The organism is Labedella endophytica, assembly GCF_003990045.1.
In the GTDB taxonomy this organism is placed as follows: Bacteria; Actinomycetota; Actinomycetes; order Actinomycetales; family Microbacteriaceae; genus Labedella; species Labedella endophytica.
This window is the reverse complement of the sequence record NZ_RZGZ01000001.1, coordinates 675737-758884: the sequence shown is the minus strand read 5'-3', so window position 1 is coordinate 758884 and position 83148 is coordinate 675737. Positions and strand designations below refer to the sequence as shown.

At 69.7% G+C, this 83148-nt stretch carries 69 protein-coding genes (1 of these 69 running past the window's edge); 29 read left to right on the top strand and 40 right to left on the bottom strand.

Translation table 11 applies throughout. The features are described from left to right. From ELQ94_RS03540 to rpoB, 11 genes are all read right to left on the bottom strand, one after another. On the bottom strand, positions 1-332 hold a 332-nt coding region (locus tag ELQ94_RS03540; protein WP_133447504.1), incomplete at its 3' end, for a hypothetical protein. Positions 333-490: 158 nt separating this feature from the next. Next, the gene (locus ELQ94_RS03535) at positions 491-1252 is read right to left on the bottom strand and encodes a hypothetical protein (RefSeq protein WP_424976769.1); all 762 of its coding nucleotides are present in this window, start codon (positions 1250-1252) and stop codon (positions 491-493) included. Further along, entirely contained in the window at positions 1246-2880 is a 1635-nt protein-coding gene (locus ELQ94_RS03530; RefSeq protein WP_127047176.1) for a serine/threonine-protein kinase, read from the bottom strand. Before ELQ94_RS03530 ends, ELQ94_RS03535 begins: the two co-directional genes overlap by 7 nt. Next, positions 2877-4214, bottom strand: coding sequence for an FHA domain-containing protein (locus tag ELQ94_RS17670; RefSeq protein ID WP_127047173.1), 1338 nt, complete (start codon positions 4212-4214; stop codon positions 2877-2879). Before ELQ94_RS17670 ends, ELQ94_RS03530 begins: the two co-directional genes overlap by 4 nt. Beyond that, positions 4211-5041 carry a PP2C family protein-serine/threonine phosphatase gene (locus ELQ94_RS03520; protein WP_127047171.1) on the bottom strand — a complete coding sequence of 277 codons (831 nt, stop codon included), beginning with the start codon at positions 5039-5041 and terminating at the stop codon, positions 4211-4213. The genes ELQ94_RS17670 and ELQ94_RS03520 overlap by 4 nt, the downstream gene beginning before the upstream one ends. Positions 5042-5206: 165 nt before the next feature. Next, positions 5207-6304, bottom strand: a complete 1098-nt coding sequence (locus tag ELQ94_RS17240) for a hypothetical protein (protein WP_166404641.1) — start codon at positions 6302-6304, stop codon at positions 5207-5209. Positions 6305-6514: 210 nt separating this feature from the next. After that, positions 6515-7246 (bottom strand): hypothetical protein, encoded by a 732-nt coding sequence (locus tag ELQ94_RS03510; RefSeq protein WP_127047167.1) that lies wholly within the window; start codon positions 7244-7246, stop codon positions 6515-6517. An 89-nt stretch (positions 7247-7335) separates the two neighbouring features. Next, complete coding sequence (locus ELQ94_RS03505) at positions 7336-8037, bottom strand: hypothetical protein (protein WP_127047165.1); 702 nt, start codon at positions 8035-8037, stop codon at positions 7336-7338. Next, complete coding sequence (locus ELQ94_RS03500) at positions 8034-8819, bottom strand: hypothetical protein (RefSeq protein WP_127047163.1); 786 nt, start codon at positions 8817-8819, stop codon at positions 8034-8036. Before ELQ94_RS03500 ends, ELQ94_RS03505 begins: the two co-directional genes overlap by 4 nt. A gap of 284 nt (positions 8820-9103) precedes the next feature. Continuing rightward, positions 9104-12985: a DNA-directed RNA polymerase subunit beta' gene (gene rpoC, locus ELQ94_RS03495; RefSeq protein ID WP_127047161.1), complete on the bottom strand. Its 3882-nt coding sequence runs from the start codon at positions 12983-12985 to the stop codon at positions 9104-9106. Positions 12986-13042: 57 nt separating this feature from the next. Next, positions 13043-16534: a DNA-directed RNA polymerase subunit beta gene (gene rpoB / locus ELQ94_RS03490; RefSeq protein ID WP_127047159.1), complete on the bottom strand. Its 3492-nt coding sequence runs from the start codon at positions 16532-16534 to the stop codon at positions 13043-13045. Positions 16535-16840: 306 nt separating this feature from the next. On the opposite strand from rpoB, the gene ELQ94_RS03485 reads away from it, so the two are divergent. The 5 genes from ELQ94_RS03485 (at position 16841) to ELQ94_RS03465 (ending at position 20186) form a co-directional block, all read left to right on the top strand. Continuing rightward, positions 16841-17701 (top strand): spermidine synthase, encoded by an 861-nt coding sequence (locus ELQ94_RS03485; protein ID WP_127047157.1) that lies wholly within the window; start codon positions 16841-16843, stop codon positions 17699-17701. 141 nt (positions 17702-17842) lie between these two features. Continuing rightward, positions 17843-18367 carry a tetratricopeptide repeat protein gene (locus ELQ94_RS03480; protein WP_127047155.1) on the top strand — a complete coding sequence of 175 codons (525 nt, stop codon included), beginning with the start codon at positions 17843-17845 and terminating at the stop codon, positions 18365-18367. A gap of 66 nt (positions 18368-18433) precedes the next feature. Next, positions 18434-18931: a SprT-like domain-containing protein gene (locus tag ELQ94_RS03475; protein WP_127047153.1), complete on the top strand. Its 498-nt coding sequence runs from the start codon at positions 18434-18436 to the stop codon at positions 18929-18931. Then, on the top strand, positions 18928-19461 hold the full coding sequence (locus ELQ94_RS03470) for a DUF1697 domain-containing protein (RefSeq protein WP_127047151.1): 534 nt from the start codon (positions 18928-18930) through the stop codon (positions 19459-19461). Before ELQ94_RS03475 ends, ELQ94_RS03470 begins: the two co-directional genes overlap by 4 nt. A gap of 59 nt (positions 19462-19520) precedes the next feature. Beyond that, positions 19521-20186: a CGNR zinc finger domain-containing protein gene (locus ELQ94_RS03465; RefSeq protein WP_127047149.1), complete on the top strand. Its 666-nt coding sequence runs from the start codon at positions 19521-19523 to the stop codon at positions 20184-20186. Here ELQ94_RS03465 and ELQ94_RS03460 read toward each other — a convergent pair. The 4 genes from ELQ94_RS03460 to ELQ94_RS03445 are packed head-to-tail and all read right to left on the bottom strand — an operon-like array spanning position 20147 to position 22681. Then, positions 20147-20440 carry a DUF427 domain-containing protein gene (locus tag ELQ94_RS03460; RefSeq protein WP_127047147.1) on the bottom strand — a complete coding sequence of 98 codons (294 nt, stop codon included), beginning with the start codon at positions 20438-20440 and terminating at the stop codon, positions 20147-20149. The two genes, ELQ94_RS03465 and ELQ94_RS03460, sit on opposite strands and share 40 nt — an antisense overlap. Positions 20441-20489: 49 nt before the next feature. Beyond that, positions 20490-21041, bottom strand: coding sequence for a hypothetical protein (locus ELQ94_RS03455; RefSeq protein WP_424976767.1), 552 nt, complete (start codon positions 21039-21041; stop codon positions 20490-20492). Further along, complete coding sequence (locus ELQ94_RS03450; protein WP_127047143.1) at positions 21038-21496, bottom strand: EVE domain-containing protein; 459 nt, start codon at positions 21494-21496, stop codon at positions 21038-21040. Before ELQ94_RS03450 ends, ELQ94_RS03455 begins: the two co-directional genes overlap by 4 nt. Before the next feature lie 9 nt (positions 21497-21505). Then, complete coding sequence (locus ELQ94_RS03445) at positions 21506-22681, bottom strand: DUF998 domain-containing protein (protein WP_127047141.1); 1176 nt, start codon at positions 22679-22681, stop codon at positions 21506-21508. Between the two features lie 103 nt (positions 22682-22784). On the opposite strand from ELQ94_RS03445, the gene ELQ94_RS03440 reads away from it, so the two are divergent. From ELQ94_RS03440 to ELQ94_RS03430, 3 genes are all read left to right on the top strand, one after another. Beyond that, on the top strand, positions 22785-23294 hold the full coding sequence (locus ELQ94_RS03440) for a hypothetical protein (RefSeq protein WP_127047139.1): 510 nt from the start codon (positions 22785-22787) through the stop codon (positions 23292-23294). Positions 23295-23624: 330 nt separating this feature from the next. Continuing rightward, on the top strand, positions 23625-25235 hold the full coding sequence (locus tag ELQ94_RS03435) for a DEAD/DEAH box helicase (RefSeq protein ID WP_208007511.1): 1611 nt from the start codon (positions 23625-23627) through the stop codon (positions 25233-25235). A gap of 184 nt (positions 25236-25419) precedes the next feature. Then, positions 25420-25914 (top strand): GNAT family N-acetyltransferase, encoded by a 495-nt coding sequence (locus ELQ94_RS03430; protein ID WP_127047135.1) that lies wholly within the window; start codon positions 25420-25422, stop codon positions 25912-25914. 96 nt (positions 25915-26010) lie between these two features. Here the strand turns inward: ELQ94_RS03430 and ELQ94_RS03425 are convergent, their stop codons facing one another. From ELQ94_RS03425 to ELQ94_RS03415, 3 genes are all read right to left on the bottom strand, one after another. Further along, entirely contained in the window at positions 26011-27450 is a 1440-nt protein-coding gene (locus ELQ94_RS03425; RefSeq protein ID WP_127047133.1) for a hypothetical protein, read from the bottom strand. 133 nt (positions 27451-27583) lie between these two features. Then, on the bottom strand, positions 27584-28936 hold the full coding sequence (locus ELQ94_RS03420; RefSeq protein ID WP_127047131.1) for a maltokinase N-terminal cap-like domain-containing protein: 1353 nt from the start codon (positions 28934-28936) through the stop codon (positions 27584-27586). A 114-nt stretch (positions 28937-29050) separates the two neighbouring features. Beyond that, on the bottom strand, positions 29051-29638 hold the full coding sequence (locus ELQ94_RS03415) for an NUDIX hydrolase family protein (protein WP_127047129.1): 588 nt from the start codon (positions 29636-29638) through the stop codon (positions 29051-29053). Between the two features lie 150 nt (positions 29639-29788). Between ELQ94_RS03415 and ELQ94_RS03410 the strand changes: the two genes are divergently transcribed. Genes ELQ94_RS03410 through ELQ94_RS03395 form a run of 4 tightly spaced genes read left to right on the top strand, consistent with a single transcriptional unit; the run spans position 29789 to position 36153 of the window. Beyond that, on the top strand, positions 29789-30430 hold the full coding sequence (locus ELQ94_RS03410) for an alpha/beta hydrolase (RefSeq protein WP_127047127.1): 642 nt from the start codon (positions 29789-29791) through the stop codon (positions 30428-30430). Next, entirely contained in the window at positions 30427-30600 is a 174-nt protein-coding gene (locus tag ELQ94_RS17235) for a hypothetical protein (protein ID WP_166404640.1), read from the top strand. The genes ELQ94_RS03410 and ELQ94_RS17235 overlap by 4 nt, the downstream gene beginning before the upstream one ends. Then, positions 30597-35384: an Lhr family ATP-dependent helicase gene (locus tag ELQ94_RS03400; RefSeq protein WP_127047125.1), complete on the top strand. Its 4788-nt coding sequence runs from the start codon at positions 30597-30599 to the stop codon at positions 35382-35384. The genes ELQ94_RS17235 and ELQ94_RS03400 overlap by 4 nt, the downstream gene beginning before the upstream one ends. Beyond that, entirely contained in the window at positions 35377-36153 is a 777-nt protein-coding gene (locus ELQ94_RS03395) for a DNA-formamidopyrimidine glycosylase family protein (RefSeq protein WP_127047123.1), read from the top strand. The genes ELQ94_RS03400 and ELQ94_RS03395 overlap by 8 nt, the downstream gene beginning before the upstream one ends. A gap of 26 nt (positions 36154-36179) precedes the next feature. Here ELQ94_RS03395 and ELQ94_RS03390 read toward each other — a convergent pair whose 3' ends face one another. Further along, positions 36180-37133 carry a hypothetical protein gene (locus ELQ94_RS03390; RefSeq protein ID WP_127047121.1) on the bottom strand — a complete coding sequence of 318 codons (954 nt, stop codon included), beginning with the start codon at positions 37131-37133 and terminating at the stop codon, positions 36180-36182. A gap of 110 nt (positions 37134-37243) precedes the next feature. Between ELQ94_RS03390 and ELQ94_RS03385 the strand changes: the two genes are divergently transcribed. Next, positions 37244-37624 carry a DUF4190 domain-containing protein gene (locus ELQ94_RS03385; RefSeq protein ID WP_127047119.1) on the top strand — a complete coding sequence of 127 codons (381 nt, stop codon included), beginning with the start codon at positions 37244-37246 and terminating at the stop codon, positions 37622-37624. A 122-nt stretch (positions 37625-37746) separates the two neighbouring features. On the opposite strand, the gene ELQ94_RS03380 is transcribed toward ELQ94_RS03385, so the two are convergent. Beyond that, positions 37747-38127, bottom strand: a complete 381-nt coding sequence (locus tag ELQ94_RS03380; protein WP_208007510.1) for a DUF7882 family protein — start codon at positions 38125-38127, stop codon at positions 37747-37749. 236 nt (positions 38128-38363) lie between these two features. Here ELQ94_RS03380 and ELQ94_RS03375 point away from each other — a divergent pair, with 236 nt between their 5' ends. Beyond that, a complete protein-coding gene (locus tag ELQ94_RS03375; protein WP_127047117.1) occupies positions 38364-38720 on the top strand; it encodes a hypothetical protein in 357 nt (118 codons plus the stop codon). A gap of 98 nt (positions 38721-38818) precedes the next feature. Here the strand turns inward: ELQ94_RS03375 and ELQ94_RS03370 are convergent, their stop codons facing one another. Next, a complete protein-coding gene (locus tag ELQ94_RS03370) occupies positions 38819-39190 on the bottom strand; it encodes a DUF7882 family protein (protein WP_127047115.1) in 372 nt (123 codons plus the stop codon). Positions 39191-39478: 288 nt separating this feature from the next. On the opposite strand from ELQ94_RS03370, the gene ELQ94_RS03365 reads away from it, so the two are divergent. The 3 genes from ELQ94_RS03365 to ELQ94_RS03355 all read left to right on the top strand — a co-directional run bounded on the left by ELQ94_RS03365 (position 39479) and on the right by ELQ94_RS03355 (position 40401). Further along, positions 39479-39751 carry a hypothetical protein gene (locus ELQ94_RS03365; protein WP_243696836.1) on the top strand — a complete coding sequence of 91 codons (273 nt, stop codon included), beginning with the start codon at positions 39479-39481 and terminating at the stop codon, positions 39749-39751. Beyond that, entirely contained in the window at positions 39748-39960 is a 213-nt protein-coding gene (locus ELQ94_RS03360; protein ID WP_127047113.1) for a DUF2795 domain-containing protein, read from the top strand. The genes ELQ94_RS03365 and ELQ94_RS03360 overlap by 4 nt, the downstream gene beginning before the upstream one ends. Positions 39961-40062: 102 nt before the next feature. After that, a complete protein-coding gene (locus ELQ94_RS03355) occupies positions 40063-40401 on the top strand; it encodes a DUF7882 family protein (protein ID WP_127047111.1) in 339 nt (112 codons plus the stop codon). 48 nt (positions 40402-40449) lie between these two features. Here ELQ94_RS03355 and ELQ94_RS03350 read toward each other — a convergent pair whose 3' ends face one another. The 4 genes from ELQ94_RS03350 to ELQ94_RS03330 all read right to left on the bottom strand — a co-directional run bounded on the left by ELQ94_RS03350 (position 40450) and on the right by ELQ94_RS03330 (position 48072). Then, entirely contained in the window at positions 40450-43482 is a 3033-nt protein-coding gene (locus ELQ94_RS03350) for an alpha-mannosidase (protein WP_127047109.1), read from the bottom strand. Between the two features lie 1427 nt (positions 43483-44909). Further along, on the bottom strand, positions 44910-45827 hold the full coding sequence (locus tag ELQ94_RS03340; RefSeq protein WP_127047107.1) for a carbohydrate ABC transporter permease: 918 nt from the start codon (positions 45825-45827) through the stop codon (positions 44910-44912). Next, the gene (locus ELQ94_RS03335; protein WP_127047104.1) at positions 45824-46789 is read right to left on the bottom strand and encodes a carbohydrate ABC transporter permease; all 966 of its coding nucleotides are present in this window, start codon (positions 46787-46789) and stop codon (positions 45824-45826) included. The genes ELQ94_RS03340 and ELQ94_RS03335 overlap by 4 nt, the downstream gene beginning before the upstream one ends. Before the next feature lie 8 nt (positions 46790-46797). Continuing rightward, complete coding sequence (locus ELQ94_RS03330; RefSeq protein ID WP_127047102.1) at positions 46798-48072, bottom strand: ABC transporter substrate-binding protein; 1275 nt, start codon at positions 48070-48072, stop codon at positions 46798-46800. Between the two features lie 157 nt (positions 48073-48229). Here ELQ94_RS03330 and ELQ94_RS03325 point away from each other — a divergent pair, with 157 nt between their 5' ends. Beyond that, positions 48230-49261 (top strand): LacI family DNA-binding transcriptional regulator, encoded by a 1032-nt coding sequence (locus tag ELQ94_RS03325; RefSeq protein WP_127047100.1) that lies wholly within the window; start codon positions 48230-48232, stop codon positions 49259-49261. A gap of 86 nt (positions 49262-49347) precedes the next feature. On the opposite strand, the gene ELQ94_RS03320 is transcribed toward ELQ94_RS03325, so the two are convergent. Then, the gene (locus ELQ94_RS03320) at positions 49348-52407 is read right to left on the bottom strand and encodes a GH92 family glycosyl hydrolase (RefSeq protein WP_166404639.1); all 3060 of its coding nucleotides are present in this window, start codon (positions 52405-52407) and stop codon (positions 49348-49350) included. 191 nt (positions 52408-52598) lie between these two features. Beyond that, positions 52599-53528: an endo-beta-N-acetylglucosaminidase H gene (locus ELQ94_RS03315; RefSeq protein ID WP_127047096.1), complete on the bottom strand. Its 930-nt coding sequence runs from the start codon at positions 53526-53528 to the stop codon at positions 52599-52601. A gap of 186 nt (positions 53529-53714) precedes the next feature. Between ELQ94_RS03315 and ELQ94_RS03310 the strand changes: the two genes are divergently transcribed. Then, positions 53715-55355 carry a sensor histidine kinase gene (locus ELQ94_RS03310; RefSeq protein ID WP_127047094.1) on the top strand — a complete coding sequence of 547 codons (1641 nt, stop codon included), beginning with the start codon at positions 53715-53717 and terminating at the stop codon, positions 55353-55355. Positions 55356-55429: 74 nt separating this feature from the next. Beyond that, entirely contained in the window at positions 55430-56317 is an 888-nt protein-coding gene (locus ELQ94_RS03305; protein WP_127047092.1) for an oxidoreductase, read from the top strand. 51 nt (positions 56318-56368) lie between these two features. Here ELQ94_RS03305 and ELQ94_RS03300 read toward each other — a convergent pair whose 3' ends face one another. Both ELQ94_RS03300 and ELQ94_RS03295 read right to left on the bottom strand, forming a co-directional pair. Next, positions 56369-57940 (bottom strand): AMP-binding protein, encoded by a 1572-nt coding sequence (locus ELQ94_RS03300; RefSeq protein ID WP_127047090.1) that lies wholly within the window; start codon positions 57938-57940, stop codon positions 56369-56371. Between the two features lie 96 nt (positions 57941-58036). Further along, positions 58037-58930: a DUF808 domain-containing protein gene (locus tag ELQ94_RS03295; protein WP_127047088.1), complete on the bottom strand. Its 894-nt coding sequence runs from the start codon at positions 58928-58930 to the stop codon at positions 58037-58039. Positions 58931-59055: 125 nt separating this feature from the next. On the opposite strand from ELQ94_RS03295, the gene ELQ94_RS03290 reads away from it, so the two are divergent. Next, on the top strand, positions 59056-60708 hold the full coding sequence (locus ELQ94_RS03290; RefSeq protein WP_127047087.1) for a threonine/serine exporter family protein: 1653 nt from the start codon (positions 59056-59058) through the stop codon (positions 60706-60708). A gap of 57 nt (positions 60709-60765) precedes the next feature. Here the strand turns inward: ELQ94_RS03290 and ELQ94_RS03285 are convergent, their stop codons facing one another. Together ELQ94_RS03285 and ELQ94_RS03280 are read right to left on the bottom strand one after the other, a co-directional pair. Continuing rightward, entirely contained in the window at positions 60766-62676 is a 1911-nt protein-coding gene (locus ELQ94_RS03285) for a BCCT family transporter (protein ID WP_127047085.1), read from the bottom strand. Positions 62677-62772: 96 nt separating this feature from the next. Next, the gene (locus ELQ94_RS03280) at positions 62773-64182 is read right to left on the bottom strand and encodes a TrkH family potassium uptake protein (protein WP_127047083.1); all 1410 of its coding nucleotides are present in this window, start codon (positions 64180-64182) and stop codon (positions 62773-62775) included. 268 nt (positions 64183-64450) lie between these two features. Here ELQ94_RS03280 and ELQ94_RS03275 point away from each other — a divergent pair, with 268 nt between their 5' ends. From ELQ94_RS03275 to ppk2, 3 genes are all read left to right on the top strand, one after another. Then, a complete protein-coding gene (locus ELQ94_RS03275; protein WP_127047081.1) occupies positions 64451-65851 on the top strand; it encodes a glucose-6-phosphate dehydrogenase in 1401 nt (466 codons plus the stop codon). 96 nt (positions 65852-65947) lie between these two features. Further along, positions 65948-66925 carry a diacylglycerol/lipid kinase family protein gene (locus ELQ94_RS03270; protein WP_127047079.1) on the top strand — a complete coding sequence of 326 codons (978 nt, stop codon included), beginning with the start codon at positions 65948-65950 and terminating at the stop codon, positions 66923-66925. Positions 66926-67005: 80 nt separating this feature from the next. Further along, a complete protein-coding gene (gene ppk2, locus ELQ94_RS03265; protein ID WP_127047077.1) occupies positions 67006-67833 on the top strand; it encodes a polyphosphate kinase 2 in 828 nt (275 codons plus the stop codon). Between the two features lie 64 nt (positions 67834-67897). On the opposite strand, the gene ELQ94_RS03260 is transcribed toward ppk2, so the two are convergent. Next, positions 67898-69469 (bottom strand): Na+/H+ antiporter NhaC family protein, encoded by a 1572-nt coding sequence (locus ELQ94_RS03260; RefSeq protein ID WP_127047075.1) that lies wholly within the window; start codon positions 69467-69469, stop codon positions 67898-67900. A gap of 149 nt (positions 69470-69618) precedes the next feature. After that, positions 69619-70602 (bottom strand): alpha/beta hydrolase, encoded by a 984-nt coding sequence (locus ELQ94_RS03255; protein ID WP_127047073.1) that lies wholly within the window; start codon positions 70600-70602, stop codon positions 69619-69621. Positions 70603-70691: 89 nt separating this feature from the next. On the opposite strand from ELQ94_RS03255, the gene ELQ94_RS03250 reads away from it, so the two are divergent. Continuing rightward, positions 70692-71159, top strand: a complete 468-nt coding sequence (locus ELQ94_RS03250) for an Lrp/AsnC family transcriptional regulator (RefSeq protein ID WP_127047071.1) — start codon at positions 70692-70694, stop codon at positions 71157-71159. Positions 71160-71188: 29 nt separating this feature from the next. Here ELQ94_RS03250 and ELQ94_RS03245 read toward each other — a convergent pair whose 3' ends face one another. Further along, entirely contained in the window at positions 71189-72538 is a 1350-nt protein-coding gene (locus tag ELQ94_RS03245) for an aspartate aminotransferase family protein (protein WP_127047069.1), read from the bottom strand. A 234-nt stretch (positions 72539-72772) separates the two neighbouring features. On the opposite strand from ELQ94_RS03245, the gene ELQ94_RS03240 reads away from it, so the two are divergent. Then, the gene (locus ELQ94_RS03240) at positions 72773-73555 is read left to right on the top strand and encodes a hypothetical protein (protein ID WP_127047067.1); all 783 of its coding nucleotides are present in this window, start codon (positions 72773-72775) and stop codon (positions 73553-73555) included. Between the two features lie 77 nt (positions 73556-73632). On the opposite strand, the gene ELQ94_RS03235 is transcribed toward ELQ94_RS03240, so the two are convergent. The 3 genes from ELQ94_RS03235 to ELQ94_RS03225 all read right to left on the bottom strand — a co-directional run bounded on the left by ELQ94_RS03235 (position 73633) and on the right by ELQ94_RS03225 (position 75710). Then, the gene (locus tag ELQ94_RS03235) at positions 73633-74190 is read right to left on the bottom strand and encodes a hypothetical protein (RefSeq protein WP_127047065.1); all 558 of its coding nucleotides are present in this window, start codon (positions 74188-74190) and stop codon (positions 73633-73635) included. A gap of 160 nt (positions 74191-74350) precedes the next feature. Continuing rightward, positions 74351-74521: a CsbD family protein gene (locus ELQ94_RS03230; RefSeq protein WP_127047063.1), complete on the bottom strand. Its 171-nt coding sequence runs from the start codon at positions 74519-74521 to the stop codon at positions 74351-74353. Between the two features lie 106 nt (positions 74522-74627). Further along, positions 74628-75710 (bottom strand): CobW C-terminal domain-containing protein, encoded by a 1083-nt coding sequence (locus ELQ94_RS03225; protein ID WP_127047061.1) that lies wholly within the window; start codon positions 75708-75710, stop codon positions 74628-74630. A gap of 47 nt (positions 75711-75757) precedes the next feature. Here ELQ94_RS03225 and ykgO point away from each other — a divergent pair, with 47 nt between their 5' ends. From ykgO to ELQ94_RS03210, 3 genes are all read left to right on the top strand, one after another. Then, positions 75758-75880 (top strand): type B 50S ribosomal protein L36, encoded by a 123-nt coding sequence (ykgO, locus tag ELQ94_RS03220; protein WP_127047059.1) that lies wholly within the window; start codon positions 75758-75760, stop codon positions 75878-75880. Between the two features lie 184 nt (positions 75881-76064). Continuing rightward, positions 76065-76946, top strand: a complete 882-nt coding sequence (locus ELQ94_RS03215) for a manganese catalase (RefSeq protein ID WP_127047057.1) — start codon at positions 76065-76067, stop codon at positions 76944-76946. Between the two features lie 131 nt (positions 76947-77077). Beyond that, on the top strand, positions 77078-77953 hold the full coding sequence (locus ELQ94_RS03210; RefSeq protein WP_127047055.1) for an alpha/beta fold hydrolase: 876 nt from the start codon (positions 77078-77080) through the stop codon (positions 77951-77953). A 165-nt stretch (positions 77954-78118) separates the two neighbouring features. Here the strand turns inward: ELQ94_RS03210 and ELQ94_RS03205 are convergent, their stop codons facing one another. The 3 genes in view from ELQ94_RS03205 to ELQ94_RS03195 are tightly spaced (at most 54 nt apart) and all read right to left on the bottom strand, a layout consistent with a single transcriptional unit that may run on beyond the window. Beyond that, a complete protein-coding gene (locus tag ELQ94_RS03205; protein WP_127047053.1) occupies positions 78119-80863 on the bottom strand; it encodes a choice-of-anchor M domain-containing protein in 2745 nt (914 codons plus the stop codon). Positions 80864-80917: 54 nt separating this feature from the next. Continuing rightward, on the bottom strand, positions 80918-81817 hold the full coding sequence (locus ELQ94_RS03200) for a lytic transglycosylase domain-containing protein (protein ID WP_243696835.1): 900 nt from the start codon (positions 81815-81817) through the stop codon (positions 80918-80920). After that, positions 81814-83148, bottom strand: the 3' end of a protein-coding gene (locus tag ELQ94_RS03195; protein ID WP_127047051.1) for a choice-of-anchor M domain-containing protein. It continues 1611 nt past the right edge of the window; only the last 1335 of its 2946 coding nucleotides appear in the window; its start codon lies beyond the right edge, outside the window — the gene reads right to left on this strand; it ends in the stop codon at positions 81814-81816. Before ELQ94_RS03195 ends, ELQ94_RS03200 begins: the two co-directional genes overlap by 4 nt.

Sequence of the window (83148 nt, the reverse complement as noted above, 5' to 3'; positions counted from 1 at the left end):
TGCTGCACGAGCGTCGTGAACGACGGATCGATCATCTCGATCGTCGACCCCGTGAGGTCGTGCAGAACGACCGTGTCACCGTCCTGGAGGATGTCGATCTCGTTCGACACCGTCTGCACCGCCGCGTCGAGCTCCTCGATCTGCCGGTTCAACCGGCCGGCCAGGAGTTCGGACCCGTTGGTGACCCAGACGTCCTTGGCATCGAGGGTCACGTCCGTGACGGGGAACCCGTCGTGCAGGATCGCGAACGACACGGGGATCGCGACGAGAACGGACACGGCGACGACCGACGCGGTGACCTTCCGGCCGCGCAACCACGTCGCGATACCCATCCGTCCCATCCCCTCGCCGCACTCACCGCACGTCCCGTGGAGCCGTGCGGCGCGTGGTCGCGACCTCCGAGCGGCCCCCGACGACGCTAACACCTCCGCCGTCCGGGTCTCGAACCGCACGAGACCCCGGCGACCCCCAGTTCAGGCGTGACGGGCGCTCAGGAGGGTTCGATCGAACCGGTCGTCTCCGCCTCGTCGTCGGTCTCTGCGGCGGCCGCCTCGACCTCGGCGGCGTTGCGCTCGAGGAGGATCAGGTCGTCCGCGTCCACGAGCCGCGTCGAGACGGCGTACTCCACGAGTCGCGCTCGCCGATTGGTGGCGAGTTTGCCCCGCCCGCCCCGGAGCCCCTGGACCCCGTGCCGGTCGAGCTTGTCGCACACGTTGTCGAGCTTGCGGTTGAACGCTGTCTGGGTCCACCCGAGTCGCGCGGCGACGTCGGCCGACGCGGGGATCTCGCCCCGACCAGGCGAGTTCTGCCGCAGGATGTCCTCGGCGAGCGCCACGACGAGCAGACGCTGGCTCGTCGTCAGGTGGATGGGACCGACGGTCGTCTCCCCCGTCGACGCGGACGTCAGTTGCGACGTGGCGAAGTAGTCGGAGTGGGAGTGGATGGCGAAGTCGTAGGTCGTCGACCCGGCGCTGAAGAGCACGTTGAGCGTCGGGAACACGAGAGGGAGGCGGGCGTTGGGGGCGAGCCACGCCTGCACTTGGCCCGACTCGTCCGACACCGTCGCGGAGAGCAGCGTGCCGACGTTCGCGAGCCACCACAGGCCGTTCTCCCGCGACACGGCGAGGAACCGACGGTGCAGGAATGGGTTCTCGTCGATCACGAGATCGGCGTCCCGGCCGATGTAGAACGGCTCGTCGTCGGCGACGTCGTACCACTCGCCACAGAATTCGATGCGGGGGTTCGTCACGATGTGCACATCTCCAGGGGTTCGGGTGATTGACGACCGGAGCGCACGATCCAGACCGAGACGCACACCTCGTCGCCCGGACTGATGCCGTCGATCGTCGCGGACGCCTCGCTCGACGGCGTCTTGTCGCCGGCGACACCGTCCGTGCGCTGCCAGATGTAGCGGTCGCCCTCGTCGGCGTCCGGATTGGTCCAGGTGAAGGTGACGCTCGTGCCGCCGTCGCCGATCGCGATGTCGCCCTCCTCGGGTGCGGGCACGCCCTCGACCTGCAATGGATCGTCTCCCTCGGGGCTCGGCGTCGCGACGACCTGGGTCTCGTCGCCGCCGAGAAGGATGCCCGCCGTGACCCCTCCTCCGACGAGCAGGACGACGACGACGATGATCGTGGCCGGGATCCAGCGCCGGCGGGCGCGCACGGTCGAGCGTCGGGCACCCTGTACGGTCGCCTCGTCGACGGAGGTCGCCGGCGTTGCCGGTGCAGGGATCGACGGCGTCCGAATGCCGCGCACGATCGTCGCGCCGTCGTCGCCGGCGGCCGGAGCGGACGGGGGACGATCTCCCGAGGCCGGCGGCACCGTCGGCGTCGCGGACGGCGCCGACGACGATCCCTGCGCGTCGACGGTGCGGATGTCTCGGAGGCGCGTGGCGTCCGGATCCCCGGCCTCCGGCCGGCCGGCCGCCGGCACCGCGAGGTTCGGGACGTCGATCGTGGTCGGGCTGAAGGAGAGTTCCATCTCCACGCGCTGCAGCGCACGAGCGAACTCGAGGACCGAGTCGAATCGGCTCTCCTTGTCGACCGCCATCCCGCGCGCGAGGACGAGCAGGAGCGAACGCGGCACGTCGGGACGGACGTTCTCGAGGGGCGTCATGGATCCGCGCTCGATCCGTCCGATGAGGTCGATCATGCCGTTGGGCTTCCCCCTCACCTCGAAGGGGGTGTGCCCGGCGAGCAGCGTGTAGATCGTCGCGGAGAGGGAGAACACGTCGCTGCGCACGTCGGTCTGGGGATGATCGGCGAACATCTCCGGAGGGGACCACGGGATGGACATCCCGATGGTCGGGCTCGTCCCCCCGTCGGCCTCCCCCGTGGGCGCGGGCGCGCCGGCGGCCGCGAGGCCGGCGTGTGCGTGGTCGGGTTCGAGCGCCGCCGAGATGCCGAAGTCGGTGAGCGCCGGCCACCCGTAGGCGTTCGTGAGCACGTTCGCCGGCTTGATGTCGCGGTGCAGGATCCCGGCCTCGTGCGCCGTCGCGACCGCGCTCGAGAGGCGCACGCCCGTGCGCAGGGCGTCGGCCACTGTGAAACGGTGATCCTTGTACTGCTCGGCGAGGCTCGGGCCGGCGCAGTACTCCATGACGAAGTAGGGGCGACCGTCGGCCGCGACGGCGGCTCCGTAGATCGTGACGATGTACGGGTGCGCGGAGAGCTGGGCCATGAGATTGGCCTCGCCGACGAAAGCGGATCGCGCCTGGTCGTCGACGGTCTCGGCCGCGAGCACCTTCACGGCGACCTCGCGTCGCGGGAGCTCCTGCTCGTAGAGGTAGACGTCGCTGAAGCCGCCCGATCCGAGCGGGCGGACGAACGTCAGACCGGGGATGTCGGGTTGGGAGGTCGGGGCTCGACGCACGGTCACGACTCCTGGACACGCACGGTCACGCCGCCGCCGAGATCGATGAGGGTGCCGCCGATCACGGGGGTGGGCTCGCCGCCGCGCAGTTTCTCCGGCGCCCGACCCGGGATGACGACGAGCGTGCCGTTGGAGGAGTGCAGATCGGTCACGACGACCGTGCCACCCTCGACCGCGACCCTCACGTGGTTGCGGGAGATGTCGTCCCCTGTGAGCGTCACGAGGTGGGGAAGGGCCGACGCCGGCACCCCGGCGACGCTCGGAGCCCGTCCGAGCAGCACGGGGGCGTCGAGCGGCTGACGGACTCCCGACGGGAGCACGAGCTCGTATCGCTGGACCGAGAACGAGGGTGGCGGTGCGGTCGACGCGAGGTGACCGGACTGCCGAGCCGCCCGGAGGTCCTCGGCCAGCACCGTGAGTCCGTCGTGGTCTCCCAGGGTGTCGACGGGCGCGGAGGGGTCCGGGGCCGGGGTCTCGGCAGCACGCTCCGCGGCCCGGGCCGCGAGCACCGCGCGCGAGGGGCATGCGATCGTGTGACCCTCGATCGGATCGTCGTCGAGGTCGCCGTCGTCACGGGCGGGGTCGTCATCGGCGGGGTCGACGGTGTCGAGGGTCGCCGGAGCAATCGCTGGGTCCGTCGGCGACGAGACGGGCGGCGCGGGCGGAACCGGCGGGGTCGGTGGGGCGGGCGGAGCCGGGGGCGTTGACACCGGAGCCGCGGCCTCCGGAGCCGTGACCGGCGCCGAATCCGCGGCGTGACGAGCGGGGGCCGGGGGCGCGGGGGCGCCGGAGGGCGCCGGGGTCTCAGCAGGCGCCGGGGCCTCGGACTCCGCCGCCGGTCCGACCTCGGACGCCGCGTCGAGGGACCCGTCGCTCGCCGCGACGCGCGACGCCCAGACGGCACCGCCGTCGAGCACCAGGTCGACGACGGCCGCGCCCGGATCGCCGAGGTCGAAGACGACCTCGGTTGCGGCGTCGACGTGACGCTCGGTCCAGCTCGCGAACCCGCCGGCCTCGACGACGACCTCGCCGTCCGGCGTCGAGACCATCGCCCGGCCCTCGCCCCGCGCGACCACGCCGACGCCGTCGGCGGCGAGGCGCCCGGGCAACCAGAACGCGAGGACGAAGGACGGCGTGTTGGTGAGCCCCGACGACGTGAGCGCGTCGAGGAGGCCCTGGACGCTCGACCCCGCCCGCGTGAGCGCGACGAGCGGCTCGATGCGCTCGCTCGCGACGTCGAGTCGCACCGCGAGCAAGCAGCCGGAGGAGGCGACGACGAGCCACTCGGGCGTGAGCGTGGGGCGGTAGCGGAAGTGAGGCACGGTGGTCTCCGGTGTCATGTTCTCGGGAGTGTCTCTTCGAGCACGCCCAGGGAGCGCACGTCGTGGTAGCCCGCGCGTTCGGGTCCGGTCTCGGTGCTCGTGGCATCGACGACGACGACCGTGACGTTGTCCCGAGAGCCCTGACGGATCGCGCGGTCCACGAGAGCCGCGGCCGCCGTGCTCACGTCGGCGTCGAGTTCGGCCAGGATCTCCTCGTCGGAGACATCACGCGTGAGCCCGTCCGAGCAGATCACGAAGGTCTGGCGACCCGTCACCGGGATGAGCCAGACGTCGGGATCCGCCTCGTCCTCCACGCCGACGGCACGCGTGACGACGTTGCGGTCCGGGTGGGTCGCGGCCTGCAGCCGTGTGATCGATCCGTCGTCGAGCAGCTCCTGGACGGCCGAGTGGTCGACGGTGACCTGCCGGAGTCCCCACTCGTCGCGCAGGTAGACCCGGGAGTCCCCGATGTTGAAGGCCATCCAGTGCAGGTCGATCTGCGTCGAGAGGCTGACGAGGGCGACGCCCGCGATCGTGGTGCCGGCGACACCGCCGCGCGCGCTCCACGCGCGCACGGCGGCGTTCGCGGCGGTGATGGCCGTGAAGATCGCGTCGGGCGCTGTCGGCCTGCCGGGACGCACGCTCAAGGCGAGCTGCTCGACCATGGCGCTGCTCGCGAGGTCGCCGCGGTGGTGTCCTCCGAGGCCGTCGGCCACCGCGAACACCGGCGCGGAGGTGAAGAGACTGTCCTCGTTGACGGCCCGGACTGGTCCCGTCTCACTGCGGCCGAACGCGGATATCGCGATCTCCGAGCGCTCGTCCTCGATCACGATGCGATCCGTCACGCTGCGGGTCCTTCCGTCGGTCACCAGTGCCCTCTATCCGTCGGCGCTCAGACTGCGCGGCGCGACATCGCGGAGTCCGTCGCGGACCCTCTCCGCCACGCTACTGGACGGTGCCGCGGGTCGCGATGGGGACGCCTGCCCACTCCGAGCGGCGGATGCTGGAGGTCAGGATCGCGCGGTCGGACCGGCTTCGAGGATCCGCTCGTACTCCGCGCGCGCCTCCGCATTCCGGACGCGGACGGCGCGACCGCGCTTACCCACCCAGACGCCGAACCAGATCGGTACCTCGCGGGCGACGATGAAGGCGAGCAGCGCCGGAGCGTCGAGCACGTGATCGAGGAGGAATCCGGGTACCTGCGACGGCGCGACCTCGAAGGCGTTGGCCGCGAGGATGCCGGCGAGATATCCGGCGTAGGTCAGGACACCGACCAGGAAGCCTCCGATGACGTAGCCCCACCACGACGCGCGCGTGAGGATGACGACGAGGAGCGCCCAGGCGAGGAAGAAGACGATGACCGGGACGAAGAACGCCGCGCTCGTGAGCGTCTCGAGCAGGACGGACGTGGTCGCGGATCCGGCATCGGGCACCGCGAACGGCATGACGACGAACACGAGCACGAGGAGGTAGAGAGCGGCGAAGACGGCCGTCGCGAGGAGTCCGATGACGATACCGAAACCGCGGTTCCCCTTGGCCTTCGGGGGTGTCGGGGCCTGCACGTACACCGGTCGGTGCGCGCCGTCGTCGTCGCGATCGGCCGTGGTCGACGCGGCGGTCGGGCCGGCCGCAGCCGCTGCCGTCTCGGTCGTGGTCGTCGCGGAGGTCGGCGTCGGGTCCGCGAGCGGCCGGTCCTCGAGGGCTTGTGGCGGGTACGGGTGGTGGTCGTCGGCGGGCGACGGCTTCGTGAGAGGCGGCTCGTCGTCTCGGGGGGTCTCGTCCTCGGGATCCTGGGCTGACCCGTAGTCCACGACGATCTCGTCGCCTGACCCCGTGGTCGCCGGAGCGGGCTCGGCGTCGGTCGCCCCGATCGGATAGGGCTCGCGATCCTCGGCGGGGTACCCGTCGGTCACGGGTGCGGCGGCGGCGGCCGGAACGGGCCCGTCGTGCGCGCCGCCCTCGGTCGAGGCATGGTCGTTCGTGGCGTGGTCGTTCACGGCACCGTCGTGCCCGGCACCGTCGTAGACGTCGTCCGTCGAGGCGGGCTGTACGGGCTCGGCGGGAACGCCCTGCGCCTCGTACGTCGAGGTCTCGTCGCCTCGCGACACCGTGTGGTCTCCCGAAGCCTCGTGGTCCCGCGACACCTCGTGATCTCGCGAAGCCTCGTGATCTGGCGTGTTCGACGTCATGGCGAAAAGCTCCCGTTCTGCAGCGAGCAGGTCGTCTGCTCGGGGGACACTCTAACCCGCACCGCGACCCGCGTCCGGGTGGCACGCGGGCGTCGAGCGAGGTGGCGGAACGGGAGGGCGGGTGGGCGTCTACTCCGTGGGCCAGAGGGACGCGATGACGTCCTGCGTGTAGCCGTCCGGGGCGAAGTTGACCCAGTGGGTCGCGACCCAGACGCCGCCGCGCACGAAGTGCGACTCACCCATGCGGTACGTGCCGAGCTCGTCGGTGACGATGTCGCTCTGGATGCACCGCGTCCCCTCCGACTCCTCGTAGCAGTCGAAGCCGAGGACGCCGAGCCGCTCGAGCACCGCGGTCGACGCCTCCGGAGACACCTGCGTGATGTTCGTGTTCAGTCCGTACTCGCCGGCGGACCCCCAGCTGCACTTGAACGTGGTGTTCTCGGCGATGACGGCCATGAGATCGTCGTCCGTCGTGCCCAGGCTGTCGTCGACGGAACCGTCGTTGAGGGGCAGCCCCGTCGCCTCGAGCGATGCGAGCATCTCGGGCGAGTAGATCTGCCCGCACTCCGTCGGGCGGGGCGCGGCGATCGCGGCAGCCGGCGTCTCCGCCGGGACGGGTCGCGATCCGTCCGAGACGGCTGCTCCCGTATCGGGCCGCGTGGGGTCCGGCATCCCCGCCCCGTCCATGTGGGTGAGCAGCGCGAAGACCGTCCCCGCGAGGAGCGCGAGCACGGCGACGATCGCGATCGCCGATCCGATCCAGAGGGCGCCCCGACGGGGAGCGGTGTCTCCGGCGTCACCCTCGGCAGCCGGGGAACCCGACGGTGCGCGGTGCTCTCCGTCGACGTCGATGGGCGTCATGGGTCCTCCAGGTGGGCTCGTCGTATCCGATGCTACCCGCGGACGGCGCGGAACACCGGCGGTCCGGTCGCGACGCCCTGCGCCTGTCGTCAGTATCCGTCTACGGGCGAGCCCGCGAGGACCCCCGCGAGGAACCCGCCCCGCGGGACCAGGTCGACGACGTGCACCGACGCGACGATCCACAGGTCCCCCGCGAGCACATGGACCTCGTCGTGGAGGTACGCTCCGACGAGATCCCCGTCGTCCGCGCTTCCCGAGTGCACGATGCAGACGAGCCCGAACCCCATCTGCACGCACGGGGCCTCGCTCGCGTAGATCGCATCGCGGATGTCGACCTTCTGCTCGGGGTCGACGGTGCGGATGGCGGCGGACGCGGCCCCGTACGCGGGGCCCCCCGACTCGTTCACGAAGTCGCACCGGAGGGAGCCGTCGGCGGCCATGGCGGCCTCCATCTCCTGGTCGACCATCGGGATCGTCGCAGCCTCCGAGACCTGTTCGAACCGCCCGCCCTCGAGGTAGAAGGACAACTCCTCGTCATCGAGCCACTCGGCGCAGCCGGCCGGGAGGACGGTGGCGGGATCCGGGTTCGGAGTGGGGGTGGCACTCGGCGACGGCGCGGCCGAGGTGGTCGTCGGGATCTCCGACGGCGAGGCCGTCGATCCGAGACCGCCGGCCCACGCGAAGGTCGCGAACGATGTGACGAGCGCGAGGACGACTCCCGCGGCGAGGATCGCGATCACCGCGACGCGGGTCCGACGGCCGCCGGCCGACCCTCCGGATGCGGCGGTCACGACGCCACCGCCAGGTGCTCGGCGATACCCGGCAGGAGGTCGGCGTCCCACGGCCTGTCCGCGACGTCGTTGCCCACATCGTCCGTGGCGTCCCAGACGGTGTGCACGACGGCGATCCAGAGCCCGTCGCGGAAGAGGTGCTGCTCGATGACCGTCGAGGGACCGTCGGCGGCGTACTCGAACTCGCACAGCACGCCGTCGAGCGCGTCGGAGCAGCTGCCCAGCGCGGCCTCGTTGGTCGTCATCGACTCGGAGGCCGCCGTGCTCAGCGGTGTCACGAACACCTGGATCGCGGCGTACCCGGGCTCCTCGAGAACCCACCGGCACTCGAGCCGATCCGACAGCTGCATCGCGTAGTGGAGCAGCGGATCGACGAATCCCATGAACACGGACTCGCTCGTCTCCCCCGGCGCGTGCTCCTGAGCGAGGTCGAAGTCCCCGAGCACCTCCTCCGCGACGGCCGGGGACACGACGTCGGAGCACGACTCCACCGGAGGCGCGTTCGTGGGAGTGGGGGTGTCCGTCGGCGCCGGAGCGGCTTCGACCGGAGCGGCTTCGACCGGAGCGGGCGACGAGGAGGACGGAACCGGCCCCGGGTCCGTGGCGCTCGCGGTGGCCCCGCCGAGAGCCGCTCCCCCGACCGCGCCGCCCGTGATGAGTGCGAGCATCGCGACCAGGGCGAGGACGACCGGCCAGACCGGACGCCGCGCCGGGTCGGGCGCGACCGGAGACGGATCCTCGGGAGCCGGAGGCTCGGGGGCGAGGGGATCTCGCGTCGTCATCGAGCGGCCTTCCCGGCACCGCCCTCGTCCACGGCGCCGCACATGCGGTCGTCGAGCCCCGGTCGGCTGCTGCCCGTCCCCCCGGAATGATCACACCCTATGACGCGCGGAGCTCCCTCCGAACACCGTCCGCATAACGGTCTCGTGACAGGCGTCCCCAGAGCAGGGGTGATGCGGACCAGTCGGGTGGAGTGGGATCCGACGGACGAGAACGTCGGCGGAACGCCGAAGGGCCCCGGCGGTCGCCGGGGCCCTTCGGTGGAACGCTGTCGCGCGATCGGTTCCTAGCTGTAGGTACCGGGCGTGAAGTCGTCGCTCGAGAAGCTGTCGAAGTCGACGAACGAGAGGTCCGCCTCGCTGAACGCTCCGTCATCCGCGAAGATGCGGTTCGGGTAGCGCTCGGCCTTCGCCTCCTCCGTCGCCTCGACGGCGACGTTGCGGTAGCGCTGGAGACCAGTGCCCGCGGGGATGAGCTTTCCGATGATGACGTTCTCCTTGAGGCCGACGAGCGGGTCGCGCTTGCCTTCCATGGCGGCCTGCGTGAGCACACGCGTGGTCTCCTGGAACGACGCAGCGGACAACCACGACTCGGTCGCGAGGGACGCCTTGGTGATACCCATGACCTCCTGGCGAGCCGATGCCGTCTTCTTGCCCTCGGTGAGCGTCTGCCGGTTGAGGTTGTTGTACTTCGACCGGTCGACGAGCTCACCAGGGAGCAGGTCGGTGTCACCGTGGTCCACGACCGTCACCTTGCGGAGCATCTGACGGACGATGACCTCGATGTGCTTGTCGTGGATGGGGACACCCTGCGAGCGGTAGACGCCCTGGACGCCGCCGACGAGGTGCTTCTGGACCTCGCGGACGCCCTGCACGCGCAGGACCTCCTTGGGGTCCACGGCACCGACGTGGATCTTCTGCCCGAGCTCGACGTGCTCGCCGTCCTCCACGAGGAGGGTCGCACGCTTCAGCACCGGGTAGACGACCGGCTCGTCGCCGTTGTCCGGGGCCAGGATCACCTTGCGGCTCTTGTCCGTCTCCTCGATCGTGATGCGTCCGGCCGCCTCGGCGATCGGGGTCGCACCCTTCGGGGTACGGGCTTCGAACAGCTCCTGCACGCGGGGAAGACCCTGCGTGATGTCGTCGGCCGACGCTGAACCACCCGTGTGGAAGGTACGCATCGTGAGCTGGGTTCCCGGCTCACCGATCGACTGGGCCGCGATGATGCCGACGGCCTCGCCGATGTCGACGAGCTTGCCGGTGGCGAGCGAGCGGCCGTAGCAGGCAGCGCACACACCGACGGCGGACTCGCACGTGAGGACCGAGCGCACCTTGATGGACTCGACACCCGCCGCGACGAGCTTGTCGATCAGGACGTCTCCGACGTCCGAACCGGCCTCGGCGATGACCGTGCCCTGGGCGTCGACGGCGTCGGCCGCGAGCGAACGGGCGAACACGGAGTTCTCCACGTTGGCGTCGCGGACGAGCGTGCCCTGAGCGTCGAACGCCGCGATCGGCAGCTCGAGACCCTTCGAGGTCCCGCAGTCGTCCTCACGGATGATGACGTCCTGCGACACGTCGACGAGTCGACGCGTGAGGTACCCCGAGTCGGCCGTACGGAGGGCCGTGTCGGCCAGACCCTTACGGGCACCGTGCGTCGCGATGAAGTACTCGGCCACCGACAGTCCCTCGCGGTACGAGGAGATGATCGGACGAGGGATGATGTCACCCTTCGGGTTGGACACGAGTCCACGCATACCGGCGATGTTCCGGATCTGCAGCCAGTTACCACGAGCGCCGGAGGACACCATGCGGTTGATGGTGTTGTCGACGGGGAAGTTGTCCCGCATCGCCTTCTGCACGTCGTCGGTCGCCTGCGTCCAGATCTTGATGAGCTCCGCACGACGCTCGAGGTCGGTCGTGAGACCCTTCTCGAACTGCGACTGGACCTTCGCCGCCTGCTTCTCGTAGCCGGCCACGATCTCCCGCTTGTTCGGCGGGGTCAGGATGTCCGACAGGGCGACGGTCACACCGGAGCGCGTGGCCCAGTGGAAACCGGCGTCCTTGATGCGGTCGAGCGTCGCCGCGACCTCCACCTTGGGGTAGCGCTCGGCGAGGTCGTTGACGATCGACGAGAGCTGGCCCTTGTCCGCGACGGCGTCGATGAACGGGTAGTCCACCGGGAGCGTCTCGTTGAAGAGCGCGCGACCGAGCGTGGTGGTGTGCAGGTACGGCTTGCCCTGCTCGAAGCCCTCGGGGGTCTCTCCCTCACGGAAGTAGAGGCCCTCGAGACGGATGCGCACCTCGGCGTTCAGGTGGAGCGAACCCTGGTCCTTCGCGAGGATCGCCTCGGCGATGCTCGAGAACGCACGGCCCTCGCCCACGGCACCCGGGGTGACGGTGGTGAGGTGGTGCAGACCGATGATCATGTCCTGCGAGGGCAGGGTCACCGGACGGCCGTCGGACGGCTTCAGGATGTTGTTCGACGCGAGCATCAGGATGCGCGCCTCGGCCTGGGCCTCGACGGACAACGGGAGGTGGACGGCCATCTGGTCACCGTCGAAGTCCGCGTTGAACGCGGCGCAGACGAGCGGGTGGAGCTGGATGGCCTTGCCCTCGACCAGCTGGGGCTCGAAGGCCTGGATGCCGAGACGGTGCAGCGTGGGCGCACGGTTGAGCAGCACGGGGCGCTCGCGGATGATCTCCTCGAGCACGTCCCACACCTCGCCGCGCGAGCGCTCGACCATACGCTTGGCCGCCTTGATGTTCTGAGCGTGGCTCAGGTCGATCAGGCGCTTGATGACGAACGGCTTGAACAGCTCGAGCGCCATCTGCTTGGGCAGACCGCACTGGTGGAGCTTGAGCTGCGGGCCGACGACGATGACCGAACGGCCCGAGTAGTCGACGCGCTTTCCGAGCAGGTTCTGACGGAAACGCCCCTGCTTGCCCTTGAGCATGTCGGACAGCGACTTGAGCGCGCGGTTGCCGGTTCCGGTGACGGGGCGACCGCGGCGGCCGTTGTCGAACAGCGCGTCGACGGCCTCCTGCAGCATGCGCTTCTCGTTGTTGACGATGATCTCGGGAGCCCCGAGGTCGAGCAGACGACGGAGACGGTTGTTCCGGTTGATCACACGACGGTAGAGGTCGTTGAGGTCGGACGTGGCGAAGCGGCCTCCGTCGAGCTGCACCATCGGGCGCAGCTCCGGCGGGATCACGGGGACCACGTCGAGCACCATCGCGGCCGGCGAGTTGCCGGTCTGCACGAAGGAGTTCACGACACGCAGACGCTTGATCGCACGGATCTTCTTCTGACCCTTGCCCTCGGCGATCTGCAGGTGCAGCAGCTCGGCCTCGGCCTTCAGGTCGAAGGCCTCGAGGCGCTTCTTGATGGACTCGGCGCCCATGAAGGCCTCGAAGTACAGGCCGAAACGGTCCTGCAGCTCGTGGAACACGGCGTCCTCGGGCTTGAGGTCACCGACCTTGAGGGTGCGGAAGTCCTCCCAGACGCGCTCGAGGTGGGCGATCTGCTCGTCGAGAGACTTGCGGATCTGCCCCATCTCCTTCTCGGCGGCGTCCTTCGTCTTGCGCTTCTGGTCGGCCTTGGCGCCTTCCTCCTCGAGAGCCGCGAGGTCGTCCTCGAGCTTCTTGAGACGGTCGGCGATGCGGGCGTCGCGCTGGTCGCCGAGGGTCTTGATCTCGAGCCGGAGCTCGTTCTCGAGACCCGGCATGTCCTGGTGACGTGCCTCATCGTCGACGCTGATGACCATGTAAGCGGCGAAGTAGATGACCTTCTCGAGGTCCTTCGGCGCCATGTCGAGTAGGTAGCCGAGACGGCTGGGCACACCCTTGAAGTACCAGATGTGCGTGACCGGTGCGGCGAGCTCGATGTGGCCCATGCGCTCACGACGGACGGAGGACTTCGTGACCTCCACGCCGCAGCGCTCGCAGACGATGCCCTTGAACCGGACGCGCTTGTACTTGCCGCACGCGCACTCCCAGTCACGGGACGGCCCGAAGATCTGCTCTCCGAAGAGGCCGTCCTTCTCGGGCTTCAGCGTGCGGTAGTTGATGGTCTCCGGCTTCTTGACCTCGCCGTGCGACCAACGACGGATGTCGTCGGCGGTGGCGAGTCCGATGCGGAGTTCGTCAAATGTTGTTACGTCGAGCAATTCTTATCTCCTACGGTGAATCTTCTCGAAGTCCTACAGAGCGTTCCGTGGCCGGGATCAGATCTCGTCGATCGACGAGGATTCGAACCGGGAGGAAATGTTGATGCCGAGCTCTTCCGCCGCGCGGAACGCGTCGTCGTCGGTGTCGCGGAGGCTGACAGCCGTACCGTCTGCCGAGAGGACCTCGACGTTCAGGCACAGCGACTGCATCTCCTTCATCAGGACCTTGAAGCTCTCGGGGATCCCGGGCTCCTGGATGTTCTCGCCCTTGACGATGGCCTCGTAGACCTTCACGCGGCCGAGGATGTCGTCGGACTTGATCGTCAGGAGCTCCTGGAGCGCGTATGCGGCGCCGTAGGCCTCGAGGGCCCACACCTCCATCTCACCGAACCGCTGGCCACCGAACTGCGCCTTACCACCGAGCGGCTGCTGGGTGATCATCGAGTACGGTCCCGTGGAACGGGCGTGGATCTTGTCGTCCACGAGGTGGTGGAGCTTCAGGATGTACATGTAGCCGACCGAGACGGGAGCCGGGAACGGCTCGCCGGAGCGACCGTCGAACAGCGGCGTCTTGCCCGAGGACCCGATGAGGCGGTCACCGTCGCGCGTGACGTTCGTCGAGTCGAGGAGACCAGCGATCTCCTCCTCCGACGCGCCGTCGAACACGGGGGTCGCGACCTTGGTCCCGGGAGCGGCCTCGCGAGCCACCTCCGGCAGGTTCTTCGCCCAGTCCGGGTTGCCCTCGATCTTCCAGCCCTGCTGAGCGATCCAGCCGAGGTGGAGCTCGAGGACCTGACCGAAGTTCATTCGACCGGGGATACCGAGCGGGTTGAGGATGATGTCGACCGGCGTGCCGTCCTCGAGGAACGGCATGTCCTCGACGGGCAGGATCTTCGCGATGACGCCCTTGTTGCCGTGACGGCCGGCGAGCTTGTCACCCTCGGTGATCTTGCGCTTCTGGGCGATGTAGACGACCACGCGACGGTTGACGCCCGAGCCCAGCTCGTCGTCGCCGTCCTCCGCGTTGAACTCCTTCACCGCGATGATCGTGCCGGACTCGCCGTGGGGCACCTTGAGGGACGTGTCGCGCACCTCGCGGCTCTTCTCGTTGAAGATCGCGCGGAGCAGGCGCTCCTCGGCGGACAGTTCGGTCTCACCCTTCGGCGTGACCTTGCCCACGAGGATGTCGCCCGGACGGACCTCGGCGCCGATGCGGATGATGCCGCGCTCGTCGAGATCCTTGAGCAGCTCGGGGCTGACGTTCGGGAGATCACGGGTGATCTCCTCCTTGCCGAGCTTCGTGTCGCGCGAGTCGACCTCGTACTCCTCGATGTGGATCGACGAGAGCACGTCGTCCTTCACGAGGTTCTGGCTGAGGATGATCGCGTCCTCGAAGTTGTGACCCTCCCACGTCATGAACGCGACGAGGAGGTTCTTGCCGAGCGCGAGCTCGCCGTTCTCCGTGGCCGGTCCGTCGGCGATGACCTCGCCGACCTCGACGCGGTCGCCCGCGTTGACGATGACGCGGTGGTTGTAGCTCGTGCCCTGGTTGGAGCGGTCGAACTTGCGCAGGTAGTAGGTCTGCGTTCCACCCTCGTCGAGCTGGATGGTGACGACGTCGGCCGAGACCTCGGCGACGACTCCGGCCTTCTGAGCCGTGAGCACGTCACCGGCGTCGATGGCCGCGTAGCCCTCCATACCGGTACCGACGAGCGGCGAGTCGCTGCGGAGCAGCGGGACGGCCTGACGCTGCATGTTCGCACCCATGAGGGCGCGGTTCGCATCGTCGTGCTCGAGGAACGGGATGAGCGACGTACCGACCGACACCATCTGGCGCGGCGAGACGTCCATGTAGCCGATGTCCTCGGCCGGCACGAGGTCGACCTCTCCACCGGTCTTACGGGCGAGGACGCGGTCCTCGGTGAACTGACCGTCGGCCTTGAGGGGCGCGTTGGCCTGGGCGACGATGAAGTCGGCCTCCTCCATGGCGGTGAGGTAGTCGATGTCGTCCGAGACCTTGCCGTTGACGACGCGACGGTACGGGGTCTCGATGAACCCGAACGCGTTGATGCGAGCGAACGACGCGAGCGAGCCGATCAGGCCGATGTTCGGGCCTTCCGGGGTCTCGATCGGGCACATACGGCCGTAGTGCGACGGGTGCACGTCTCGGACCTCGACGCCGGCACGCTCACGCGAGAGACCGCCCGGCCCGAGGGCCGAGAGGCGACGCTTGTGCGTGAGACCCGCGAGCGGGTTGTTCTGGTCCATGAACTGCGACAGCTGGGAGGTTCCGAAGAACTCCTTGATCGCGGCGACGACCGGACGCACGTTGATGAGCGTCTGGGGCGTGATCGCCTCGATGTCCTGCGTCGTCATGCGCTCGCGGACGACGCGCTCCATCCGGCTGAGGCCCGTGCGGACCTGGTTCTGGATGAGCTCGCCGACGGCACGGATGCGACGGTTGCCGAAGTTGTCGATGTCGTCCGTGTCGAGACGGATCTCGGCGGGCTTGCCGCTGCGGAGGCCGTTGAACGTGGACTCCTCGGCGTGCAGGCGGACGAGGTACTTGATGGTCGCGACGATGTCGTCGACCGTGAGCACCGAGTCGCTGAGGGGAGCGTCGAGACCGAGCTTCTTGTTGATCTTGTAGCGACCGACCTTCGCGAGGTCGTAGCGCTTCGAGTTGAAGTAGAAGTTGTCGAGCAGCGCGCGGGCGGCCTCGGCGGCGACCTGCTCGCCCGGACGGAGCTTGCGGTAGATGTCGCGGAGCGCGTCTTCCTTCGAGAGGATCGCGTCCTTCTCGAGGGTGAGCTCGATGGACTCGTAGCCCTTGAACTCCTCGAGGATCTGCTCGCTCGTGAGGCCGAGGGCCTTGAGGAACACCGTGACCGACTGCTTGCGCTTGCGGTCGATGCGGACGCCGACCTGGTCGCGCTTGTCGATCTCGAACTCGAGCCATGCTCCACGGCTCGGGATGACGCGAGCGGAGTAGATGTCCTTGTCGGAGGTCTTCTCCTGCTGGCGCTCAAAGTACACGCCCGGGCTGCGGACGAGCTGCGACACGACGACACGCTCGGTGCCGTTGATGATGAACGTGCCCTTTTCGGTCATGAGCGGGAAGTCGCCCATGAAGACCGTCTGGGTCTTGATCTCACCGGTCTGGTGGTTCATGAACTCGGCCTCGACGTACAGGGGGGCCGCGTAGGTCTTACCGCGCTCCTTGCACTCCTCGATCGAGTACTTCTCGGGCTCGAGGTAGGGGTTCGCGAACGACAGCTGCATCGTCTCGCCGAGGTCCTCGATGGGCGAGATCTCCTCGAAGATCTCGTCGAGTCCGCTCTTCGAGGGCAGGTCCTTCCGGCCCTCGGCCGATGCTTCGGCCACCCGGGTCTTCCAGGCCTCGCTGCCGACGAGCCAGTCGAAGCTCTCGGTCTGCAACGCGAGCAGATCGGGAACGGTCAGCGTGTCGGTGATCTTGGCGAACGACAGCCGGGAAGCCCCGCGGCCGTTCTTGAGTGTGGTGGGAGTTGCGTTGCGCGCAGCAGCCAAGGAAATAACCTCCGTGGACCCCGTCAGGTCGTGTCACTGTCAGTTGATGAGGGAAGTCTCGCCGGACGTACAGAAAGGTGCACATCGAAACCGTGGAAACGGGATCATCGTGCACACGGGCCGACCGCAATATGAAGGCAGAGTGAAACGTCTGGGAGCGCAAAGGTCAATCATATGCAGAAGTTATCCCCGTGTCTACTTCTCGGCTTGACCTTTTCGCTGCGACTCCTGTATAAACGCCTCCCGCACCGTCGCATTCCCCGCCTCCGTCACGGCATCACCGTGGATCGGCGGTAGTTTCGGGGCATGGACAATCCGCACGTACGGCTCGAGGGAAGCGGCTTCCAGGCGGTGATCGAGCCCGATCGATTCGTCCCGGGCAGCTTCCAGCTCGTCGTCGACGGCACCCCGCAGTCGCACGTGAACCTCGAGGACCCGGCGGACCTCAGCTTCGAGTACGTGCGGCGCATCGGCCACGTCGTGGATCTCGTCGCCGAGCCCGGCGCACCGATCACGGCCGTGCATCTCGGCGCCGGGGCCCTCACGCTCCCCCGCTACGTCGAGGCCACGCGTCCGGGCAGCCGCCAGCAGGTGGTCGAGATCGAGCGGGGACTCGTCGACTTCGTGCGCGAGCACCTGCCTCTGCCCAAGCGCGCGTCCATCCGGGTCCGGTACGGAGACGCCCGCGAGGTCGTCGGACGCCTGCCCTCCGCCCTCCACGGCGCGTGCGACCTCGTCATCGTCGACATCTTCCAGGGGGCCCGCACCCCGGCGCACGTGACGAGCGTCGAGTTCTACCGTGAGGTCTCGCGACTGCTCGCGCCGGACGGCCTCCTCGCGGTGAACGTGGCCGACGGCCCAGGGCTCGCCTTCGCGCGCAGCCAGGTGTCGACGCTCTCGGCCGCGCTCGACCACGTCGCCGTCATCGCCGAGGCGCAGATCCTCAAGGGCCGCCGCTTCGGCAATCTCGTCCTCGTCGGCTCTCCGTCCGAGCTCCCCTTCGACTTCCTGCCCCGTCTGCTCGCGGGCGGACCGCACCCGGCGAAGGCCGTCTCGGGACGCGAGCTGCGCGAGTTCGCGTCCGGCGCACCCGTGGCGACGGACGCGACCGCGACCGGCTCCCCTCCCCCGTCGAAGTCGATCTTCCAGGTCAAGCCCGGGCGCTGAGCCGCCTTCCTCACGCCCACGCCGCCCCATCCCGCACGAGGTGGAGAAAGTCGGGAGGGCTCCGACGGATTCGGCCGGGGAATCGCCGACAGGCGGGAGACGGTGCGGAGCACGCTCCGATCGCCGCCTATCGTTGGCTCGGTGACGAACAGCATCATCCTCGGTTACGACGCGGCGACCCTCCGCGAGAAGGTCGACCTCAAGGCCGTCGGAGAACGACTGGCCGAACTCGGCGACCTCCGCAGCCTCACGGCCCTGTGCGAGAAGGCGTGGCTGCTGAAGGTCGCCGGCCAGCTCGACGAGGCCCTCGACGTCGCCAACGAGGCCGTGCGGCTGGCCCGCTTCACGGGCGACCGCAAGGAGCTCGTCCGACCGCGCCTGCTGCGCGCCCAGGTCCTCCAGTTCCGCGGGGCGTTCGACGACGCCGTGCACGAGCTCAACGCGTGCGTCGACGAGGCCCACATCCACGAGTGGACCCTCTACGAGGCGTTCAGCCTGCAGCACCGGGGCAAGGTGTACTTCGACATGGGCCGGTTCGACGAGGCCCTCGCCGACTTCCGCTCGGCCGCCGACCTGCGCCGCGAGCTCGGGGCGCCCGACGAGCAGATCGAGTCGTCGCTCATCGCGATCGCCGTGACGGAGTCGTACCTGGCCGACCGCGTCTGATCCGCTCGTCCCCGGGTGGCGGCACGGCTGCACCCCGATGTCGGTGGCCCGTTATAACGTGAGTCCATGGCAGATCTCGCTCGAGTGAAGGTCTGGGCCGACGCGCTCATCACCCTCCACCTCGATCCCGCCGTGTGGTCGTTCGGCTTCGACAACGCGAAGAAGCGTGCCGGTCTGTGCAACTACACGGACCACCGCATCACGGTTTCCCGCTACCTCGCCGCGCGCTACGAGGACGACGAGGTGCATCAGATCCTCCTCCACGAGGTCGCTCACGCCCTCGCCGGGGCCGCCGTCGGACACGGCCGCGAGTGGAAGCGCATCGCGGAGGAACTCGGCTACGAGGGCGCACGGCTCCATTCGGGGCGCACGGCCGACGAGCTCGCACCGTGGGTCGGCACCTGCCCGAGCGGACACACCGTGTACCGCCACCGCCGCCCCAGTCGCCGCAGCTCGTGCGCGGTCTGCTCCCGCAGCTTCGACGTGCGCTTCGAGATCGCGTGGCACCGCCGTGAGATCAGCGCGGCCATGCGCCGCAGCGCCGCAGCCTCCCCACCGTTGTGAGCACGACCGACCGGCACGTCGCCCTCTTGCGCGGTGTCAACGTCGGCGGGGTCACCGTGCGATCGGCCCCGCTCGCCGCCGTGTTCGAGGGGCTCGGCTTCGGATCGGTGCGCACCGTGCTCGCGAGCGGCAACGTCGTCTTCGACGGCGGGGACACACCGGAGAGCGACCTCAAAGCCGCCGTCGAGAAGGCGCTCGCCGACGCGTTCGGCTACGACGCGTGGATCGTCCTCACGCGGCAGAGCAGGGTCCGGGCGATCGTCGGCGCGTTCCCGTTCGCCGAGGTCGACGACCGCCAGCCGTACGTGCTCTTCGGATCGGACGCCGGTGTCCTCGACGAGCTCGCCGACTTCGCCGAGCTCGACACCGCTCCGGGCGTCGAGAGGGTCTCACGCGGAGACGGCGTGCTCTACTGGGACCTCCCACGCGGCTCGAGCACCGACACGGCCTTCGCGAAACGCACCGCTCGCTCGCGCTACCGCTCCACGACGACCACGCGGAACCTCCGTACCCTCCGCAAGCTGCTCTGACGGCGACCGGGCGAGACGCCGCGCCGCTCCGTCCCACGGGGACCGACTACCGTGGTCTCGTGAGAGTCACGTCGAGAGTCGATGCCCACACCGGCCAGTGGTTCGAGTCGAGCGACGGCGTGAAGTGGTGGTTCGACAGCGGCTCGCTCGCCCTCGACTTCGCCTACACGGGCGGTCTCGGCGCGGCCGACGGTCGGATCGACGAGCCCTGGGAATTCCTGCACTCGACCGCCGACCTCGACGACTGGTTGGCTGGACGCCTGCCCGCGTCTCCATCATCGGACCGCGACATCGCCGACGCGCACGCCCTGCGCGGCGCGATCACGCGGCTCGCGCTGTCCCGGTCACGGGACCTGCCCCTCGCCGGGACGGACATCGACCTCGTGAACCTCTACGGCGCGACACCCGACGTCCCGCCGCGACTCGACGGCGGCTCGCGACAGGCCGGTCGGACCGAGCCCCGCGCGGCCCAGGCGCTCTCGACCATCGCGCGCGACGCCATCGCCCTCTTCGACACCTCGGCGAGCGGGCGGATCCGCGCGTGCGACGGCGACGGGTGCTCCCTCATCTACCTCGACACGTCGCGCGGCGGCACGAGACGCTGGTGCTCGATGCAGCGCTGCGGGAACCGTCACAAGGTGCGGGCGCACCGGGAACGGCACGCCCGCACCGCGACGGGCCCGGGTCAGGCCGAGACGGTCACGCGGGGATCGAACGCGACGTAGCCCGCGAAGTCCTTCCCGACTCGTTCGGCCGCACCCTCATAGGGCTCCGGGTAGGACCACGCGATGTCGTTCGCACCGCCCGTGAGCGAGTAGTACTGGCACACGCCCTTCCACGGGCAGGTGTACGGGGTGGGGCTCTCCTCGAGGCTCGCCCAATCGACGGACGCCGGCGGGAAGTACCAGTTGCCCTCGATGCGGACGAGGTCGTCCTCCTCCGCGGTCGCGATCACACGGTCTCCGAGCACTGCCTTCATGGGGTCTCCTCTGCGGACGGTTCAGCCGGAATCCCCGGCCACTCCGACGCTACGCCGCAGGTGCCCTGAGCACCACCGGGTCCACGTCCGCGTCGAGGACCGCCCGCTCCCGCACGGCCTCGACGGTCATCGATCCGTCAGCGACGAGCTGCTGACCGAGGACCGACGCCGTGAGGAGGTGCCCGACGGCGCCCGTGAGCCCGCTGAACGCGGCGCAAGCGACGGCCGCCTCCGGTGAGGTGAAGTCGATGCCGAGCGTCGCGAGGGAATCGACGACGGCTCCAGCCACGAGCACGTCGGCCGACCCGAACACCCCGTCGCCCGACGACGAGACGATCGAGATCGAGATCCGACGTCCCGAGGCGACCTGATGATCGAGGATCCAGCGGGCCGTGGCGGCGCGCGAGCGGAGGTCGGCAGCGAGGACGACGCCCGCCGACGGAACGGTGTCGAGGTCGATCGGGCTGGCGCCGAGGGCGTCGACCCACACGATCACGTCGGCATCGCCGATACGTGCCAGACCGCCGGAGCCGACGTCGAAGCGGACCTGGTACCGGGCCTGGCCGGATGGGGGGAAGGCGGGGTTCGTCACCCGAGTCATCGTAGAGGAGACCGCGGGTAGCGCTCTCCCGGCTGGACACGCATGGCCTGCTCGACGACCTCGAAGTCGTGCCGACTGAGCTCGAGGAAACCGGGACGCAGCTGCAGACCCCAGTCGTACGAGTGCCGCGTGAGCTCGAGCACGTGGAGGAGGGGCCGGATGGGCGCATCAGCGACGTCGAGGCGGAAGTCGACCCGTCGCCGCCACGGCCGCCATCCCGAATCCCCGCCGTCGACGCGGTAGACGTCGTCGTCGGCCACCCGGCCGACGGCCGTGAACGAGCGCACGGGATTCCCGTCGGGGACATCGCGGGCGGAGTAGAAGGCGACCCCGTCGGACTCGCGCATGCCCTCGAGTCCCTCGCGTCGACCGTAGTTCAGCTGCGCGACGCCGAGTTGCACTGCACGCCGCACATGATCACGGTGCGCCACCGCCAACCAGTACCGGATCGCCACGGGCCGACCCTACGCGGCGGCGGGCTCCTCGGAGCGGAGCACCGCCGCGAGGAACCTCACGAAGACCGCGATCCATCCGAACAGGATGATGTAGGCGACGAGTTCGAAGGCCGTGAGGTTGAAGTACTTGAGGAGGAAGTGCAGGTATCCGGCCGCGAGGAGGACGACGAAGAAGCCCGCGGTCACGACGAAGAACTGCCACGGCATCCCGCGCAGGGCGATCGGGACGGACAGGAGCAGGAGGGCGAACACGATGCTCGCTCCGGACGAGAAGACGTTGTGGACGACGACGCTCACGTTGATGGGCACCGCTCCGATCCCCGCGAGCGCGAGGCCGAGCATCACGAAGAGGGTCGAGACGACCTTCGCGGCCCACCGGTGCCGGAGCCGCCCGCGGTCGTGCAGGAGGCGGAGGTCGCGCGCCACGTAGAGGGCGAACGTCGTGACGAGGATCCCCGCGACGATGAGCGTGACGTTGAAGAGGCTGCTGCCCCGGTCGCCGAACGTCCCGAGGTGGCTGAAGTGGTAGCGCCACCAGTGGGGATCGGTGGAGATCGCCATGCTCGCGAAGGTGCCGATCGTCATGAAGACGACGAGCAGCTGAGACATCGTGACCGTCGTGAGCTTCGAGACGGAGAGGGAGACCGCGTAGGTCGCGAGCCCCGTCGCCACCCCGACGGCGATGAGGGCCGCGTAGCCGTCGACGAGCAGACCGCGGAAGCCGTTCTGCAGGATGGAGAAGGCCCCGAACGTGACCATCGCGGCGATCGCGACGTGCACGACGGCCACGGCCGCCGTGTCGACGACGAACTTCCAGACCGGCAGCCCGAGCCGCCACCGCTGGTCCGGCTGGGTCCGGGACCGCCAGTACCCCACGACGCTCGCGACGAGGCACGTCACGACGACGGTGCTCACCGCCGCGGCTCCCACCGACCACCCGCCCCAGATCGGAGTGAGGCTGCCGACGAAGGAGACGCCTCCGAAGATCGCACCGAGGACACCGGCGATGATCCCGGCGATCGCCGCTTCCGTCTCGATCCGGACCGGCGAACCGGATCGCGACGCCGCCGTCACGGGCGCCCACTCGTAGACCTCGGCGGCCGGGGCGGACGGCGGCACGACGGCGCCGGCCGTCGCCGTGGCCCCCGCCTCGGTCCGGCCTGGCGCGGTCTGCTCGGTCGTCATCACCCAAGTCTAAGAACCCCGAGCGCACGCGTCGCCCCGTGCGCGGTGCGGCGCGCTGTCAAGGGCAGACACGGCGCGCTCCGTCTTCGACATCATGGAAGACATGAGGATTCAGCTCAAGACCGTGCTCGACTGCGAACCCGATGTCGCGTGGCGTGCGCTCCGCTCCCCCGCCGCTCTGCGCGAGATCTACGCGCCGCTCATGGTGATGGAGCCGGAGACCGAGCTCCCGACGATGTGGAACGCCACCACGGCGACGGTCGGGCTGTCGCTCGCCGGCCTCGTCCCGACCGGTCGCCAGCGCATCGACATCTCCTTCGACGACCGACGCGCCGACGGCGTCCGCATCCTCGTGGACGACGGGAAGCCGCTCACGGGACCTCTCGCGCTCCTCGGGAGCTGGCGGCATCGGATGGCCGTCGCACCCGCGCCGCACGGCGCCGGGAAGACCCTTTACCGCGACCGTCTCGACATCGGGGGGGCGGCAGCTCCCGCGTTCTGGCTCCCGCTCTGGACCGTGTGGCAGTGGCGCGCGTCGCGGCTCGCCGACCTCGCTCCGACCTGGGCGTACGACCCCGAGATCCAGGCGGTCGACGACGATCCTGCGGCCTGATCCGCCGATCGTTCTCCGCGTTCCGAGGGTTCGTCCGCTAGACTTACCCCAACGGCGAACCCATCGACGGGTTCCCTGCGTCGTCTGAACGCTCTTCACATCTCTCACCCGCACGTCCTTTCCTCTCATTCAGGGGATAGACGCGGGGAGCGATCCCCCGGGATCGCGCGGGATCTCTGTTGAACCGTGCGCCGTGGTGACAAACCACCACACCGCACCGTTCCAAACGGCGAACGATCGTGCCACGAGGCACCTTCGCCACCTCCCGCACCAGCTCCCTCCTTCATGGGCGGAGCCGCGCCGTGCGGGCAACTGCCCCGAAAGGCACTTGTGTCCGACATCACATTCAGCACGCTCGGCGTGCCGGCTCCCCTTCTCTCCGTCCTCGCGGCGGATGGCAAGACCGAGCCGTTCCCCATCCAGGCCGACACCCTCCCCGACACGCTCGCGGGTCGCGACGTCCTCGGCCGCGGCAAGACGGGCTCAGGCAAGACCATCGCCTTCGCCATCCCCCTGGTCGCGCGCCTCGGCGGTTCACTCTCCGGCGGCAAGCGTTGTCCGGGCCGCCCGCTCGCCCTCATCCTCGCTCCCACGCGCGAGCTCGCGACGCAGATCGACGCCGTGGTGGCGCCGCTCGCCGCCGCCTACAACCTCACGACCACGACGATCTTCGGCGGTGTCAGCCAGGCCCGCCAGGTGTCAGCCCTCAAGAGCGGCGTCGACATCATCGTGGCGTGCCCCGGTCGCCTCGAGGACCTCATGAAGCAGGGCTTCGTCTCGCTCGACGCGATCGAGATCACCGTCATCGACGAGGCCGACCACATGGCCGACCTCGGCTTCCTCCCGGTCGTCACGCGCATCCTCGAGAAGACCCCGTCGAACGGTCAGCGCCTGCTCTTCTCCGCGACGCTCGACAACGGCGTGGACAAGCTCGTCCGCCGCTTCCTGCACGACGAGGTCCTGCACTCCGTCGACGAGGCCAACTCGCCCGTCGCCGCGATGACCCACCACGTGTTCGAGGTGGAGACCGCCGAGGCCAAGAAGGAGCTCGTCGAGAAGCTCGCGTCGGGCACCGGTCGTCGCATCCTCTTCCTCCGCACGAAGCACCACGCGAAGAAGCTCGCGAAGCAGCTCACCGCATCGGGCATCCCCGCGGTCGACCTGCACGGCAACCTGTCGCAGCCGCAGCGTGACCGCAACCTCAAGGCCTTCGGTGAAGGCACCGTGCGCGTGCTCGTCGCGACCGACGTCGCCGCGCGCGGCGTCCACGTCGACGACGTCGAGCTCGTCGTGCACGTCGACCCGCCCATGGAGCACAAGGCGTACCTGCACCGTTCGGGCCGCACGGCTCGCGCCGGCAGCGAGGGCGACGTCGTCACGGTCTCCCTCCCCGCGCAGCGCTCGGACCTCTCGTCCCTGCTGCGGAAGGCGAAGATCTCGGTCAAGCCGACCGTCGTCACCGCGGAGTCCCGCGAGGTCACCGCGCTCGTCGGCGACGTCGCGGCCTTCGTCAAGCCCGCTCCGGAGGAGCGCCGTCCTCAGGGCGGCGGGACCTCCCAGGGTGCGAACGCCCGTCGCAAGCGCGCCACGCGCGAGGGCGACGGCGGCGGTCGCGGCCAGGGCGGCCGTGACGGCCAGCGCAACCAGGACGGCCGCTCGCGTGGCCAGAACGGCGCGTCCGAGGGTGGTCGCGGCCAGGGCGGCGCACGCCGTGGCGGTCGCGACGAGTCCTCCGGGCAGCGGCCGGCACGCGACGCCGCTCCCCGCACCGCGGGCGGGCGCTCCGGCGGCCAGTCCGGCGGAGCGTCGTCTGGCGGTCGCCGCGGCGGCGCCTCGACCGGCGCCAAGGCCCCCCTGCGCGTCGGTAGCCTCGTCGGCGGTCGCTCGGGCGGCTCCGGCGGCACGAGCCGGGGCAACGGCCCCCGTCGCGCCCAGGGCTGAGACAGCCCACGGCTGACACAGCCCACGGCTGAGACAGCCCAGGGCTGAGACAGCCCGGGGCTGAAACGCCCACTCCACGCATCAGAAGACCGCGCGGGTACTCGGATTATCGAGTACCCGCGCGGTCTTTTGATCGGGAGGGGAGCGATTTGGGGAGGCCGTCGCGCGCGAGTAGGGTCGGCCCATGGAGACTCAATCCGCGATCGTGAGGCCCGTCAGGGACGTCGACGCCGAAGCCCTCGGTCGCGTCCACGCCACCTGCTGGCACGAGACGTACGACCACCTCGTCAGCGAGGCGACCCTCGCCAACCTGTCACCGCGCCGGATGGCGGAGCTCTGGACGCACTGGATCAACCAGGGTGAGGACTTCGTGCAGTACGCCGCTCTCGTGGACGGGGAGATCGTCGGCTTCGCCGGCGCCGGCCCGTCCCGCGACGAGGACGCTCCCCGTCCCCGGGAGCTCTACTTCATCTATCTGCTGCACGCCTACCACGGGACCGGTATCGGTCAGCAGCTCTTCGACGCGGCGTGCGGTAGCGAGCCGGTGTCCCTCTGGGTCGCGGAGGACAACCCCCGCGCCCACGGCTTCTACCGCCGCAACGGCTTCATCCCCGACGGGGCATCCCAGGACGAGCCCTTCCTCGGCGAGACGATCCATGAGGTCCGCCTCGTCCGCTGACCCCCTCCTCCCCCCACCTCCTCCACGGAAGTACCAAAAAACCTCGTATGTGCTCGAAAATTCGAGCACATACGAGGTTTTTTGGTACCTGCGGGGTCAGTCGCCGTCGAAGCCACCCATGAGGCCGCCGATGATGAGACCGCCGAGGACGCCGCCCATGATGTCGCCGCCGCCTCCCCCGCGGCCTCCGCCGAAACCGCCGCCGTAGCCGCCGCCGTAACCCTGGCGGTACTGCTGCTGCTGCATCTGCTCGTACTGCTGCTTCTGGTGCGCCTCGATGTCGCGCTGACCGAGGGTGACCGCGAGCGCCGCGAGACTCGCCGCGCGTCGCACCTGCGCGAGGGCCGCGACCGGATCCGCTGCGCTGTCGAGGGTGTCGAGCAGTCGCTCGGCCTCGGCCAGGCGTGTGCGCGCGTCCGGGCCGATCGGACCCCGGTACCCGGACAGGAAATCGCGGGCGACACCGATCTGACGGTCGGCGTCGTCGATCGCGGAGGGCAGGGCGGCGCGCGCATGATCGAGCTGCTCCTGGCGCCCGCGGGCATCCGCCGTGACGTCGTCGAGGGCCGTGTTCGCGTCGCGCAGCAGCTCGAGCTCGCCGAGCGGATCCCGCCGGTCGGACGGAGCGGTGACGACCGTGAGGGCGTCCTGCGCGCGCCTGATCGCCGACTCGATGGCCGGACGAGCCGACACGTCCCGCAGCGTCGGAATGAGGCGACGGGCCTCGACGATGTCCGACTCCGTGTCGGCGATGACGGCGGCGAGGGTGGACTCGGCCCGCAACGCCTCCACTTCGAAGTGCTCGACGGACCCGACGAGCTGACCCGCACGATGCACGGCCTCCTCGGCGGTCTGGAGGGGTACGGTCGCATCGGCCGCGCGCCGCGAGCCGAGCCGGTCCTCCGCGACGCCGAGGCTGCGGTCCGCGTAGACGAGGAGCTCTCGCGCTTGCGACGGATTGCGGCCGATGGCGCGCAGCGCCTCGTCCGAGTACCGCTCCCTCAGCCGTTCGAGGAGCCGCTCGGAGGATTCGATGCCCGGCTCGACCTCGGCCATGCGCGATCGGATCGATCGCACCGCTGACGGGCCCTGCTTCTCGAGCGACCGGAGCGAGGTGAAGGCGGCCGCCTGCTCGGCGAGCGCCTGCTCGGCCGCCGCGGCGAGCTCGATGATGCGCCGGTTCCACTCCCGCCGCTCCTCGACGGTGTCCGGGAACGCGTCTTCGAGGCGCTGCTTCAGCTCGAACGCCTCACGGAGACGAGCGCGCGAGTTCGCGAGGGCCCTGGTGAAGTCCCGCGTCGCGGTCTCGCCGAACTCGGCGACGGCGAAGCCCACCTCGTCCTCGCTCGACTGCACGCGGTCGTCTGCGTGGACCAGGGCGGAACCGGCGCGCGTCTCGAGTTCGCGCAGCTCGTTCTCCGTCGCCTCGATCCGCTTCCGACCGGCACGCCGGACGAGGGCGACGGTGACGCCGATCGCCGCCCCGACACCGACGACGACAACAACGAGGGGGATGAGGATTTCCAGGAGACCCATGGGCTGATTCTACGGACGTCGGACGGGAGGACGCTCCACGCGCCGGGTATCCGGCGGACGCGGGACGGGCCGCGCGGCCCGTCTACCGCGGCTGATGTCGGGGACGACCCGTCCGCCGCCGGTCGAGCGGTCGCTACGCGTTCGTCGGGCCGGCGAGGCGGGCGACGGCGGCGAGCGGGATCCCGAGCCAGGTCGGGCGGTTCCGCACCTCGTAGAGGGTCTCGTAGACCGCCTTGTCGAGTTCGAACGCGTCGAGGACGTCGCGATGAGCGGCGAGGTCCGCGCCGGACCGACGCTGGTACCCGTCGATGAAGGCGTCGCGGCCCTCGACCGCCCAGGCCGAGGCTCCGGCGGCGCCCGCCCCGTCCTCCTGCCCCAGTGAACCGGCGACGTAGTCGAAGGAGCGCAGCATGCCGGCGACGTCCCGGAGGGCGATGTCGGGCCGCGAGCGCTCGGACATCGGCCGCAACGGCTCTCCCTCGAAGTCGATGACTACCCAGCCGCGAGCCTGCGTCCACAGGACCTGTCCGAGGTGGAGGTCGCCGTGGACCCGCTGCTGCGCCGGCCACTCGGCGTGGGCCGCGCGCTCGTAGACCGCGTCGATCGCCTCGAGGTGGTCGGCGAGACCGGGCACCTCGGCCACGGCCATCGCGAGTCGCGAACGCATGAGGGCGACCGCATCGGCGATGTCGGCGGGAGCCGTCGGCACCGTGGGGAACACGGCGGCCAACGTCTCGTGGACCTCCGCGACCGCCTCACCCAGGTCGGCGGCCTTCGCTGTGAAGTCCTCCCCGGCGGCGGCGGCGCGCAGCGCCACCCGCCAGGCGTCCTCGCTGCCCGGGAGGAACTCCTGCACGGCCGCCAGGTGGCCCACGGCGACGCCGTCGGCGCGACCCGTGTCGGGCCACGATCCGGTGAGAACGCCGAACGAGCGGGGCACCCGATCGGAACCGGCCGCGCTGATACCCGTCTGCAGGGTCACGTCGGGGTTCTCTCCGTGGTGCACGAGGCGGAAGAGCTTGACGATCGTCTGGGGCACGACGCTCCCGTCGACCTCGACGACGATCGACGTGTTGGACTGCTCCCCCGCGAAGACGTGGGAGGAGACGCGCGTTCCCGGATCGGCCGAGGGGTGGCCGGTCGCGTGGGCGTCGGCACCGTCGAGGCGGCCGGCCGAGGAGATCGCACTCAGCAGCAGGTCGACATAGGCCGGGTCGTGCGGCGCGTCGTAGAGGAAGAGCCCGTCGGCCTCGCCGATGAGCGCGCCGTCGGCTCCGGGGAGCGCCTCCGAGCGGAAGGAGACGGGTACCTGGTACAGGAGCGGCTCGGTTCCCGCCTCGTCGATCAGCAGGAAGGTCGTGACGCGGACACCGGTCGTCTCACCCTCGAGGGTGCCGACGATCCGGACCGCCGGTTCGGCGCCCTTCGCCTGATACCAGCGCTGACGCGCCATCCAGCGGGCGAGGACGGGGGGTACGGCGCTCATATGCGCGACTGTATCCCGACTCGGGCCCTCCCCGTGAGGGGTCGCTTTCGACGACGGGACATGACAGGGTCCGCGACCGGGGCGACGGACCCCGTCATCCGCGGATCGAGGTCGTCAGTGCAGGCAGCCGACGGAGGCGAGGGCTGAGCGCACGAGAGCGCCGCGGCCTCCCTCCATCTCGGCGGCGACGGCGTCCGACGCCGCCTCGACCGCGGTCATCCAGGTGACCTCGAGGGCGTCCTGCCGCGGTTCGCACGTACCCGTGACCGGGACGACGTAGGCGAGGGAGACCGCGTGCTGCCGGTCGTCCGAGAAGAGCGAGACACCCGGCATCGGGAAGTACTCGGCGACCTGGAACGGAACGGCGGACGTGGGCAGCTGCGGGAACGCCATCGGCCCGAGGTCCTTCTCCAGGTGGCGGAAGAGCGCCTCCCGGATGGTCTCGCCGTACATCACGCGGCCGGACACGAGCGAGCGGGTCATCTGCCCCGTGGGTGTCGAGCGGAGCAGGACACCCACCTCGGTGACGACGCCGAGCCCGTCTACCCTCACGGGCACCGCCTCGACGTAGAGCAGCGGGAGTCGTTGGCGGATCTCGGCGAGCTCCACATCGCTCAACCAACCCGGATTCACCGACGGTCGGGACGACGCGTTCGGCTCCTCGGGGACGTCGGGATCGGGATCGGGGGTTCTCACGGCCATGCCGCCATTCTGCCGTGCGCCGGCACGAGTGGGTGCACCGACGTCGAGAGTCGTGGACGCCGTGCGCCCCGAGCGGCCGGACCGTCGGTGGCCGCGCCTACTCTGGAGAGGTGCGCCCCTCGGCGTGCGGAACGTCTGGAGGCCCTGCACATGAGCGACATCGCCATCGACGACGACGCGATCCTCTGGTCGGCCGGTCCCGCGGACCGAGTGGGTCGTCCCCTCCTCGTCCTCCTGCACGGGTACGGCTCCACCGAGAGCGATCTCTTCCAGGTGGGCACCTCCCTCCCCCTCGAGCCGGTCATCGCCTCGCTGCGCGCGCCCCTGTCGGCCGGATGGCCCCTCGTCGGGTGGGCGTGGTACCCGCTTCAGGGGGACTTCCTCCCCGTGGCCTCCGAGGTCGACGCCGCGGCCCACGCGGTCCTCGACTGGATCGACCGCCTCGAGGTCCCCCCGACATCGATCGGTCTGCTCGGCTTCTCGCAAGGCGGCTCGGTCGTGCTCCAGCTCCTGCGCGCGGCACCCGATCGATTCGCCTACGGGGTGACCCTCGCGGGTTTCGTCGCGACGCGCGAGCACGCGGGCGACGCGGCCCTCGCCGAGGCGGCCCCTCCCGTGTTCTGGGGCCGCGGCACCCACGACACCGTGATCCCGGCGGCGGCCGTGCAGCTCACGGGCGAGTGGCTGCCCGCCCACTCGACGCTCACGGGTCGCATCTACGAGGGACTCGGGCACGCGGTGTCTGCGCAGGCGCTCGCCGACGTGTCCGCGTTCATCACGCGTTCGGCGTGATCGGCCTGATCGGCCTGATCGTCCTGATCGGCCTGATCGGCCTGATCGTCCTGATCGTCCTGATCGGCCTGATCGGCCTGATCGGCCTGATCGTCACGACGGTGCACGATCGGGCGGCCGGCGTCGACCCCACACCGATGTCGGTGGTGTGTGTTTCGATGACACCGTGACCGACATCCTCGATCGATTCTCACCCGCCACCCGGGAGTGGTTCGCGGGTGCGTTCGAGGCGCCCACGCGCGCGCAGGCCGGGGCGTGGGACGCGATCTCCCGAGGGTCGAACGCACTGGTCGTCGCTCCCACCGGATCGGGCAAGACGCTGTCGGCGTTCCTCTGGTCGATCGATCGCCTCATCTCCGCCGCACCGTCACCGAATCCACGGCCCGCCGGGAGCCCAGCCCCTGGCACGCGCGTGCTCTACATCTCTCCCCTCAAAGCGCTCGGCGTCGACGTCGAGCGCAACCTCCGGTCGCCCCTCGTGGGCGTCACGCAGACGGCCAAGCGGCTCGGTCTCGAGGTCCCCGACATCCGCGTCGGCGTCCGCTCGGGCGACACGCCGCAATCCGAGCGACGGGCGCTGCTGAAGAGCCCTCCGGACATCCTCATCACCACGCCGGAGTCGCTCTTCCTCCTGCTCACCTCGGCCGCGCGCGAGACCCTCCGCGACGTGTCGACGATCATCGTCGACGAGGTGCACGCCCTCGCCGGGTCGAAGCGCGGGGCACACCTCGCCGTGTCGCTCGAGCGGCTCGACGACCTGCTCGAGAAGCCCGCTCAGCGCATCGGCCTGTCCGCCACGGTCCGTCCGCACGAGGAGGTCGCGCGCTTCCTGTGCGGACGCGCGCCGGTGGAGATCGTCGCGCCGACGGCCGACAAGAAGTTCGATCTCACCGTGGTGGTCCCGGTGGACGACATGACCGACCCGGGGTCGGGCGACCCCGCGCCCACCGGCCCGCGCGAGGGGGCGACGGCCGGCTCCCTCGTGCAGGACGGCGAACGCTCCACGTCGATCTGGCCCCACGTGGAGGAGGCGATCGTCGACCGCATCCTCGACCACCGCTCCACGATCGTCTTCGCGAACTCACGGCGACTCGCCGAGCGACTCACCGCCCGCTTCAATGAGATCTGGGAGGAGCGCAACGCTCCTGCTGAGGAGTCGGAGGAGGGCGGCGCGGGCCCCGTCCGTCGCGCCCCGGCCGCACTCATGGGCGGCAGTGGACAGACGAAGGGCTCCACGGCCGGAACCGCCGTGCTCGAGCCGGGAGCGGCCACGGAGAACTCGGGGGCGCCGCTCGCCCGAGCCCACCACGGTTCCGTGTCGAAGGAGCAGCGCGCCGAGATCGAGGACGCGCTCAAGACGGGCCGGCTGCGCTGTGTCGTCGCCACCTCGAGTCTCGAACTCGGCATCGACATGGGCGACGTGGATCTCGTGGTGCAGGTGGAGACGCCTCCGTCGGTCGCGAGCGGACTCCAGCGCGTGGGGCGTGCGGGTCACCAGGTGGGCGAGATCTCGCGCGGTGTCCTCTTCCCGAAGCACCGCTCCGACCTGGTGAGCACGGCCGTGGCGACGGAGCGCATGGTGTCCGGGCAGATCGAACGCCTCTCCGTTCCGGCCAACCCGCTCGACGTGCTCGCGCAGCAGACCGTGGCCGTGTGCGCCCTCGACACCGTGGAGGTGGAGGCGTGGTTCGAGACGGTGCGGCGAAGCGCGCCGTTCCGCTCGCTCCCCCGCTCGGCCTTCGAGGCGACGCTCGACCTACTCGCCGGACGCTATCCGAGCGACGACTTCGCCGAGCTGCGCCCGCGCCTCGTCTGGGATCGCGACGCTGGCACACTCACCGGCCGCCCGGGTGCCCAGCGGCTCGCCGTCACGAGCGGCGGCACGATCCCCGACCGCGGCATGTTCGCCGTGCACATGGTGGGTGGCGACGCGAAGGGCGGAACCCGGGTCGGCGAGCTCGACGAGGAGATGGTCTACGAGTCGCGCGTCGGCGACGTCTTCGCCCTCGGCGCCACGAGCTGGACGATCCAGGAGATCACGCACGACCGTGTGCTCGTGACCCCGGCGTTCGGCCAGCCCGGCCGCCTCCCGTTCTGGAAGGGCGACGGCCTCGGCCGGCCGGCCGAGCTCGGCGAGGCGATCGGCGCCTTCATGCGCGAGACCGATGCGGCGCCGAAGGCCACGGCCGAGGCACGGCTCGCCGAGGCCGGCCTCGACTCCCGCGCCATCGGCAACCTCCTCACGTACCTCGCGGAGCAGAAGCGCTCGACGGGCCAGTTGCCGAGCGACAAGACCCTGGTGGTGGAGCGCAGCCGGGACGAGCTCGGCGACTGGCGGGTCATCCTTCATTCCCCGTACGGCATGCACGTGCACGCGCCGTGGGCGCTCGCGGTCGCGGCCCGCGTCCGCGAGCGCCTCGGCGTCGACGGCGGCGCCACGGCGAGCGACGACGGCATCATCGTGCGGATCCCGGACACGGACTCCGAGCCGCCCGGGGCGGATCTCTTCGTCATCGAGCCCGACGAGCTGGAGGCCATCGTGCGGGACGAGGTGGGCGGTTCGGCCCTGTTCGCCTCCCGGTTCCGCGAGTGCGCGGCGCGGGCCCTGCTCCTGCCCAATCGTCGCCCGGGATCCCGGGCCCCGCTCTGGCAGCAGCGCCAGCGCTCGGCGCAACTGCTCGACGTCGCGAAGCGGTACCCCGATTTCCCGATCCTGCTCGAGACGGTGCGCGAGTGCCTGCAGGACGTGTACGACCTCCCGGCGCTCCTCGATCTCGCCAAGCGCATCGAGAACAGGTCCGTGCGCGTGGTCGAGACCACCACGGACACCCCGTCGCCGTTCGCGACCTCCCTGCTCTTCGGGTACGTCGGCGCTTTCATGTACGAGGGCGACAGCCCGCTCGCCGAGCGTCGGGCCGCTGCCCTCGCGCTCGACCAGGGCATGCTCTCCGAGTTGCTCGGCCACGTCGAGTTGCGTGAACTCCTCGACCCCGGGGTCATCACGCGAACGGAGCTCGAGCTCCAGCGGCTCGCCCCCGAACGTCGCATGCGCGGCATCGAGGGCGTGGCCGACCTCGTCCGCATGCTCGGCCCGCTCACGGTCGAGGAGGTCGCCGAGCGCCTCGAGTCCGAGGGCGACGAGGCGCGCTCGGACACGGTGACGAGCGACGCGCGCGACGACACCGACAGCGACGACGTCGCCCCGCCACACGCCTCCGTCGAGACCGCTCGAGCCCACCTCGAGGCGCTCTCGACGTCCCGGCGCGTCATCCGCGCCTCGTTCGCCGGCGCCGAATGGTGGTCGGCGATCGAGGACGCGTCCCGGCTGCGGGACGCGCTCGGCGTGCCGCTCCCCATCGGCGTCCCCGTCGCGTTCATCGAGCCGGTCGCCGACCCCCTCGGCGACCTCGTCGCTCGCTACGCGCGCACCCACGGCCCCTTCACGACCGGCGCGGTCGCCCGTCGCTTCGGGCTCGGCGCGGCCGTCGCCCGCCACACCCTCGGCCGCCTCGCGGACGAGCGTCGCGTGCTCAGCGGCGAATTCCTCGCCGCCGCGCGGGATCGCGGCGCCGACGACGACGAGTGGTGCGACGCCGAGGTGCTCCGTCGCCTGCGGCTGCGGTCTCTCGCGGCGCTGCGCCATGAGGTCGAACCCGTCGACCAGCAGACCTTCGCCCGCTTCCTTCCCGACTGGCAACACGTGTCCGGATCGCTCCGGGGCGTGGACGGAGTCCTGACGGTGATCGAACAGCTCGCGGGCGTTCCGATCCCCGCGTCGGCGTGGGAGTCGCTCGTCCTGCCGCAGCGCGTCAGGGACTATTCGCCGAGCATGCTCGACGAGCTGACCGCCACGGGCGAGGTGTCGTGGTCGGGCGCGGGCTCGCTGCCGGGCGCCGACGGCTGGGTCGCGCTGCACCCCGCGGACGCCGCCGCCGTCACCCTCCCGATCAACCGCGACGACCACGAACCCGACGCGCTCCAGCGCGAGATCCTCCTCTCCCTGGGCAGCGGGGGCGCCTACTTCTTCTCTCAGCTCGCGGAGAGCACCGGATCGGACGACGACAAGGCGCTCGTCTCCGCCATCTGGGAGCTCGTCTGGGCGGGCCTCATCACGAACGACACCTTCAGTCCGCTCCGCATGCTCACGGGCGGGGGCGGTGCCCACCGCAGCGCTCGCGCCACTCCCCGAGCCCGCACCTACCGCGGTCGTGCCTATGCGCGGCCCACCATGACGACCCGTGTCGCGAACGGCGGCTCGAGCGCGGGACAGCGACTCGGCGGCCGCTGGTCGATCCTGCCCCTCGCCGAGAGCGATCCCACGATCCGCGCCGCCGCGACGGCCGAGATCCTGCTCGACCGCTACGGCATCGTCACCCGCGGTTCCGTAGCGACCGAAGGGGTGCCCGGCGGCTTCGCCCTCGCGTACAAGGTCCTGAGCGGCTTCGAGGAGAAGGGTCGCGCGCGGCGCGGCTACATCATCGACGGTCTCGGCGCCGCGCAGTTCTCCACCTCCGGCACCGTCGATCGTGTGCGCACGTTCGTGCGCACCGAGGCGCGGGGTGAACGGCCAGGCGAGAAGCTCACGGCCGTCACCCTCGCGGCCACGGATCCCGCGAATCCCTACGGAGCGGCTCTCCCCTGGCCGAGCTCCGACACCACGGGCACGAAGCACCGTCCGGGCCGCAAGGCCGGCGGTCTCGTCACGATCGTGGACGGAGAACTCGTGTTCTACCTCGAGCGCGGCGGGTCCTCGCTCCTCGTCTTCACCGAGGACGAGCGACTCGTGGGCGATGCCGCGATGTCTCTCGCGGGCGTCGTCCGGGACGGGCGCATCGAGAAGCTCGCGGTCGAGAACGCCAACGGCGACTTCGTGCTCGGCGGCCGCCTCGCGCTCCCCCTCCGGGAGGCCGGTTTCTCCGAGACCCCTCGCGGACTCCGGATCCGACGTGCCTGAGGGGGACACGGTCTACCGGACGGCCGCACAGCTGCACCGTGCGCTCGCCGACGACATCGTGACGTGCTGGGATCTGCGCGTCCCGTCGTTCGCCACCTCCGACCTGCGGGGCGCCGAGATCCACGAGGTCGTCAGCCGAGGCAAGCACATCCTGCACCGGGTGGGTGACTTCACCCTCCACACCCACCTCAAGATGGAGGGGTCCTGGCACCTGTACCGCCCCGACTCCCGTTGGCGACGACCCGACCACACCGTCCGCGCGATCGTCGGCACCGAATCGTGGGTGGGTGTCGGGTTCGAACTCGGTGTCACCGAGCTGATCCCGCGGGACCGCGAGGACGACGTCGTCGGACACCTCGGACCCGACCTCCTCGGACCCGACTGGAACGCGATGGAGGCGATCGACCGCCTGAGCGCCGATCCGGCCCGGCCGCTCGCCGTCGCCCTGCTCGACCAGCGCAATCTCGCCGGGATCGGAAACGTGTTCGCGAACGAGATCTGCTTCTTGCGAGGTGCGCTGCCGACGCGGCCGGTCGGCGACGTCGATGTGGCACGAACGGTCGACCTCGCGCACCGACTCATCCTGGCCAACCGCGATCGGGCCGAACGCACTACCACGGGCGACACGCGCCCCGGCAAGCAGGTGTGGGTCTACGGACGCGGGGGGCGGCCGTGCCGCCGCTGCGGGACGCGCATCCGCAGCGGCGAACTCGGTGCGGACGAGCTCTCCCTGCGCGTCACCACGTGGTGCCCGCGCTGCCAGACCTGACCTCGGTCAGTCGGTCCTGACCTCGCTCAGTCGGCGTCGGGGAACTCTCCCGCGCGCCACCCGTCGGAATCCGTGAGGGAGCGCCAGCGGGCGAGGAACACCGCGGCCGCATCGTCGTGCACGAGGCCGCCGCCGGCCGTCAGGACGGGGTACGGCGTCTCGGGCACCCCGTCGGCCGGACGCACGTCGATGTGGGCGACGGAGTAGCCGTTCTCGTGCAGCCAGCCGGCCATGGCGTAGTCGGTCCGGGAGTCTCCCATGGTCCGCCACACCTGCGGGATCTCGAGCCCGTGCTCGCGAGCGAGCAGGATCGCCCGCTGCGCCCCGAGGTCCTTGCCGAGAGCGGGGTGCTCGATGTCGGTGGAGATGATCGTGGGATCGATCCGCACCGTCACCTCGCCCGCCCGGCCGAGGTCGACGACGTCCTCGCGCTGGAACCCTCCCCCGGTCTCGATGACACGTCGGGCGACGTCGTCGTCGAAGAGCACCTGAGCCGCGTGATAGTCCGACCGCGGCACCTCCACGATCTGCTCGACGGAGATCATCGCGAGCTTGTCCCGATCGAAGAACATCGTGTCGGCGTACCGCTCCGCGACCCGCTCGTCGACCCAGTTCTCGAGCGACTCGTCCATCGCGAGCCGCGAGTCGACCTCGGGCTCGTCCTCGGTCTGGGCGTCGAAGCCGAACCACACGGCCCCCTTCTCGCACACGGCCCACAACCGCCGACCGGGCTCGAGACCGGCCGCTCGCACGGCGGGGACCACGACGTCGCTGATGAAGGCCGCGGCCCTCCCCGTGTTGAACACGACGAGCGCTCCGCCGTTCGCGAGTGCCGCGAGGTCGGCGGCCACGCTCTCGAGACGGACCGTGCGCGTATCGGGACTCGCGATCGGGCCGTCCACGTCGAGCAGGAGCGCCACGGGAGGGCGGGTGGATGCGGGCGTCGAGGCGGATCCGGGCAAGGCGTCAGCTGAGGTCATCACCCGCCCATGCTACGGCCGAGCGGGAATCGGCACTCCAGAGACGTCCCCCTCCCGCTCGGCGGAGGGGATCACTACAGTTGCGAGGAATCCGATCCGAAAGGCACGACATGAGCGAGCAGTATCCTCCCGCGTCCTCCCACCCGGGCGGCGCCCCCCAGTACTCAGGAGCCCCGTACAACGGCGCACCCAACGGTCCCGTCCCTGGCAAGGTCCTCGGCATCGTCGGTTTCGTGCTCGCGTTCATCGCGGCGCCGATCGGGGTCGTCCTGAGCATCGTCGCGATGATCCAGTCGCGCAAGGCCGGAGCGAAGAACGGTTTCGCGCTCGCGGGCATCATCATCGGCATCATCGGCACCGTCATCATCGTCGCGTCGATCATCGCGGCCGTCGCCCTGGCCGGTGCGGGGATCGACGCGTTCAACGAGGTCTGCGCCGAACTCGGTTCGGGCACGCACACCGAGGGGAACGTGACGTACACCTGCCCGTAGGTACGGCGTCTGCCGCACCGCGGCCGGCCCCGCGGTACGACGGAGGCACCCGAGCTCTTCCCGAGCGCGGGTGCCTCTGTCGTTCGTTCCTCCGTGGTCCCCGTCCGGGCACGGATCGTCTCCTACGAGGCGCGCTGACCCATCAGCTGACGCTCACGGGGAGCGCTCCGTGTCTTCTCGACGTTCGCTGCGACCGGACGCGGAGCGGCGGCCGGCTCGGCGTGCTTCGTGAGGTCGAGGCCCTGCGACGAGAAGGACTCGTTCATCATCTTCTCGAGCCAGTCCTGATTGAAGGAGGGGATGCGGTTCCCCGAGTACGAGAACGAGAGGTCGCTGTTCGCGCTGATCCAGAAAGACTCGGCGTGGAGGCGCCGATCGCCGGACGGCAGCGTGAGGAGGAACCCCTCGCGACGGCGGAGCTTCTGCGTCATCACGACGCTGAGGTGTGCGAGAAGCCGGTCCTCGACGGGGATCTCCCGCGTTCCGTATGTGAGTGCTCCCATGGTGATACCTCCGGGGTGGTGATGGTCGTTGCGCCATCGGCACGATCGGTGCCGAGCTGAGCGCCGATGTTCTTCAGTCTGCGGGAATCGCGAAGACAGCGAATTCAGGCTTGACATCCGGGAGTCACAGCAGGAGAAAACACCGATCCGTGGACCTTCGCACGCGCCGCGTTGCATGAAAAACGGGTGCCGGAACGGGCTTGACTCGTCTCCGACGCTCGACATTGACTGAATGCATGCAGCGCATCTTCTATAGCAACGACTCGGTGCTGACCGGGACCGAGATCACGAGGGCACTCCTCGAGTATGCGGCGGCTCTCGCTCGCCACAGCTCGTCCCAGACCGTCGATATCCCCGTGAGACAAGCGGACGGATCGATCGGGCGTGCCACCCTCCTCATCGGTCCGGCGAGTCAGCTGATCGCCGAAGACGAGGACTCGGAGTTCGAGGAGGTCCGCGACGACATCGCCTTGGCCAAGATGAGGGCCCTGACGGCCGAGCTCTCCTCGCCCCGAGCCGTCCCGGCGGAGGCGGCATCGACGACGGCGGACGAGGTCGCCCCGAACGCCGACGACTCGCTCGAGTGGCTCTGACACGGCATCTCGCGTCCTCTGGGGCTGAACGGCGCTGAATGACGAGACCCCCGACCGCAATGGTCGGGGGTCTCGTCGTTGGTCTTGGCGCGTTCGCGTCAGGTGCGGCGGCCGACTCCCACCGTGGCATCTGTCGACGCCGAGTCGGACGCCGTCGCATGCGAGACGGCGACGGAGGGCTCCGGGACGTCGTCGAGGTTGAGCCCTCTGACGGAATGGGACGCCTCGAGGAGTGCTTTCAGCCACTCAGGATTCAGCGGTGCTTTGCTCTCCTTGGCGAAACGAAACTGCAGCATGGAACCGTCGTGGATCCAGACGGACCGCCGACCCGAACCCTGATGAGCCGGGTAACTCCACGTCAGGAGGAAGGACTCGTTTCGACGAAGCTTCTGGGTCACCACGAACCGCACGTGCTCGAGGAGTCGGTCGTCGAGGGTGAAGTCGTCGGCGCCGACCAGGAGATGGGCCATCTCACGCCTCCGCGGTGCCGGGCGCGATGCACGGGCAGACGATGGCGGGACCGGCAGCGAGCAGGGAATGCGGAGGGAGAAGGGAGATCAACACCCACGCAACGCTAGGCAATTCCAGATCGTGGCGAAGAGAGGCTTGACAGGGACCGTCCGCGTCCGAACGGATCAACGCTCCGAGGGGCCGATCCTCTGAACGATCGCTTAACAGCGTCGCAACGACGTGTCAAGTCGACGACATCCGAAGCCGGATGCACCAGTGTTGACCCTGCACGCGAAAGGGGGATCGGCATGAGCAACGTTGCGACGCCGATACGGCGGGTGGACAGAGAACTCGAGACGATAGCGCTCACCCAGGCATCGTGGCGCGTCTGCGACGCGCGGCTCCCTGACGATGACGGAACGCGCCTGCTCGCGTATGTCGAGCAGATCGACGATCACGTCGAGACCCTGTGGATGTGGCCGAACGCCGGGGAGTGCACGACGACCGCGTCCCTCGATCTGGCCCTCTCCGCCATCCTGGAGCGGCTCCTCGCTCGTCGCATCCTCCTCGAGGCGTCATGAGCGTCTCCACGTCGACGGACACCATGCGACGGGTCGGCGACCTATCCGCCCTGCTCGACACGATCACGTTCCCCGCGGCACGCGACGACCTCCTCCTCCACGCGATCGCGTCGCACGCGACGCCGAGCCTCATCGGAGACCTGCGGTCGCTCGCGCCGTCCCGCTTCGCCGACGCGGCCGCCGTCCGAGAGGCACTCGCGGGACTCTGAAGCGGCGCCGCTCTCCGACGCGATCCTGACCGACCGCGGGTTCGCGGGATAAGCTGAGAGGGCTCGTCCACGACCGGTCCATCAGCATCGAGGAGTCTCACCGTGGGAAAACTCGTCTACGGCGACTCGGACATCGACATCGACATCGATGACCGCTCGCTCGCCCACCTGCAGATCGTCATCGGCAACAAGCTGCGGCGCGGCGAGAGCTTCTTCTTCTCGTGGAAGGACGATCCGACCGTGGGAGACGGACGATCGGCCATCTGGCTCGACCGGGGCATCCCGATGTACTTCAAGTTCTCCGGCGGGCGCGCTCCCGCCATCAATCGCGCGTGGATCGAAGAACTCACGGCCTCCGCGAACAGCGGCACGGGGCTCGTCTTCACCGAGGAGCCGGGTCAACCGGCCGGCACGGCCAGCTCGCTGCGCGGCCACGTCTGACCCGTCGGTGTCGTCCGGCGCGAGGATCGCGCCGGACGGCACCGACGCTCAGTCTGGGATTCGATCCGCGCTCACCCGGTAGGTACGCACCTCGAAGGGCGACAGCGTCAGCTGGACCGTCCCGGAGTCGGATTCGACGACGTCTCCCGCGTCTTCGATGATCGACGCGTCGACCACGGTCGCGGCTCCCCCGGAGATCGTGACCGTCCCCGTCGTGCGGCGACCGTGCGGCTCGTAGACGCGGACGACAAGATCGCCCGAGCGATCCGAGGCGAGCTTGACGCCGGAGACGAGGATGCCCTCGGACACCTCCACCAGGGGCGCGACCGGTGACCCCGGGCGGACCCGTGCCGGGAGGTTGAGGGCGAGCCCCTCGGCCGTCGCCTCCTCGATTCCCGCCCCGACGACCAACCCGTACCGATGGGTCTGTTCGCCCTGGTCGGTCTGCGGATCCGGGAAGCGCGGCGCCCGCAGGAGCGAGAGACGGAGGGTCGTCGAGACACCCGTCGCGGGATCCGAGTCGCGTGTCACGTCGAAACCGTACGTCGAGTCGGTGACGAGGGCGGCTCCGAAGCCGGGCTCCTCCACGTGCACGAAGCGATGCATCGACGTCTCGAACTTCGCGGCCTCCCAGCTCGTGTTCGTGTGGGTCACGCGCTTCGCGTAACCGAACTGGGTCTCCGCGGCCGTGTGCTCCGCCTGGATCGCGAGGGGGAACGCCACCTTGAGGAACTTCTCGGTCTCGTGCCAGTCGGTGACCTGGTCGATCTCGACCGTCCGCGATCCCGGGCGGAGCGTCAGGACCTGCTCGACCGTCGAGACGGAGAACGATCGACGAACGACGATCCGGGCGACGCCGTCGACGACGGAGGCCTCGATCGCGTCGAGCTCGACGAGGTCCTCGACGCGGTTCCGGTAGAACCGGTCCACGTCCCACGCATCCCACATGTTGGGGAAGTCCTGGTGAAGTTGCAGGAGGTTCGCGGCGGTGCCGGCGGGGAGGGTCTCCCGACCCGACGCCCGGTCGACGGCCGAGATGATGAGGCCCTGCGCGGACACCACGATCCGGACGAGCTCGTTCTCGAGGACGAAGCCGCCGTCCTCTTCGGAGAGGGAGACCGTCCCGGCCATGCGTTCGATCGCACCGGCGCCGAGTCCGGGTACCCCGTCGCGCGTCAGGGGTGAGGAGTTGAACACGACGGTGCCCGCCGCGGCGCCCTCTCCCGAATCGCCGGCCAGGAGCTCCTGCGCGCGCTCGATGAGTGCCTCGGCCGCGCGGGCGACCCGCGCGTACTGCTCCACGGCCTCCCGGTGGACCCAGGCGATGGACGTCCCGGGGAGGATGTCGTGGAACTGCTGCAGGAGCACCTGCTTCCAGAGCTCGTCGATCTCGTCGTACGGGTAGTCGCCTCCCGTGCGGAGCGACGCTGTCGCCCACCACAGCTCCGCCTCCACGAGGAGGTGCTCCGTCACCCGATTGCCCTGCTTGGTCTTGTGCTGGCTCGTGAGGGTGGCGCGGTGCAGTTCGAGGTACAGCTCACCGACCCACACAGGCGGGGTCGGGAGTTCGCGCTGGGCCCGTTCGAAGAAGGCGTCCGGGTGCTCCCAGGTCACGCGCGCGCTGCCCTCGAGGTCGGCCAGTCGTGCGGCCTTCCCCGTCATCTCCCGTGTCGTCCCACCGCCGCCGTCGCCCCAGCCGACGGGAGCGATCGATCCGGACGCGAACCGCGACTCACGGAACTGGTTCGACGCCTTCGCCACCTCCATGCCGGACAGCTGGGAGTTGTAGGTGTCCATCGACGGGAAGTGGGTGAAGACCCGCGAGCCGTCGATGCCCTCCCACGCGAAGCTGTGGTGCGGGAAACGGTTCACCTGGTTCCACGAGATCTTCTGCGTGAAGAACCATTCGAACCCCGCCCGACGCATGAGCTGCGGGAGCGCCGGCGAGTACCCGAAGGAATCGGGCAGCCACACGCCGCGGGAGCGGATCCCGAACTCCTCCTCGAAGAACTTCTGGCCGTAGAGGAACTGACGCACGATCGCCTCGCCGGTCGGCATCACGGTGTCGGACTCGACCCACATGCCTCCGAGCGGGAGGAATCGTCCGTCGGCGACCGCGGCCTTGACCTTCTCGTAGACCTCCGGGCGGTGCTCCTTGATCCAGGCGTACTGCTGCGCGCTCGACATGCCGTAGAGGAAATCGTCGGTCGTGCCGAGCAGCTCGGTCATGGTGGAGGCGGTCCTCGCCACCTTGCGGATGGTCTCGCGGACGGGCCACAACCACGCCGAGTCGATGTGGGCGTGGCCGACCGCCGAGATGCGGTGGGCACTCGCCTCCGCGGGAGACGCGAGGGCCGGGGCCAGCGCGGCCCGCGCGTCTCCGACGGTCGCCGGGATGCGCTGCAGATCGAGCAGGTCGAGGGCGTCGTCGAGCGCCTGGAGGATGCGCATCCGACGGGGGGACGTGGCCGGCAGCTCGGCCTGGAGCTCGAGGAGCACCTCCAGGTCGAGCGCGAACTCGTGCACCTCCGGTTCGAAGACCGCCAGGTCCACGTGGCGCAGGCGGTAGAGCGGGGCGGGCGAGGAGGTGGCGATGTCCCCCTCCTCCGTGGGCAGGAAGGGCACGTAGTCGAGCAGGACCGGGTTGGCCGCCGCCTCCACGAAGAACTCGACCTCCTCACCACCTGCGGCGCTCTCGGACACCGGAAGCCACTGGTTGCGCGGGTTCAGCGACTTCACCGGCACGGCCCCCGGCAGGTAGACGAGCCCCTCGCACTGGAAACCCGTCATGTTGGGGTCGAACCCCAGGTCGACGAGCGCCTCGATGCGCCGACCCGCCCACTCGGCCGGGATCATGCCGCGCACGCGGAACCACGTGGTTCCCCAGGCGGCTCCCCACGCCGAACCGACGGCGAAAGGCTCGAAGTCCAGGGCAAGCCCGTCCGCCGGAGAGATCGGCTCCCCCGGGAGGACGGACGCCGACACCTCGAGCGGGAGACGAGCGCTGTAGACGGCCGGACGGATCCGCTCCGTGAGGACCCGTGCGGCGCGGCCGATGGTGAGGGGGATGTCGTCGTGCATGTTCTGAGGCTGTCCGTTCGTTCGAGAGGTGTGTGTGAGAGAGAGGGGGAGGATCGTCAGGCCGGGAGGGTCGCCGCGGCGCCGCCACCGGCGGGGGTTCCGCCGCGCACGGCGGACTCGGTCCGGTGCACCCGTCGGATCCCACGGTCAGCGAGCAGCGAGGCGTCGTGAGCGCGCGACGCGAGGAGGATCTGGGGGCCAGCCCGGTCCGCTCGGCCTCGCGCATCCACTCGTCGAAGAACGAGCCGCCGGGCGCGCACGCCTCCCGATGGGCGACGGTGTCGTCGAGCACGAGGGCGTCCGCGACGGGCGCGGCCCGCGGGGAGTTCCGCAGCTCGCGTGCGAGAGCGGCGAATGCCCGGCCCGTCGGCTTGATCCGGCCGTGTTCGTCGATGAGCCCGAGGTCGTACTCGACCGGGGGGAAGTCGAGCAGGTCGCGGGACACGTCGTGCGAGCACCACCACGTGATACCCGAGAGGGAGGCGACACCGGCGGCGGTCCGCACGGTGCGCTCGAGGAACTCGACGGCATCCGCGGAGTCGACGACGGTGAGGGGAACGCCCACCTCCTGCAGCCACACGCGGCGCGAGGCGTCGGCGTGCCAGGCCGCCGCGAGCTGCACGAGGTACTCGGCGTGCCTCACCGATCCCTCCCCGAGCCCGCCGTGGCGCTGGGCCGCGCCGTTGAAGACCCAGGAGTGCACGATCGTCTCGTCGCCGTGCTCGGCCGCGTGCCGAGGCAGGAACGGCTGGCGTTCGTCGTACCACGTCGCGTCGTAGGCCGCGTGGGTGACGGGGACGCCGACGCTCGACCGCGCCGCAGCGATCATGGTCCGGAGCCATCCCTCGGCCTCGTCCGGTCCGATCGGGTGCGGGTGGGGGTGCGGCCTGGCGGCGAACTGGTTCACCTCGTTGCCGAGGGTGAAACCCATCACGTTCGGGCGTCCGGCGAGGACCGCACCGAGGGCGCGGATGTAGGCCACCTCACCCGACAGGGCGTCCGGATCGGTGAACATGTTCCGATCGTGCCAGGTCGTGAGCCACGCCGGCAGGTAGTCGAAGCTCGACAGGTGACCCTGCAGGGCGTCGACGTTGACGTCGAGCCCCACCTCGGCCGCCGCATCGACGACGGCTCCCACCGCCGCGAGGGCCGAGGGTCTCAGCAGCCCGCGGTTGGGTTGCACGAGGTCCCACAGCGGGAAGATCCGGACGTGGTCGGCCTCGATGGACGCGATCTGCTCGAGGTCGCGCCGCACGGCGTCGACGTCGAAGTCGAGCCACGAGTGGAACCAGCCGACGCGTGGTGTGTAGTTGACTCCGAACCTCATGAGCGGACGGATCCCCTCGCTAGGCGCGACGAACGGCGGGGACTGTGCAGGATGGACATGATGCCTTTCGTGACGGGGTGGCGGCGGTGACGGCGGGCGGTCAGCCCTTCACGCCGCCCTCCTCGACACCCTTGAAGAAGTGGCGCTGCAGCGCCGCGAACACGATCGCGATCGGCACGAAGGCGATCATCGATCCGGCCGCGATGAGCCGCTGATCGTTCGAGAACGTCCCGGACAGGTACTGCAGTCCGATCGTGAGCGTGAACTGGTCGGGGCTCGTCAAGACGATGAGTGGCCACAGGAAGTCGTCCCACGCCCCGATGAAGCTGAAGATCGCGATCACCGCGACGGTGCCCTTGACCGACGGCAGCGACACGTTCCAGAAGCGTTGCAGGGCGTTCGCCCCGTCGATCACCGCCGCCTGGTCGATCTCCTCCGGCAGCACGCGGAACGCGTTGAACATGAGCAGCACGTTGAGCGTCGCGATCATGCCGGGGAGCGCGACGCCCAGGAGGGTGTCGGCGAGTCCGAGGTTCCGGATCGTGACGAAGTTGGCGATGATGGTCGCCTCCCCCGGCAGGATGAGCGTCGCGAGGAAGAGCCCGATGACGATCTTCCGCCCGCGGAAGCGCAGTCGGGCGAGGGTGAAGCCGGCGAGCGTCGAGAAGATCACGTTGCCGCCCACCTGGAACACCGCGACGAACAGCGAGTTGCCGATGAAGGTCCAGACCGGGATCGCGTCCATCACGCGGAGGTAGTTGTCGAAGGTCGGGTCCCCCGGCCACAGCTGCGGGATGCGGGTGTAGATGTCCTCGCTCGTGCTTTTGAGGGAGGTGGACAGCTGCCAGAGGAACGGCCCGATCGAGATGAAGAGCACGAAGACGAGCAGGACGTACCGGATGACGAGCTCTCCGGGCCCGGCGGAGCCGAACCCACGTGTCTTCCGGGCACGCGGGGCCTTCGTCGCGACGTGCCCTGTCAGCTCGGTGGCACGCTGGTCCTCGTTCACGGCGGTCATCGGTCACTCCTACTGTTGATGCGCGCCAGGATGAGCATCGGCACGAGCGTCACGAAGAACATCAGGATGCTCAGGGCGCTCGCGTATCCGAGGTCGCCGGCGAACCCGCGCGAGTACTGCTGGATGAGCATCACCATGGTGAGGGCCTCGCCGCCCGCTCCCCCGGTTCCGCCGGTCATGATGAAGACCTCGCTGAAGACACGCAGCGCAGCGATGCAGACGAGCACCGCGATGAGCAGCATCGCCCCACGGACCGCCGGCAGCGTGACACTGAGGAAGCGCCGGATCGCACCGGCGCCGTCCATGGCGGCCGCCTCGTGCAGGTCTTTGCTCACATTGCCGAGAGCGGCGAGGTAGATGATCATGTAGTACCCGAGGCCCTTCCACACCGTGAGGCTCACGGCGCTCAGGACGATGAGCCACCGGTCCGTGAGGAACGGCAGCGGGCCCTGGATGATCGAGAGCTCCTGCGCGAGCCCGTTCACGAGGCCACGGTCGTCGAGCATGAACGTCCAGATGAGGGCGACGACGACGGCCGACGCGATCACGGGGGTGTAGAACGCCGTGCGGAAGAACGTGATGCCCGGGAGCTTCTTCTCCACGAGGAGCGCGATGAGTAGCGGCAGGATCGTGAGCAGCGGGAGGCATACGAGCATGAAGACCACGCTGTTGAGCAGCGCGTTCGCCACCTGATCGTCTTCGAGGATGTAGCCGAAGTTGTCGAAGCCCACGAATCGCTCGGTGCCGCCGAGCGGCTTGGCGTTCGTGAAGGCCATGCGCACGGTGTTGAGCGACGGCCAGATCGAGAAGACGAACAGCCAGAGCAGGGCCGGGGCCAACAGGAGCCATGGGGTGCGCCGCCGGGTCGCGCGGGCTGGTCCGCGGCGGTTGGGCGCGCGGTTCGGCCGTGGCCGCCCCGCCGGCGGAGCGGTGCCGCCGGCGGGGGTTTCCGTGATGGTCATCGGGTGACCTACTGGCGGGCGAGCAGGTCGTTGAGCTTCTCGACGGAGGTGTCGAGCGCCTCCTGGCCGGAGATGTCACCGCGGATCGCGAGCGCGATCTGCTGACCGAGGTAGTCGTTCATCGCCCCGTTGACCGAGTAGGGCGTCAGCACCTCGGCGGTCTGGAGCGACTCGAAACCGGTGACGCGCGCTTCGCTCGACGGGGTGCCGTCCTCCTCGCTGAAGTACGGGTCCTCGTCGGAGCCCTGCGTCGACGGGAAGACGTTCGCGATGTGCGCGAAGTCGTTCTGGTTGTCCGCGTTCGTCATGAACTCCGCGAAGGCGAGCGCCGTCGAGAGGTTCTCGCTGCCGGCCGAGACGCTCAGTCCCTGCACGTAGAGCGGCGAGATGTTGAGGGCCGGGCTGATGACGATGTTGCCCTTCAGGCTCGGGTTGTTCTCCTCGAAGGAGTCGATCGCGGTGGCGCCACCCGTCGACCAGGCGACCTTGCCCTCCGTGAAGAGCTGCGAGTTGCCGAGGTAGTCGGCGTTCAGCACGGTCGGGGGCATCTCGCCGTTCGCGTAGGCCTCCGCGTAGCGGTCGATGATCGCGGCGGCCTCCGGGGTGTTGAAGACGAACTCCGAGCCGTCCTCGTTGAGGATGTCGATGTCCTCCAGCGTGAAGTCACCGAGGCCGGGCGCGCGGCTGATGAGGTAGTTCTCCGGGCAGTTGTCGGCCATGATCGCCGCCTGTTCGAAGAGCTCGTCGGTCGTCGCCGGCGGGTTCGCGGAGTCGAGACCGCAGTCGTCGAGTTGTGTCGCGTTCCAGTAGTTGACGTCGGTGCCGAGGTACCAGGGATACCCGTAGACGCCCTCCACGCCGTCGAACCGGTACGCGTCGACGGACCCCTCGAAGTAGGTGCTCTCCATGTCCGTGGCCTGGCTCACGTCGTAGAGGATGCCCTGCTGCGCGAGCGGAAGGGCGAAGTCCGGCGGCACGTTCACGACGTCGGGCAGCGTGTCGGTCGAGGCCTGGGACAGGACCTTCTCCGAGTAGCCGTCACCCGGCTGGTCGACGAGCTCGACACTCGCGTCGGGGTACTCGTCCTCGAATGCGGCGATCGCCTCGTCGAGATACTCCTGGTAGGTCGGCGTGAGCGACCAGGTCTGAAAACGGATCGAGCCGTCGACGGCCCCCTCGGGGTCCGATCCGCCCGATGCGGCGGGTGCCGAGCACCCGGCGAGCAGGGCGGTCGCGGCGACGATGCCGAACCCGGTCAGCAGGGGGGTGCGCTTGTTCCTCATGTGATGCAACTCCTTTGTGTGCAGGCGACGTCCGCTGTGATCCGCGCTGGGGACCGGTCGCGGAGACGAGGCGATGGGGTATATCCTCAGCAACTAAACCGGGTAAGTCAACCACCGGATTAACCGGTTCAGTACATTCGGTGTCGAGGAGGCCACGATGGCGACGAGCAAGAAGCGGGCGACGCTCGGCGACATCGCGCGCCGATTGGGGGTCTCGAAGGCCGCCGTGTCGTTCGCCCTCAACGGCAAACCGGGCGTCGGTGAGGAGCTCAGGGATCGCGTCCTGCGGGTGGCGTCCGAGCTCAACTACCGTCCGAACTCCGCCGCTCTCGCCCTCGGGCGATCGCGGGTCGACGTCATCGGGCTCGTCCTCAACCGCCCGGCGCGCACGCTCGGCACCGAGGCGTTCTTCCCCGATCTCATGGCGGGGATCCAGGCGGGTCTCGCCGAGACCCACACCGGACTCCAGACCCTCGTCGTGTCCTCCCTCGACGAGGAGATCGAGGCGTACGCCTCGTGGCACTCGGCCCACCGCGTCGACGGGGTGATCCTCATCGACCCCCGCCGGGACGATCGACGCATCGCCCTGCTCACGGACCTCGAGCTGCCCACCGTCCAGATCGGCAGCCACCCGAGCACCGATCCGGACGTGCCGAGCGTCTGGATCGACGACGACGCCGTCGCCGCTACCCTCTTCGGCGAGCTCTTCAGCCTCGGCCACCGCCGTGTCGCGCACGTCATGGGGCGCCTCGATTTCGAACACACGGAGCTGCGCCGTAAGGCTCTCCGCGCGTGCGCCACCGCGGCGGGCGCCTTCGACCCGGTCTCGGTCGAGACGGACTACTCGGCCGAGCAGGCGGCGGAGGTGACGCGAGATCTGCTCACCCGCCACGATCGCCCCACCGCGATCGTCTTCGACAACGACGTGATGGCCCTCGCCGGTCTCCGCGTCGCCCAGGAACTGGGCGTCGCCGTGCCCGCGGAGCTCTCCATCGCGAGCTTCGACGACTCGGTCATGATGCGGCTCGTCCGCCCGTCCATCACCGCACTCACCCGCGACACCTACGCGCTCGGCGAGCTCGCCGCCCGGACCCTCATGACCCGCATCGATGCCGAAGACATCGTGCCATCGGTGCCGGCCGCGCAACCGACGCTCTCACGTCGCGAGAGCACCGCCACCGCACCCTGACCCCGAGAGGGGCGGGGTCAGGGTGCACAGGGGCAGGGAGCCGAACCCCTCCGTGCGCTTCGTCGGCGCCCTGACGGCGCATCGATTCAGGCGAAGGCCTCGAGCTGCGCCAGGTCGAGCGCACGGACCGCCTCGAACCGCAGCGCCACGACCTTCTCCGGCGACGCGATCCGGAAGGGTCGCGTCCGGCCGGCAACGTCGACGGCGGCCTCACGTTCGTCGAGGAGCACGGTCGACCCGTCCAGGCGGATGCCGAGCAGACGCCAGGACGCGGTCGATTCGTCGGCAGGCCCAGCCGGCAGGGGCTGGGGCTCTCCGCCGAGCGTGACGGTGTACATGCCTACAGCGGAATGCGACGGGAGAGCGAGGTCGACGAACCCGCCAGGGGTGAGCGCGAGGGGTGTCTCGCCGGCATCGTCAGCCGGGGTGTCCGGCGCACGGGTGAGGAGGTCGCGCAGGGGCTCGACCCCGAACTCCGTGGAGAACGAACCGGGGCGTGAGGCGCGTGCCCACCCCGTCGGTTCGTCCGCGAGTTCGACCTCCACGCGGCGGGCGCGCAGAAGGTCCTCAGCGGGGACGGCGACGCGGTCCCACAGCTCGCCGTCGATCCGGACCGATCGGATGAAGGGTCGACCCGGGTTCGTCGTGACGATCTCGAGCGGGTGCGCGCGACCCTCGGGGTGGAGCACGATGCGCGGCAGCAGCGGGGGTGTCAGGACGAACTCGCCGCTCCCCGGGACGAGCGGGTACAGGCCGAGGACCGAGAAGAGGTACCAGGCCGACATCTCGCCGTTGTCCTCGTCCCCCGGGTAGCCCTGACCGATCTCCGAGCCCACGAAGAGGCGGTCCCTGGCCTCGACCACGAGGCGGTGGGCGTCGTCATGCCTCCCCGTGAACATGTACATGAAGGGGATGTGATGAGCGGGCTGATTCGACAGCGCGATCATCCCCATACGTACGTCGCGGGCCTCGTTCATCTCGTGGATGACGAAGCCGTAGGAGCCGGAGACCGATTCCTCGGCGCTCTCCGGTGTCGCGAGGATCTCGTCGAGCCGGGCCGCGAGGGCACCCTCTCCCCCGTACAGCGCGGCGAGACCGGCCCCGTCGTGCGGGGCGGTCACGGAGGTCCCCCAGGCATTGGTCTCCGTGTAGTCGTGGCCCCACTCGGCCGGGTCGAACGCGTCGCCGGCCACTCGCCACGCGCCGTCCGGGTCGCGGCCGATGAAGAACCCGGGATCGCCGTGGAAGACGTTCCGGTAGCCGAGGGCACGCCGCGCGAGATAGTCGCCCTCCGTCTCGAGCCGCTCCCGCCGCTCCCCGGTCGCCTCGGCGGCGAGGAGACGGGCGAGCCGCGACGCCGACGCGTCGTTGATGGCGTTGTCGAGCGTCCATGACATCCCCTCATGCGTGGCCGTATCGATGTACCCGCGGAAGATCCCGGGGCGCAGACCCTTCCGACCCACACGGCCGTCGGCCGCGGCCACGGTCGCATGCTGGAACGCCGAGCGGTACGCCTCGTCGACGCGGAACGGGACCCCCAGGGCCGCGAGACCGGCGAAGACGGTATCGCTCGTCGTCCCCGTCATGCAGTCGACGGGGCCGGGCGCGCTCCAGCGCGCCACCCAACCGGCGTCGGAGAAGTGCTGGACGAAGCCGTCGGCGAGCCGGGCCGTCGTCTGCGGTGCGAGGAGCCCGAGGAGCGGCCAGGCCGTGCGATAGGTGTCCCAGAATCCGTTGTTCGACGAAAACGGACCGGAGCGCACCTCGCCGTCGACCGGGCTGCGGTAGCGGGGTCCGGTCGGTCCCGGCTCGTCGTGGGCGTTCGGGTAGCTGAAGACACGACCGAGGCCGCCCGCGATCGACCGCAGGACGTCGTCCGAAACGGCTTCCTGCTCGGGGATCTCGACGCGAGCGAGGGCCGACCTCCACGCGCGGGCCGCGCGATCGAGGAGTCCATCGACACCGCCGTCCGACCCGGCGTTCGATCCCGCGTTCGACCGTGCCGTCTCGGCGTCGATCGTCGACACCCCGACGAGGACGTCGGCCGCGGCCCCGTCGATGACGACGACGCCCCGCAGCTCACCACCTCCGAACATCAGTCGGTGGTTCCGCACCCGGGGGAACACCACGTGCACGAAGTGGTCGAGCGTCTGACCCACGTCGCGGATACGCACATCGAGGCGCAGGTCGTCCGGGCCCTCCTGCCACGTCGCGGCGACGGCCTCCCCGAGGTGATCGACGATGAGGGACAGGTTCTCCCCCGCCGATCGGAAGCGCATACCCACGACGTGCCGTCCCGCCGTCAGGAGCGCCGAGACGCCCTCGAGCTCCACCGCGTAGTGGTCGGGACCCGCGTGCTCGGTGCGCCGATCGAAGCCGAGCGCGCGGGCGGCCCGATCCACGTCGGGGTCGAGGAGCGGGCTCGGCATGAGCTGGAAGACCCCGCGGTCGCCGATCCACGGGCTCGGGATGTGACTCGTCGCGAACGCCTGCAGCGACGGACGCGTCGACTGCCACCGGTACGGCCAGTTGCCGGCCCCGGCGTCGGTCATGGGCAGCCCGAAGACGCCGCCGTGCGGGAGGGTGACGATCGGGGCGTTGTTCCCGCGGGAGAACCGGTCGGAGGATCGCGTGCCCCGCCGCGTGTCGACCCAGCCGAGGAGGTCGCCCGGCCGTGCTTCGGAGGGGCGCACGGCCGGGGCGTCGACGAAGACGGTGCGGACGGGATCGGCGGAGGCCGTCTCCGCGAGGCTGGCACGGATCTCGACGATCCGGCGGCCCGCGAGGGGTGAGAGATCCACGATCCGTCGGTTCCACTGGTCCACCCACGCACGCTTCGATCGTGCTTGCGCGTCGGCGTCCATGAGTGTGCCCTGCTGATCGACGAGGGCGGAGCCGCTCGATCGCGAGCCGTCGTCGAGGACGAGGTCGAGGGCGAACGCCGTCGAGGCGTACCGGTCCCCGCCCCCCGCGACGGGCAGCCAGTCGTACTCGAGCACGTCCCCGTGCACGATGCGGGTGCCGGCGAGCCCCGGCAGGACGACGGTGCCGCCGCTCGGCGGCCCGTCCACGCGGAGGTAGTCGACATCGTCTGCGACGGGCGGATCGGCTGGCGTGAACGCGGGCCGACCCTGCGAGAGGGTCATCCCCTCCTGGCGGTCGGCGGACACGGACGGTGACGGTGACGGCGATGACGGCATCCGTCGATCGTCACGAGCTGAACCGCATTAGTCAAACCCGCCGCGCTGCAGTCTCTGCCCGACGCTGCAGCTCTTCCTGCAGCGCCCAGCAAGAACTGCAGCGCGACGAGACGGCGGGGCGCAGGGAGCGCGATCGATCAGCCGGTGTAGACCGCGTCCTGCCCGTACAGCCCGCGCGTGAACGACGAGACGTAGGCGCTCCGGTCACCGGCGGTCAGGTTGTACGTGACGTAGACCCCGTAGCCGTCGGACACCATCCGCTCCGCGAGGTCGGCTGCGGTCTCCGCCGGCGTCTGGGAGATGTCGATCGCGGCCGGTCCGAGTCGCGCCGCATCGACACCGGGGAACATCGGCACGTTGTACTGCCCGTAGTACGGGTTCCAGATGTAGTCGAGCTTGTCGAGCACGGTGGACGGTGCCGACTGCAGGGACTCCGCCGTCTCGCCGATGTCGTAGAGCGAGATGATGCTGCCGGCGGGGAGCTTCGCGTCGAGCGCGTCCACGAGCCAGGTGGCGGACTCGTCGTTCGCCGCGGGCACCCCCTCGGATCCGTACGACACCCACTCGTCGTCGATGTCCACGCCGTCGAGGCCGTAGGTCGTGACGACGTCGTCGACCTCGTCGGCGAACGCCTCGGCCGCGGCCTGATCGGGGAAGTTGGCGAACCCGGCGGCCTGGTGGTTGCCGAGGAGCGAGAGCGTCACCTTGATGCCCTTGTCCTGGAGCGGCCGGATCTGGTCGGCCGCGTCGTCGAGCGTTGCCTGGACGCGGTCGTTCAGGTGCAGGTACGCGCCCGTGCCGTCGTGATTGATGTTGGCCGCGAAGATGATCGCGACGTCGAAGGCACTCGAGCCGTCCTCGAGGGCGTAGTCCCCGACGACGCTCAGATCGGTGCTGTTCACCTCGATGTACGCGATGCTCGCCGGGCCCGTCGCGCCCGCCGGACTCGACGTCTCCGCGGAGGCGGGCGCAGCGGCCAAGGCCGAGAGGGCGACGGCCGAGGCCGCGACGGTGGCGAGACCGGTGCGGCGCCGGGTCCGCGTGGGGTGGCCGGATGTTCGTGACATGTGTGCTCCTCACTGAGTGGATGTCATCGGCGACGAGCCGACACCCAGCAGCCTGCGCGGCTTAAACGGTTTAGTCAACGGTCGGTCCGCGACTCTCCTCCACTTCGTCGGCGAGCCCTGCACGCCGCGACACCCGCGTCCGCGATGCTGAGCGGTGCGGACGGTGTCCGTCGGAGGGATGCGCGGATGACCGAGGCGGTACCCGAGCTCGAGCTGATCCGGCACCGGGACGTCTTCTGGAGAGGTCAGTCCCCGTTCCTCGCCGGAGCCCTCGTGCTCTTCGCGCTCGTCGCGCTCTGCATCCCCGGCGCGGTGGCGCACCCGCTCTTCCTCACCGGGGTCGCCGTGACCGTCGTGTCGACCGTGCTGGTGTTCCTCGTGCCCTGGAACGCCCTGCCCGTCGAGGCGGTCGTGATCATCCCGCTACTCGACATCGTCGCGGTCGCGATCCTGCGGGAGTCGCTCTACGAGACCCTCCCGTCGGCCGGATTCCTCATCATCTTCCCCGTCGTCTGGCTCTCCTACCGTTTCCCGTTCGGGGCGATCCTCCTCTCCGTCACGGGTGCCCTCCTCGTCACAGCGCTCCCCATCCTCGTGGGACGACCGGCTCCCTCGACGGGTCGGGAGTGGGTCGAGCTCTTCCTCCTTCCCGCCCTCGTCTCGATCGTGGCCGTCATGGTCTTCGGAGCCGCCCAGCTGCTGCGCGCCACACGGGCGCAGGCGGATCGGGTGCTCCAGGAGGCCGTGCAGGCCGAGATCCTCGCGAGGACCGTCGCCGACTCCGTCGACGCCTCCATCGTGCACTTCCGACCGGACGGGACGGTGGGGCTGCGGAACCACGCCGCGAACGAACAGGCCATCCTCGCGGGTTACGACCAATCGATGCACGCCGCTACCGCGGCATACGACGTGGACCGGCGCACGCCGATACCGACGGAGCGACAGTCCCTCCATCGGGCGCTCAACGGCGAGGAGTTCCGCGGCGACCTCTTCTGGATCGGCGTACCGGGCGAGCAGCGGGCCATCGCGGCCAACTCGTCCCGCGTGCAGACCGCCGACGGGGATTTCCTCGGCACCGTCCTCGTCGGACACGACGTGACCGATCTCGCGAACGCGGTCGCCGTGCGTGAGGAGTTCCTCGTGGCGGTGTCGCACGAGCTGCGCACGCCGCTCACGTCGATCATCGGCTACCTCGACATCCTGGCTGACACCCACGACCTCGAGGCGATCGGCATGAGCCGGGAGGTCTCGACGATCCAGCGCAACGCCGATCAGCTCCATGCGATCATCTCCGACCTCCTCACGGCGAACGCGAACGAGATCCGCGTGCGTCCCGGTCCTGTCGACGTCGCGAACATCGTGCGCGAGTGCGCCGACACGGTCCTCCCGCGCGCGACGGCGCTCGGCATCGAGGTCACCGTGGACGCTCCGCACCGTTTCGATGTCGAGATCGACGCGAGTCGGATCGGTCAGGTCATCGACAACCTCCTGTCGAACGGGCTGAAGTACACCCCGGCCGGGGGCCGGGTGGCGCTGTCCCTCGAGACCGGGGCGGAGAGCGGGACCGAGGCCGGCGGACGGGAGTTCTCCGTCGTCGTCTCCGACACCGGCATCGGGATCTCTCGAGAGGACCAGCGCCAGCTGTTCGACCGCTTCTTCCGCGCCCAGGAGGTCAGGGACCGGGCCACGCAGGGGCTCGGTCTCGGCCTGTCGATCGTGCGGACAATCGTGGACGCGCACGGCGGTCGGATCGAGGTCGCGAGTCGCCTCGGTCACGGCTCCCGCTTCGCGATCGTCCTGCCGGTGCGTCAGCCCCGAACGCGCTGAGGGGCGCTCATCGGAGGCACGTTCGGGCCCGCACGCCCAGGCCTCACCCACCCTGAGCGCCTACGGTGGCGAACATGACTCAGTGGAACGTGCGGGACATCCCGCCGCAGCACGGCCGGACCATCATCGTGACCGGCGGCAACAGCGGACTCGGACGTGCGACGGCCGCCGGCCTCGCCGCGGCAGGGGCGCACGTCGTCCTGGCCGTGCGCGACACGGACCGCGGCCGCGCGGCGGCCTCTTCGATCCGGGGGAGCGTCGACGTCCGCGAGCTCGACCTCGCCGATCTCTCGTCCGTCCGGCGCTTCGCCGACGCCTGGGACGGCCCTCTCGACGTCCTCGTGAACAACGCGGGCGTCATGCTGCAGCCGCAATCGACCACGGCCGACGGATTCGAGCTGCATTTCGGCACCAACCACCTCGGGCACTTCGCGCTCACGAACCTGCTCCTGCCGCACGTCACCGACCGCGTCGTCACCGTGTCGTCGGCAGCCCACCGCATGGGCAGCATCGACCTCGCCGACCTCAACTGGCGGAACCGCCCGTACAAGGGCTGGGCCGTCTACGGCCAGTCGAAGCTCGCCAATCTGCTCTTCACGCTCGAGCTCGAGCGTCGGCTCGAGGCCGACGGTTCGTCCGTGCGCTCCTTCGCCGCCCACCCCGGTTTCGCCGCGACGAATCTCGCCGGACGCACGGGCAACCGCGTCGCGGACCGCCTGATGGGTGGCGTGACCAAGGTCGTCGCCCAGACGGATCGGATGGGTGCCCTGCCCACGCTGTTCGCCGCCGTGGAGGATCTCCCCGGCGCGAGCTTCGTCGGACCGGACGGCTTCGCCGAGCAGCGCGGCTACCCGACCCTCGTCGGTCGCACGGCCGCCGCGAGCGACGTCGACATGGCGAAGCGGCTGTGGGACGCGTCCGAGCAGCTCACGGGCGTTCAGTACCCCGCCCCGCACGCCTGACGGTGATGCGGCAGCCGGACGCCCGGCCGCCGCCTGTCATCGCGCCGACCGTCAGCCGCGAAGGTCCTTCCGCAGGATCTTTCCGGAGGCCGACTTCGGTACGACGTCGATGAACTCCACCGCCCGCACCTTCTTGTACGGCGCCACGTGCTCGCCCACAAAGCCGATGACGGTGTCCGCATCGATCCCCGAGCCCTCGCGGCGCACCACGAAGGCCTTCGGGATCTCCTGACCGTCGTCGTCGGGAGCACCGATCACGGCGGCGTCGGCGATGTCCGGGTGCGTCAGGAGGAGCGCCTCGAGCTCGGCCGGCGCCACCTGGTACCCCTTGTACTTGATGAGTTCCTTGAGGCGATCGACGATGTAGAACTCGCCGCGGGCGCCGACGGTCGCGATGTCGCCGGTGCGCAGCCACCCGTCCTCGTCGACCGTCTCGCGCGTCGCCTCCTCCCGTCCGAGGTAGCCGAGCATGACCTGCGGCCCGCGCACCCACAGCTCCCCCGGCGCGCTGATCCCCTCGACCGGCACACCGATGTCCTCCCCCGTCTCGAGCGCGACGAGTCGCACCTCGGTGTTCGCCACGGGGACACCGATCGATCCGAGGGACAGATCGTCGCGCTCCGGCGGTCCCGCATGGGTCACGGGGCTCGCCTCGCTCATGCCGTAGCCCTGTCGCACGCGCGCGCCCACCCGCTCGGCGACGGCTCCCATGAGTCCGGCGTCGATGGGCGCCGCGCCCGAGAGGATCGCGCGCACGCTCCCGAGGTCGTAGTCCGCGACGAGGGGGTGCTTCGCGAGGGCCACGGCGATCGGCGGCGCGATGAACAGGTACGTGCACGCATGGGACTGGATGAGCTCGAGGAAATGCGCGAGGTCGAATCGCGGCATCGTCACGAGGCGCGCGCGCTTCTTCAGGGCGATGTCGAGCAGCACCGTCATGCCGTAGATGTGGAAGAAGGGCAGTACGGCGAGGACGACATCGGTCGACTCGACGTCGAGAAGAGGGTAGGTCTGAACGACGTTCGCCACGAGGTTCCGGTGGCTGAGGCGCACACCCTTCGGGTACCCGGTCGTGCCGGAGGAGTACGGCATGACCGCGACGTGCGTCGAAGGGTCGATCTCGATCGTCGGGGCCGGACGGCCCTCTCCGATGAGATCGGTGAGAGAGGGGTGCCCCGCTCGACCGTCGAGCACGACGACGCGCTCGGAGGCGAGCCCAACTGCCGAGGCCGCGGCGAGCGCCTGCTCGGAGAGGGCCCTGACGGTGAAGAGGAATCCGGCGCCGGAGTCGCGCACCTGCGTCTCGATCTCCTCGGCGTTGGAGAGCGCGTTGACGGTCGTGGCCGTGGCGCCGGACCGCAGGATCCCGTGGAACACGGTCGCGAACGCCGGGATGTTCGGGCTGTGGAGCGCGACGACGTCGCCCGGGCCGATGCCACGAGCGGCGAGCGCCCCGGCGACGGCCTCGATGCCCCGACGGAGGTCCCCGAAGCTCGTCGTCGCACCGGTCGTCCCGTCGACGATCGCGACACGATCCGCGTCGGCATCGCTCAGGTCGCCGAACAGGAAGTCGAAGACGCTCACGTCCGGGATGGTCTCGTCGGGGTACGGGCTCTGGATCACGGCGATCTCCTTCGATCGGTTACGGCAACGCTGCCGTCATCCTCGTCGTTCGGAGCGCCGAGCGAAAGGGAGTGGCCTTCCGCCGCCGGATCCGTCTCAGTGAGCGACGGTGGTCGCGGAGTCGCGCGACCGGAGGCGGGAGACCCCCATGACGATGCCGGCGATGACGAGGCCGACGGCGAGACCGAAGACCGCGGACAGGGCCGTGTCGACGACCCACTCGACGATCGGTCCGGCGGACTCGATCGGATCGATGATCGCGTGCACGATATCGTACGGGCCGTGCCAGAAGGTGTCGGCGAGGTTCGTGATGAGCAGGTGGCCACCCACCCACAGCATCGCGACGGTTCCCACGATGCTGATCACGCGGAACACCGCGGGCATCGACGCGACGACGCGGGCACCGGTGCGGCGCACGCCGCGGGACGGGCTCTTCATGAGGCGCAGACCGATGTCGTCGATCTTCACGAGGAGAGCGACGGCGCCGTACACGAGGAGCGTCATCCCGAGGCCGATGACGAGGAGGGCGCCGAGCGTCATCCAGATGCTGAAGTCGGACGGCAGCCCCGTGAGGGCGATGAGCATGATCTCGGTGCTGAGGATGAGGTCGGTGCGGACCGCGCCGAACACGAGCTTCTTCTCGTCGCGCGCCTCCTCGTCCTCGTGTCCGTGAGCGACGCCGAACCACTCGAGCACCTTCTCCGCTCCCTCGAAGCACAGGTAGCCGCCACCGAGGATCAGGAGGTACGGCAGCACCCACGGCGCGAAGGCGGTGAGCACGAGCGCGATCGGGATGATGATGACGAACTTGTTGACGAGGCTTCCGAGGGCGATCTTCCAGACGACGGGAAGCTCCCGGGCCGGCGTGATGCCCTGAACGTACTGGGGGGTGACGGCGGCATCGTCGATCACGACGCCGGCGGTCTTCGCGCTCGCCTTGAGGGCGGCGGTCAGGATGTCATCGACGACGGCGAGCAGACCGACCGACATGGGATTCTCCTCGGGATGATGCGGATGCGGGGGGACGGGCGATGAGCGCACGCGGCGCAGCCCGTCCAATCTAGCCGCCCGTCAACTGCTCCGTGGGCACCTCCCGAGCCGGATACGGTGCTGGTATGGGATTACGTACGAGATGGCGCCGGCTCGCCGCGCGCAGCGGGACCTCGTCGCCCCGCGCGGGCTTCGGCGGTCGGGCTCGGCAGCCTCACATCGCCGAGCAGACCATCCGCGAGGTCCTCGAACTCGCGGTGCGGATCGGTGAAGCCATGCTCGCGCTCGGGGCGGCGGCCTCGGACGTCACCGACGCGATCCGTCGGGTGTGCGGGACCTTCGGCGTCGAGTGCCACATCGACCTCACGTTCACCGCGATTCTCGTGACCCATGACGGGACGGACCGGCTCGCGGGCATCAGCGTGCTCCGCGTCGTGAGCTCCCCCACCGCCGACTACGGTCGGCTGGGGCGTGTGCTCGCGATCGAGCGCAGGCTCAGCCACCTCCCGGTCGACGTGCAGGTGGCGGATCCGACGATCGACCAGGGCACGCGCGACGAGGTCCGGGAGATCCTCGAATCCGCGCATGCGGAGCTCGACGAGACCCTCTCCGCTCCGAGGCCCATCCGTCGCTGGATGGTGACGCTCCTCCTCGCCACCCTCGCGGGCGCCGTCGCGGTCCTCCTCGGCGGTGGTCCGGCGATCGTCGCGATCGCGGCCGGTACGACCGTCCTCATCGACTCCGTGCTCCGCGCCCTGTCGAGGTGGGGACTGCCGGTGTTCTTCCTGCAGGCGGTGGGAGCCGCTGTGGCGACGATCGTCGCCGTCTCCCTGAGCGCCGCGGTCCCGGGTCTCCCCGTGGAGTTCTCGACGCTCCCGCCCGCCCTCGTCGTCGCCTCGGGCGTCGTCGTCCTCCTCGCGGGAGGTTCGGTGGTCGGTGCGGCGAACGACGCGATCAACGGCTTCCCCGTCACGGCGAGTGGCCGGATCATCGAAGTGGTCCTCCTGACCGTCGGCATCGTCGCCGGGATCGGAGGGGTGCTCGATCTCGCACGTCGACTCGGCATCGCCCTGACCCTCGACGACATCCCCTCGAACCCCGCGCCGTTCGCCGCACAGGTCGTCGCCGCCGGGGTCGCCTCGGCCGCCTGGGCCTTCGCCTCCTACGCCGGACCGCTCACCGCAGCCCTCAGCGGCGCGGCCGGGGCGGCAGCATTCGCCGTATTCACGGCGACGACCTCCCTCGGCGCGAGCAATCCCGCGGCGGCGGCGGTCGCGGCCACCGCCGTCGGCTTCGTGTCGAGCCTGGTCTCACGGCGGACGGGGATCCCCGTCGTCGCACTCACGGTGTGCGGCATCGTGCCTCTCCTCCCGGGGCTCACGATCTACCGCGGCATGCTCGCCCTCGTGACCGGCAGCACCGAGACGGATGGCGGGCAGTTGCTCCTGCAAGCGGCGATGACGGGGCTGAGCCTCGCGGCGGGTGTCACCCTCGGTGAGATCCTCGCCCGACGGAACCGTCGGCGTCGCCTGGCTGGCAGCCTCGGATCCGTCCCGGCCGGTGGTACGGCGGTCGCAACCGACGCGGCCCCGATCGACTTCCCGAGGACCGGGTCCATCCCCATGCAGACCTCCTCCGAGGCCTCATCATCGGCGTCCGAGTCGGAACCCGCCATCGCCAATCCGGACGAGGATCCAGACGAGGATCCTCTCGGCGATGCGCTCGACGAGCCCGACCCGTTCGACGACCGGCGGGGCCGATCGGATCCCATTCTCTAGTCGGATCCGATCGGCTCCCCGGCGGAGCGTTCAGCCGTCAGCGCTGGCGGGTGTCCGTCAGCGCTCGCCGGTGCGCGGAGCGTCGTCGGGCGCTTTCGCGGCCTCGGCGGTGTCGAACCCCTCGGTCGTCCGCTCGGCCGGAATCTGATCGATCGCGCCGGTCGTCGCCGTGGTGTACCACTCGCTGAGCGTCGGATCCTCGGTGTCGAGCCACGCGCCCGCACCCTTCTCCGACTCGACCTCGCTGACGCCGAAGACGAAGTCGTCTCCGTGCTCCTCGATGCCGCGCCGCACGCCCTGCGAGATCGCGGTGGCGGCGAAGCGGTGTCGGAGCACGTACGGGTCGGTGCGCAACTCCTTCGCCCACGCGATCATGATGCCGATCACGATGATGGCGAACGGCAGGGCCGTGACGACCATGATCGACTGAAGACCGCTGAGCGCCGTCTCACCGCCCGCGAGGAGGAGGGCGAGCGCCCCGGCGCCGAGGAGCAGGCCCCAGACGATCGTGACCCACGTCGAGGGCTCCGGCTTGCCGCGCTGACTCATCGACCCCATGACGATCGCCGCAGAGTCCGCGGAAGTGACGAAGAAGATGACGATCGAGAGCATCGCAACGACGGACGCGATCGCGCCGAACGGCAGCTGGTCGAACACCGCGAAGAGGACGGCGTCGGAGCCGCCGGCGTCGCTGATCGCTGCGCCGTTCTGTTCGAGCCACATCGTCGTGCCGCCCATGATGCCGAACCAGACGACACACACGAGGGAGGGGACCATGATGACGACGGTCACGAACTCGCGGAGAGTGCGACCGCGGGAGATCTTGGCGATGAACATGCCCACGAACGGCGTCCACGAGATCCACCAGGCCCAGTAGTACGTCGTCCAGCTCGACATGAAGGCCGACGCGTCCTCGCCCTGGGTCGGATTGCGCATGAGCATCGTGCCGAGCTCGCGGAAGAAGTCGATCATCGCCGCGGGGATGAGGTTCAGCAGGAACAGCGTGGGGCCGGCGACGAAGATGAAGACGCCGATGATGCCGGCGAGGATCATGTTGATGTTCGACAGCAGGCGGATGCCACGCTTGATTCCCGAGACGGCGGACACCACGAAGAGCGCCGTCAGGACCGTGATCGTGAGGATGAGGAAGCCGTTGCCGAGCGGACCGATACCCGTGACGTATTCGACACCGCGACCGATCTGCAGGGCGCCCATACCGAGCGTGACAGCGGTTCCGAACAGGGTGACGATGATCGCGAAGACGTCGATGACGGCACCGAGCGGTCCGTCGGTGCGGGACCCGAAGATCGGCGTGAAGATGGCGGAGATGAGCGGCGAGCGCCCCCGGCGGTAGGCGGCGTAGGCGATGGCGCCGCCGACGAGCGCGTAGAAGCCCCACGCCATGGGCCCCCAGTGCAGGAAGGACTGCGCGAGTGCCGTGTTCATGGCATCGACCGTCCCCGCCTCGGGTGTCGATCCGGGCGGTGGCGCGTTGAAGAACGTGAGCGGCTCGGCCGGACCCCAGAAGAGCAGTCCGATGCCCATGCCGGCGGAGAAGAGCATCGCGATCCACGATGCTCGGCCGTACTCGGGCTTCTCGTCGTCGGCGCCGAGGCGGATGCCACCCGTGCGGGAGTAGCCGACCCAGAGCATGAAGACGATGACCGCGATCGCGAGGGCGGAGAAGAGCCAACCGAAGTTGGTCGTGACCCAGCCGAGGGATGCTCCGCCGGCGGCGCTGATGCTCTCGGGAGCGGCGAAGCCCCAGATGACGACGGCGAGCACGAGTGCACCGGCGATGGCGAGGACGACCCAGTTCGTCAGGAAGCTGCGACCGGTCTTCTCGACGCCGATCCCGGGGATGAGAGCCGGGTGGAGAGGGATCATGCCGGGGTCGTTGACCTCGCGGAGGACCGTCTTCACGGGCTGGGAGCGTTTCCCGCCTGGCGGCTGTTTCGGGTCGGTCATGATGCTCCTCGCGTCTCGTATGTCGTCGTGCGTGTCGTATATGCGTCTGTATCGATCTCGTGCAGCGAACAAGGGTAGCAAGAAGGGAGGACGGCGTCACCCGATGATGGGGCGCTCCTCGGGGACGTCGTACAGGAGGTTCCGTTGTCGCACGGCGAGGGCCGCCGCGAGGCCCGCCGGGCCGATCCGTCCCGCGACCATGAGGGCGCTCAGGACGTACTTCCCGAACGGTGGCAGCTCCTCGCTCAAGCCCACCGAGAGGCCGCACGTCGCGAACGCGGAGATCACCTCGAACAGGATCCGGTCGAGCGGGGCGTCCGTCACGAGCATGAGCGCCGCCGTCGCGCTCAGCACGAGCGTCGCGCCGAGGAAGGTGACGCTGATGGCGAGCCGGAGTGTCCCATCGGGGATCGTCCGGTTCGCAACGCGCACATGGCGGTCTCCGCGGGCCTCCGCGATGATCGCGAGGAAGAGCACGGCGATGGTCGCGACCTTGATACCGCCGGCCGTCGAGGCCGACCCTCCCCCGACGAACATCAACGCGTCCGTCGCGAGCAGCGTCGCCGGCAGCGACTCCCCGGTGTCCACGAGCGAGAATCCGCCCGAGCGCATCATGACCGAGGCGAAGAGGGAGTGGAAGAGCTTGTCCGCCACGCTCATGTCACCGACGGTGTCGACGTTCGACCATTCGATCGCCCCCCAGATGACGGCCCCCACGACGAGCAGCATCGTCGTCACCGAGAGGGTGAGCTTCGTGTGCAGGGTCCAGCGGACGAGATTGAGGCGGTGGGTGATGATCGTGAGGAAGACGGGGAAACCGAAGCTCCCCACGAAGACGCCCACCATGATCGGGGTGAGGATCCAGAGGTCCTGCCCGTAGGCCGCGAGTCCCCCGACGTTCGAGACGAAGCCGGCGTTGTTGAACGCCGAGACCGCGTAGAAGACGCCGTGCCAGAGCCCGTCCCACCAGTTCTCGTCGACCATGATGAACCGCGGCACGAGGACCACGGCGAGCGCTCCCTCGATCGTGAGCGTCGTGAGCACGACGATGCGCAGGAGGCTTCCGACCTCGCCGAGCCCCGACGAACCGATGCTCTGCTGGGCGAACACCTTGCTCCGGACTCCCAGGCGTCGACTGACCGCTCGGGCGAGGAGGAGGGCGATCGTCACGATGCCGAGCCCGCCGGTCTGGATGGCGGCGAGGATGATCGCCTGCCCGAGGAACGACCAGTGCGTCGCGGTCTCGACGGTCACGAGACCCGTCACGGTGACGGCCGACACCGCCGTGAACATCGCGTCGGGCAGAGGCGTCGACTGCCCGTCCGCCGCCGCCGCGGGGAGGGACAGGAGCACCGTGAAGACGAGGGCCGCCAGGATGAAGACGAGGGCGGCGGTCTGGGCGGGCGAGCGCTTCGCGGCGTCCCCGAGCATGGACGTGGTCCGACGACCGACCGCCCGCACGCGGCCGACGAGCCCGGCCGCGGGAACGCGGTGCGGTACGGCCATGAGCGGGCTCCTCCGGTGGCGCGGGGGAAGCGACTGCCGACCAGGCGTCCCGGCTCACCTCGGGACAGCATAGGTGAGACCGCGGCGCTCTCGCGATGTCGCGGGTCGGCAGACCGAACGGGCACCGAGCCGGACGCAGCCCCCGTCACACGAGACACTGCCGCCCGCCAGCCCCTCCCCCGGCGCCCGCGCTTCGCCTTGAATAGGGAGGGTGGTCCGGACACGATCCGATCCATCCGCCCCGAGACGACGAGGAGTCACCACGACGATGAACGATCAGCCCGGAATCCCCGACACCGAGACCCTCCGCCCCGGGGCGCGAACGATCGCCATCCTCGGCGCCGGAGGCGACCTCACCGAGCGGCTCCTCCTCCCGGGTCTCGGTCACGTCGTGGACGGCACCCGAGACCTCGAGCTCACCCTCATCGGGGCGGCGCGCACGCCGCAGAGCGACGAGGAGTGGCAGGCGCTCGTCCGGTCGAGCCTCGAAGCCGCCGGGGTCTCGCCCCACACGGTCGACGCCCTCTCGAGCCGCGCCCGTTTCGTCGCGACCGACGCGTCGGACCCCGAGCAGCTGAAGGCACTCCTCGATGCGTGCCCGTCCGCACCCGTGCTCTACGTCGCGCTTCCGCCCGCCATGGGCCATGCCGTGGCCGAGTCGATGGCGGCCATCGAGCTGCCGGAGGACCTCGTCGTAGCGATCGAGAAGCCGTTCGGTGAGGACCTCGACGACGCCCGTGCGCTCAACGAGGCGCTCGCCGCGGTCATCCCCGAGGACCGGCTCTGGCGCATCGACCACTTCCTCGGCAACGCGACCGTGCTCGGGATGCTCGGCCTGCGCTTCGGCAACCGACTGCTCGAGGCCGGCTGGAGCGCCGAGCACATCGAGAAGGTCGAGATCGTCTACGACGAGGAACTCGGCATCGAAGGGCGCGCCACCTTCTACGACGGCACCGGTGCCCTCCGCGACATGCTGCAGAGCCACCTCCTCATGGTGCTCGCACTCACCACGATGGAGCGGCCCGAGGAGATCACGGCGACGGCGGTTCACGACCGCATGGCCGAGGTGCTCGGTGCGACGCGACTCTGGCGCGACGACCCGAAGACCTCGAGGCGCGCCCGCTACACGGAGGGGCGCGTCGACGATCGCCTCTTCCCCTCCTATGTGGACGAGGCCGACGTGGACCCGGAGCGCCGCATCGAGACGCTCGCGCAGATGCTCGTGCAGATCGACAACCCGCGCTGGGAGGGTGTGCCGTTCGTGCTGCGCTCCGGCAAGGCCATCGGCGACCCGCGTCGCGAGGTGGCCGTGCACTTCCGTGCCTCCACTCCCCCGACGGGTCTCCGTGGCGCGTCAACGGACGGCGGCACGGTACTCCGGATGTCGCTCAAGGGCGGCGACGTCGACCTCGACCTGTTCGTCAACGGCGAGGGTGATGCTGCGGAGCTCGAGCGCGTCACCCTCGAGGCCCGCCCGGGCGAGGCCGATCTGGACGCCTACGGCCAGGTGCTCGCCGGCATCCTGCAGAACGACACACTCCTGTCCGTCCGCGGAGACGTCGCCGAGCAGTGCTGGCGGATCGTCACCCCCGTGCTCACGGCGTGGAGCGACGACGAGGTGCCGCTCGAGGAGTACGAGGCCGGGAGCGCCGGTCCTGCCGACTGGTGAGAACGCAAGCCCGCGAGAGCCGGGACGATCGGGCGTAGCCTCTGAGGCTCGGCCCGATCCCGGGTGGAGATCGTCGAGCGGAAGCGAGCCACGCCTATGAGCAGTCCGGATCTCCGAACAGCCGCCGTCGTCTACAACCCGACCAAGGTCGATCTCGATGCGCTCCGGGACTCCGTCACGTCACAGTCGGACGCCGCCGGGTGGGGCGAACCCCGCTGGTACGAGACCTCGGTCGAGGACGTCGGCCAAGGCGTCACGCAGCGTGCGATCGCCGACGGAGCCGACCTGATCTTCGCCGCCGGCGGAGACGGCACCGTGCGCGCGGTGGCCGAGGCGGCCCGTGGGACCGGGGTGAGCGTCGCCCTGCTCCCCTCCGGAACGGGCAACCTGCTCGCCCGCAATCTCGATCTCACGCTCGACGACATGCCGGACTCGGTGCGGGCGGCCTTCACGGGGACCGATCGCGCGATCGACCTCGGCGTCATCGACATCGAGCGCGAGGACCGGACGCGCTCGCGTCACGTGTTCGTCGTGATGGCCGGCATGGGTCTCGACGCGAAGATGATCGACAACACGGACGAGGACCTCAAGAAGAAGGCGGGCTGGGCCGCGTACATCAAGGCCGTCGTCGCCTCGCTGCGGGATCGGAACGAATTGCACCTGCGATTCCAGCTCGACGACGGGGTGCCGAAGCGCGCGACGGTGCACACCGTCATCATCGGCAACTGCGGGTCGCTCCCGGCGAACATCCTCCTGATGCCCGACGCCGTCGTGGACGACGGTCTCTTCGACCTCCTCCTGATGCGACCGGGCGGGTTCCTCGGCTGGATCCGCGTGTGGTTCAAGGTCGCCTGGATCAACGGGATCCTCCGCCGCACCGCCGTGGGCCGCAGGATCACCGGTGACACCGATGACGACGGAGATCTGCGCTACGAGACGGGCACGAGATTCGTCGCTCGCGTCTCGCGGCCGGAGGAGATCGAACTCGACGGGGACGGGTTCGGGAAGGCCTCCGCATTCAATGCGTGGATCGACCCGGGTTCCCTGCTCGTGCGCGTCCCTCAGCCGCGCTGAGCAGGCATCCCCCTCAACCGCAACACCGACCGTCGCCGCCCTCGGCGGCCTCTCGTTCTCCCTCCAGCAGAAGGAAACCCATGTCCGACAAGAAGTCCGGTAAGAAGTCCGCCAAGAAGCAGAAGCGCGCGTACAAGAAGAAGTACGAGAAGGAACTCCGCCGCCTGCAGATCGAGCTCGTGAGCATGCAGCAGTGGATCACGGCGTCCGGTGCTCGCGTCCTCGTGATCTTCGAGGGCCGTGACGCTGCGGGCAAGGGCGGCGCGATCAAGCGCGTCATGCAGTACCTCAACCCGCGCACGGCTCGCGTCGTCGCCCTCCCGCAGCCGTCGGAGCGCGAGAAGGGCCAGTGGTACTTCCAGCGCTACATCGAGCGACTGCCCACGAAGGGCGAGATCGTGCTCATGGACCGCTCCTGGTACAACCGCGCGGGCGTCGAGCGTGTCATGGGCTACTCCACCGACGAGGAGTACGAGCGTTTCCTCGACCAGGTGCCCGTGCTCGAGAAGATGCTCGTCGACGACGGCATCATCCTGCTGAAGTACTGGTACTCCGTCTCCGACACCGAGCAGGAGAAGCGGTTCCGTTCGCGTCTGAACGACCCGATGCGACGGTGGAAGCTCTCCGACACCGACCTCCTGTCGATCACGAAGTGGGAGGACTACTCCCGCGCCAAGGACGCCATGTTCGACGTCACCGATCACGAGTACGCGCCGTGGTGGTCGATCGACAGCGACGACAAGAAGGCCGCACGGATCAACACGATCAATCACCTGCTCAGTCAGGTCCCGTACGACACGCTCGATCCGGACGAGGTGCACTTCCCCGAGCGTCCCGCGGCGTCCGACGCGGAGCGACCGCCGATCGAGGAGCACCGCTTCGTCCCGAATCACGCGGCGTCGCTGTAGGTCGACGACACGACCGCGCCGCCGCCTCCCACGACAGGGAGGCGGCGGCAGTGGTGACCCCTTGTCAGGGCGCCGGCGGCGAGACCGGGGCCGGGGGTTCGGCGACCGCGGGTCGCTGACGAACAGCCACCCCGCCCTCCCCTTCGAAACGGCGGCCCCACCCGGTCAGGACGGCCACGAGCATCACGGCCGTGAGTAGGAGCGGGTAGAACGACGTCGTGAAGATCGAGAACGCCGACAGCACGGGCACGCCCTCGCCGTAACCCTGCGTCAACTGGCTCGCGATGAGGAGGAAGACGCTCGCCACCGGGACGACCGCTCCGATGCCGAGGGTGAAGCCGTCCATGATGTTCGCGCGCCGGTACGGGTGGAGCTGGGCCTTCGCACCGAGCTTGTCCGCGACCGGTCCGAACATCAGCATCGAGGGACTGTTGACGCCCGCGAAGAGCGCGGCGGACGTGGCCGCACCGATCCCCATCACCAGCTCGGACTTCACGGGACCGGCCGACTGCTCGGAGCGTTCGACGAGGTCGACGACGAGGTCGAAGACGCCGGCCCCCTGAAGGATGCCCACGATGGCGAAGATGACGATGGCGAGCCCGACGAGCGGCAGCATGTCGCCGACACCGGCGACGAGAAGGCCGCCGGGGGCGCCGTCCTCGCCCACGGAGATGATGTCCGGCGGGGTCATCAGCCCGGTCACCAGTCCGATGACGATGCCGGACAGGAGGCCGACAGTCGCCGCCAGGAAGATGTCGCGCTTCCAGAACGCCACGCCCAGGAGCAGCACGACCGGGACGACCATGACGAGGCTCAGCGGGTCGCCGTCCGCGCCGGCGACCGCGCCCGACGCGCCGCCCCCGGACAGGACGAGCCCGAAGACGAGGAACAGTATCGCGCTGATGCCGGCCGCCACGAGAGCGTAGGGGGCGCGAGACCGGACGACTCCGCCGATCTCGGCGATGCCCTCCCTCCGGCGGTAGCGCTGCGTCGAGGCCGAGACGATCGTGGAGTCGGAGATCGGCGCGAGGTTGTCACCGAAGATCGCTCCCGACAGAATCGCACCGGCGAGGAGCACCGGATCGGCGCCGAGCAGGACACCGGCGGGATAGAAGATCGGGAACGCTGTGAACATCGTGCCGAACGACGTTCCCGTCGACATCGAGATGACGCACGTCAGGACGAACGTCACCGCGGCGAACAGACCGCCGCCGATCCCGATCTGACCGGCAAGCCACACGAAACCGCCGGCAACGTCCGACTGGGTGATCATGGCGGCCACCATGCTGACGACGAGGAGGATCAGGAGCAGGGAGACCGAGTTCCGCGACGAGACCCCGGCGATGATGTGCTCCCAGAAACGCGAGTAGGAGCGGGCGAACAGACCGGCGACGAGGATGCCGGCCAGGCCGGAGGCGGTGAGGGCGTTCATGTCGAACACCCCGAAGACCACGAAGAACGCGACTACTCCGGCGAGGAAGATCCCGGGGGCGATGAATGCGCCCGCGATCCCGATGCGGAAGTCGAGCCGGGAAGCGGAACCACCGCCCTCGGGTCCGCCGATCGGGACGGCCGGTTCCGCCGGCGGGAGGTCGTGTTCGGCGCGTGTGGTGCGTCGTGCGGGCTTGAGCGTCATGGCTGATCGACTCCTGGTTCGAAGGGATGTGGGTTCAGTGCATGGATGGAGCGGCTTTCGATGGATCGGTGACGCAGTGGTGCGGCGGTGCGGAACGCAGAGGTGCGGATCGTGGGCCCGCGTCGGCTCGGCCGGGTGGCCGGAGAGCGTCAGTGCGGGTGAGGGGACCTGGACAGTGCCCGGCCGAGGCCGTCGAGGAGGCCCCGGAGGATGCGCACGCTGCTCGGTGCGGTCGGGGCGAACTCGACCGAACCGTGGAACGTGCCCGGATGGGAGTGCAGCTCGACGCTGACTCCCGCGTCCAGCAACCGGAGCGCGAACTCGATGCCCTGGGTGCGCACGGGATCGATCTCCATCGTGGCGATGGAGGTCGGTGGGAGCCCCGAGAGGTCCGCCGCCCGCGCCGGTGCCGCATAGGCGGATACGTCCGCATCCGCCGGTCCGGAGTACCCCGGCCCCAGGTAGTAGCGCCAGACGAGGGCACCTGTGCTCTCCTTTGCGGCGTCGGCGTCGGCGTCGGCGTCGGGCGCTCCTGCCTCGGTCGACGACGGGGATCGATCGTCGAGCGCTGGGCTCAGGAGGAGTTGGTACGCGATCGCGGGACCGCCCTCGTCGCGGGCACGGAGAACGACTCCGGCCGCGAGGCCTCCGCCCGCGCTCGACCCGGCCACGGCGAGGAGAGCGGGATCGACGCCGAGCTCGTCGGCCCGTGAGCTCACGTGCAGGAGAGCCGCATAGCAGTCGTCGAGCGGACCGGGGAACGGCGTCTCGGGAGCGAGGCGGTACTCCACGTTCGCGACGGCGATGCCGAGCTCGCGCACGACCTCCACGCAGAAGTACTCGAACTCCTGCGCCCGACCGAGCACGAACCCGCCGCCGTGGATCGCGAGGAGCACGGGAAGCGTCCCGACGGCAGCCACCGGCCGGAGGAACCGGATCGGCACGTCGGGGTTCCCTCCGAGACCGGGGGCCGAGATCTCGGTCACATCGACACCCTCGTAGGACAGCGCGTCGATCGCCGCCTTCGACGACTCCTCCGTCCGTCGGCGGGCCGCCGCGACGTCGGTGATGTCGATATCCGCCGCGCCGGCGACGGCCGCGAGCTCGGGCAGGAGGTTCGGGTGCGCCGTCATCGCCCGGCCATCGTTTCGGTCCCGTTTCGAGTCGATGGCGATTGGATGAAACGGGCCGTCTCGCGCGGCAGTGGCGGCAGACTCGATCCGTGGACGCCATCGATCGCGCAATAATCGACCAACTGCGGCGGGATTGTCGCCAGTCGAACCTCGAACTGGCGGCCGCCGTCGGGCTCACGCCGTCGCCCTGCCTGCGGCGCGTCCGGCGCCTCGAGGAGGAGGGCGTGATCACCGGCTATCACGCCGACTTCGCGCCGTCCGCCGTGGAACGCGGGTTCGAGGTGCTCGTGAGTATCGAACTCGCCGACCAGTCGCCCGATACGACGACCCGCTTCGAGACGGAGCTGACGTCCCACCGTGAGGTGATCGAGGCCCGCCGGATGTTCGGCTCCCCGGATTTCGAGGTGGTCGTGGCGACGCGGGATCTCGCGGCCTACGAGGCCTTCATGCGACGCACCCTCCTGACCCTGCCGGGCCTCGGCCGGCTCGTCTCGCGATTCCCCATGGTGCTCATCAAGGCCGACTCCCCCTCCCGGACCCGAGCACGCGCGATCTGACGTCGCCGCACCCATCGGTGTGCGCATGTTCAGGCGTGCTTCCGCGCGACGGTGAGAGCCTCGTCGAGGATGGCGAGGCCCGTGTCGAGAGACTCCTCGGAGATCGTCAACGGAGGCGCGATCCGCAGGATGCTGTTGACGCCCGGCATCTGCGCGATGTTGAGGTGGAGCCCGCGCTCGAAGCACGCGGCCGTCACGGCGGTGCCGAAATCGTCAGCCGGTTCCTTCGTCCCACGGTCCATCACGAGTTCGACGCCCTGGAACAGCCCCCGTCCGCGCACGTCCCCGATACGGTCGTGCCGCTCCTGGAGTTCGACGAGCCCGCGACGCAGTCGGTCCCCCATCCGGCGAGCGACGGCGTCGTACTCGCCCTCCACGAGGGTGCGGACGACCGTCAGGCCCACGGCCGCGGCGAGCGGGTCCGAGACGTGGGTGGTCGTGAACATGAACCGGCGCTCGCTGCACACGGCCTCGATCTCATCCGATGTGACGACCGCGGACACCGGCAGACCGGCGCCGAGGGTCTTCGAGAGCGTGAGGATGTCCGGAACGACGCCCTGGTGCTGGAAGGCGTACCAGTCGCCGGTCCGGCAGAGGCCGGTTTGCGCCTCGTCGATGATGAGCAGCATGCCGCGCTCGTCGCACTTCTTCCGAAGAGCGGCGAAGTAGCCGTCGGGCGGAGGGATGAGTCCTCCCGTGCCGAGGATCGGTTCCGCGATGAACGCGGCGAGGCTGCCGACGGACTGACGGTCCACCATGGCGAATCCGAAGTCGAGTTCCGCCTGCCAGTCGTGGGATCCGTCAGCGGTGCGGAACACGGAGCGGTAGGAGTTGGGCGTCGTGATGATGAGGTTTCCGGGCGCGAGGGGACCATAACCCGCCCGCGACAGGCTGTACGTCGCCGCACCGGCCGCGTGAGTCGAGCCGTGGTACGACTGGTCGAACGAGACGATCTCGTGCTTCCCCGTGTAGAGCTTCGCCATCTTGATGGCCGCCTCGTTCGACTCGCCGCCCGTGCTGAGGATCATCGTCTTACTGAGCTGGGCCGGGAGCGTGTCGGAGAGCGCCTCGGCCAGATCCACGACGGGTCGGCTGAGCATTCCGCTGAAGAGATGATCGAGCGTCGCGATCGACCGCGACACCGTCTCGACGACCGCCGGGTGGGCGTGGCCGAGAAGCGAGCTCATCTGGCCCGAGGTGAAGTCGAGGATGGCGCGACCATTCTCGTCGTAGACGTGGCAGCCCTCCGCACGCTCGATGATCGAGGGGATGAAGCCCGCCGGTCCGTAACGGATGAGGTGCCGCCGCGCGGTGTCCCAGAACCCGTCCGTCGACCGGACGGTGTCCACTGTCGGTCGCTCGTCGGCGATTGTCGTCATGTCATACCCTTCGTCGTCCCGCTGTTGAAGAGCAACGCTAGGGAAGTGGGTCCGGCACGCGATTGCGAAGAATGCCGTGCGCACCGTCCACGCGCAATGCATGAGCGCACTCTGTCGATCGCGCGCATTTTCTCGCCTCCGCCTCCGGATCCCTCATCACGATGTGACCGACGACGCTGCGCAAGACGCCCTCCGGCTGGTAGACATCTCGACAGGACGTCGAGGGAGAACAGCATGGCCGTGGGCACTCAGCGGAACATCGGACGACGGGCAGGGCTCGTCCCGCTCGCGTTCGCCATCGTCGCGGCCTCCCTCACCGGGTGCGTGGCCGGCACCTCGTCCGCCACCCCCGGGAGCGCGACCGCGACGCCCGAGCCGTCGGCGACCCCCACCGTCGTCGTCGGGGAGCCGATCACGGGGACCGGACCGATCGACGGCGCCCCTCTGGCTGCCCCCGCCGGCACGCAGTCGGTGACGATCGCGTTCGAATGCGCGGGCGACATCCGCTTCTCCGTCGAGCTCACGAACGACATGACCGGCGGCATGCTCGTCGGCGACTGCGGAAGCACGAACGAGATGACCTGGCCCCTCCCCTCCGGCTCCGGTTCGGGATTGTTCGTCTACCTGCCTGACGACATCGACTGGGTCGCGACGCCGACGTTCTCGAGCGCTCCGTTCGTGTACGACGACGCCCTCACGGAGGACTGCGCAGCATTCGCCGACGCGGAGAGCGCCCTCATGAACGCCGACCAGGGCTACACCCTCTACGACGCGTTCGAGGAGGACGAGTGGACGAGCCGCGTCGACGGCGCCGTCGCCGATCTGACCGCCCTCGCCGAGACCGCCTCGCCATCGATCGCGGAGGCGATCGCGACGGTGGCGGCCGAAGCGAGCGCTCCCGACCGCACCGTCGGCATGGCTCTCACTGACGAGGCGCACACCGCGGCCGACACGGTCAGCGCCGAATGCAACAGGAACCAGACGCCCATCATCCTCTCCGGCGAGTTCGGCGGCTGATCGACCGGACTCATCCGGCGCTCGTGGCGCGCGAGCACTCCCCCGATGGTGGGCACACGAGGACGACGACCGCTGGGTCAGCCCATCCGTCCCTCTTTCGACGAACCTGTGAGCAGATCCGCCTGAAGGCCCTCGAGCAGACGCCATATCGAGGCAGGCTGATTGACGGCGAACTGCTCCGTCGCCGAGCCACTCAGTGCGATCAGCTCGTCGAGACCGTCGTAAGCCAGCTCGATGGAGAGCGTGCCCGGCCAGGTGTAGCGCTCTGCTCGTTCGTCGTCGGACCTGTCGCTGGCCGTGAACCTGAGCGACCGTATGGCACTGCGCGGGATGAAGCGCACGGTAGGTGCCCCGTCATCCGACGTCGTATCGTCCACGTCGGCCACAGCGAGCACGCTTTCCGTGAACACGACGATGTTGGCCGTTCCGTGCTCTTCCTCATTCCGGCCGCGTGCGAACACGACAGGTTCCCCGCCGGTCGCCAGTGCGAGCGCCGTCAACAGACGCGCATACCAGCCACGTAAGACACTCCCGTCAGCCGTTCGGGTTATCGCGGAGAAGGATGAGTACTCGTCTGAACTGATTGCGGCGTCGAGATCCAGGATCTGTCTCTTGTGCGCGTTGCTCTGGGCCATTTTCGGCTCCTTCCCATCCGTAGGCTCCGACCCCCGGCGAAGTCCGACGGTGCGAAATCACAGAACCCGATGTATGACGCGACCGATCGCGATGGACGAATGGTAGGCCCGGCCGATATCCGACCGGGCCGTCTCGTCACGTGGCGACGTCGCCGCGTGGTTACTTGAAGGCGTCCTTGACGTTCTCGCCCGCGTTCTTGAGGCTGGCCTTCTTCTGGTCGCCTTCACCCTCGCGCTGCAGCTTCTCGTCGTCGCCGTGCTTGCCGGCGGTCTCCTTCGCCTTGCCGGACACGTCCTGCGCCGCGTTCTTGATCTTGTCGTCGAGCCCCATGGTCACTCCTTCGTTGGCGGGTGTTGGTCCGTGAACGGTACGCGGACGCGTCTGCGTCGTCTCGGGCTCGCGTCCTCCCCCGACGTGGGGTATGGGCGGCGTCGATCTAGTGCCGGTGGCCGGCCTCCCAGCGCGGGAAGGGATCGGCGTATGTCTGCCATTCCATCGGGCCGGCGAGCAACTCGTCCGGGGCGAGGAGACACCGACCGAGCACGTCGACGAGGCGATCGCTCTCGAGGTGGTGCCCGAAGAACACGATCTCCTGGCCCGGAGGAGAATCCGCGTCCCAGCTCGACATGCCCGTGGGGTCGAGGCTCAGGAGGTCTCCGGCGCTCGACCAGGAACCGACCTGGTCGGCTCGTGTCGCGAGGCGCACGAGTCCCTTCGAGCGGAGTATGCGTCCCACCCGATCGGGCGTGAGCTCGGTGGCCACGACCTTCGCGAGTCGGCCGGGATGGAACGGCCGCGGGTCGCGGAAGACCGTCGCGCCGATCAGGCCCGACGAGGGCTCGTCGTCCGCGGCGAGCGCGAGCTGCCAGCCCATGTTCGCCCCGATCCGGTGAGCGCGGGTCTCCGTGCGGCGGAGGGGCGCCCGCCGCAGTGACGCGACGCCTCCCGGCCCGATCACGAGCGCCCCCGGGTTGAGGCGCTGCGCCAGGGCGAGGGCGAGGGAGGCACGAGCGTCGCCCGGGGCGTCCTCCAGATCGGTCAGCACGATCGTCGAGGCGAACTCGAGGCGGGCGGCGAGGCGTTCGGCCGACTCGTCGACCGCGTCGTCCATCTGCTGTCCGGCGGCCCCGTCGAGGAATCGGTCGAGGATCTCGCGGATGCTCGAGACGGCGATCACCTCGCGCGTCACGACGGGAACCTCGTCGGGGTGCCGACGGGTCATCACGAACTCGCACACGAGCGCGATCTCCATGACATCCGCCCGCGGCTCGAGCACGACGACGGTCTCGCCCCGCAACCCGGCATCGGCGCTCTCGCACACCGATTCGGCGAGCTGCAGCGCGAAGTCACCGCTGTCCTCGTCGTCGGTCTCGACGCGCCGGCCGGGAGCCGACGGTCGCACCCCGGCGAACGCAGCGGCGACCTCACTCGCCCGCACCATGTCCGACGAACTGACGAGCGTGACAGCCACGCCCGATCGCGATCGGATCCGGTCGACGTCGTTCTCGAGATGTTCCATGGGGTCTACTCTAAACGAGAACGGTTATCAATAAAGGAGGAACGGCCATGAAGGTCCGCAATTCGATCCAGTCGCTCAAGAAGATGCCCGGTGCCCAGGTGGTCCGCCGCCGCGGACGCGTGTTCGTCATCAATAAGCTCAACCCGCGCTTCAAAGCGCGCCAGGGCTGACGTGATGTCGTGCCCGCCGCCTCTCATCCGCGGCGGGCACGGCGCCGGCGTCGCATTATGAGCGCCGCTCGCGCACGATGTCCAGCACGCGCGAGAGATCGCAGGTGAGGAATTGACTGGTCGGACCGTCGCGCAGGATCGACGACCGCCGTCGAACGGCAGCACGATGGTGAAGGAGTGAACGATGTTCTTCCACCGACAAGAGTTGCAACACGCCGCAACGCCCGAACGACCGGACGCTGTGTACGCCCGCAAGCTCCAGGAGGTCCTCGGCGGTCAGTACGGCGAGATCACCGTCGCCATGCAGTACCAGTTCCAAGCCTGGAACATGCACATCCCCGGCAAGTACCGCGACCTGGTCTTCGGCATCGGCGCGGAGGAGATGGGGCACGTCGAGATGCTCGCGGTCATGATCGCCCAGCTCCTCGAGAAGTCGCCCCTTGGGATCACCGACGATGCCGTCCAGGCGGATCCGACGGTCGCCGCCGTCATCGGCGGCACCGACATCCAGCAGGGAATCGTCGCGGGTGCAGGAGCGCGTCCCGTCGACAGCATGGGCAACCCGTGGCAGGGCAGCTACATCACGGCGAGCGGAAACCTCCTCGCCGACTTCACCGCGAACGCCAACGCCGAGATGCAGGGGCGGGTCCAGGTCGCCCGGCTCTACCACATGACCGACGACCACGGCGTGCGGGATCTGCTCTCGTTCCTTCTGGCGCGGGACACGATGCACCAGAACCAGTGGATGGCGGCCGCGGCGGAACTGCGGGCCGAAGGCATCGAGGACTTCCCCGTTCCGAGCAACTTCCCCCTGAAGCACGAGGAGCGCGACGTGTCGTACCAGTACATCAATTTCTCGGATGGCGCAGCGGCGGCCGAGGGCTCCTGGGCGAGCGGCCCGACACCGGACGGCAAGGGCAAATTCTCCTACCTGGCCGAGCCCGAGGCCGGCGTCCCCATGCCGCCTCCCACGCACCCGGACTCCCGCTTCTACGGCACGACGGAACTCCCCAACACCGTCGAGAAGCTCGCGGGCGCGGCCCAGGACAAGCTGAAGAAGGAGTAGGACCCCGGCTGCCGAGATGCCTCCGACGGCCGACGCGCTCGCGTCCGTCGGAGGCATCTGGGCATCGAGCGCCGTGACGACCGACCTGTCCAGCGCTTACTCGACATGCGGCGACCGGAGAGGATCGAGTCATGACGCCGACCCGACTCACCCGCTTCCGCCACGACGGCTTTACCTTCGACGTGTCGGACTCCGGCCCCCTCGACGGCCCCGTCATCGTCCTCCTGCACGGCTTCCCGGGATCGCGACGCACGTGGGACGCCGTCACTCCGCTGCTCGAGGCCGGCGGAGGGCGCGTCGTCGCGTACGACCAGCGCGGATACTCGGCGGGGGCCCGTCCGCGTCACCGATCGTCCTACCGGGCCGCCGACATCACTGGAGATGCGCTCGCGCTGATCGACGACCTCGGGACCGATCGCGTCCACGTCGTCGGACACGACTGGGGCGGTTTCGTCGCCTGGCGACTTGCAGCCGTCGCGCCGCACCGCCTCACGGGCGTGACGATCCTGTCGACGCCCCATCCGCGAGCGCTCGCGCGATCGCTCCTCTCGTCCGCGCAGCTGGCACGGTCCCTCTATATGGGCGCGTTCCAGCTCCCGGTCCTGCCCGAGGCACTCCTCCGACCACGGTTGGCCCGGTTGCTCGTCGCCATGGGGCTCCCCGACGGCATCGCGCGCGAGTACCAGCGCTTCCTCTCCTCCCCCGGTGCTCTCCGGGGTGCACTGAACTGGTACCGCGGGATGATGCTGCCGGACCGACGGTCCGGCAGAACGTCGCAGCGGCGGGCCACGGCGGATGTGACGTACGTCTGGGGCAATCGGGATCCGGCCCTCGGCCGCCGTGCCGCCGAACTGACGCGGCGACACGCTCGCGGCGACTATCGGTTCGTCGAGCTCGACGAGGGCCACTGGCTGCCGGAGCTCGCGGCGGAGGTCGTCGCTCGCGAAGTGCTGTCCCGATTCGAGGGCGGCTCCGGAAACTCCGGCTCCTCGCCACACGACGTTTAGACGGACGCGATCCGGCCGCTCGATCTCGACGCGACCGTTTCGAGCCCGACGTCGACTTCTCGGCCGACGTGACCGCGATCTTCGGGCGGGATGTGGTGCACGCCCCGACAGCGCGCCTCGTCCCGATCGGCCGACCGGCCGATCGGGATGAGGTGCACTGTGCGGTCAGGACCGCTTCGCGCGGTGGCGGCGGTCGGCCACGATGGCGGCGGCACCGGCGAGGAGCGCGGCGAGGACGAGGGCCAGGAGCCCGAGCACGTCGGACCCTGTGACCGCCAGGCCGTCCGTGCGGTCGGTGCCGTCGGCCTCCGGTGCGGCCGCATCGTCCGTTCCCGGGGCGTCGCCGGGTCCGTTGTCGCCCTCCGCCGGGGGCGCCGGCGACGGGTCCGCGTCACCGGGGAGCGACGGGTCCGGCTCACCGGGGATCGGCGGGGCTGGCTCCGCCGGCTGCTCGGCGGCCGGCGTCACCGCCAGGGTCACGGGCGTCGACTCGATGTACGTCTCACCGTCGTCGAAGACCAGCCGGGCCGCGATGGAGGCGCCGTCGAGGTCCTCGGTCGCGGTCATCCGCAGTTCAGGAGTGTTCTGTCCCGCGATCGCCGTGGGGGCGTCCTCGCCGGGTGACTGGAGGAGCCATTCCCACCGCTGGAGGACCGAGTCCGGAGTGACCGTCGCATCGAGTGCGATCTCATCACCGGCGGCGTACGTGTCCGCGAGTCCCGCGATTGACAGCTTCTCCTGTGGGGCGGCGCCGTGGTCGTCCACGTGGATCGTCACGGTCTCGCTCGTGGCGAGGACGACACCGGCGGAGGACACGAACTCGACCATGACCTGGGTCCCGTCGAGCGCCTGCTGGGCGCGCACGTCGTGCGCCGCCGTCGTGACTCCCGCGATCTCCGTGAACCCGTCCTGGTCCGGTCGCTGCCAGAGCCACCGGTACGTGTCGGTGTCGGAGGCGATGGGGTCGGCGCTCGCCCGCAGCTTGACGGTGTTGCCCTGGTGGTAGTGGCCGGCGAGGGATTCGAGGAGGACGATCTGCTCGCCCGGTGCCGCGTCCGTGACCCGCACGACGGTCGCGGTCTGAGCGATGAGGAAACCGGTCCGGGCGTCGGTCGCCCGCAGGACGAGCTCGGCTCCGTCGAGGTCCGCCGTCACACCGAGCTCGACGGAGGGATCGGTCGCGCCCTCGATGGCCTCCTGCTCCCATCCGCGCTGGATGAGCCACTGGTAGGCGACTCCCTCCCGTGCCGGGAACAGGTCGGAGGTCGCCCCGAGGGTGTCACCGGCGCGGTAGACGGACCGTACCCCGGACACCTGCAGCTCGCGCTCGAGCAGCTCCGGCCGGATCGCCGCGGTCTGTCCGACGACTCCGCCGTCGGCGTCGACGATCTGCAGCGCGGCCTCGGCATAGAGCAGGGCACCGGTGTCCATCGCGTATGGGCCGTCACCCCGCGGAATCTGGTCCTCCCACAGCTCGGCCCACGTGGTGCTGTACGGGAGCCCGCGGCTCACCCAACGCAGGGATTCACCGTCACGCAGCGCACGGTGGGAGACATCGAGCTCGATGGGATCGCCGATGTAGTAGCTCGACTCGAGCCCCGAGATCGTCATGCTCTCGCCCGATCCGACGTTCTCCCCGGTGACGCGGATGGTGGTCCATCCGGATTCCTGGATCGTGCGGTAGTCCTCGTCGATCAGGCCCACGGCGATCTGGGCGCCGTCGAGCGCAGTCGTCGCGTCTCGGGTGAGTCGGTCTCCGAACAGCGTTCCGTCCGCGTCGGACATCGCGTAGTCGCCCTCCCCTTCACCCTCGCGGATGAGCCACCACAAGCGCTCGCCGTCCTTCGGCGTCACACCGACGGCGCGCAGGTCGATCATCTCGCCCGCGACGTAGGACGTCGCGAGCCCCTCGATGCCGAAGTCGACACCGTCGAGGTCCTCGACGACCGTGACCGGAGCGGGGTTCGAGGAGGAGGTCGAGAAGTCGGCGGACCTCTCGGGCGTGAAGACGGCCTTCAGCTGGCGCGTCCCGAAGGGCAGGTCGGCCACGTCGAGAGCGGCTCGGCCGTCCTGGACCACGTCGTGACCGAGGCTGCGCGTGCCGTCGAAGAACTCGACCCACCCGGTGGCCGCGGCCGGAGTGACCCTCGATGAGAGCGAGACCGTGCTGCCGAGGGCGACGCGACCCGGTGTCGCCGAGAGGGTCGTCCCCGTGGACGTCGCGGGTGCGACCCCGCCGACGACGAAGGTGTAGGCGGTCGTCGCCGACACCGCGCCGCCCGCCGTCCGGGCGTCGGCGCGGACGTCGAGGGTGTAGGTGCCGGGCGCCGTGAAGGCCCAGTTCGCGTGCATGTGCGAGCGGGCGATCGTGAAGGACGAGAGCCCCTCGTCGCTCGACCACAGGCGCTCGACTCCGCCGACACCGCCCCCCGTGTAGACCTCGAGGTCGCCCGGACCCTCCACGCCCTCGAGCGTGAAGGTCGTTTCGTCGTCGACGAGCACACCGGCAGGCACGGATTCGGTCGAGAAGCCCGGCCAGAGCGTCGCGTAGCCGTCGCCCTCGGAGGTGGCCGTCTCGGGGGCGAGCCACATCTCCTCCCCGGCGGTCCCGATGAAGCCGTAGCCCTCAGGAACGACCGTCTTGGCGGCGTCGTCGATATCGAACGCGACCGACGCCGGATCGAGCCGGACCCCCGTCCCTTCCGGCAGGTCCGCGGCGGTCGCGAGCTCGAACCGACCGTCGGTCCAGAACGTCGACACGGCGTCGGTGTGGAGCTTGCTCAGCACGGTGGTATCGACGGTGGGCGGCGGTGGCCCCTCGATCGCCATCGCGGCGGACGGGGTGACGAGGGAGACGGCCAACGTGGCCGCCCCTGCGAACGCGAGACGGGCGGATGGACGAGTGTTCATGCGGGGTACCTTTCGAGCCGCGAGGCGGCGATGTCGTGTGTGTGACAGAGAAAGTCAGGAATGGGACGCGTAGAAGGACGCCGCGTCGGCGACGCGATTGTTGTACTCGACGGTGTCGTTGTAGCCGGCGACGGCGGCGATCCACCGTTCCGGATCGGTCAGGTCGCCGCCGATGGCGCAGAGGTACCGGGCGGCGGCGAGGGAGGCGTCGTCGACGTTCTGCGGGTCCGCGACACCGTCTCCGTCGCCGTCGGTCGCCCACTCGCGCCACGTCCCGGGGATGAACTGCATGGGGCCGACGGCACGATCCCACACGGCGTCGCCGTCGAGCGCACCGCCGTCGGTGTCCGGGATGCTCGCGGTGGTCTCGCCCGTCAGGGGGATCCCGACGATCGCGGGGCGCGCGACGCCCGACGCGTCGAGAGCCGAACCGTGGATGCGACCGTGGTCCGATTCGACGTGACCGATCCCGGCGAGGGTGTTCCATCCGAGACCGCACCCGGGGTAGTACTGATCGACGGCGACGGACGCCCCCGTGTAGGCGAGCAAAGCCCGGTGCGGGATGCCGGTGGAGGCGGCGAGCTCCTCCACCCACGTCGCCGACACGAGGGTGGTGATGTCGGTGCCGCGGTCCTCGTCGGCCGGTTCCGGTTCGGGGTCCGACTCCTCGGTCGACACATCGGTCTCCGCTGCCGTGGTGGGCGCGGGTGCGGGAGCCGACGCGGACACGGGAGGACGGCCGGAGGGACCGATGAGGAGTCCCACGGCGATGACGACGACGCCGAGAAGCCCGATCGAGATCATCGCGATCGTCGCCGGTCGCCCCACGGACGGTGCGGAGTATCCGTCCTCCGCACCGTCGTCTCCGCCCTCGACACCCTTTCGCCTGGTCGATCCCGCGAGGACGCGATCGAAATCGTCGACGTCGCCGCGGTCGTCCCCCGGCGTCGTCACCTCCCGCTGCCGGGAACGAACGCCGCCTCGCTCCGTCGCAAGCGGCGGACGTAGACCATCGTCCCCCCGGCGATCGCCAGGATGACGAGCGCCCCACCGGCCAGGATCACGATGAGCGCCCACGGTGTCGTCGAGCCGAGCAGAGTCGCATCGGTGGGAGCGTCCGCAGTATCGCCCGCGCGCTCCGATCGTGCTGCACGGTCCGTCTCGTCGGCCGCGGCCTTCTCCTCCGCCTCCTCGGCGGCCGCCTGGTCAGCGGCGATCGCGGCGGCGGCGGCCTCGTCGACGGCCGCGTTGACGGCCGCCGCGTCGGACACGCTCGAGCTCCTCAATCCGCAGAAGGTGTCGCCGAGAGGCGCATCCCCCACCTGGAAGACGTAGCGGTGGGGGGCCGTGCGCAGCGACGACCCGGTGCGGGGATCCGTCGCGACCGCGTTGACCGTGAGCGTGTAGATCCCCTTCTCCGAGAACACCCACTGGGCGTGCGTGTGCACGGGTACGGGCTCGCGGATGCTCCCGGGCAGCGTGTACCCGCCGTTCGTGAGGAGGGAGCGCACGTCCCCGAACGGGCCGGCGGTCGACAGGTGGACCCGGCCGGGGCCGTTCACGGCGGTGACGTTGATCGTCACGTCGCTGTATCCGCTCGCCGCAGTCCTGTTCGTGTCCCATCCCGGCCAGATGAGTCCGGGATTCTGCGTGAGGGGGAGGACGTATCCGGACGAGGTGCCGGGGGCGCCGGACGGGATCGACGAGCGGTAGGCGGGCTCACGGACGCGCAGGAGCACGGACTCCGCCTCACGCACCACGCGGTGACCGGTCACGTCCTCCATCAGCTGGAGGACGGCTTTTCCGTTCGCCGCCGAGACGAAGAACGCATCGATGTGCCCGTTCTCGAGCACGATCCCCGGCGCGCAGCTCTGAGCGGGCGCGGCCGGTGCCGGCGTCGCGCCTTCGTCAGTGGGAGCACCACCCCCGCCCGGGGCGTTGCCGCCTCCTCCGCCACCGCTCGGTGTGCCGACGACGGAGAACGCATCCCACCCGACGAGCGTCCCGTCCGTGTCCTCCACCGCGACCCGCTGCGCCCCGACGGCGAGCCGGGCGCGCAGGTCCACGGTGAGGGCACCGTTCAGGTCGGCCTGGATCCATCCGAGCCACACCGTCTTCGGGCCGATCGACCAGACGGACACCCATTCACCGGCCTGGTCCGTGTCGACGACCCGCACTCCGAGGGTTCCCGACGCACCCACCCTCTTGGAGGGGTTGGTCACGATGACGTCGGTGCCACCGGGAAGTGCCGCGAGGCCCGCGCTCGTCGGAGCGGTGGTGTCGTC

Excerpts from the sequence above, each read along its gene's own strand:
- ELQ94_RS03205 (WP_127047053.1), bottom strand. The coding sequence starts at position 80,863 with ATGAACACTCGTCCATCCGCCCGTCTCGCGTTCGCAGGGGCGGCCACG.
- ELQ94_RS03485 (WP_127047157.1), top strand. The coding sequence starts at position 16,841 with ATGGACAATCCGCACGTACGGCTCGAGGGAAGCGGCTTCCAGGCGGTG.
- ykgO (WP_127047059.1), top strand. The coding sequence starts at position 75,758 with ATGAAGGTCCGCAATTCGATCCAGTCGCTCAAGAAGATGCCCGGTGCC.
- ELQ94_RS03475 (WP_127047153.1), top strand. The coding sequence starts at position 18,434 with ATGGCAGATCTCGCTCGAGTGAAGGTCTGGGCCGACGCGCTCATCACC.
- ELQ94_RS03325 (WP_127047100.1), top strand. The coding sequence starts at position 48,230 with ATGGCGACGAGCAAGAAGCGGGCGACGCTCGGCGACATCGCGCGCCGA.
- ELQ94_RS03510 (WP_127047167.1), bottom strand. The coding sequence starts at position 7,246 with ATGACGCCCATCGACGTCGACGGAGAGCACCGCGCACCGTCGGGTTCC.
- ELQ94_RS03280 (WP_127047083.1), bottom strand. The coding sequence starts at position 64,182 with ATGGCCGTACCGCACCGCGTTCCCGCGGCCGGGCTCGTCGGCCGCGTG.
- ELQ94_RS03350 (WP_127047109.1), bottom strand. The coding sequence starts at position 43,482 with ATGCACGACGACATCCCCCTCACCATCGGCCGCGCCGCACGGGTCCTC.
- ELQ94_RS03230 (WP_127047063.1), bottom strand. The coding sequence starts at position 74,521 with ATGGGGCTCGACGACAAGATCAAGAACGCGGCGCAGGACGTGTCCGGC.
- ELQ94_RS03385 (WP_127047119.1), top strand. The coding sequence starts at position 37,244 with ATGAGCGAGCAGTATCCTCCCGCGTCCTCCCACCCGGGCGGCGCCCCC.
- ELQ94_RS03445 (WP_127047141.1), bottom strand. The coding sequence starts at position 22,681 with ATGACGACCGAGCAGACCGCGCCAGGCCGGACCGAGGCGGGGGCCACG.
- ELQ94_RS03240 (WP_127047067.1), top strand. The coding sequence starts at position 72,773 with ATGGCCGTGGGCACTCAGCGGAACATCGGACGACGGGCAGGGCTCGTC.
- ELQ94_RS03235 (WP_127047065.1), bottom strand. The coding sequence starts at position 74,190 with ATGGCCCAGAGCAACGCGCACAAGAGACAGATCCTGGATCTCGACGCC.
- ELQ94_RS03260 (WP_127047075.1), bottom strand. The coding sequence starts at position 69,469 with ATGACGCTCAAGCCCGCACGACGCACCACACGCGCCGAACACGACCTC.
- ELQ94_RS03390 (WP_127047121.1), bottom strand. The coding sequence starts at position 37,133 with ATGACCTCAGCTGACGCCTTGCCCGGATCCGCCTCGACGCCCGCATCC.
- ELQ94_RS03370 (WP_127047115.1), bottom strand. The coding sequence starts at position 39,190 with ATGGCCCATCTCCTGGTCGGCGCCGACGACTTCACCCTCGACGACCGA.
- ELQ94_RS17670 (WP_127047173.1), bottom strand. The coding sequence starts at position 4,214 with ATGACACCGGAGACCACCGTGCCTCACTTCCGCTACCGCCCCACGCTC.
- ELQ94_RS03500 (WP_127047163.1), bottom strand. The coding sequence starts at position 8,819 with ATGACGACGCGAGATCCCCTCGCCCCCGAGCCTCCGGCTCCCGAGGAT.
- ELQ94_RS03270 (WP_127047079.1), top strand. The coding sequence starts at position 65,948 with ATGAGCAGTCCGGATCTCCGAACAGCCGCCGTCGTCTACAACCCGACC.
- ELQ94_RS03255 (WP_127047073.1), bottom strand. The coding sequence starts at position 70,602 with ATGACGGCGCACCCGAACCTCCTGCCCGAGCTCGCGGCCGTCGCCGGC.
- ELQ94_RS03305 (WP_127047092.1), top strand. The coding sequence starts at position 55,430 with ATGACTCAGTGGAACGTGCGGGACATCCCGCCGCAGCACGGCCGGACC.
- ELQ94_RS03365 (WP_243696836.1), top strand. The coding sequence starts at position 39,479 with ATGAGCAACGTTGCGACGCCGATACGGCGGGTGGACAGAGAACTCGAG.
- ELQ94_RS03320 (WP_166404639.1), bottom strand. The coding sequence starts at position 52,407 with ATGACCCTCTCGCAGGGTCGGCCCGCGTTCACGCCAGCCGATCCGCCC.
- ELQ94_RS03455 (WP_424976767.1), bottom strand. The coding sequence starts at position 21,041 with ATGACTCGGGTGACGAACCCCGCCTTCCCCCCATCCGGCCAGGCCCGG.
- ELQ94_RS03210 (WP_127047055.1), top strand. The coding sequence starts at position 77,078 with ATGACGCCGACCCGACTCACCCGCTTCCGCCACGACGGCTTTACCTTC.
- ELQ94_RS03330 (WP_127047102.1), bottom strand. The coding sequence starts at position 48,072 with ATGAGGAACAAGCGCACCCCCCTGCTGACCGGGTTCGGCATCGTCGCC.
- ELQ94_RS03310 (WP_127047094.1), top strand. The coding sequence starts at position 53,715 with ATGACCGAGGCGGTACCCGAGCTCGAGCTGATCCGGCACCGGGACGTC.
- ELQ94_RS03460 (WP_127047147.1), bottom strand. The coding sequence starts at position 20,440 with ATGAAGGCAGTGCTCGGAGACCGTGTGATCGCGACCGCGGAGGAGGAC.
- ELQ94_RS03335 (WP_127047104.1), bottom strand. The coding sequence starts at position 46,789 with ATGACCATCACGGAAACCCCCGCCGGCGGCACCGCTCCGCCGGCGGGG.
- ELQ94_RS03415 (WP_127047129.1), bottom strand. The coding sequence starts at position 29,638 with ATGGCCGTGAGAACCCCCGATCCCGATCCCGACGTCCCCGAGGAGCCG.
- ELQ94_RS03425 (WP_127047133.1), bottom strand. The coding sequence starts at position 27,450 with ATGGGTCTCCTGGAAATCCTCATCCCCCTCGTTGTTGTCGTCGTCGGT.
- ELQ94_RS03340 (WP_127047107.1), bottom strand. The coding sequence starts at position 45,827 with ATGACCGCCGTGAACGAGGACCAGCGTGCCACCGAGCTGACAGGGCAC.
- ELQ94_RS03360 (WP_127047113.1), top strand. The coding sequence starts at position 39,748 with ATGAGCGTCTCCACGTCGACGGACACCATGCGACGGGTCGGCGACCTA.
- ELQ94_RS03380 (WP_208007510.1), bottom strand. The coding sequence starts at position 38,127 with ATGGGAGCACTCACATACGGAACGCGGGAGATCCCCGTCGAGGACCGG.
- ppk2 (WP_127047077.1), top strand. The coding sequence starts at position 67,006 with ATGTCCGACAAGAAGTCCGGTAAGAAGTCCGCCAAGAAGCAGAAGCGC.
- ELQ94_RS03420 (WP_127047131.1), bottom strand. The coding sequence starts at position 28,936 with ATGAGCGCCGTACCCCCCGTCCTCGCCCGCTGGATGGCGCGTCAGCGC.
- ELQ94_RS03275 (WP_127047081.1), top strand. The coding sequence starts at position 64,451 with ATGAACGATCAGCCCGGAATCCCCGACACCGAGACCCTCCGCCCCGGG.
- ELQ94_RS03295 (WP_127047088.1), bottom strand. The coding sequence starts at position 58,930 with ATGTCGGTCGGTCTGCTCGCCGTCGTCGATGACATCCTGACCGCCGCC.
- ELQ94_RS03375 (WP_127047117.1), top strand. The coding sequence starts at position 38,364 with ATGCAGCGCATCTTCTATAGCAACGACTCGGTGCTGACCGGGACCGAG.
- ELQ94_RS03315 (WP_127047096.1), bottom strand. The coding sequence starts at position 53,528 with ATGTCACGAACATCCGGCCACCCCACGCGGACCCGGCGCCGCACCGGT.
- ELQ94_RS03285 (WP_127047085.1), bottom strand. The coding sequence starts at position 62,676 with ATGACCGACCCGAAACAGCCGCCAGGCGGGAAACGCTCCCAGCCCGTG.
- ELQ94_RS03440 (WP_127047139.1), top strand. The coding sequence starts at position 22,785 with ATGAGGATTCAGCTCAAGACCGTGCTCGACTGCGAACCCGATGTCGCG.
- ELQ94_RS03245 (WP_127047069.1), bottom strand. The coding sequence starts at position 72,538 with ATGACGACAATCGCCGACGAGCGACCGACAGTGGACACCGTCCGGTCG.
- ELQ94_RS03225 (WP_127047061.1), bottom strand. The coding sequence starts at position 75,710 with ATGGAACATCTCGAGAACGACGTCGACCGGATCCGATCGCGATCGGGC.
- ELQ94_RS03215 (WP_127047057.1), top strand. The coding sequence starts at position 76,065 with ATGTTCTTCCACCGACAAGAGTTGCAACACGCCGCAACGCCCGAACGA.
- ELQ94_RS03290 (WP_127047087.1), top strand. The coding sequence starts at position 59,056 with ATGGGATTACGTACGAGATGGCGCCGGCTCGCCGCGCGCAGCGGGACC.
- ELQ94_RS03410 (WP_127047127.1), top strand. The coding sequence starts at position 29,789 with ATGAGCGACATCGCCATCGACGACGACGCGATCCTCTGGTCGGCCGGT.
- ELQ94_RS03430 (WP_127047135.1), top strand. The coding sequence starts at position 25,420 with ATGGAGACTCAATCCGCGATCGTGAGGCCCGTCAGGGACGTCGACGCC.